Raw genomic sequence first — 115,343 nt, forward strand, 5'->3', positions numbered from 1 at the left:
AAAAGAAAACCCAGCTTTTAGCTGGGTTTATTATTTATTTCTTTTGACGTGCTGCTAGTTTTTCTAGCTGTTCATCACTGGCCGGTAGTTGGTGGTTTTCTTTCCACTCGGAATACGGCATTTTATACACGACTTCGCGTGCAGCATCATAATCGATGTCTTCACCCTGCTCTGCAGCGGCAGATGAATACCATTTCGCAAGACAGTTACGACAAAAATCAGCCAGAATCATCAGGTCGATATTTTGTGCATCTTTGTTGGCGTCTAAATGATCAACCAAACGGCGAAACACGGCGGCTTCTATTTCAGTTTGCGTTTGCTTTTCCATGTTGCTCCTTTCTTTAAAAACAAAAAAGGGAGCTAAGCTCCCTTTTCTAATTTTCTATATCTGTCTTAAATCTGCTTCTTGCTATGGTGCTTTGGCTAAAGCCTAAGCCACAGCAAGGTAGCAAATAAAAACCTTACTCTGCGTCGTCAGACTTAGGAGCTGGCTTTTCAAGTAACTCTTTAATGCTTAGACGTACACGGTTTTGACGGTCAATTTCCATCACTTTCACGTCAATCATCGCACCTTCAGTAAGGTAGTCAGTTACTTTGTTAACACGCTCGTGAGCGATTTGAGAAATATGTACTAGGCCTTCTTTGCCTGGTAATACTTCAACAAACGCACCGAAATCTACGATACGGGTAATCTTACCGTGGTAAGTTTTGCCCACTTCGATTTCAGCAGTCACTTGCTCAATCTTGCTGATAGCAATATCGGCTTTAGCACGCTCAGTTGCAAAGATTTTGATAGTACCATCGTCTTCAATTTCGATGTTGGTATCAGATTCTTCAGTAATTGAACGAATCATCGCGCCGCCTTTACCGATAACATCGCGGATCTTGTCCTGATCGATTTTAACTGTGTAAATGCGTGGCGCGAATTCGCTAAGCTCTTCGCGGTGACCGCCAATAGCTTCGTCCATTACGTTAAGAATATGCAAACGTGCTTCTTTTGCCTGTTTAAGGGCAATTTGCATGATTTCTTTAGTGATACCTTCAATTTTGATATCCATCTGCAATGCAGTGATACCGCCAGTAGTACCAGCAACTTTAAAGTCCATATCACCAAGGTGATCTTCATCACCAAGGATGTCTGAAAGTACAACGAAGTTTTCGTCGCTTTTCACTAGACCCATTGCAATACCAGCAACTGAAGCTTTAATTGGTACACCTGCATCCATAAGCGCAAGTGAAGTACCACATACAGAAGCCATTGAAGATGAACCGTTTGATTCTGTAATTTCAGAAACAATACGTACTACGTACGGGAATTCTTCTTCGCTTGGCATTACCGCTTGAATACCACGCTTCGCCAAACGACCGTGACCAATTTCACGACGCTTTGGAGAACCAATCATACCGGTTTCACCAACACAGTATGGAGGGAAGTTATAATGAAGCATGAAGCGGCTGTCACGACGGCCTTGAAGCTCGTCAATCATCTGCGCGTCACGTTCTGTACCTAAAGTAGCAGCAACGATTGCTTGAGTTTCACCACGAGTGAAAACAGCAGAACCGTGAGTACGTGGTAAAATGCCCGTTGCAACGTCTAGTGCACGAATCATCTTAGGATCACGACCGTCGATGCGAGGCTCGCCAGCAAGGATGCGTGAACGAACTACGTCAGACTCAAGATCATGAAGAAGGTTTGATACTTCTTTCTTGTCTTGGGTTTCGTCTTCAGCAAGGATGGCATCACGCGCTTTTTCAGTTGCAGCAGTTACTGCATCTTTACGAGCAAGCTTGTCAGAGATTTGGTAAGCAGCAACCATTTCAGCTTCAGCTAGTGCTTTCACTTTATCTTTAAGGGTTGTATTTTCTGCTTCTGGTTTCCAGTCCCACTTGTCGATACTAACGTTAGCAGCAAATTCTTTAACTGCGGTTACTACCGTCTGTAGTTGTTCGTGACCGAACATTACTGCGCCAAGCATAACGTCTTCAGAAAGCACATCGGCTTCTGATTCAACCATTAATACCGCGCCTTCAGTACCAGCAACAACAAGATCTAGATCGCTGTCAGCTTGTTCTTCAACACGAGTATTTAGAATGTATTCGCCGTCAGTGTAACCAACGCGTGCTGCACCAATTGGACCATTAAATGGAATACCAGAAATGGCTAGTGCTGCTGAAGTACCAATCATAGAGATGATATCAGTTGGGATATCTGGGTTAGCAGACATTACCGTGATAACAACTTGTACTTCGTTTTTAAACCCTTCAGGGAATAATGGACGGATTGGACGGTCAATCAAACGAGCTGTAAGGGTTTCGCCTTCAGAAGGACGACCTTCACGCTTGAAGAAACCACCAGGGATTTTACCCGCAGCATATGTTTTTTCTTGATAGTTTACTGTTAGTGGGAAGAAATCTTGATCTGCTTTCGCTTCTTTCTTACCTACAACGGTAACTAATACAGCGGTGTCATCCATACTTGCCATGACGGCTGCTGTGGCCTGACGAGCGATAACGCCCGTTTCTAGTGTTACAGTATGCTGTCCATACTGAAATGATTTAGTAATAGGAGTCACTATTTGTCCTTTAATTTCAATCTTATTTATCGCTTATAATCGCGGTGCATAGTATAGCGATGAACTAACGCTAATACCATTAACAAATTTTCTATTCGTAGAATTCGTTGCGGTTTGTGGCTATTTCGCACACATCACGTATTCACTGTGATTAACCCACTACACAATGTAGTTCACATTGACCAAATAAGCGCACAAATACTCACCGTTACGTAAATATCACCATAACCAGATGAAATTTGTATGAATACGCTCAAATTGTATGTATTTTCATCATAATGACACAAAACCTCGTATGCTATAACTAAACCTACTCGGTGCGCTAAGGGGAATGTAATGCTAGTACTTAGACTAAATAAAGCTGGCATGCCACAGGAATGGATCCATGTTGAGCAAGCGGCAAAACTCTATTGTCAGGAAAAGGTATTATTCGAATTAGGTAGCGATGCCATTACGCTTAAAGGTGGCTGGGATCACGATGGCCATCAAAGTCAGTTAACCTTGTCGAGTATCATTGCTTGCGATGGCAAGGTAACGGATTTAAGTGGCAAGATAGCATTAACCAATCGGTATCTGTTTAGGCGAGATAATTATTTGTGCCTTTACTGCGGCCACCGCTTCTCACCAAGCCTACTAACCCGTGATCATATTATTCCACGCTCACGGGGTGGCAAAGATAGCTGGACTAACGTGGCGACATCTTGTCAGCGCTGCAACCATGCAAAGGCGGCCAAAACCCCAGAAGAAGCCGGAATGCCCTTGCTCGCTGTACCCTTCAGGCCAAACGTTTATGAAAGATTCTATTTGGTTAACCGTCGGATATTAGCCGATCAAATGGAATTTTTAAAAGGCCACTTTACTGATAAACGAGATTGGCACTTAAACGGTTTCCCCTAGCGATTGAGAGCTAGAGGAGGTATTTGGCGGACAGGCACTTTTTTCCAATGCTTCAAACCACAGGCTTAACCAATCTGAACACATTTTGTGTTCAAGTTCGTGTGCCTCTGCTGTTGGGCAAAACAAACTAACTTTTACGACGACTTTAGCCAGCTCATTGGTTTTGATTTCAACTTCAGGGTCTATTTGAATAAAGTCTTGTTCTAAGTGACGCTCAATAAGACCTTTGTAGCGCTCTGCTACATCACGAAAGTATTCACAGTGGGCATGAGCACTAGCTCTAAATGCCGGTAATAAGCTATAGGCATTTACGGTTGGTTCATTAACAATATTAAACGAGTGCAATTTATAACGACGTAAGAAGTTTAGATTACGCACTGTCTGGGTAACTAATTGGCTATTCGGTACGTAAACGTGTTTACCAGTATAATTAAAGGTTTCAGGGTCAACCTCTAACAAGGCGGTTTTTGCCCAATCCATTTCCACTACTTCACCAATTACATTATTCATTTGGATCCAATCCCCTACCCTAAATGGCCGTGCGCCTAGATAGTAAATGAAGCCCATAAAACATTGAATGAATTCGCGGGTAGCTAACACAATGGCTACCATGAAAGCGGCAATTGAAATGGCAAGATTTTGAATTTCAGACGACCACACCATCATCAGCAATACAATAATGAATGCATTGCCTAACTGCTCCAAAATATTAATTTGGTTCCGCCGGTCTTCCCCTTTGCGAGAACTACGACGCTTAATTAACCTTAGAGTGCCCTTTTTAAAGAAGTGCAGTATCACTACTAAAAAAAGTGAAGCTAATAGTTTGTAATCCAATACAAATTCAACAAAGTTGTGCCACATTTGTATTGGGTCAATCACTATTTCCATGTAGGTGCTCCAGATAACCGTTTGATAGAAAATAAAAAAGCGCTGAAAATTCAGCGCCTTTATTATGAAGCATGCCAATGATGGGCACAATGCCGACCAGTGGGAATATTCCCATCCAATGACCGAAACTTAGTGAGCTTTGTATGAATTTACTTCATGTTAGTTCTCTAATTGCTTATTCGCGAATCTGGCCAACACCGTTTACAAGATACTTTTCAGACGTTAGCGATTCTAACCCCATTGGCCCATAGGCATGAAGCTTAGTAGTCGCGATACCAATTTCAGCACCTAATCCAAGTTGGCTACCATCAGAGAAACGTGAAGATGCATTTACCATTACAACACTAGCATCCACAGCACGCTGGAATTTCTTCGCGCTATCTTCGTTTTCTGTACAGATAACTTCAGTATGGTTACTACCAAAATCAGCAATATGAGATATAGCACCGGCAAAGTCATCGACTACACGAATAGCGATTTCTAGACCTAAGTACTCTTCACCGTAAGCGTCTTCGCTAATAACATCAGCGTTGTTAAAGTACTGAGCGCCTTTTTCATTTACATGTACTGTTACCTTGTGTTGCTCGAAAGCTTCCGCAACACGAGGTAGGAAGTCGCCCGCGATAGCTTGATGCACCACTAAGCCTTCAAGCGCATTACATACGCCGGTACGTTGGGTTTTACCATTTAGCAAGATAGCCAATGCTTTGTCTAAATCAGCGTCTTTATCTACGTATAAATGGCACACACCTTTAAAATGCTGAATAACAGGCACTTTAGAGTGTTCAGTCACGTAATTAATTAACCCTTCACCGCCGCGTGGAATAATAACGTCAATGTAGTCGCGTTGTTCCATAAGCTCTTGCATAAGGGCACGATCTGGGTTTGGCACTACCGTAACGAGTGCTCTTGGCAAACCGTGCTTTTCAAGCACGTCTTGCATCAGTCCTGCGATGGTTAGACTGGTGTCTAGCGCTTCTTTTCCCCCACGCAAAATAACACCGTTACCTGATTTGAAACATAGTGCGCCGGCGTCAGCTGTTACATTAGGGCGTGCTTCATAAATCATGCACACAACACCTAATGGAATTCGCATCTTTTTAATTTCGATACCGTTTGGACGGGTGCCAATTACGCGCTCACGACCAACAGGATCGTCAAGACTAATAATAACTTCAATGCCTTCAGCCATAGACTCTATGCGGGCATCGTCTAAAATTAAGCGGTCAATCATGGCGTCGTCTAGGTTATTGTCCCTAGCTCGCGCCACTTCTTTTTCGTTAACCGCTTTAATAGCGTCTTTATTCCCACGAATGGCCGCAGCCATATCTTTTAACACCGCATTTTTTTCCGCTTCATCTAAGATGGCAAGTGTTTGTGCTGCTTGTTTCGCTTGTTTCGCTAATTCTGTAATAATGCTCATTCTTTCTCCAAATTTGCTACATGCTGATCAGAAATAATAGGGCCAGTTTTATCTTCAAATTCACTGGCGAAGTCATCATTTTCCTGATTCGCGATAAAATTCAGTAAACAGCTACTGTAGTTTGATTTCGCTTTAACGAGCTTAGTTCCGTCAGCTTTTCTTACCAAAATGGTATCGCCCACTGAGAACTCGCCTTTCACATCAACTATTTCGCTGCTAGTAAGTTGTTCACTGTCGTTTTCCAGTGAAGAATCAAAATCTCCGTCAACTATCACTTCGCCCTGCGCGTTCGAGGTATGGCGCATCCAATGCACGTTTTCTAGCATTGGTTTATCGTAAGGGCTAAAGTGTGTGCCTGGGTTTTTACCCGCAAGCAACATATTAAATGACAGCTCGGTAAAGCCGTTAATAATATATGTATCTATACCATGCGAAACTGCTTTTTCAGCCGCTTCAATTTTGGTGCGCATACCACCGGTGCCAACACCCCCTTCTGCTGCGCCACCAGCCATGGCATAAATGCTGGCGTCTATGGTATCAACTTCTTTAAGCAGCTCTGCGTCGTCGTGGTCATGAGGGTTTTTATTATACAAACCGTCAATATCCGAACAAATAATAAGTGCATCTGCGTCAGCCGCTGCTGCCACCATAGCGGATAAGTTATCGTTATCGCCTACTTTTAGTTTGTCGGTGGTTACCGTATCGTTTTCGTTAACGATAGGCAGCACATTATGCTCTAACAGACTGAAAATAGTTTCTCGAATACTAACGTAGCGCTCTCTATCACGCAGGTCAGCATGGGTTAACAGCATTTGCGCTGATGGAAAGTCGAACAACCTATCCCAGGTAGCAATCATTTCTGTTTGCCCTGCTGCAGCCATTGCCTTTTTAACAGCAATGTTCGATTTTTCATGGTCAGGGAACAAATGTGCCCCAGCGGCGACTGAACCTGAAGACACTAACACTACCTGTGTTCCATTTGCCCGACAACGCACGATGAACTGGGCAATACTTAGCAAGTAGTGGCTGCTGCACCCTTGCTTGTTCGGCGAGATTAGTGCACTGCCTACTTTAATGACCACGCGTTTCCAATTGGGATGACTCATAATATTTCATTCACCTTAAGATTGTTGATCTGCTAATTGCTGGTTAGTTGCTCTAAATAAGCGCTGAACATTTTCAGACGGCGCAGCACCTGCGCGCGATACCAACCAAAGGGTTGCGGTACTTACCGCAAAACCAGGAATAATTTCATAAATAACACTGCTTAACGTTTTACCGTTAGCCAAAACGGGGGCATATATCCAAAACAGGACAGTAACTGCACCACTGACAATGCCGGCCAATGCCGCATTTTGCGTCAAATCCTTTTTGTACAAACTAAACAGTACCAATGGGCCAAATGCGGCACCAAAGCCAGCCCAAGCATTACTGACTAAAGAAAGAATGGAATTTGATGAATCCATTGCCAATAGCAATGCCACAACGGCTACGCCCGCTACGCCAACTCTTCCGATGGTCACTGTTTCTTTTTCGCTGATGTCTTTTTTCGCTACAACACGGTAAATATCTTCGGTTAACGAGCTAGCCGATACCAACAATTGAGACGAAATAGTACTCATGATGGCAGCTAAAATAGCAGCCATTAAAAAGCCACTAATGAGAGGATGAAATAGCAATTGAGAAAAAACGATGAAGATTGTCTCAGCGTCGTCCACTCTCAAATTGAATTGATTTACATACGCTATTCCCACAAAACCTGTTGCTAATGCTCCAAGTATAGTAACTAGCATCCAAGACATACCAATATTTCGTGCAGTACTTACCGATTTAACATCGCGAATTGCCATAAAGCGCACAATGATATGAGGCTGACCAAAATAGCCAAGTCCCCACCCAAGGCTTGAAAGCAAGCCCACAAGCGTGAGAGCGCCCCATGAATCAGTAAAGTTCGGTACAGATTCATACGCGGCTGCCGTCATTTGGTTTACACCATCAAACTCGGTAAAGGCCACAACCGGAACAAGTACAAGGGCAATAAACATAATACAACCTTGCACAAAATCGGTAAGACTAACGGCTAAGAACCCACCCAATAAGGTATACGAAACAACAACGCCCAATGTGATAAACAGACCAAGCTGATAATCAACTGAGAACGCGCTTTCAAAAAGCTTTCCTCCTGCTACTAACCCTGCAGAAGTATATAAAGTAAAGAATAAGACAATGATGACAGCTGAAACGATGCGTACGTTTGCTTTGGGGTTGTCGAAGCGCTTTGCGAAGAATTCCGGCACGGTTAACGAATCATCGGCAACTTCGGTGTAAACACGAAGTTTGGGAGCAACCAATATATAGTTTGCTAATGCCCCTGCGACAAGACCAATAGCAATATAAACTGCGTCGAAGCCGGTTAAGAACATTGCCCCTGGCAATCCCATCAACATCCAACCTGACATGTCAGACGCGCCCGCTGAAAGTGCGGTAACTTGGGGACTAACCTTTCTACCACCTAGAATGTAACCTGAAATGTCACTGGTGGATTGACGATATGCAAAAAGACCTATACCTAACATCGCTAGAAAATAGATTGCCAGCGATATGTAACTTTCAATTGGCATAATGTGAGATTGCTCTCCTATGTTAGTTAAAATTACATCGTTCAGATGCTAGAAGGACAATGTATTCCCTCGAAGGGCGATACAAGATTTAAAGCCTAAATAACACGCATAATTTGTTTCCGACTTTGGCCTTAGGCCAAACTCAGAACCAAACATTTAAATTGAACAATAATGATTAGAGCTCTAATTATATAGGTATCAACGTTGTGATTTCAAGTTTAAATAGTAGCCAATTTAATATGAAGTCTATTTGCTATGTGAATATAGACTTAAAGGTTTCACAAGCAATACCGCGTTACACAATGAATACAAATTACTGACTATTATGAAATTTAATGCGGAATAACCACTTCGTGAAACGCAGCAATTTATGCTGCAACTCGCTTAACTATTACACTATTAGTATCAATAGAAGCATTTATTATTAAAAGTTAATCTAGTTGTCACTCAGATGAAATAATCGACAACAAAAGCTTTTCAGTGCTTAAATCTCGCTCAATGGGATCGCAAAGTTGCTCATTGCCCTGCGCTAGGGTCTTCAACAAGTTTTCGAACGTACTTTTCTCGTTAAACACAGAATATAACTTCGGGTGAATGTAATACTGCCTGCAAACAGAAGGAGTATTTCCTAGCATTTTAGACACATGTGAACTCAACGAGTTTGGCCACTTACGGTTACGTCCTTCTCGCAAGTACCTGTCTACGTCTGGGAAGCTTTGCAGCGCAAAACGACTAGCTGCCCAAGTTCGAAAATCTTTGCAGCTAAAATTGTCGCCTAAATGCTCGTGAATGAATGCATTTACATCTTCACTATGGATATCACACCACGAGCCGTCGGCTAGCTGATACCGAAATAAGCTGTAACCCTGAAGCTGAGTGCATTCACACACTAACGAGGCTAATAAGGGATCGTCAATTGTAATGGTGCGTCGCTTACTGTGTTTACCAGAATATTCAAGAGACACTTTTTCTACCGTTGCTTCTTGAACATGTTTGCGGCGAAGTGTAGTTAAGCCGTAGGTTTTATTTTCTTTGCTGTACTGAGGGTTGCCTATCCTTACGCCAGTGTAATCTAATAACAGGCACACCAAGGCTGATGCCCGTTCTATTGTCCACTGCTCGCCATTGACGAGTGTTCTGCAATATTCTCGAAATTCAGGTACTTTCTGACCGAATACTGTCAAACGTTTGAATTTTTCCGCCTGTTGCTGTTTATGCCAATCTGGATGATAAAGGTATTGTTTTCGCCCTTTAGCATCGAGGCCAATGGCTTGAATACTTGCCTTAGGGTCACGACTAATGGTGACGCTTTTCCAGTTAGGAGGAATGGCAAGTGATTTGATTCTACGCAGCACACGCTGGCCTGCTACCTTTCGACCGCTGGTATATCGATAATAGGCACCTTTGCCGCAAGGAATGCGCTTAATTGTTAGGTGCGGATGAGGCGTACCCCCATCAACGATTTGCCCTATAGTCACGTGAACTCCTTTTATAATATTTTTTATCGCAAACTTACATCAAGGCTGCTTAATAGCGTGGCAACTTCTACTCGTCATTTTGAATGCTAAAGAAAGATGCAAGTTACGTGCATGTTAATGCACCCACTTAAAACCTGTTTCCCATTTCGATGAAGACAGTTCGATTAAGAAAATATTTTTATTGTTTTCATACGATTAGCGGCGCGCTTTCACTTTAGGGTTAACATCCGGCGGCATTATTTTAATAAGTAGTAGGGCTACCAATAAAAGATACATATACAGACTGAGACAAATTTTCATACTGTGAGTAAATATGAAACATAGTGGAAATGTTATCTATAGACCTAAGATAACCATCTGCTAAATGAACTTAAGTTAACATTCTAGAATTTCGCACATTACATATAAAAATCATAGCGTTACAGATAAAAGGAGCACTTGAATTGTATGTAGACTAAAGTTTAATCCGTCAGCGGAACGCATTTTGAATGGTTATGAATGAATATTTGTAAATTCGCTTAATAGTTATGAATTTACCCGCCTTTAACACATTTCGTTAAAGGGTACCGCTGAGGTATACATCGACCGGGTTTATCGGAGAAGTTATGCAAACTGCTAATCATGAAAATCTTCGCGCATCTCTAGCGCCAAATGACCAAATTCAAGTTGCTGCGATATTTGAAGACAAGTTGTCGGCAAAAAAAACCATACAACAACTGGCAAATTCCACTGATGTCAGTACTGATCAAGTGGCTTTCATCGACGCAAGCGATACTGCGATGAGTGAAAAGCTAGAACAAGAGAGTAAAAGTATCGGCAAAAACCTGTGGCACTCACACTTAATGCTCGGTGGAGTCGGCTTTCTTGTAGGGATGCTAGCGGCGTTTCTTTTAGTCTCGTTTGGCCCTGAATTAACGAAGCAAAATCCATTGTTTACCTACATCGCTTTAATAAGCCCAGGTATTTTTACTGGTTTATTTGTTGCGGGCTTAGTTGGTCTTCGCCCGGACCGTTCAGAAATAGTGCAGGCGGTAAGACATGCAATTAGAAGAAATAATGTGGCCGTGGTTATTAACTTGAAAAAGACTCAATCAGCGTCAGACATTGCATCGTTTTTGCATTCGCGAAGTAAGAATGTGGTTGAAGCGGTACGCTAGTACGGTTTAAACCAATATTAGCAGCCGACTCCCTTTAACCGCAGGTTAAGGGAGTTGCTAGATTCATACCTCTCCACATTAATCTTTCGCTTTTGACTTTTCGTTTTGATTGCTGCTTGTTGGTCTGGGCCTATCACGCTGAATTTTGGCCATCATCAGCGGTTAACTTTTTCGCGAGTAAAAAACACGCTGGAAATACTACACCCCATACAATAGCTAATATACCCACAGTAACGAGTGGTGAATATCCAAAGGTGACCGCACCAAACTTCTGACCACCAAAGTAACTTAACGGAGCGAACACAGCACCGGCTGCCATCGCAAGTAATGGCTTATCAGCAAACGCACTCAAACTATGTTGTATTGACCCACCTAGTGCGGCCCAAAGGCACACCAACCAAATAGGTATTATCCAATGAGAAGCACCACCGCTAAGCCAAGCGCCAGGCTCAAAACCAAATACCCCTGTTAGCATCAACAGTGAGTCGACCGAGGTGCCTAGCAATAAAACTGCTATCATTATTTTACTATCTGACTTTCGCAGTGGTGAGTAAATAAGCCACGCGAGCAGTAAACCTACAACTAAGAAAGTACTTTGATATAAAACCACTAACCACCAAATGGTTTGAAACCATAGAAAGTTTACCAATTTGATAGTGAAACTGTTCGACATTGAATTCGCCTGTTTATGAATGTACTTACTACAGTGAAAATTTAGAAGGCATTAATACGCCACTATTTATCACTCAGTTCAGTTATAAAGTTTTAATAAAACGTAATTTTTGGTGATTAATTTCATTCTAACTTCATAGTTGCCTATTAGTAATAAACAAAAATAGCGTAACCACTGTATAAATGAATTAAATCTTTGAACAAAGGAAATGTGAACAGTATGAAGATGGTTAAATATTATGTACTCGGCGCAATTTTAGCACTTATGCTAACTTGGTTTAGCCCAACATTGTGGCTCTCTGTCATTTTTGCTTGGATCAGCTTTTCGCTGATTGCAGTGAGTAGCGCCTACTTGCTTAACTACCCTGCATTGTTCAGAAAACGCGAAGATGGTTCAATTCCTATCTACATACGTTGGGTTTTTGTTCCATTTTTATTGGGAAGCTGGTTGTATAATGAGTATGCAAGGCGTACAGATAAGGTACCTCCGTTTCAAAGAATTGATGACCAGCTTTATTTAGGTTGTCGCATGTCTTCTCAGCATGTGGATATGCTTAAAAACAACAATATTAATGCTATTTTAGACGTTACTGCAGAATTTGATGGTTTAGATTGGACTGCCTATCAGTTAGATTTTGATTATTTGAACATTCCAGTTCTTGATCATACCAGCCCCACCCAAGAACAACTTACCCTTGCGATTAATTGGTTAGATCAACAACTCGTTGAAGGTAAAAATGTTGTTGTGCATTGCGCACTGGGTAGAGGTCGTTCTGTATTAGTGCTAGCCGCCTACCTGCTGGCTAGGGATCCTTCGTTATCCATTTTAGATGCGATGGATAAAATTCAAGCGGTTCGTTCAACAGCAAGACTCAACAAACATCAGTTAGCAGCACTTGAAAAAATAAAGAATGGCGGAAGCTTGTCATTGACTAAGCGCCTTACTCTTATTGCCAACCCTGTTGCTGGAGGAGGTAAATGGGAAGTTGAAAAGGCGGATATTCTTTCAAGACTAAACGAAAAGTTTAAAGTTACCGTTAAAGAAACAACAGCTGAAGTTAACGGTGAAGTATTGGCTAAAGAGGCCTTAGTCGACGGGGCGCAAATTATTGTCGCCTGTGGAGGCGACGGCACCATTACCGAAGTGGCCAATGCCCTTACCGATAAAAACGTCACACTTGGGGTTATTCCACTTGGTACTGCCAATGCGCTGTGTCAGGTGCTCCATGGTTATGCCAGTAAAATTGTTCCCATCAGTACAGCGTGTGACATCATCATTAACGGCAAAACTGCAGATATCGATACTGCCCAGTGTAATGGCCGAATGATGTTACTAGTTGCTGCGGTCGGGTTTGAAGAGCATATGATTTCCGCCGCGGATCGAGGCGAGAAAGACTCGGGTGGACAGTTTGCCTACCTTAAGGGGCTATGGGAAGCCATAGGGAAAAATGACAATCTTAGCTTTCAAGTAAAGTTTGATGAAGAAGAAGCCCAGTGCTTAGATACACCAAGCTTAGTGATAGCTAATGCCGCGCCAATTACCACCGCACTTGCTCAAGGTGGAAATCTACCTGATGTTACTGATGGTAAATTAGATATCACCTGGCTAACTCCACAAGATTCTTCTGACCGACAACTACTCTCATTGGCAGAGCTTGTTTTTGGGCCTGAAGAATATAAAACCAGTTCAGACAGTATCAGGCACAAACAAACCCCATCAATATCCCTTCATTTTGATGAAGAAGTATCTTATGCGGTTGATGGTGAGATTTTCAGTGCACGTGAAATCAGTATCACAACACACCCTGCAAGTCTTCGGGTATTGACTGGCATAGACCATGTGCAAAATAACAGTCAATCCGCTGCGGAATAGCCATAGGTAAAGATTACCGCAGACCCTATGTAAGAAATGCATTATTTAAGCGGTTACTTATGTATTGTAATAATAAGTAATCGCTAAAAGCTGCATTTACAATGACTTAGTGAACTTAATATAGTGGAACGCTTCTCGCATTAGCTAAACGTGTAAAGTGTAAAGTGCTTTTTACGCAACATTTTAGTTTAACTAGTTGAGGGATTACCGATGAAGATTTTCGAAGCGTTACGCCAAGACCATGAGAAACAAAGGCTGTTGCTTAAAATTCTCGCTGAGACCAGTGGAGACACAGCTGCACGCAGAGAGTATTACCAAGAGCTTAAAAACCAGCTTGAAAGTCATGCTGTTGCAGAGGAGCGCCATTTTTATTCTCCTCTACTCAAAAAAGATGACGCTGTAGATCTAACCCGTCACGGTATTGCAGAGCATCATGAAATTGATGAGCTCATTGAAAAACTGGATGAGACCAAAATGGACTCCCCAGGATGGTTACGTCACTTAAAAACTCTTCAGGAAAAAGTTGAGCACCACCTTGCTGATGAAGAGCAAGAGTTTTTCCAAGTCGCTGGTCGACTTCTCAACGAGTCTCAAAAGAATAAGCTTGCCGACTCTTATCAAGAAGAAATGGCAAAAGAACTCGCGCCTCACTAGGCGTGAGTTTTACATGAACCTTACAGATACAAAAAAGGCCAGTCATAGACTGGCCTTTCTTTTAATCTTTGATTTTACTAAAACTTAGTAAAATAAACTATCGTTTAGCAATAATGTACACGGCGTGGATAACACCGGGAAAATAGCCAAACAATGTTAAAAGGATGTTTATCCAAAACTGAGCGCCAATACCAACTTGTAAGAACACGCCTAGAGGAGGCAGTAAAATTGAAAGTATAATGCGAATAATGTCCATAATAATATCCTTGTTTTTGAAGTAATTTCACAGTTTACCCACTCTAACTGCAATTTCTTACGTTTTTGAGCAGGCTTTGATTTTATAATGCATATATACTGCCAACAATAAGGAATTTAATGGTTCACGTCTATTCACCTAAAGGTGAATTTTCTAGCCACTCTTCTAGCGCATCCTTCGCTAATGGTCGGCTAATGAAGAAACCTTGTGCAATATCACAGCCCCACTCTTTCAAAATATTTAGCGATATCTCGTCTTCTACCCCTTCAGCCACCACTTTCAAATCAAATGCAGAAGCTAATCCCAGCACGGTATGAACTATTTGCTTATCGTTGTCATCGGTTGCTAACGACAAAATAAAGCTTTTATCAATTTTGATGGTATCTACAGGCAGGTTTTTCAAATACGCAAGCGATGAATAGCCAGTGCCAAAGTCGTCGATTGCAAAGTGAAACCCCCTACTGGTCAATGAGTTCAAGTTTTCAATAGCCAGCGATGCATCGGCTACCAAATCACTTTCTGTTATTTCTAGCTCTAGCGCATCGGGTGAAAGTGCCGCATCAGTAAGCATAGAAACCAATTTATCCAGTAACGGCTTATTTTGAATATCTTGGGTTGATAAATTCATCGCTACCGTAAAGCCATAGCCTTTCTGCCTGAAGTACGATAAATCAGCAATGGTTTGCTGCATAACCCAAGTCGTGACTTGCTCAATTAGAGCTGCCTGTTCAGCAATAGTAATAAATTCATCTGGTGGTACGAAGCCAAGGGTTTCGTTATTCCACCTTATTAGCGCTTCCATACTGCATACTTTCATCGTGCTGAGATCAATTTTTGGTTGATACACCATAGAAAGCTCACTTTGATTGCTAGAAAGCGCGCGCTTAAGCTCGGTGGTAATGGTTAAACGCCTAACGTACTTAGCCTCAAGTTCGGGCCGATAGTGAACACACCATGCATTAGAATGAATAGCTTCGTCGGTAACAATATTAACTTTACGAAATAGCTCTTCTGAGTTGGTAGCATCCTGAGGACAAGACACCACGGCCATCGCTACCTTAACTGGGATCGAAATTAAGTTACTTTCGACGGGCTGCTCTAAAATGTGTTTCAGTGTTTCTATTTGGTTTTCGTCTAACGCCGTATCGGTAATATAGAGAATTTCTCCCCCCGCTAAACGTGCAGAGGTGCCAGGCCAGCGAAGCAAGCGCGTAGCGAGTGCCTTGAGCGTGTTGTCACCGTTGGAATACCCATAAAGGTCGTTAGTGGTTCTAAAGCCAATAATCGTAATAGCAACAACCTGCAAGGTTACGTTTTCAGACATTTTTCCATCAAAATACCCTTCCACGTAATTTCGATTAAACAAACCGGTTAGCACATCATGTTGCGCTTGATACCGAATGTGATTTTCTCGGTGCTGAATGCTCTCTTGCATGCTATCCACTGCCGAAGCCAGCTCACTAATTTCTCGAAGTTTAGCGGGTTCATTTAGTGTAGCGCCATATTCTCCTCCAGCTACGCGGTTAACGGCTTCCACAAGATTAGAAACAGAACTACTCACATTTCTAGCCAGTAGCATTGAGAACCCCAACGCCACCAGAACCGCAACTAGGGTTAACACGAGAATACTTAATTGGATGTCAGTAAACGCCTGAAAGGCATCTGATACATCAACGGCAATAGTAATGCGTACAGGAAGTTCCGACATCGACACTAGGCTAACTTCACGGCTAATGTAGGTGTTTTTTTGCTTGAATGTAACATCAACCCAAGAAGGCGTAGGATCACTTGTTAAAACTGATTCTACTTGCTCTGGCGAAAGTGTTGATGCAATGGGCATATTGTCAGTGACATTGGTGATAATAATTTCAGCATCAACAAGATTTTTTAATTCTTGTAGTAATGTTTCGTCAAACTCCACACCGATAATCATGTAATAGCGTAATGTGGGAATCTCTACTTTATAGAGGTTTAATTGAATTAATGAGTCGTTAATAAGGAAAAAGCCGCTTTCGTAGCCTTTCGCAACCAAAGCGGTGCTCGCCTCTAAGGTTTCCCCTGGTTTAAACAAGGCACTATGAGATGCAACAATGGTGTGATCTAAATTCACTAATGCAATGACATTGGAATTAATACGCGACGCATAACTTTCTAAAGCAGTTTGTATAGAAGGTAAATCTGCAGTTCCCACGGCTTGGCGAAAGTCGTAGGAGCGAAGTAGTACGTTAGATACATTTTTTATAATGGCTTGGCGATCTTCAATCAGCCTATGCAGTACCTTTTCAGTAACAGCGATATCTTGGCTAATATTTTGTTTTACTAAGTTGTTAGCTGACTTCCAAACCCCTGCAACAATGAGGAGTGAGGCTATAAAAATCCCGCCAAGGAGGGTTCTAAAAAGACTTTGTCGAAGTGATATTTGCAACCTACCGCTCCCAGCGCACCGTTCTATACATAATACGTACATTCACTTTTTCTAATTGAGTTAGTAGCATAGCCCAAATACCGCAATACTAATAGTCGCTAGGTTGGTGTAATTCCTCATTTTGTAAAAAATTTACAGACACAAAAAAACCGGCTAAAAGCCGGTTTTTAAAGTTGGTGCGGAAAGCGGGACTTGAACCCGCACGAGCTATGCTCACCACCCCCTCAAGATGGCGTGTCTACCAATTCCACCACTTCCGCAAAAATCTTAGTTAGGTACGTCTGAATCGTCAGCGTTAGCCTTAGGTACATCACCTTCGGTGACTTCAGCATTAGAAGCGTCACCCATTGGAATGTCATTCTCCGTTGCTGCATCTTCTGCAGGCGAATCCATAACAGGAACGTCCATATCAGCTGGCGCTTGTATTGGTGCTTCAACAGCCGCTGGTACTTCTAAATTATCCCACTCGTCTTCTGCACTTTCGCGGTTTGCTGTCATCGCGCCTAATGTAAGGCTGATAAAGAAGAACAAGCCTGCAAGAATGGCTGTAGTACGAGTCATGAAGTTACCAGAACCACCTGAACCGAAAACCGTATTTGAGCCGCCGCTACCAAAAGAAGCGCCCATATCTGCACCTTTACCCTGTTGAATAAGAACAAAACCAATCAACAGCAATGCAACAATTAAATATGCTACCAGTAGCACTTCGTAAACCATAATTACCTCGTCAGTTTGCCGCTTGGCAAATTGAAATAAAATCTTCTGTCTTTAAGCTGGCGCCACCAATGAGGCCACCATCTACGTCTTGTTGTGCAAACAGTGTTTTAGCGTTATCTGCTTTAACACTGCCGCCGTATAAAATTCGTAACCCTTGAGCAAGCTCTGCGTCTACTTTTGCAAAGTATCCACGAATAAATTCATGTACGTCTTGCGCTTGTTCAGGTGAAGCTGTCTTTCCAGTACCTATCGCCCAAACAGGCTCGTAAGCAAGTACCGATTTAGAAAGCTCTTCAACGGTTAAACCGTCGACTAATGCATCAAGTTGTTCGCCAATAAAAGACTCAACCTGACCACTTTCTCTAATATCAAGTGACTCACCCACGCAAATAATTGGGGTTAATCCACTTGCAATTGATTTCTTTGCTTTCTTGGCCACTAAGCTATTGCTTTCGCCGTGGTCGTCTCTTCTCTCTGAGTGCCCTACTATGGCGTACGTACAACCAAGTTCACTGAGCATGTCAGCGGAAAGGTCACCCGTGTGAGCGCCATTATCAAGATGACTAACATCTTGACCACCCAGCGCAAAAGCTTGAGTAGAAAAGGCTGAAAGATATAAAGCAGGAGGACAAATAACTACGTCAACATTAACAAGTGCATTATTTTCAAATGCATCGTTGAACGTAGTGACTAGAGAACGATTACCGTTCATTTTCCAATTGCCCGCTACCAGCGGCTTTCTTTTATTGTTATTCACAATGCAGACCTTAGCCCTGTCTTAAAGCGGGCGTGATATTAACGATTTCAGTAAAAATATACAAGTATAAAACGCGAAATTTCCAGTTCTGCCAACTAATTGGCGACTTTACGAACAGTTTCAGCAATATGCTCTGCCCACTTGGAAGAATGCCCTTCATTATCAGACTCTACCATAACGCGAATAAGAGGTTCGGTTCCGCTTTTACGTAATAAAACGCGGCCTTTCTTACCTAATGCAGCCTCTGCTTCTTGTTTAGCGCCTTGCACATCAGCGTGGGCTAGATAATCTTGACTAGCATCTTGATAACGCACGTTGACTAAACACTGAGGATACATATCAAAGCCATTGCTTAAATCGTGTAAATCTAAGTCTGAGCGTAACATTGCAGCGATAACTTGTAAGCCAGCAATAATGCCGTCGCCGGTAGAAGAGGTGGCCAAATTCAGAATGTGACCCGAGTTCTCACCACCAATTGCCCAGCCTTTTTGCTGAAGCATTTCCATGACATAGCGGTCCCCTACTTTGCTTCGTGCAAAAGGAACGCCTAGCTTGCTAAAGGCGATCTCTAAACCAAGGTTGCTCATTAATGTGCCTACAACACCGCCTTGCATACGACCATTTTTAAGTGCATCGCGAGCAATCATATATACAATTTGGTCGCCATCTATCACATTGCCTAAATGATCAACCATCATGATACGGTCGCCGTCACCATCTAAAGCAAATCCAAGATGTGCGTTGGTTTCTTTTACTTTCTCAACGATTGCGTCCATCGAAGTGGCGCCAACGCCTTCATTAATATTTAAACCATTTGGCGCGGTACCAATTTCAACTACCGTAGCACCAAGCTCGCGCAATACATTCGGCGCTATATGATAAGTAGCGCCGTGTGCGCAATCTACTACTATTTTTAAACCGGTAAGAGATAAGTCAGACGGGAAACTACCTTTACAAAATTCAATATAGCGGCCAGCAGCATCGTTAATTCTGGTCGCCTTTCCTAACTTGTCAGAAGCAACGCATGTCATTGGCTTATCAAGCATGTCTTCTATAGCCAGTTCAATATCATCGTCTAGCTTATAACCATCCGCTGAGAAAAACTTAATCCCATTATCGTAATAAGGATTATGAGAAGCACTAATGACAATACCAGCTTCTGAACGAAATGTTTTCGTTAGGTAAGCAATAGCCGGTGTAGGCATAGGACCAAGCAAGCCACTATCAATACCTGCAGCAGATAAGCCTGCCTCTAAAGAAGACTCTAGCATGTAGCCAGATATACGGGTGTCTTTGCCAATAAGTACTTTATTAGTGCCTCGTCCGGCAAGCACTTTCCCTGCTGCCCAACCAAGCTTAATGACAAATTCGGGATTAATATTACTTTCGCCCACTTTACCGCGTATGCCATCAGTGCCGAAATATTTACGCTGCCCCATGAAGGTTCCTTATTCTATTGTTGTTAGCATATTAACAATGTTAACTGCGTCCGCCGTTTCCTGTACATCGTGAACGCGGATAATATGCGCACCTTGCTGTGCTGCAATTGTAGCGAGGGTAATACTTCCCGCCAAGCGTTCATCCACATTTCTATTTAACAAATTGCCAATCATTGATTTACGAGACATACCCACTAGCACCGGATAGCCCAGCGCCATTATGCTTGGGAGGTGTTTAACCAGTGCATAGTTATGTTCAAGGGTTTTACCAAAACCGTAACCAGGGTCGAACAAAATTTGCTCTTTTTTAATACCAGCCTCTATGCACTTAGATGCTCTTGCTAATAAAAATTGTTTAACGTCAGCCACAACATCTTTGTAATGGGGCTGCTGTTGCATATCTTTAGGCTGCCCTTGCATGTGCATTAAACACACAGGCACATTCGCATTTGCCGCTGCCGTTAGCGCACCAGGTTCTTGCAAGGCTCTTACATCATTAATTAGCCCTGCCCCAGCTTGCACAGCCTGGTTCATTACCTCAGCTTTACTGGTATCTACTGAAATAATGCAATCGGTATTGGCACGCAAAGCTTCAATTACCGGAATAACGCGGTCTAGTTCTTCATCAAGTGAAACTGCTGCTGCGCCTGGTCGAGTTGACTCACCGCCTACATCAATTAACGTGGCACCTTGAGATAGCATCTGTTCAGCATGTTTTACCGCATTTTCAAGAAGCGTATGTTTACCGCCGTCAGAAAATGAGTCGGGTGTGACATTTAAGATGCCCATAACCTGCGGTCGGGATAAGTCTAATTTGTGGGAGGAGAACTGCATTTGCTTACTCTTTAAATCAATCAGCCAGCACGGCGTGGTATCGGTCATTTGAAATTATTACTGCACAAATAAAAAACGCCAGAAATACTGGCGTTTTATAAACTTTAAAAGCTACGTTTAGCTTGGTAAGTCACCTGGTTTACCAACAGACGGCTTATCAACACCATCGTTAGTAATTTCTCCTTCGCGAGTAGGCTTACCGCCACTTGGCTTGTCGCCATCAGAAGGACGACGATCATCCCAATCTGCAGGAGGACGAACTTCGCGACGTTCCATCAAATCATCAACTTGCTTCGCGTCGATAGTCTCGTACTTCATTAACGCATCTTTCATGGCTTCCAGGATATCCGCGTTATCTTTTAAGATCTTTTCAGCTCGAGCGTAGTTGCGATTGATGATGTCTTTAACTTCTTCATCGATTGCTAAAGCAGTTTGGTTTGACATTCTGATTGAGCTAGATGAAGAACGACCTAAGAACACCTCGCCTTCTTCCTCTGCGTATAGCAATGGTCCCATCTTGCTCGACAAGCCCCATTGCGTCACCATTTTTCGCGCAATATCGGATGCACGCTCAATATCGTTTGAAGCGCCAGTAGTTACGCCTGCTTCGCCTAAGGTCATTTCTTCAGCAATACGTCCACCATACAAACTAGAAATCATACTTTCTAAATGCTGTTTACTGTGGCTGTACTTGTCTTGTTCTGGAAGATACATAGTTACACCCAGGGCACGACCACGAGGAATAATAGAAACCTTGTAAACAGGATCATGTTCTGGAACCAAGCGACCAACTATTGCATGTCCTGCTTCGTGGTAAGCCGTGTTGGTCTTTTCTTCCTCAGTCATCACCATAGACTTACGCTCAGAGCCCATCATGATTTTGTCTTTCGCTTTCTCGAATTCTTCCATCGCTACTAAACGTTTATTACCACGTGCAGCGAATAAAGCAGCTTCGTTGACTAAGTTAGCTAAGTCGGCACCGGAGAAACCTGGTGTTCCACGGGCAATAACACTTGCTTCAACGTTATCGGCCACAGGCACTTTGCGCATATGCACTTTAAGAATCTGTTCACGACCACGGATGTCAGGTAAACCAACAACCACTTGACGGTCAAAACGACCTGGGCGTAACAATGCAGGGTCTAATACGTCTGGACGGTTAGTCGCGGCAATAACAATAATGCCTTCATGACCTTCAAATCCATCCATTTCAACAAGCATCTGGTTAAGTGTTTGTTCACGTTCATCGTGACCACCACCTAAACCTGCGCCACGTTGACGACCTACCGCATCAATTTCATCGATGAAAATGATACAGGGAGCGGCTTTTTTCGCTTGTTCGAACATATCACGAACACGCGAGGCACCAACACCAACAAACATTTCTACGAAGTCTGAACCTGAAATGGTAAAGAAAGGTACTTTTGCTTCACCAGCAATCGCTTTAGCAAGCAACGTTTTACCCGTTCCAGGAGGACCTACCATCAGTACGCCTTTAGGAATTTTACCGCCTAATTTTTGGAACTTAGATGGGTCACGTAAGAAGTCTACCAATTCAGACACATCTTCTTTTGCTTCGTCACAACCTGCAACATCAGCAAATGTGGTTTTGATTTGGTCTTCACCTAATAGGCGAGCTTTGCTTTTGCCGAAAGACATTGCGCCGCGACCACCGCCACCTTGCATTTGACGCATGAAGAAAATCCATACACCAATAAGCAGAAGCATTGGGAACCAAGAAATGAAAATAGATGTGAGAAATGATTGTTCTTCTGGCGGCTCACCGTAAACGCGCACATCGTTTTTAACTAAGTCAGAAACTAACTTGTCGTCAAAATACGGTACGTACGTTTGGAATGTTTCGCCTGAACGTCGGGTACCACGAATTTCGCCGCTATTATTAATGCGAACTTCACGGATGTTACCCTGCTCAGCTTCTCTTAAAAAAGTTGTGTAATCGGTCTGTGTTTTCGACGATTCACTAGGTGAAAAGCTCTGAAAAACAGACATCAACACAACGGCGATAACCAACCATAAGATTAAATTTTTTGCCATATCGCTCAATGCTACTAACCTCTAAAAATCCGAAAGAATATGCTTGTGAAAGATAAAACCACGAGAGCTTCACTTACACTTATAAACTTTCGCAACGAAAATCGCTTACTCAAAGCGTACTACACTTTATACCCAAGAGCCACCAAATACACCTCACGAGACCGTGATCGTGATGAATCGGGCTTACGTGTTTTTATGGTTGTGAACGAGTCACGTAATGCGCGCAGAAAGGTATCAAAGCCTTCCCCTTGGAAAACCTTAATCATAAAACCTCCACCTGGTTTCAATACTTGATGGCACATATCCAGTGCCAATTCACACAAGTACATCGACCCGGCTTGATCTACTGCTGCATTTCCAGACAGGTTCGGTGCCATGTCAGACAACACTATATCTACGGTGTTCCCACCAATTCTGTTCAATAATGCATTTAAAACAGCTTCATCTCTGAAGTCACCCTGCAAAAAATCAACGCCAACAATAGAATCCATCGGTAAAATATCGCATGCGATAACTTGCCCATTGTCTCCTACCAGTTCAGAAGCGAGTTGAGACCAGCCTCCTGGCGCAGCACCAAGGTCAACTACTGTGTTGCCTGTGCTGATAAGTTTGTCTTTTTGCTGAATTTCTTCCAATTTGAAGAAGGCGCGCGATCGCTTACCCTGCTTCTGTGCTTTTTGCACATAATGGTCGTTAAAATGTTCTGTTAACCAGCGTTTACTACTGGCAGAGTGCTTCTTTTTTGTCATTCCAATACATTGTCATTAGGATTGTAGAGAAGATGGCGTTAGAATACGTTAATTCAAGCTTAAATTTATAGATTAATTGTAAGAAAATTGACTACATGAAACTTTCAAATAAACAGAAACAATTTTTAAAAGGCCTAGCGCACCCGTTAAAGCCTATCGTACAGCTAGGTTCAAACGGCCTTACTGAAGGTGTTGTTGCGGAAATCGACAATGCATTAAATTTCCATGAACTGATTAAAGTTAAAGTTCCAACTGATGATCGTGAAGAAAAATCGCTCATTATGGATGCGATTGTTCGCGAAACTAAATCAGAAAAGCTACAAGTAATTGGACATACGCTAATTCTTTACCGTCCGAGTGAAGAGCGTAAAATTCAGTTGCCAAAATAAGTCATACCATGGTGCCGGTTTTTGCTGGCACCATAGTTTTCGTGCCGTATTACCGTTAATATTATGTTAATAACCATAATAATGTCGTTGTGGACATAAATTAACAAAAAATAATATGGAACCTACGCGGAAATCCTATGACAGAAACAAATACTAACCCCGACTCACTTCATACTACTTATTTAAAACAAAAGCCGCTTAAAAACCGCACCGCAATAGTTACTGGTGGATGCTCTGGTCTTGGTCATGCTACTGCCATTGCACTTCGTGCAGCTGGTGCCAATGTATGTTTACTCGATCTTAATGAAGAAATGGGTAAACAACGGGTTGAAGAACTCGATGCTGAACATACGCTGTTTGTTAAGGTTGATGTAAGAAGCGAAGATGACATTACCCATGCTATCGATAAATGCATTGCTCGCTTTTCCACGCTTTCTCTGTGCGTAAACTGCGCCGGCATTGCCCCAGCAAAACGTTTATTGGACCGAGATGGTAATCCAGCCCCCTTAGGTGACTTTCAAAACACAATTGATATTAACTTAGTGGGAAGTTTCAATGTGGCGCGCCTTGTAGCTGCAGCCATGGCGAAGCAAGTACCATTGAATGAGGAAGGCGAACGTGGTGTTATTATTAATACTGCCTCTGTGGCTGGATATGAAGGGCAGATTGGTCAAACCGCTTATGCAGCAAGCAAAGGCGGCATTGTTGCGCTTACTCTGCCCATGGCAAGAGACCTTGCACCGCTAGGCATTCGGGTTAACACTATTGCTCCTGGGGTTATGGGAACACCTATGCTGCTTTCTATGCCAGAAAAAGTACAAGACGCCCTTTCTGCTAACGTTCAGTTTCCAAAACGCTTAGGCTTACCGGAAGAGTTCGGCAAATTGGTGCTGCATATTGCCGAAAATAATTATTTAAATGGCGAGACCATTCGTTTAGATGGCGGCTTGAGAATGCCGCCAAAATAATTGGCTGTATTGGCTATAACACGAGAGAGCATCACAATGATGCTCTCTTTTACGAATAGCCCTTTTTACGAAAGCCCTTATTCGCCGTCGCCACCATTTACCATGAGTGCAATATTATATAAACGATTCACTGCATGATAGTTAATGGTGTTTTTCGGGTAACGACCTCGGCTACTTAATGTACCGGCGTCTTGCCCCATTAATACAGCTAAAGCGTCATCTACCGTTTCTACTGTATGAATGTGGAACAAGCCTTTTTTCACCGCATCTATTACCGTGGCATCTAACACGAGGTTAATCGCATTCGATTTAGGAATGACCACACCTTGCGTACCGGTTAGGCCGCGGTGCTGACACAAGTCGAAAAAGCCTTCTATTTTTTCATTCACGCCACCCACCGCTTGCACTTCACCGTATTGGTTAATGGAACCTGTAATAGCAAGCGTCTGCACACATGGAATTTCGGTTAGCGCAGAAATTAATGCGACTAATTCGCCTAATGACGCACTATCACCATCAATGTGCCCATAGGATTGCTCCAAGGCAATATTGGCAGATAAGGTTAGTGGAAAATGTTGGGCATATTTATAACCCAAATACCCTGTTAACAGCATCACGCCTTTGGAGTGAATGGGTTGCCCTAGCTCTACTTCACGTTCAATATCAACTACACCACTTGCACCTGCAAATACCGTTGAGGTAATGCGCGCAGGGGTACCAAAGGCGGTATCGCCAATATCTAGCACCGTAAGCCCATTCACTTTACCTATGGCTTTGCCGTCGGTAGCAATAAGAACATGCCCTTCTTTAATATCATTCAGTAGGGTTTGGCTTACTCGCCCTGTTCTGCGTTTTTTGGCGCTCAGCGCAGTGCGTAAATGATCAAGCTCTAGGGTTTCGCCGCCTGACTTTACACAAAAATAATGGGCTTCGTTTACCAGTTCAATCACTTCGGCAAAATGCGCCGAGAGCTTTTCTTGGTGTTCAGCCATGCGCAGTGAATATTCAACTAACCGGCACATGGCATTAGCGGTAATACCGGTTAAATTAAGCGCCAGTATATGTTTGCGCACCTTTCCCACAAAATCGAACAAAGCTTGTCGAGTTACCTGAATTTCTAAATCGAAATCGACCAGTACACGAAATAGCTCATCGAATTCATCATCGTAATCTTGCAAGGTGTAATACAAGTCTCGCGACCCTAACAGCACTATCTTTACGTTCAAATCGATAGGTTGAGGGTTTAACGTAATTGCGTTTACCATACCAACATCTTGCTGGGGTAAATCCATTTTCAAGCGACCTGATTTCGCCGCAAGTTTTAGGGTATCCCACACATAGGGCTGTTCTATTAACTGATCCACATCAAGCAGCAAATAACCGCCATTGGCACGATGTAAAGCACCAGGGCGAATCATTCGGTAATTTGTGTAAACACTGCCATGAATATTAGTGTATTCAATTTTCCCGAACAGGTTTTGATAAGTTGGGTTTGGCTCGTAAATTACCGGCGCCGAGTCATCTAAACGATTTGCGACCAGTACATTAGGCAAAAATTGCTCTTCTAAGAATAAACGTTTATCGAAATCATCATTTTTTTCGTCTTTTTGCTCTTCAGCCAAAATAAGTAAAATAGCATTCACGAGTGCGGTTTTAAGCTGCTTTAAATATTTTAAAATACCTAAATCTGACGCGTATTTGTGCTCAAGCACTTTTAATAGCGGCTTAATGCCCTGCTCGGCAGTTTGCTTATCTAGCTCACGCAAGCGCTCTGAATTTTCACGCTTCCAAGAGGGCAAACTTAATAAACTTTCACTTAGTCTATTTTCTAGCTCGTCTATCAAGTTATAAAAGAATTGGCGTTTTTCATCGCTAGCGGTCGCAAATTCAGCATCACTGATGGGTTTGCCATCAACAATAGGTGAAAACGTAATGGTGCCCCCATCTTCACTCATGGCAACATCATTAGCTTTTGCAAAACGTTCTACCGCATCAATAGCGCTATCGTATTTTTGATCGAACTCGCGAGAAATACTGGTTCTACGGCGCTGGTAACCAGGGTTATCAAATGCCACTGGAAAGGTATCAAGCACATCATCAATTAAATTAGTAATGTCTTTTTGAAATGCTTTGCCACCACCAGGGGGAAAACGAAGGGCTACGGGTTCGCGCTCTTCATCAAAATTATTGATATAACACCAATCATCAGGTGCAGGCAGTACGGCGACTTGGCGTTCAATGTAATCCTTTACCAATGTAAAGCGACCCGTAGCCGGTTCACCCATTACATAAAGATTATAACCTTTCGCGTTAATGCCAAGACCGAAAGTTAACGCTTCTCGCGCGCGCTCCTGACCTATAAAAGTGGCATTTAGAGCTTCATCGTCTTTTAAGGCAGCATTCACTGCTTTTCGATTAATGGTCGGAGTTAGGTCAATTGGATCTAGGGCCATAGTGGTGCTTTCGCCTGGCATAGTGTTCTGTTTATTGTGCTTTAGGGTAAGTGAAACCCTATTTAACTAGTGTGTCAAACCCTTATGCTGTAAAGCACTGTTTCAAGCCTCTAATCGATGAATTAACGAACAATCCTAGCAATTCATTTTTATGTGCTAAACCACTATGAAGCGAAACCTTTGCCAATACGCTTACTTTTTCAACAAGTAGTGGTAAAAAAGTCGTGCTAACCTAGCACTAGCTATTGAGGCTAAGTGTAGCGCTGGGTTATTCTATGCGGCTACATGCAAGTTAAACCTGCAATATTGTGATTCAGCCTAACGGCGACTCACTTCCCCATAATGAAATTTTCTAGGGGGCAGGTTTCATGAACGTTTTAACTCTAATAATGCGGAAGCCTAAGTTTCATGGCCGAAAATCAGTACAACCCGAAAGATATAGAACAACGTGTTCAGCAATACTGGGAAGAAAATAACTCATTTCAAGCAAATGACGATGTAGAAAAAGAGAAGTTCTACTGTCTCTCTATGTTCCCCTACCCAAGTGGTCGCTTGCATATGGGTCACGTGCGTAACTACACCATTGGTGATGTTATTAGCCGCTATCAGCGCATGCAGGGTAAAAACGTTCTACAACCTATGGGTTGGGATGCTTTCGGTCTTCCAGCAGAAAACGCCGCTATTAATAATAATACTGCGCCTGCGAATTGGACCTACTCCAATATTGATTACATGAAAACACAGCTTCGCTCTTTGGGTTTCGGTTACGACTGGGATCGCGAAGTCACTACCTGTAAACCAGATTACTACCGCTGGGAACAATGGTTCTTCACTCGTCTTTATGAAAAAGGCTTGGTATATAAGAAGAACTCAACGGTTAACTGGGATCCGGTAGACCAAACCGTATTGGCTAACGAACAAGTTATTGACGGTCGTGGTTGGCGTTCAGGTGCATTAGTGGAACAAAAAGAAATTCCACAGTGGTTCATCAAAATTACCGACTACGCCGAAGAGTTATTAACCGACTTAGAACAGCTTGAAGAATGGCCTGATCAAGTACGTGCCATGCAGGCAAACTGGATTGGTCGCTCTGAAGGGGTAGACATTACCTTTAACTTAGGTAAAAACGGCAGCGATATAAACGAATTAACCGTTTACACCACTCGCCCAGATACATTCTACGGCGTAACCTACGTGGCAGTGGCTGCGCAGCACCCATTAGCTGAATTTGCAGCAAAATCGAATGCTGAACTAGCCTCATTTATTGACGAGTGCAAAAACACCAAAGTAGCCGAAGCAGAGTTGGCGACTATGGAGAAAAAAGGCTGCGATACGGGCATTCAAGCAGTACATCCTTTAACGGGTGAACTACTTCCTGTTTGGGTAGCTAACTTCGTATTGATGGATTACGGCTCAGGCGCAGTAATGGCAGTACCTGGTCACGATCAACGCGATTGGGAATTTGCGACTAAATATGGCTTAACCATTAAGCAAGTTATCGCGCCTAATGCAGATGCAAAAGAAGAATGTGATTTGACTGCTTCTGCGTATACCGAAAAAGGCACGTTAATAAATTCTGAAAAATTCGATGGTCTAGCGTTTGACGATGCGTTTAATGACATCGCAACCGCACTTGAAGAAAAAGGCTTTGGTAAGCGCAAAGTAAACTACCGTTTACGAGATTGGGGCGTAAGCCGTCAGCGTTACTGGGGCTCACCTATTCCAATGCTTAACTTGGAAAATGGCGAGTCGGTTCCGGTACCAGAAAGTGAATTGCCGGTTGTACTTCCAGAAGACGTTGAAATGAACGGTGTTACGTCGCCGATTAAAGCAGATCCTGAGTGGGCAAAAACCACTTACAACGGTGAGTCTGCCCTTCGTGAAACCGATACCTTCGATACCTTTATGGAATCGTCGTGGTACTACGCGCGCTATGCAAGCGCCACAAATCACGATGCCATGCTAGACCCAACTTCATCAAACTACTGGCTACCGGTGGATCAGTACATTGGTGGAATCGAGCATGCCATCTTGCATTTATTGTACTCTCGCTTCTTCCACAAACTATTACGTGACGAAGGCTTGGTAAATTCTGATGAGCCGTTTAAGCGTTTACTATGCCAAGGCATGGTACTAGCAGATTCTTATTACCGTGAAGACAGTGCGGGTAAGAAAACGTGGTTCTCACCTACCGAAGTGTCTACCGAGAAAGACGAAAAAGGCCGTATTGTAAAAGCATGGCTAACTGCCGATGGTGAAGCCGTTATTCACGGCGGCATGACGAAGATGTCGAAGTCGAAAAACAACGGTATTGATCCACAAGAAGTTATCGACCTATATGGTGCCGATACGGTACGTTTATTTACCATGTTCGCTGCGCCTCCTGAGCAAACACTAGAGTGGGTAGATTCAGGTGTAGAAGGTGCTAACCGTTTCTTACGTCGTATTTGGAAGTTAGTTACCGAGCACGTTGAAAAAGGCGCTCCCGTTGCCCTTGATGCAAAAGCGCTAAATAAAAATCAGCAAGCGTTACGCCGTGAAGTACATAAGACCATTGAAAAAGTGTCTGATGACTTAGGTCGTCGCCAAACGTTCAATACTGCTATCGCTGCAATTATGGAATTATTGAACCATCTTCAAAAAGCACCACAAGAAGATGCGCAAGATATTGCCATTATGCGTGAAGCAGCAGAGTCATTAGTCTTGCTACTTAACCCTATTACCCCACACATTTCTCATGAATTGTGGAAAGTATTGGGTAAGACAAATGATATCGACCATGCGCCTTGGCCTGAAGCCGACAAAGCGGCATTGGTTGAAGACGAAAAGCTTATTATCGTGCAAGTTAACGGTAAGGTTCGCGCTAAAATGACCGTGGCTGCTGACGCCAGCAAAGAAGCCATAGAAGAAGCGGCAAAAGCTCAAGATAACGTGCAGCCGTTTATTGAAGGTAAAACAATACGTAAAGTTATTGTAGTACCAGGAAAACTTGTCAACATAGTGGCTAACTAATATGCGCCGTTTACTCCGTTACACAGTGGTATTGAGTGCACTTGTTGCACTTGGCGGTTGTGGATTTCATTTAAGAAGTGCGCCTAGCCTTCCAGAAAATGTAAAATCAGTGCTTATTAACAGTGCTCGCGCTCATGCACCGCTTGCAAGAGCGCTTCATGACCGCCTTACCGTGTACGGGTTAAATGGCGTTTACCAACAAGATACTGCGTCGTCAACCGACGGCGTATCTTTGTATTTACTGCCCGAAAAATTAGAGCGCAGACTGCTTTCGGTTTACGCTTCGGGTCAAGTTGCTGAATACGAACTAATTTATACCGTACGTTATCGGGTGCAATTCCCTGACGAAGAAGCCATTATGGCTACCTTCAATGTAATGCGTGATTATCAAGATGACCCCGATCAAGTATTGGCAAAATCAAGAGAGCTAGAATTAGTACTTGATGAAATGCGTGCCGAGGCAGCAGACATTATTATCCGTAGGCTTTCAAGCCAAGCCTCTGCCGCTAAGCTGATTGATTAAGTATGCAACTCTACCCAAACCAATTTCCCAGCGAGATAGGTAAAGGATTAGCATCCTGTTACTTGGTATTTGGTGATGAGCCTCAGCAAAAATTTGAGGTGATAGAGCAAATCCGTACCACGGCAAAAGCCAATGGTTTTGATGAGCGCACAGTGCTTGTGGCCGACACCGGTTTTTCATGGAATCAGCTACTTGAAGCAACACAAAGCATGTCGTTGTTTTCAAACCAACAGTTTATTGAATTAGAACTTCCCACAGGCAAGCCCGGCGCTGAAGGCAGCAAAATGCTGCAAGAAGTCGCCAAAGGGTTAACCCGAGACACCTTGCTGCTAATTCACGGCCCAAAAATTGGCAAAGATGTTCAGCGTGGCAAGTGGTTTAAAGTACTCGATGAAATGGGCGTTTCTGTTCTGTGCTATCCCTTAGAAGGTAGACAACTCACTGCATGGCTGAGCAATCAAGTAAAACAACATCAGCTGACTATTAATGCTGCTGGAATGAAAATGATTGCCGATTTTTGCGAAGGGAATCTGTTAGCAGCAAAACAAGAAATTGATAAACTTGCCCTACTTTACCCGCAGCAGCCTGTGTCTGAAGCGCAAATTGAGCGAGCGATGGTCGACCAATCTCGCTACAACGTGTTTCAGTTAGTGGATGTTATGCTAAGCGGCGACGCCAATCGCTGCGTGAAAATGCTTTACCGCCTAGAAAGTGAAGGACTAGAGCCAAACATTATTATTTGGGCGCTCATTCGTGAGTGGGAGGTATTATGGAAATTGAAAAGTGCTGCCGCTAATGGTGAAGCAATTCAATGGCAAAAGTTTGGCATTTGGCGTAACAGGCAAGGCTTCTATCAAAGTGCGTTGAATCGCCTTAGCATAGAGCAGCTACTACAAATTCAGGATGCCCTTACCCAGGCAGATTTAGCGTTTAAACAAAATGTTATTTCACGCCCCTTCGTAAAGCTTTGCCATTTATGCATGATGTTTATGGCAATGGGTATTTTTCACCTTCCTTTGATGGAAGCTTAAGTTCTTGGCTATTTGCGCTATTTTAGGGGGCACTTTTAACCCGCCCCATTTAGGCCACGTATCTCCTGCGCTTCATTTACTGTCAGAATTAAATATTGATGCATTAGGTTTAATGCCCTGTAAACTTGCGCCGCATAAAGCAGTGGCTGTTAGCGAAAAGCATCGCGTCAACATGGTGAAACTGTGTTGTGAGCAAGATAAACGCTTGTATCCAGAGCTTATCGAACTCTCGCTTGCCTCGCCGTCTTACACGGTAAAAACCCTTCGTGCATTAAAAGAAAGAGACAATAAGACAATCTGTTTTTTCATTGGCGCCGATTCCCTGTATAATCTTAAGTCTTGGTTTGAGTGGGAGCGTTTGCTTGATTTCTGTCACCTAGTGGTAATGCGTCGCGACAGCGATACGTTTACACCACCCGATGACTTAGTTGAGTGGTTAAAAGCCAACAAAACAGAGGACGTTCTGCAACTACATGCTCAGCCTAATGGCTTAGTATTTCTTGCGGATACCCCATTACACCCTGTTTCATCAACGCAATTGCGCAGCGCCGTTCAAACGAACGCATCATCGACATTGCAAGAAACACATTTGAACGAAACAGCATTGCATGACGCAAAGTTTCAAGCCACGAAATTAATAGCAAAGTGGCTGCCTAAGGCAGTCGCAGACTATATTCATACACATCGGTTATACCAAGAATTATCAAATAAGTGAGGAAACACTTGGAGAGTCAACAACTCAAGCAGTTCGTAAAAGATAAAGTAGACGACATGAAAGGCCGCGATATTATAGAACTGGATGTTCGTGGCAAATCAACCATTACCGACACCATGATTATTTGCTCTGGTAACTCAAAGCGCCATGTTGTTGCTATTGCTGAAAATGTAATAGTAGAAGCTAAAAGCGCAGACGAAGCACCAACAAGCGTTGAAGGCAAAGAAACTGGCGAATGGGTATTAGTAGATTTCGGCGACGTTATTTTGCATGTGATGCAAGATGAAACCCGCGATTTCTATCAGTTAGAGAAGCTGTGGTCATAACAAAGCCAACCGCAGACTTATAAGAAAGGCTGCGGTCAACTTTGTTGGTAGTTTGATGTACTAAAGGATTTACCCACTGTGCGTATACAAATTGTCGCCGTAGGTACAAAAATGCCCGCCTGGGTCACCACAGGGGTAGATGAATTCCTTCGCCGTTTCCCCGCCGATTTACCGGTAAGTTTCACCGAAATTCCCGCTGGTAAACGAGGCAAAAATGCCGATATTAAACGCATTTTAGAAAAAGAAGGCGAACAAATGCTCGCCGCTATTCCTAAAGGGAACCGTGTAGTGACGTTGGAAGTCACCGGTAAACCTTGGGACACCCCCACATTAGCCAAACAGTTAGATAATTGGAAAATGGATGGCCGAGACGTCAGTCTTTTGATTGGTGGACCTGAAGGTTTAGCGCCTGAATGTATTGCGGTGTCTGAACAAAAATGGTCACTGTCGGCACTTACCCTACCTCACCCACTTGTAAGAATTATTCTTTCTGAAAGTTTATACCGCGCTTGGTCTGTTACTCAGAACCACCCGTATCATCGCGAGTGAGAGAATAGCCTTTTATGCATCGCAAGCGCCAAGCAATTCGAGACCACTCGGCCGAAGCAAACTTATTTGCAAGACGTGCGTCTATCGCCTTTATTATTGTTGTAATGATGTTAGGCGTGGTGCTGAATAACCTTTATTCCCTGCAAGTTGAACAACACGACGTTTACCAAACCCGTTCAAACGGAAATCGCATCAAGGTGTTACCTGTTGCGCCAAACCGTGGGTTAATTTACGACAGAAACGGCATATTGCTTGCGGAAAACCGTCCCGTGTTTAGCTTAGAGATCACGCCTGAGCAAACCAATGATTTAGACGCCACCTTAGATGGCTTAACCCAATTGATGGGTATCACCCCAGAAGAACGTGAAAGCTTTAATAGCAGCTTAAAAGGCCAACGACGCTTTAAACCTATTGCCCTTCGTACCAAATTATCTGAAGTAGATGTTGCGCTCTTTTCTGCCAGCAAACATTTATACCCAGGGGTACAAATTGAAGCGCGACTAGCGCGTCATTACCCCTATAAAGAAGCCCTTACTCATGTATTGGGTTATGTGGCGCGCATCAATAAGAAAGACCTTCAAAAGCTAGTAGAAGCGGGGCAAGAAGATAACTATGCCGCCACCCACGATATTGGCAAACTAGGGGTAGAAAAATACCACGAAGAGCTATTACACGGTTCAGTCGGTTACCAACAAGTGGAGGTGAACAATCAAGGCCGAATAATTCGTGTGTTAAACGTCGACCCACCTGTGCCTGGAAAAGACATTGTATTAAATATCGACCTTTCGCTACAACTTGCTACCCAGCAAGCACTGGAAGGTCAGCGCGGCGCGGTCATTGTAAGTGATATAAAAACAGGGGGGATATTGGCGCTATTTTCAAACCCTAGTTACGACCCGAATTTGTTTGTGCATGGTATCAGCAGAAAGAACTACGCTGCCCTGCTTAACTCCCCTGATCGCCCACTAATAAACCGCGCCACTCAAGGTCAATATCCACCAGCATCCACTATTAAACCGCACCTTGGCTTAATTGGACTTGAAGAAGGGATTATTACCGAAGAATATACTATTCAAGATAATGGCCGCTATCAATTACCCAATGTATCGCACACTTGGCGAGACTGGCGGAAGTGGGGCCACGGCGAAGTAGATATCGCCAAAGCAATAGAAGTATCCTGCGATATCTATTACTACGACTTAGCTTATAAGCTGGGTATAGATAAAATCAGTGAGTCTATGTACGAATTTGGGTTTGGTGATTTTACCGGCATCGACTTATATGAAGAGTCTGACGCGAATATGCCTAGCCGGGGCTGGAAGCGTGCGAGATTTAACCAGCCTTGGTATATCGGTGACACCATTCCTGTAGGTATAGGGCAAGGATTTTGGTCTACTACTCCTATTCAGTTATCGCACTCAGTGAACACCTTGGTTAATCGGGGCGAGCGTATTATTCCGCAAATTATTCGCGGGTTCATGCATGAAGATAGCTCTGTAGAAATTATTCCACTTAAAACTCTTCGGCCTATCGAGATTAAAAATCAACATAATGTCGATATTATTCTGAATGCTATGCACGACGTAGTGCATGGTAAAGAAGGTGGCGCTCGCCATACCTTTGCTGATGCTCCCTATCAGTCTGCAGGAAAAACCGGTACTGCACAGTTATTTTCTGTGGGGCAAGATGAAAAATACGATGCTGAAAAAATTGATGAACGTTTGCGAGACAATGCCATGTATGTGGGCTTTGCTCCTTTTGAAAACCCAGAGATTTCAGTGACGGTCGTGCTTGAAAACGCCGGTGGTGGTAGTAAAAATGCCGCTCCCGTAGCCAAAAAAATCATGGACTTCTATTTTCGTGATCGGGTTTTCGACACCGAAATTAGCAAGGTTGACGAATAATGAAAAAGAACACGCTCAACCCAAATAAAACCAGTTTCTTACAGCGTATCCATATTGATGGCTGGCTGTTTTTGAGCCTGTTAGTGCTTATGTCAGTGGGGCTAGTAACCCTGTATTCCGCGTCAGGACAAGACACCGGACAAGTAGAACGCCAAATTACGCGCTTAGCACTGAGTGTGGCCGTTATGTTAGGTATTGCGCAAATTCCCCCTGGCGCATTTCGCCGGCTGTCGACTTACGCTTATATTGCCGGGCTGTTAATGCTTATCGCGGTATTGTTATTTGGTGATATGGGTAAAGGCGCCCAACGCTGGCTCGACTTAAAGTTTATACGTTTTCAACCTTCAGAGTTAATGAAGCTTGCCGTGCCTATGATGGTTGCCTGGTATATTAGCCAGTTTACGCTGCCCCCTCGTACCATGAATATTGTGGTGGGATTTTTAATGGTCGCTATTCCAACGGTGCTTATTGCCAAACAGCCGGACTTAGGGACATCCCTGCTTATTGCTAGCTCGGGGATCTTCGCTATTTTCCTTGCCGGTATGAGTTGGCGGCTTATCGGTTTTGTTGCTCTGTTGCTAGGTGGTTTCGCGCCCATTATGTGGTTCTTTTTAATGGCAGAATATCAAAAGCAACGGGTGTTGACTTTTTTAAACCCAGAGAGCGATCCACTCGGTTCGGGTTACCATATTATTCAGTCGAAAATTGCCATAGGTTCTGGTGGTGTAGATGGAAAAGGCTGGTTGCAGGGCACCCAATCACAATTAGAATTCTTACCCGAACGGCACACCGACTTTATTTTTTCTGTTTTCAGCGAAGAATTTGGGCTCACAGGAGTTATTGTTTTATTAATCATTTACCTTTGCGTTATTTTACGTGGGCTTATTATTGCCAGTCGCGCTCAAGACGCCTACTCTAAATTACTGGCAGGCAGTATTACCTTAACCTTCTTCGTTTATGTATTTGTGAACATGGGGATGGTATCTGGATTACTTCCTGTTGTAGGGGTGCCACTACCTTTAGTGAGTTATGGTGGCACTTCCATGGTGACATTAATGGCAGGCTTTGGCATGCTAATGTCTATTGCCACTCAAAAACGACTAATGTCTAGATAATATGCGCACACTACTGTTGATACTGTTTGCTTCATTCATACTCGCTGCGTGTAAATCAGCGCCTAGTGGCCGCTATACTCAACATCAAGATACTGCGCCGAACCATGTGGCAAAAGTGCCTGAAACCTTGGATGCGGTCCCTAAATATGAAGCATATAGAATGTTTAACAGCCGCCCTTATAAAGTGCTCGGCAAACATTATACGCCGCTTACGTCTGGCAAAGGGTTCGAAGAAGTAGGTTACGCCAGTTGGTATGGTCAAAAGTTTCACGGCCATTTAACCTCAAATGGTGAAACCTACAACATGTTCGCCATGTCGGCTGCCCACAAAACCTTACCGCTTCCCTCTTACGTACGCGTGACGAACTTAGATAACGACAAGCAAGCGATTGTGCGAGTGAATGATCGTGGCCCTTTTCACGATAATCGCATCATCGATTTGTCTTATGCTGCGGCGGTAAAATTGGGTTATCACAACAAAGGCACGGCAAAAGTTAAAATTGAAGTCATTCACTTCGACCCCGAAAATAACGTTACGGTTGGCGTAAACCCAACGGTAACTTACGATGAATACATTGGCATTGCTCCCCTTCCCTCAGCACCAATATCATCAGACGTGGCTGCGAATGCGTCTGTACAAAGCGATAACCTTCAACAAACGTCAATTTCACTAGACGGTTACTTTATTCAAGTGGCAGCGCTATCGAATCAGAAAAAAGCAGAGTCTATTTCGAACGTACTTTCGGCGCTTTATCAGGTGCCAACACACATGCCAGTGGTAGGCAATGTGTATAAACTTCAACTTGGCCCTATTGAAGATGAAGCCCTTGCCCACGAATTGCTAGAACAACTTAAACAAAACGGCTACCCACAAGCTTACAAGATAAAACAAACCTTGTAGCCGTCCGTCCCCAAAAGCCCCATTCAAAAAAGCGCCCGTTCAAAAAACCGTCACAACTGTGGCGACAATGTGGCGAAACGCGTTTCAAATCTGTTATTTATGGCGCTTTTTCGTTGTTTCGTAGCCTAATCTCTATTAACAGCTAAACTTTTTGGTTTAACCCTAGTCGAACTATGCGCCTTACGTTAGAATTCTAAACTAAGTAGTAGTAATAACTGTATAGCGTGCCTGCTGTGCAGTTTTAAACGGATAATAAACGGTCAAAGAAAATAAAATCATGCTCAGAATAATTCAACGCGCTAAACCGTCTTTTCTCTCCTTCGCTTTTATGCTTTTCAGTGCGCTAGCACTGTCAGCTAATGCAGCAGTGGTTACTCCACCCGCTCCATCTGTAGCGGCAGGAGGCTTTCTTTTAACCGACTTTGAAACCGGACACGTTATCGCGTCGAAAAACGCAGACATGCAATTGGCACCTGCCAGCTTAACTAAAATCATGACCATTTATGTTATTGGTAAAGAACTGCAAGCCGGTAATATTAGCCTTTCTGACGAAGTAACCATTTCTGAAAATGCATGGGCCAAAAAATTTCCAGATTCTTCAAAAATGTTCATCGAAGTGGGTACACAAGTTACGGTAAGCGATTTATTACGCGGAATTGTAGTGCAGTCAGGTAACGATGCTTGCGTAGCGATGGCTGAGCACGTTGCTGGTTCTCAAGCAGCATTTGCAAGCATGATGAACGCACATGCCCAAGCACTTGGTATGACAGGCTCCCATTTTGTGAATGCACACGGTCTTCACGATCCTGACCACTACACTACGCCTCGTGATATGTCGTTAGTGTCTCGTGCATTAATTGCTGAAACTCCTGAAATGTACAAAATTTACAGCGAAAAAGAATTTACATTTAATGGCATCAAGCAATATAACCGTAACAGCCTATTATGGGACAAAAGCTTAAACGTTGATGGCATTAAAACTGGCCATACGTCAGACGCGGGTTACAGCCTTATTACTTCTGCCTCACAAGGCGACATGCGCTTAATCTCTGTAGTTATGGGTACAGATAGTGAAAGAGCCCGTAAGGTTGAAAACAAGAAGCTACTTAAATATGGTTTCCGCTTTTATGAAACGCTAACGCCTTACCACGCTGGCGATAGTTTTGTAGCACACCGCATTTATATGGGCGATAGAGAAACCGTAGACCTTGGAATTAACCAATCTACCCCCATTACCATTCCACGCGGCCAAGCGGCTAACTTAGAAGCCAATTTTGAACTAGATAAAAAACTAGAAGCGCCACTGGCTAAAGGCCAAGTTGTCGGCACACTTTTCCTTCAACTCGAAGGCGAAGATGTAGCCAGCTACCCCCTTGTCACTTTGCAAGAAGTGAAAGAAGGCAGCATGTTTAACCGCATTAAAGATTACATTATGCTGCAACTGGGCTTCGACGAAGCGTAACATAACGCATCGCTACACTAGTTCAAGGGCGGCCTGATTGGTATAATCGGGCCGTTTTTGTATTTAATGATTGTATAAAAAGGATATCGCATGGATACCCGTTTCGATGAACTTCTAGATTTTCCAACAAATCAAACATTTAAAGTAATGGGCATTGCTCATGACGATTTACCGAATCACGTAATTGAGTGCTTACAGCAGCACGCGCCAGGTGATTATTCACCCGCAGTGAAGCCAAGTAGCAAAGGTAATTACCATTCTGTATCGGTAAGTGTACGAGTGACCAGCAAAGAGCATATGGAAACTATCTACACTGAACTTGCTAAGTTAGAACTTGTAAGAGTCGTACTATAAGTGAGCACCCTAACCGACTCTGTCATTATTCGGCAACTGGGCAGACAAAGCTACGAGCCCACATGGGCTGCCATGAAAACGTTCACGGATGAGCGTGACGATACGACTGAAGATGAAATTTGGCTGGTTGAGCACGACCCTGTATTCACACAAGGTCAAGCAGGCAAGGCTGAACACATCTTAATGCCCGGTGACATTCCCGTGGTTCAAGTCGACAGAGGCGGTCAAGTAACCTACCACGGCCCAGGCCAGCAGGTTATTTATCTTCTTATTAATATTCGAAGACGCAAGCTTGGTGTACGTCACTTAGTGACTGCGATGGAAGACGCTGTGGTAAGCTTGATGGCCAAGTACGGTGTTACCGCCTACCCCAAACCCGATGCGCCAGGGGTTTATGTAGATGAGAAAAAAGTCTGCTCATTAGGGTTAAGAATTCGTCACGGTTGCTCATTTCATGGTTTGGCATTAAATGTTAATATGGACTTGTCACCGTTTCAGCGCATTAACCCATGTGGTTATGCAGGTATGGAAATGATTGATACCGCCAGTCTGAATGGCCCTGATTCGATAAGTGTTGCCGGTGAGTTTCTTACCGACTTACTACTTGAAGCGCTTTCCATTACGGAAAAACGACATAAAGAAGGTTTTGATGAGTAACGCACGACCTGTAGCTGGAGTTAAACTCCGCGACGACGAAAAAGTAAAACACATTCCTGTCACCATTATTCCTACTGAAAAGGAAGAAATGCTGCGCAAGCCTTCGTGGATCAAAATTAAGCTGCCACGCAGCACAGATAAAATTGACCACATTAAGAAGACATTAAGAAAGAATAAACTGCATTCTGTGTGCGAAGAAGCCAGCTGCCCTAACTTAGCTGAGTGCTTCAACCATGGTACGGCAACCTTTATGATTCTGGGTGACATTTGCACCCGTCGTTGTCCGTTCTGTGATGTTGCCCACGGTAAGCCGCTACCGCCAAGCGCGGAAGAGCCAGAAAAGCTAGCGAAGACCATTGCTGAAATGAATCTTCGTTACGTGGTAATTACCTCGGTGGACCGCGATGACTTGCGTGACGGTGGTGCACAACATTTCGTTGATTGTATCAACGCTATTCGCGAGCACAGCCCTACTACCACTATTGAAGTGCTAGTACCGGATTTCCGTGGCCGTATGGATCGCGCATTAGAAATTTTCAAGAATGGTGTTCCTGATGTGTTTAATCACAACTTAGAAACCATTCCGCGTTTATACCGCGAGTGCCGCCCTGGTGCTAACTACCAGTGGTCACTAGACTTACTTAAGAAGTTCAAAGCCCAGCATCCTGATATTAAAACCAAATCTGGCTTGATGATGGGCATGGGCGAAGAAAACGTTGAAATTGAAGGCGTTCTTCGTGATCTACGTGCTCATGACGTGGACATGTTGACATTAGGCCAATATTTGCAGCCAAGTCGTCATCATTTCCCCGTTAAACGTTATGTTCACCCTGATGAATTTGATGCTCTAGGCGCTTACGCCAAAGACATTGGCTTTACCCATGCAGCCAGTGGCCCTATGGTACGCTCTAGTTACCATGCTGACCAACAGGCAGCAGGTAAAGAAGTTAAATAAGTATAAAAAAAGCGGCTTTCACAGCCGCTTTTTTATTTGTGTTTACTTAGCCAGTGACCAACTTACTCGCCTTGGCTTTTGGATTTTACGTCGTCTATCCACATCGACATTTTCTCACTCAAGATAGGCATTGGCATTGCCCCATCGGTCAGTATATTGCTGTGGAACGCTTTAATGTCGAAGTCCTCACCTAAGGCTTCAGTGGCTTGATTACGCAAATGTCTGATATGACGCTCACCCACTTTATACGCTAGCGCTTGACCGGGAATAGAAATATAACGCTCTACCTCTGCAACCGCATCAGACTCAGCCATCGACGAATTCTCAAGCATATACGCAATAGCCTTCTCACGGCTCCAGCCCTTGGCATGCAGCCCAGTATCAACCACTAAACGCATGGCACGAAGCTGTTCATCGTTCAAGCGCCCGTACCACATGTAAGGGTCGGTAAACATACCCAGCTCTTTTCCTAAGCTTTCCGCATACAAAGCCCAGCCTTCACTGAACACGGTATAGCCGTTGAATTTTCTAAACAAAGGTAAGCCTTCCACTTCTTGCTGAATAGCAATTTGGAAGTGGTGACCAGGCGCGGCCTCATGAATACTTAAGGTTTCCAAACTAAACTTAGGTTGGGCTTTAAGGTCACGGGTGTTGATATAGAAAATACCAGGTCTACTGCCATCTGGCGCTGGAGACATGTAACTGGCTGCAGCCGAAGACGCTTCTCTATAAGGTTCTACTGCTTTTACAATATAATCGGCTTTCGGGAATACGCTGAAAAGCGTTGGTAAGCGGGCGTCTATATCCGTTTTTACATCGGTGTACGCTTTAATTAGCGCTTCATCAGACTCAAAGTAGAATTTATCGTCGGTACGAAGATGATCGAAAAACGCTGCTAAATCTCCTTCAAAGCCTACGGTTTGTTTAACCGCTTTCATTTCACCTAATATGCGCGACACTTCAGATAACCCAAACTCATGCACTTCATCGGCACTTAGCGGCAAGGTAGTGTTATCTTTAATTTTATATTCGTACCAGGCTTTTCCATTTGGTAAGTCTGAGTACCCTACAGTAGCGCGGGTGTGAGGCAAATATTCTTCTACTACGAAGTCGTGCAGTTTTTGATACGAAGGCACAATCATTTCAGTAATCATTCCTTCGTAGGCAGCGGCTAAGCGCGCTTTTTCATCGTCGCTAATATCTTCGTTTTTCTCAAGCTGATTAACGGGTCCGTAGAACACACTCTCAGAAGCTTTCTTCACTATATGAGCACTTAATTGCGGTACCATTTTCTCGGTGATAGCAGTAGGTAAGACAACCCCTTCCTCAATCCCTTTTTTCATATACAGGATTACACTATCGATAAATTCGACGTAGCCTTTAGTACGTGAAATGAAGTTTTCATAGTCTTTTACCGTAGCGAACGGCTGCGCAGATTGGCCAGATCCCAGCATGGGGAAAAAAGTATGCACGCCATACATTTGATTAATTGGCATGTACTGGCTACCAAACTGATAACCCGCAATAGCATGTTCTCTGTCACTTTTGAAAATATGGTAGCTGATCCAGTCTTGCCCACTAAGTTTAGACGCATCAATAGCATTAATGGCTGCTAAATAGGTTTGCTCATGAGCCTTTGATTTAGCAATAACCGCCTCACTTAACGGCTCGTTAAATTTATCGTTGTAATCGCTTACGCCATAAAATGTTGCCATCACAGGGTTTTGTTCTAACGACTCGTTGAAAAATTTAAGCGTTAGGGCTGCTAATTTTTCCGCCTCTGTTTTATTTGCTTTAACGTCTGTGATGTCTTTGACTTCACTAACCGCAGTCTGCAATTGTGTAGAAACCGTCGTACCATCTTGCTGATGCGCTGCGGCTGGTAAAGCCATTAAGGCGCTCACGATGGCAGCATTGAGTAAACTTATCTTCATTGTCTTCATTATTAAAAATAACCTGTCGTGTATTTATTATTAATTTACCGCCTAATATTGCCTGTTACCGCCTATTGATTACAAGGTTTTTGCGCGAACAGGATGACTTTACTTTGCGGGCTGTTAGAATGCCGTCATTCTGCCTAAACCCACATAAGAAGTGAGGTTACGCAATGCGTAAACATATCTATATTGCCTATACAGGCGGCACCATCGGAATGAAGCCATCAGATCATGGTTATATTCCAGCAGCAGGCTTCCTTGGCGATACATTGAATGACATGCCGGAGTTTCATCGCAGTGAAATGCCATTATTCACACTGCATGAGTACGATAACCTGATAGATTCATCGGATATGGATCCTTCTGACTGGCAACGCATTGCCGACGACATTGCAGAAAACTACGATAAATACGACGGTTTCATCATCTTGCATGGCACAGATACCATGGCGTATACCGCTTCGGCACTGAGTTTCATGCTGGAAGATTTAACCAAGCCTGTGATTGTTACTGGGTCGCAAATTCCTCTTGCAGAGCTGCGTTCTGACGGCCAAGTTAATCTATTAAACGCGCTTTATGTTGCCGCTAATTTCCCTATTGCAGAAGTGGGTTTGTTTTTTAATAACCGCTTATTACGGGGAAATCGCAGTCGTAAGGTAGATGCTGATGGGTTTAGCGCCTTCGATTCACCCAACTTCCCCCCCCTTCTTGAAGCCGGTATTAACATACGCGTTAAAGCCGGTGAACTTGCTAAAGAGTCGGATAAACCCCTTAAGGTTTCCAGTGTAAAAGCCCAGCCTATTGGTATGGTGAGCTTGTACCCTGGCATATCCTCAGAAGTCCTTAAAAACACCCTACAACAACCTGTTAATGCACTTATTTTATTAAGCTACGGCGTAGGTAATGCACCACAAAGCCCCGCGCTTATTGCCCAATTAGAGTACGCACGAGACAGACAAATACCGGTTCTTAACTGCACCCAATGTATGCGCGGTCGCGTGAATATGGGCGGATATGCCACAGGGCATGGTTTGCAGGAAGTGGGCGTGTTGTCTGGCAGCGATATGACCCCGGAAGCCGCATTGGCAAAATTGCATTATTTATTAAGTAAGAATCTGCCGTTTGAAACCATTAAAGCCAAGCTGACCCAGAATCTCTGCGGCGAGCTTAGCGAATAGGAATACACCATGACCACATCTTTTAGCGGTGCGCTTAGAAAAATGCACACGCATGCTGACGACAACAATACGGTTAACTACCAGCTTCCTATTGGGGAACATAAGGTCGATATAAACCCCGTTATCGGACAGAAGGTTTCTCTTGATTTTACGGGCGACATTAACTGCGTACATTGTAATAGAAAGACCAAGAAGAGCTTTAGTCAAGGCTATTGCTACCCTTGCTTAATTTCATTAGCTCAGTGCGATAGCTGTATAATCAAACCTGAAAAATGTCATTACCATGAAGGAACATGCCGAGAACCCCAATGGGGCGAAGAGCACTGCTTTAGCGAGCATTTTGTATACCTAGCTAACACTGGTAATGTAAAAGTGGGTATAACTCGCCACGTTACTGATGGCGTATCTTCTCGTTGGATGGATCAGGGCGCTACCCAAGCCACCGTCATGCTACGGGTAACAGATCGGCTCACTAGTGGCTTAGTGGAAATGCTTTGCAAAGAACATATTGGCGATAAAACCAATTGGCGCACTATGTTGAAAAGTGCGCCAGATCAGGTTGATTTACTTGAGCTTAAAGCCACTATATTGTCGAAAATTGCTGATGGAATAGCAGAAATTCAGCAGACAAAAGGGATACAAGCGGTATCTGAAGCCGATGGTGAAGTGCATAACATTCATTACCCGGTTGATACTTACCCTGAAAAAATTAAATCGATTAACTTAGATAAGACGCCAGAATTTGAAGGCGTGCTTACTGGGATTAAAGGGCAATATTGGATGCTAGATGGCGACCGTGTTATCAATATCCGTAAATATGCCGGCTACAATGTTAATCTGCATGTAGGATAAAATCTGGCTTAAAATGTAATGCCGAGCTCTCACGCTCAATCCGCGCAGATAAAATTACCTTATCTGCGCGGTTAGCTTTCTGCCTAAGCTTGTAAAGAAAAGCTTGATGCATTAACCCTGTAAAAACCAATAACATGGGCGTGAAGCTGGAGCCCATCTCTCAAGTGCCCAGCTCGCAAATGACTAGCACGCCAATACTGAAAGTTAGCGCCAGTATTCGAAGTAGTCAGAAGTATCACGTTCTGGTTTTGGCGCAGGTTCAAACGCCGGCGTACCTAAATATAAAAAACCAACAATTTCGTCATCATCGCTTAAATCAAAACCACGCTTTACCGTATCACATTGGGCATAACTTCCCGTTCTCCACATACCATTGAACCCTTGGGCTACCGCAGCCATTTGCATTGCCATTACCCCGCAAGACGCTGATGCAATTTGCTCTACGCGGGGCACTTTTTCATGCTCAACATGTTTAGCTATGGCCACCACAACCATAGGCGCTCGATGTGGTAACTGCACTGCCCGTTCAATTTCTTTTTGAGATTTATCGTTTTCGATAGCAGATTGCTCGTATAAGCTGCCTAGTTTATCTAAACCTTTTCCTTCACAAACAATAAAACGCCACGGTGTTAAACACGCATGATCGGGGGCACGAAGTGCAGCTTGCATGATGTTTTCAAGCGCTTCACCTGACGGCGCAGGCGCATTGAGTCTAGGTTGAGAGCTTCTGTTGAGCAGTAACGTAAGTGCATCCATTTCTGTATCCTATTATCGAACAAAGCGTTATAGGAAGATCCTACGTTCTATAATGAGAAAAGACCAGCATAGCTGGTCTATTTTAGGGGGCGAATTACCTCAAGCCGTTATCGCGCAATTTAGGGCGAAAGAAATAATCAATACTTACATAGCGACCACCACCATAGAAAAATAACACCAGTAACATGACAAAATAGGTAGCACCGAATTCAATACCGTTGTTTAGCACGACCAAACTGCCACTGGAAGTAAGCCAATCGTAGTTTCCATGGGTTTGCAGTAAAGATTTTGCAGCACTTAGCTTCTCAGGAGCTGCCATCACACTGTCGTTCATCAAAATAGTGCCATCGGCTAACCAAGATGATGCATCAGCAATGGCCAACCACCCATTGTCGATGTGCACAGTAAATATGGCCACCAACATGGTTACCATTAACGGAATAGCGACTAAGCGTGTAAGCAAACCAAATAGTAAAAATATACCACCGACTAACTCAGCTGCCGTGGCCAAAAATGCAAGCACAAGCGGGAATGGCAAGCCCAGTCCGTAGTCTTCATTACCAAACCAATCAACGATGGACGAAAAGCTACTCGCTTTATTCCAACCAGCCTGAATCATTACAGGGGCTAAATAAAGCCTTAACAACAGCAATGGTACTCCATCCGCCACACTTAGTTTTTTAAATAGGTTCGCGTATAATTGCTTTATCATTATTAAGAGCCTCGTTATTGGGACTTCGTTTTTAACGTCTTGTTATAGGAACGTGATGAAGTGAATAAACTTTCACTTAACAATAGAAAACAACCTCAAGGAACGCAAAAATCATCACCGCTTAAGCGGTTATTCGTTCGTGGGCACAAAAAAGTAGGTTATAAAAAAACCACTGGCGACTTGATGATGCAGCTAAGCGCGAATGATCATAAGCACATCGCTGAAGTGATTGCACAATGGCTCACAGATGACGAGAATGCCCATAAGTGAGTGACTTTGCGGTACAATCACAAACAATTACAAATAAGTTAGCGATCTAGTTTCGATTCGGTAACATAATAGAGTTAAACAAACAGAAGGTAATGTAATTTATGGCTGCCAAAGGAAACTGGACTAAATCCTTATTTATTGGCCTGTGGACGGTTTTAAACTTCACCCGTAAGCTTTTTTTCAATGTCATTTTTCTGGTGATTTTTGTTGGCATAATCATTGCGATTACCTCTCAAGAAGACGACCAACTTACGGTAAAAGCGAATAGTGCGCTTTTACTCACCTTGAACGGACAACTCGTTATTGAAAAAGAAAGTGTCGATCCGTTTGAACAGTTTTTACAAGATGCCATGGGTTCAGAGCCTGATAATCCAGAAGTACTTGTGCGTGATGTGGTAAAAGTTATTGAAAACGCTAAGCAAGACCGACGAATTAAGGCATTGGTTTTAGACCTTCAAGGTTTATCTGGCGGCGGTTTGGACAAACTTCGCACGGTAGCGCGAGCCATCAACGATTTTAAAACCTCTGAAAAACCTGTGTACGCCATTGGTGATTATTACACTAAAGAGCAGTACTACCTTGCAGCTCATGCGAATCACGTTTATCTCAATCCTATGGGTTCATTACTGCTAGATGGCTATGGTCGTTATGGCATGTATTTCAAAGATTTCTTGGAAAAGCTTAAAGTGACTACGCATATTTTCCGTGTAGGTACTTATAAGTCTGCCGTAGAACCGCTTATTCGCAACGATATGTCTGAAGCAGCTAAAGAAGCTGAGCGTAAATGGTTAGACGGTTACTGGCAGCAATATAAAGAAGACGTTGCCGCTGCCCGTGGCATTCCGCTTTCCAACTTTGATGAAACACTAGAAGGCTTGTTGGCTAAGTTTGAGCAAGCTGGTGGTGATTTTGCCAATTACGCCTTACAAAATAATTGGGTAGATGCACTAAAAACCCGCGAAGACGTACGTGTAGAACTTACTGGCCTTGTGGGCGAAAACGAAGACAATCACGGTGTTAACGTAACTAACTTTAACACCTACTTAAAAGTCGTTAATCCTCCCCTACCGTCTATCAACAGTGACATCGACCAAGTTGCGATTGTAGTAGCGAAGGGCACTATTTTAAACGGCAATCAAAAAGCTGGCACCATTGGCGGCGACAGTACCGCACGTTTACTGCGCAAAGCACGTTTAGATGAAAACGTGAAAGCGGTAGTACTGCAAATAGATTCGCCAGGGGGCAGCACGTTAGGTTCAGAGATTATCCGCCAAGAAGTACTTGAGTTGAAAAATGCTGGTAAACCGGTTGTGGTTTCTATGAGCACATATGCAGCATCAGGCGGCTACTGGATTGCAGCAAACGCCGACCGTATCTTTGCTAGCCCAAGCACTATTACTGGATCTATCGGGGTATTCGGAATGTTTATGACGTACGAAAACTCGCTTGATTACTTAGGCATTCACAGTGATGGCGTTGGCTCGAATGAGCTAGCAGGCTTTTCTGCAGTACGCCCTCTCGCGCCAGAATTTGGCCAAATTTTGCAACGCAACGTTGAAACGAGTTACGGCAACTTCTTATCTTTAGTATCGAACGCTCGAGATATGACGGTAGATGAAGTAGATGAAGTTGCACAAGGTCGTGTATGGATTGGCACCGATGCCTTAGAGCTAGGATTAGTTGATGAACTGGGCACATTAGAAGACGCAGTTAATGCGGCGGCAGAATTCGCTGCACTAGATAACTACGACACTTTCTATGTTCAGCGTACACTTTCAGCACAAGAGCTGTTTTGGAAAGAGTTCTTTGGTCAAGCCTTTACGTTTGTTGGAAAGTGGCAGTTTGCTAATTCAGACTCTGCGCTAATTAATGAATTTAAACGAGTGCTTGGCGAGTTCGATATCTTTAACGAACTGAACGACCCTATGGGTACTTATATTCTTTGCTTGCAGTGCCAAGTAGAGTAATTAATAACTTTGGTAAGGTACTACCATAGCAAGCCATGATTTAACCTCTCTACAGCGTCAGCATATTGCTGATGCTGTAGAAGGCTGCTACCAACGCGCTGATAAATATTTTAAGCGCACATTCCCCCGCCCTGCGCTTACCTTTAGACGCTCTGGTAAAAATGCAGGCACCGCGTTTTTGCAACAAAATCGCATTAATTTGCACCCCGAACTATTCAAACAGAATGAACACGAATTCATAGTAGATGTTATTCCTCATGAAGTGAGTCATTTGCTTACTTGGCAATTGTTCAAGAAGGTAAAGCCCCACGGCGTGGAATGGCAAGCCATCATGATTGATGTATTTCACCGTCCGGCTAACGCAACCCACAGTTTTGATATTGAAGGTGTTATTGGCAAGCAGTTCAGCTATGCCTGCCTTTGCAGTTCACACCAGCTGACAATAAGACGACATAATAAAATTTTGAAAGGGGCGCAGTACAAGTGTCGAAAATGCAATGGCGTGCTGATAGAAGAGAAATCGGTAAGTTAGCGGTTTAGTTCGTTCGTTTCTTACTTATTTAGTTCGTTTAATAGTTACTTAGGTAATTAACCCGCTAGCTAGCAAACATGCCAGGCACAGCAAAACCTAACTGAGTTTTAACGGAACCAATGTTTAGTAAATACGTTATCTAAATCGTTAAAAGCGGTTTTGAGTAACGCCGCAAGCTCTTTATATTTCGGTTTCGATTTAACCGACGATACGTTGCAACCTTCCGATCGCATTTTACTGTGAATATCTTGATACCAGCTGTTTAATTGCGGCGGTAAGTATTGGTTTGAACGATGACCCAACCACAATAACCCTTGTAGCGGAATGCTTAAAAAGAAAGCACCTATGGTGATGGTTTGCGGAATATAGTCTGTGCCCATGTTCTGAAGTAACAATGCACACGAAAGTATTGCCGCAGGCGGCATAGTTTTGATAGCAAAACGCGTGGCCGCAACTACCCGGCATTCAGGAAAGTAGGCATACAGTTCTTTTTTGACAGGCCAGGTTTTCATGTAGTGCTGGCCATCTTTTAGCATTGTAATCACAGACTGTGACATAAACCACCTCGTTTCACTTCAGTAAATAGCGCACTCTGGAAGCCTTATCCTTGCTATTCAATAGCCAGTTAGCGCCGCTTTAACGCCGGATTGGCTCGTGATTATAACAAGTATAAACATCATGCTTATTTAAACGCTGTTTTTGCAAAAAAGCTCAGTGATAACACTAATGCTTAATTATAAGCCCAATACTTAGCGTTAACATACATAGCGTTAATATGGTGCCAAACACTGATTCCTAAAGCACAGATTTAACGTATTGCTACAACCTGAATTGTAATACGAATTACGCCTAATACAACGCAAGTTCGTCGCAATAATGCTGCTTTTCATTATAAATAATTTAAAAACAGCATTAATTACCTAATTAATGCTAGCCAATCACATCCGATGGGTGACTTTTCATCATCATGAAGGCATCATAATGCCCTTCTTTCAATGCTATTTTCCGAAGGTATCGTGTTTTTCGAAGGTATTGGCCGATTAGCAGTTGAAAAAGCAAGGTTCAGTCCTTACCTAGCTACCTATAGCGACAGTTGGCTACCGCGACAGACAGTTAGCGAGCTTCGTTTCAAAATTATAGCAGAATTCAGCCCGGATAAATGGGCATTAGTTGGAGATACAAATGGCAGATAACAGACATGTTCGCCTACTTATTTTAGGATCGGGCCCAGCAGGCTACTCAGCGGCAGTATATGCAGCTAGAGCAAATCTAGAACCTGTGCTTTTAACGGGGATCCAGCAAGGCGGACAGCTTACTACGACCACAGAAGTAGAAAACTGGCCAGGCGATCCTGAAGGACTTACGGGTCCTGACCTTATGGTTCGTATGCAAAAGCATGCAGAGAAGTTCGATACTGAAATTATCTTCGACCATATTAACAAGACAGACTTAACTAAGCGTCCTTTCACCCTTTATGGTGACAGTGGCACGTACACGTGTGACGCTTTAATTATTGCCACAGGTGCATCTGCTAAATATCTTGGTATGGAATCTGAGCAAGCGTTTATGGGTAAAGGGGTTTCGGCCTGTGCTACTTGTGACGGCTTTTTCTATCGTAACCAAAAAGTAGCGGTCATTGGCGGTGGTAATACAGCTGTTGAAGAAGCCTTGTATTTATCTAACATTGCATCTGAAGTTCACGTTGTGCATCGTCGTGATACTTTCCGTAGTGAAAAAATTCTTGAGCAGCGTCTTCGCGACAAAGCTGAAAATGGCAACGTGGTATTACATTTAGACCGTACCCTTGATGAAGTCATGGGGGACGAAATGGGTGTGACGAAAATTCGCATTAAAGAAACCGATGGCGAAGCAACCGAAGAGCTTGATGTAATGGGTCTTTTCGTGGCAATTGGTCACAAGCCAAATACTGACATTTTTGCTGAACAGCTTGAAATGAAAGACGGCTACATTGTGGTAAATAGCGGCCTACATGGCAATGCTACACAAACCAGTGTTGAAGGTGTATTTGCGGCCGGTGATGTGAGCGATCATATTTATCGTCAAGCAATAACGTCTGCTGGAACCGGCTGTATGGCCGCGTTAGATGCAGAAAAATACCTTGATGGCTTTATGCCTGAGCAAGGCTAAGCCTTGTTTGATTTCAAGCCCTGTAAATACCAGGGCTTGATGTCTTTTCTTTTATGATAGCGCTGCCTTATTTAGACATTGATACACCCTTCCCCCCTGTATCTGAAGCACTTGACGATCCAAACGGCCTACTAGCCTTTGGCGCAGATCTTAGTGCCCAGCGTCTTTTTTCGGCCTATTCTAGCGGTATATTCCCCTGGTTTAGCGATGATGAACCCTTGTTGTGGTGGTCACCTAATCCACGCTCTATTATCGAATTAGATGAGTTTGTTTGCTCAAAAAGTTTACGCAAACTAGCGCGGCAGAAGCGCTACAAGGTTACGTTGAATAACGCTTTCGATTCTGTGATTAATGCCTGTGCCAATATTCCACGAAAGAATCCAAATTCACAGGCGCCCAGTCAAGACACTTGGATAACTGAAGACATGCAAAAAGCTTACAGTTATTTACATCAGCTTGGGTTGGCTCATTCTGTTGAAGTGTGGGATGGTGAAGTGTTGGTAGGAGGTTTATACGGCGTAGGTGTAGGGAAAGTGTATTGCGGTGAGTCTATGTTTCACAAACAAAGCAATACCTCTAAGTTGGCTATGCTAGCGTTAGTTGAGCACATGAAACGTAACAAGATGGCATTCATTGATTGTCAGTTGCCAACGGATCATCTTAGCTCGCTAGGTGCAAAAACTATTTTCCGTAACGAATTTATTGAAAAACTGCAGACTAGCAACCACACTCTAACCGAAGAAGGCTCTCTAACTACCGACTACATGCATCAGTGGCATCCGCAGGTTATTACACCGTGAGATTTGGAATTACGCAATCTTTTGATTGTAGCTATTTGCCCAATCAACAAGAACAATTACTGGTTTATGCCGAATCAGATAACCAGCTTGCGTGGCGTTACGGCCAACTTATTCAAGTAGGGTTTAGACGCAGTGGCGAACAAATCTACCGCCCACACTGCCCAGACTGCCATGCCTGTGAATCGGTGAGAGTACCTGTGGCCACGTTTCGCCCTTCTAAAAGTCAAAAGCGCATTCTTAATCGCAATCAACATTTTGTGGTAACCAGTGCAAAAAGCGCCAATCATTTGTATTACCCGTTGTACGAGAAATACATTTGCGCCCGTCACACCGATGGCAGCATGTACCCGCCTTCTAGCGAACAGTTTGAAAACTTTATCTTGTGCGAATGGAAACGCCCACAATTTATTGAAGCCTACGATGGCGATACGTTAATTGCGGTTGCAGTAACAGACACCATCGACAATGGTGAAGAGCATCAAGCCTTATCGGCACTTTATACTTTTTACGATCCTGATTATCACTCATCGTCTCTTGGGACGTGGATGATCATGATGCAAATCGAGCAGGCAAAGCAACAAGAACGAGATTTTGTCTACTTGGGATATTACGTAGAAGAATGCCAAAAAATGTCTTATAAGCACAATTTTTTCCCTTATGAGCAATTTTCTGGCAACAAATGGCACCGTTTTGATAAAAAACCTGCTTAATCGCTTTACACGCAAGGCAAGATTGGTTAATGTCTGCGCGGCAAAAAATTTGAATTACTGAGGTAACTGCTTTACATGGCAAAAGAAGATTGTATTGAAATGGAAGGTACGGTTCAAGACACCCTACCTAATACTATGTTCCGTGTTGAACTAGAGAATGGTCACGTAGTGACAGCACACATTTCTGGTAAGATGCGTAAAAACTATATCCGAATTCTTACTGGCGATAAGGTCACTGTTGAGATGACTCCTTATGACCTAACAAAAGGTCGTATCATTTATCGCGCCAGATAATGAGCCATTAAGCGGTCAACGCATTCCCAAAAAAGCCCAATGTAATCCATTGGGCTTTTTTGTATGTGTTTAGTTTAAGGCCTGCGATGGTATTTAACGATGTCCTTGCGCCTGGGGTTAGCGCCTTGGGGTTAGCGCCTAAGGTTAGCGCTTGTGTTTGGCGCTTAGTGTTAAGCATTTGGTGCTTGGCGTTTGAAATTGAACACTGTGCATCAACATGTAATGAATCTACTTACTAAGCCCAAGTTTATCGAGTTTGGGGTTCTACGTTTAAAGGCTCGAAAGTTTTATTATAAAAGACACAAAAAAATGCCACACCTTTTCAGGTGCAGCATTTTTAATCGACATCAAACGTCTAGTACAATAAGTTCGCTAGGTGTTAGCTAGACTCTGTTTCTTCCTTAACTGCATCAACGCCTGAATATTCAAACTCCAACTTATCGTCGTTCAAATCTACTTTAACGTCGCCGCCTTTAGTTAATTCACCAAACAGCAATTCATTCGCTAGCTCTTTCTTAATCTCTTCTTTGATTAAGCGAGACATAGGACGTGCACCCATGGACTTGTCGTAGCCCTTCTCGGCTAAATAAGCTCTAGCTGCGGGGGTAACCTCTAAAGATACACCTTTAACGTCCAGCTGCGCCTGAAGCTCAATAATGAACTTATCGACAACCTGCAAGATAACCTCAGCATCAAGGTGATTAAACCAGATAATACCGTCTAAGCGGTTTCTGAATTCAGGGGTAAACACCTTATTGATTTCAGATAGCGCATCGTGGCTATGATCTTGCTGTTTAAAGCCAATAGACTTGCGCACCGTTTCCTGCACACCCGCATTGGTCGTCATTACCAATACTACATTTCTGAAGTCTACTTTACGGCCATTGTTGTCGGTAAGCGTACCGTGATCCATTACCTGCAACAGAATGTTGTAGATATCACTGTGCGCTTTCTCAATTTCATCTAGCAGTACCACAGAGTATGGGTTTTTAATCACAGCATCGGTTAACAATCCACCTTGCTCAAAACCAACATAACCTGGAGGTGCACCAATTAAACGACTAACCGCGTGGCGCTCCATGTACTCAGACATATCGAAACGAACCAACTCAACGCCCATAATTTTAGCGAGTTGCTGCGTAACTTCGGTTTTACCAACTCCCGTAGGCCCTGCAAACAAGAAACTACCAATAGGCTTTTCTTCAGCACCTAACCCAGAACGGGACAGCAATATAGCGTCGTTAAGCGTCTCTATGGCCTTGTCTTGACCAAACACCATCATTTTAAGGTTGCGGCCAAGGTTCTTAAGTACTTCTTTGTCAGACGCTGACACAGACTTTTCAGGGATTCGGGCCATTTTCGCAATAATCTGCTCAATATCCCCTACCCCAATCGTTTTCTTACGTTTCGATTGTGGCAACAAGCGCTGGCTTGCACCTGCTTCGTCCATCACGTCAATAGCTTTATCCGGCAGATGGCGTTCGTTAATGTACTTAGCCGATAGTTCAGCTGCCGCCTGAATAGCTTTTTGCGTGTAGCGTACGTTGTGATGATCTTCATATCGGCTTTTAAGGCCAAGTAGAATTTTGGTGGTATCACTAACGCTTGGCTCAGTCACATCCACTTTTTGGAAACGACGGGCCAAGGCTCTGTCTTTTTCAAAAATACCTTGGTATTCCTGATAAGTTGTCGAGCCAATACAACGAAGTTCACCGCTTGAAAGCTTAGGCTTCAGCAAGTTAGATGCATCCATAACACCTCCCGATGCTGCACCAGCACCAATGATGGTATGAATTTCATCAATAAACAAAATAGCGTCTTCGTCTTTCGACAATTCTTTCAATATCGCTTTTAAGCGTTTCTCGAAATCACCACGGTATTTAGTACCGGCTAGCAGGCCACCTAAATCTAGCGAGTAAACGGTACTGTTACTGATAACCTCGGGCACGTCTTCGTTTACAATGCGATAAGCCAACCCTTCAGCAATAGCGGTTTTACCTACGCCAGCTTCACCCACCAATAGCGGGTTATTCTTTCTACGACGACATAAAATCTGAATGGTGCGCTCTACTTCTTTATCGCGTCCAATTAATGGGTCTACTTTGCCTTCTTTGGCATGGCGATTTAAATCGGTAGCGTACTTACTTAATGCCGAACCACTTTCTTCCGCACCATCACCTTCTTCACCAGAGTCTGAATTAATGGGTGCGTCATCTTCGGCTTTACTTACACCGTGACTAATAAAGTTAACGATATCTAAGCGGGTTACATCAGACTTTTTAAGAATGAATACGGCTTGAGACTCTTGCTCACTGAAAATAGCGACTAGTACATTGGCACCAGTGACTTCTTCTTTACCAGATGATTGCACATGGAAGACTGCACGTTGGAGCACGCGCTGAAAACCTAAGGTAGGCTGGGTTTCTCGTTCGTTCATTTGCTCGTCAAGAATCAACGGGGTAGTGTCTTTAACGAAAGAGATCAGCTCACTTTTAATTGCTTCAATATCCGCACCACAGGCATGCAGTGCTTCACGGGCTGCCGAGTTATCAAGTAGCGCCAGCAATAAATGCTCGACCGTCATAAACTCATGGCGGTGTTCTCTGGCAAATACAAACGCATCATTCAACGTTTGTTCTAATTCTTTATTTAACATATCGCTCGCCCTCTACAAATTGACTTACGCCTGTTCCATAGTACACATAAGCGGATGACTGTGCTTACGTGCATACTGATTCACCTGCATCACCTTGGTTTCTGCTATCTCAGCAGTAAAAATGCCACAAACCGCCTTACCTTGGTAGTGTACTGTTAGCATTATTTGATGCGCTTTCTCAGCATCCATATTAAAAAATTGTATGAGCACTTCAATTACAAAATCCATTGGCGTGTAATCGTCGTTGTTCAACAACACTTTATACATTGGCGGCGGCTGCGTTTTTTGGCGCTGCGCGTCTTTGAGTTTTTCCCTTTCGATGCTAATGGCGTTGTCTCTACTCATAATTAATAATAGTGCTTTGTTGGCAGATGTCTCACTAACTTTAGGATAAAATTAATTCACATTTGCTCTTGACATAATATGGTTAAAAAATCTACATTTTAGAGGTGACGTTGTTGTTTTCAAAACACGTCACACTGCCTTCAATTATATTGTGGGGGCATAATCGTGTTAGTTCAAGGATTAAGAGGAAGTCGAAGTATGGCGATTGGCAAAGTTAAATGGTTTAACAACGCGAAAGGATTTGGTTTTATTGTACCTGAAGATGGTGGCGAAGATATTTTCGCACACTACTCAACCATCCAAATGGAAGGATATCGCTCACTTAAAGCTGGTCAAGAAGTCACGTATGACGTGCAACAGGGCCCTAAAGGCTTACACGCCGAAAACATAGGCTTTAAAGAAGAACCAGAGCGTTAAGTAACACAAAAAAATTCTACAGAAGCCTGTTGCTGCTACCTAAGGCAGCAGTGGGTTTTTTCTTAGGGAGTCGACAATCGTTCACTCTCATAGAGATGTATGGCCTACTCTTTTTATTAAATTTTATTTATTTCCTCGCAACACTTCTTTTAATTATTACTTATTTTTAAATAATCTGAGCTTAAATTAGATAATTTACTTTTCTGCTTTCCTATATTTTTAGATTAAATTGCGCTAACCAGTAAAAAACTAAAATTTATAAGCATAAAGCTAAGTAACTATTCTGGAAATTTTCACCAGTAGTTTTTTTAAATTTTAATTAATATAAAAAAAAGCGACCCTGACTATTTGGTCAGGGGCGCTTTTACAAATTAGGTTACTAAAATATCAGCAGCCTATTTAGTTTTATTAAGCGTTAAGAATCGCTTTCAACGTTTCACTAGGTGACATAGTCGCTTCTAGTTTCGCTGAATCAGGGTAATAGTAACCACCGATATCTTGAGGCTTACCTTGAGATTCATCAATCTCAGTAATGATAGTATCGATTTTAGCCGACAATTCGTCATATACCGCTTTAAACTGCGCCGCTAAATCAGCGTCTTCAGTTTGGTTTGCCACTTCTTCTGCCCAGTACAAACCAAGATAAACGTGGCTACCACGGTTATCTAATTGGCCCGCTTTACGCATTGGTGACTTACCATTGTTAAGCAATGTTTCAGTCGCTTTGTCTAACGCAGTAGCGATAATTTTTGCTTTCTTGTTGTCGTGCTTAATAGCAACGTCTTCAAGTGAAACCGCTAACGCTAAGAACTCACCCAGTGAATCCCAACGAAGGTGACCTTCTTCAACAAACTGTTGAACGTGCTTAGGTGCACTACCACCAGCGCCAGTTTCATACAAACCGCCGCCTGCCATTAGAGGCACAATTGAAAGCATTTTAGCACTGGTGCCAAGCTCAAGAATTGGGAACAAGTCAGTTAGGTAATCACGTAGAACGTTACCGGTTACTGAGATAGTGTCTAGGCCGCGAATTGCACGTTCCATGCTGAAACGGATAGCGCGAACAGGGGCCATGATTGAAATATCTAAACCTGACGTATCGTGGTCTTTCAAGTAAGTTTCTACTTTAGTGATTAGCTGTGCATCGTGAGCACGCTCATCATCTAACCAAAATACTGCAGGCATACCAGATTGGCGTGCACGAGTAACCGCTAGTTTAACCCAGTCTTGAATAGGTGCGTCTTTCACCTGACACATACGCCAGATATCGCCTTCTTCAACAGCATGTTCCATCAATACGTTACCGTCTTGATCAACAACTTGTACCGTACCGTCAGCTTCCATTTCAAACGTTTTATCGTGTGAACCGTATTCTTCCGCTTTCTGTGCCATTAAACCAACGTTAGGTACTGTACCCATTGTTGTTGGATCGAATGCACCATGGGTTTTACAGAAGTTGATTACTTCTTGGTAAATAGTCGCGTACGTGCTTTCAGGAATAACCGCTTTCGTATCGTGCGACTTTCCATCCGGTCCCCACATTTGACCAGAATTACGGATCATTGCAGGCATAGAAGCATCTACAATTACGTCACTTGGTACGTGTAGGTTAGAAATACCTTTGTCTGAGTTCACCATTGCGATAGGTGGACGGTCGGCATAACAAGCATTGATGTCTTTTTGAATTTCAGAACGCTGAGATTCAGGAAGGCTAGCAATTTTATCGTATACACTACCAAGACCGTTGTTAGCGTTAACGCCTAGTTCTTCAAAAAGGTCGCCCCATTTTTCAAACAAGTCTTTGTAGAATACTTTAACGCAGTGACCAAATACGATGGGGTGAGATACCTTCATCATTGTCGCTTTAACATGTAACGAGAACAAAACGCCTGTGTTTTTCGCATCTTCGATTTGTTCTTCAAAGAATTCACACAGTGCTTTTTTGCTCATGTACATTGCATCGATAACTTCACCAGCAAGTAAATTCACCTTAGGCTTAAGGGTTTTCTTGCTACCGTCACTACCGGTAAATTCAATGCTTACATAGCCTTCTTTTTCAACGGTTACTGATTTTTCACCTGAGTAGAAGTCGCCGCCGCGCATGTGCGCTACGTGAGTGCGAGATGCTTGTGACCACTCGCCCATTGAATGCGGGTGCTTACGGGCAAAGTTCTTAACCGCAGTAGGTGCACGGCGATCTGAGTTACCTTCACGTAATACAGGGTTTACTGCACTACCTAGTACCTTGCCATAACGCTCACGAATCTCTTGATCTTCGTCAGTTTTAGGCGAGTCTGGGAAAGCTGGTACGTTAAAACCTTTTTCGTTTAGCTCGGCGATAGTGGCGCGTAACTGAGGAATAGACGCACTAACGTTTGGTAATTTAATGATGTTAGCTTCAGGATCTTGCGTCATCGCACCAAGTTCAGATAACGTATCAGGTACACGTTGCTCTTCAGAAAGAAACTCGGGGAAAGTAGCCAAAACGCGGGCTGCAAGAGAGATATCACTTAGCTCTACTTCAACATCGGCAGCACTAGCAAACTTCTTAATAATAGGAAGCAACGAGTACGTCGCCAGCATTGGCGCTTCATCTGTTTTAGTATAGATGATCTTAGACTTGGTCATTATGTACCTCAATGTTATCGGTAGCGTACTACCGTTTTAGTCCATTAGTCGCACTAACTCAAAGCATGTGAAAAGCCTTCGGTCACTACGATACGTAATTGATGTTTTATGTTCTGTTGCACTTAACAGCAGAACCACTTGTTGTTTTCGTCCTCGTGCTGAGATTAGCGCAACCTTCATGCACTCAACACGAATGGGCAGTCTGTTATTTTTATAACTGCGAACATTAGTATAAGGTCGAAACTTTTAGTTACAAGTCATACCATTGTCTTAACCGACGACTTGCCTGAATTTCGCCGAATTTCCCGCACATTTTTATGCCCTTTATTGTTTTAGCTTTGTCTTACTCGGGCAGTTTTTCGCGCATTGTGGTAGGCTTTTGCGATAGAAGGCATCCTAAGAATAAGAGTAATTATTCACACCATGGCAAACGAAAGCAAAATCGTACTTTTCAACAAACCTTTTCAAGTACTGTCTCAATTTACTGATGCAGACGGTCGAGAAACCCTTAAAGATTATATTGATGTACCAGGGGTATATGCTGCCGGTCGACTAGACAGAGATTCCGAAGGGTTATTGGTGCTGACTAACGACGGAAAGCTACAACATAAATTGGCACACCCCGAGGCCAAAACCAGTAAAACCTACTGGGTACAAGTAGAAGGCATTCCTAATGAGGCTGCGCTAGACGCCTTGCGTAACGGGGTAGAGCTTAAAGACGGCATGACCAAACCAGCCAAAGTTGTAGCTATAGATCCTCCTGAATTATGGGACAGAAACCCGCCAGTTCGTTTTCGTCAAGCTATCCCGACTAGCTGGTTATCTATCACAATCAGTGAAGGCAGGAACCGCCAAGTTAGGCGTATGACCGCCCACATTGGTTTTCCTACATTGCGTTTGGTGCGCTATCGCGTGGGCAACTGGACCATTGATGGTATCGATAATGGCAAATACGTTTGTTTCTAAAAGTATGCATCAACACATTGCCGATTTCACCAAACGCTAACTAGAGTATGGCTCATTTTATAGACCGCTATAACGATGAAAGTAAACGACTATTGCGTTCATTATTAGTTATAGCTTTTTGGTTTATTGAATATAGAAATTTCACGCTTGAAATACACTTTTAAACGACCAATTTACTCATCCCGACAACAAAATTTGTCGAGAAAGCAAAACGATTGAACACAATCGCTTTATTATGTGAATTGGTGGGCTTTATCTGGTAAAATCCGCCACCCTGAAATCAACCTAAATGAGTGTTATCTACGTTGTGACTGATATTGAATCAAACGCGAGCCAAAAAGTAATCGTCGGAATGTCCGGCGGCGTCGACTCTTCCGTTTCTGCCTACTTGTTATTACAGCAAGGCTATCAGGTGGAAGGCTTGTTCATGAAGAACTGGGAAGAAGATGATAATGATGAATATTGCTTAGCCGCCGAAGATTTAAAAGATGCACAAGCCGTAGCTGACAAATTAGGTATTGAGCTTCACACCATCAATTTTGCCGCTGAATACTGGGATAACGTATTTGAGTATTTCCTAGAAGAATATAAGGCAGGCAGAACCCCCAACCCCGATATTATGTGCAACAAGGAAATTAAGTTTAAAGCGTTCCTTGAATTTGCTGCTGAAGACTTGGGGGCAGACTATATTGCTACCGGTCATTATGTTCGCCGCCGCCATCAAGATGGCAAGTGGCAGCTATTGCGCGGGTTGGATGAAAATAAAGATCAAAGTTACTTCCTGTACACACTAGGTGAAGAACACGTCGCGAAAACCTTGTTCCCCGTGGGAGACATTGAAAAGCCCTTAGTACGCAAAATTGCTGAAGAACAAGGACTAATCACCCACGACAAAAAGGATTCCACCGGCATCTGTTTTATTGGTGAGCGTAAATTCAAAGACTTTTTAGGCCGCTACTTACCCGCCCAACCTGGTATTATTGAAACCGCGGAAGGGGAAGAAATTGGTAAGCACGAAGGCTTGATGTATCACACTTTAGGCCAGCGTAAAGGGCTACACATTGGTGGCCACGCGAAGTACGGCGAAGAACCTTGGTATGTGGTAGATAAAGACGTAGCACGCAATGTATTAATTGTAGGCCAAGGGGCCGACCACCCTCGCCTATACTCAAAAGGCTTGGTGGCAAAACAACTGCATTGGGTAGACCGCACTGCTATTACAGAGCCTATGCGCGCTGTGGTTAAAACTCGCTATCGTCAAACTGATATTCCCTGCGCAATTGCACCAATTAATGATGATATGATTGAAGTCATTTTTGACGAACCGCAAAAAGCGGTTACACCTGGTCAATCTGCCGTTTTCTACCTAGATGAAGTGTGTTTAGGCGGCGGAATTATTGAGAGCTATATTCGTTAATGTTAGATACCGACGTAGAAAATAATTTAGCCTTGGCTGGTGTTTGCCAGTCGGCGGCACTTGTGCAAAGCCTTGCAAGAAAAGGCACGGCAAACGACGAAGCGGTAGAAGCGAGTCTTTCCAGTATATTGGTTACCGACCCTGAAAACCCACAGCAAGTGTTCGGCAAGTTAAGCAACCTTGAGGTTGGATATAAAACCTTATTCGCACAGTTATCAGATAAACAACAGAACAAAGACACCGAGCTGACCCGTTATATTGCCAGCATTCTTGGTCTTGAAAGAAAACTCGCACGTAAACCTGCCGCCATGAAAGAGCTGGCAGAGCGTATTTCTCACGTGCAGCGCCAGCTGGCGCACGTAGACTTTCAAAGTCCGCAAATAGTGTCGTCTTTGGCCAGTATATACAGCGATATTATTAGTCCATTAGCACCGCGCATTCAAATAGCGGGTAATCCGGATCATCTTGGCCAACCGGCTACGCAACACAAAGTTCGAGCTATATTACTTGCAGGCGTGCGCGCCGCGGTAATGTGGCGTCAAATGGGTGGTAAACGTCGGAACATTTTGTTTCGCAGAAAACAAATTTTAAATAGCGCTGTAAAGGCGCTCAGGCTGATAAACTAGTTAAGGAGCTGAAGGTGGAACTGAGTCAGTTAACTGCAATTTCCCCTGTCGATGGTCGATATGCTGGAAAAAGCGTAGAATTACGTAGTATTTTTTCAGAATACGGCTTACTGAAATACCGTGTTGAAGTGGAAGTACGTTGGCTGCAAATGCTATCGGCGAACACCAAAATTGAAGAAGTTCCTGCGTTTTCTGATACCTCAAACGCATTATTAGATTCTATTGTGGCTAACTTTAGCGTTGATGATGCCATGCGCATTAAAGACATTGAGCGCACCACCAATCACGATGTTAAAGCGGTTGAATACTTTCTAAAAGAGCAAGTGGCTAGCAACAGCGAATTATCTGCTGTAAATGAGTTTATTCACTTTGCATGTACGTCTGAAGATATTAACAACCTTTCTCACGGCCTTATGCTTACCGAAGCCCGTGACACTGTGCTGCTGCCTTACTGCGACAAGCTTATTGATGCCCTTATTGCTCTTGCCAAGGAATACCAACATATTCCAATGATGGCACGTACACACGGTCAACCCGCCTCTCCTTCTACCATGGGTAAGGAAATGGCAAACGTGGCAATGCGTTTGAAGCGTCAACGGGCGCAAATTGCTAACGTTGAAATTTTAGGCAAAATTAATGGTGCTGTAGGTAACTACAATGCCCATTTATCTGCTTACGCCGATGTAGATTGGCACAGTGAGTCTGAAAAGTTTGTTACATCACTAGGCTTATCGTGGAACCCATACACCACGCAAATTGAACCGCATGATTATATTGCTGAGTTGTTCGATGCAGTAGCCCGCTTTAATACCATTCTTATCGATTTCGATCGTGATGTGTGGGGTTACATTGCCCTAGGCCACTTTAAGCAAAAAACCATTGCCGGTGAAATTGGTTCTTCAACCATGCCGCATAAAGTTAACCCTATCGATTTTGAAAACTCGGAAGGTAACTTAGGCCTAGCCAACGCTATCTTTAATCACTTGGCCGCTAAGCTTCCTATTTCTCGCTGGCAGCGTGATTTAACCGACTCTACCGTACTTCGTAACTTAGGTGTGGGTGTGGGTTATGCGGTTATCGCTTATCAAGCTACCCTTAAAGGCATTAGCAAGTTGGAAGTTAACGAGCAAAGCTTGTTGAATGAACTTGATAACAACTGGGAACTACTTGCAGAGCCAATTCAAACGGTAATGCGTCGTTACGGTATTGAAAAGCCTTACGAGAAGTTGAAAGAGTTAACCCGTGGTAAAAAGGTTAACGCTGAAATCGTGGCTGAATTTATCGATAACTTAGACATGCCAGAAGCAGCAAAAGCTGACCTTAAAGCATTAACACCAGCTAGCTACATTGGTGATGCAATCAGGCTAGTAGATCAGTTATAAAGGCATCGCCTTTTCCATACACTTAAAAACGCGGCTAGTCCGCGTTTTTTTATGATTGGGATTTAGGCATGCTGACACACAAAACATTTCACTCAAAAGCGGCAGTACTTCACACAACTGCGCGCTTTTTTGCTCTGTGCTTATTGTTACAGTCACCGTTATTAATGGCCTATGCTCAAGATAGCGCGAATCACATAGCACTGTGGTGGAATCTGACCTTTCATATTCTTTGTGCGTTCACCGTTCTATACCTTTGTCACAAAGGCCAGCCCTCACATGCTCGCACACTGCTGATTACCAGTTATTACAGCTATATTGTGCTAGCAACTTTACTGTGGCGTGGCGACGTGTACATTCAGCACTTTTTATTAATTGGCTGCTTATGCTGCGTGGGGCTATTTAGCCAGCATGAACAACGCCCACGACTCTATTGGGGGTTGCTTTTCGCTTTAACATTCTGTGTTATTGACGGCCTATTTAGCTACTCGCTTCACGGTTGGCAGGGCGCTATTCGTCGCAGCAACAGTATTACCCTAACCCTAGCCAGCGTGGGACTTATACTGACCTTGCATGCCCATAGCCGGCGCCACCTTCATCACCTTGCAGTGAACTACCGTCATACACGGCAATTATTGATAAAAGCAACCCCTGCCGCCAAGCTTACAAGCGCTTTTACTCCCCCTTTGAGCCATGTTCCGAATACTCCTTTAAGTAGGTTTTCAAGTAGTGCATCAACAGGCTTTTCGACCGGGCTAATGCGGCAAAGCTTCTCCTCGGCCTGTGTGTTATTTGCAGATATAAAAGGTTATCAAACACTGGCCCCCTTGTTTGGAGAACAAAAAGTGATAGAGGCATTGGATGCCTTTTACAGCCAAATTGATGTGTTAGCCGCTGCCAATAAAATGTACCCAGTAAAAACGAATGGCGATGAATACATGGCGGTTAGCGAACTGTGTATGTTTCCTCCTTTAAGTGCTTCAAATGGCGAACAAAAAGGCGAACAAAAAAGTGCACATCATATAAATAACGGCGTGTTGTTTGCGCTTGCTGTTACCGCCACCTTTAAAATCTTTGCGTTAAAAGAAGGTTGGCCTTGCCAAATTCGTATCGGCGTTGCAGCAGGCCCTGTTACTGCTGGCATGCCTAGAAGACAGCACGGCATTTTCGATGTATGGGGTAATACGGTTAATTTGGCATCTATGCTAGAACAACATTGCAAAGGGAATGCTGTTACCGTTTGCGATAGTACATTTCCTCATTTAACCGCTGAAACCCAAGCTAAATTCTGCCCCATTTTAATTGATAGCAAAATTGGTGAATTGGCCGCCTTCGAGCACCGGCTTACTGACACACACTACGCTAGTAACCCTTTATAGAATAAACGATAATACCCCCATAGATGCGTGGAGATTACTTAATGAAAGAATTCGATATAGAACATTTTCTATTTCATTATTGGCAACAAAAGCCTGTTGTATTACGTGGCTTTTTTCAAGATTTTGAAGATCCTATCGATGAGCACGATTTGGCAGGCTTAGCCCAAGAAGAAGAAATAGATAGCCGACTACTAAGCTTTGAGAATACCAGTGGCAACCCAGCGGATGGCACAGGCGAATGGAAAGTTCATCAAGGGCCAATTCATGATTTTGAAGCCGTTTGCGAAGGTGCATGGACACTACTTGTACAAAGTGTAGACAGGTACGTACATGACGTAGCTGACATTCTTGAACCCTTCCGCTTTCTTCCAAATTGGCGTCTAGACGACCTAATGGTAAGTTTTGCCACTAAAAATGCAGGTGTTGGCGCGCATATCGACCAATACGATGTATTTTTGGTGCAGGGAAAGGGTCAGCGTCGTTGGCGCGTAGGTAAGCCTGGAGAATACAAAGAAGTATTCCCACACCCTAAACTTCGTCAAATTGAAGGCTTCGACCCTATTATTGATGAAGTACTAAACCCAGGTGACGTACTGTATATTCCGCCGGGTTGGCCTCATGATGGCAAAGCATTGGAAGACTGCTTAACCTACTCTGTAGGCTTTCGTGCCCCTGAAACCGCACAATTAGCTGATAGCCTGTCCTTGATGTTGGAAACAAGCGACATTAACCTGCGATTTACCGACGCAGGTAGAACATTATCGACGACTTCGGCAGTGGTTGAATCTAGTGATATTGCCGCGTTAAAGCAACAGCTCATCACAGCGATTAATTCCGATGACTTCACCCATGCATTGCTTGAATCGCTCAGTGAACAAGGCCTTCCAGAGTATCCACCTGAGTATTTATATACTGATAGCCAAATAGCCGCTGGATTTGAAGAAGGTGTAGAGTTTGCTCCAGCACCGGGAGTAAGAGCACTAATAGCGACGAATGTTGTTAATGCTGAAATTACATCCCCTTCTAGCGATTGTCGTTATTTCTATGTGAACGGCGAACGTTTCAGTTATAACAAAGAAGATGAGCAATGGGTGCAGCTTTTAGTGAACAACGACGTACTATTTGCCGATATCCTGCCTGATCTCCCCTCTTTTGCGTTTTTAGCAACATTAACTACACTTATAAACAAGGGTTACTGGGAATGGATAGAAGCGTAACGCAACCACATGGCTTATACGATAGAGAACGTCGATTGGGCAAAGGATAAGCATCGACTTAAAGCAATTAGGGAAGATGTATTCGTTTTGGAATGGCGAGTACCTCAAGACAGTGAGTTTGATGAGCGCGATGCCAGCGCTTTTCACGTGCTGCTTTTGGAAGAAGGTAAAGACGCCAACGTACCTATTGCAACGGGAAGATTAACCCAGTGTGGGGAAATTGGCAGAATTGCAGTGAAACGCGGTTACCGAAATATGGCTATCTATCGCGCTCTATTTGCCGCACTAATAGAAGTTGCTAACCACCATCACGTCACTATATTAAAAGTAAGCTGTAGCCTTGATAGTGTGTCATACCATCAAGGCTTAGGCTTCAAACCCGAAGGACAAGTATTCATGGATGGGGGCGTAGCACGTCAACGCATGCAATGCCCTGTAGAGCGTTTTCCATTTCCCGATGTTTCACAAATGCATTAGCTATTCATTAACAGCGGAAGCCACTAAATGTTAGCTTAAACGCCTTGCCACAGTTCATCTTGGTTTTGTATGGCGTGCAACCCCTCTGCTCTACTTTCTAATAATTCCGCATATTCCAACGATGTCGCATCTGCCCCCTCGGAAGCGCGTAAATTTGCCGCCTTTAACTGCCATGCCATTGCAAAATGCTTAATTACATCGCGAGCAGTAGCAGCCGTAGACTCAGCAATGTAGTCAGTAGGTAAATCACCACTCATTACCCAATACATCGCATTGTTGGTGTCTTTTATCTTCCATACCGCCAAGTAAGGTACTAGGTAGCGGCTTTCATTTGTCACGACTGATTCAAAAAGCACACCATTTTCAGCCAGGTGTTTATTGGCTTTTTGAAATTGCTCACGCACCCATTCACTGCGCTGCTGATCGGTCATTTCATTTTGAGGTGTATTGTCTGTCATATTATTCTCTAATCTATTTCGTTTTATTTTTAGTTTTTACGTAGTCGGTTGATGTTGGTCAATACTATGAAACACAAGCCAGCAGCCCCTGTAAAGGGTGCTTCGGCTTAAACTGCTCTATACGAGCGACCTGACTTCGACAAGAATAGCCAGTGGCAAGAATAGCATCTGCAGGGTAGCGTTTAACCGCTTGCTCCCAACTTAACCCATAAATGGCTAACGACTTTTCTTTTTGATCGGCTTCATGGCCGTAAGTTCCCGCCATGCCGCAACAGCCTACCGCCACAATATCAACTGGCTGATTCACTTTAGCAAACAAACCCTGCCATTGCTTTTCAGATGCGGGCAACGCCGTTTTTTCTGTACAGTGACTTAGCAGTGCTAGTGGCTGAGCTGAAGGCTGTTTTGAAGGCTGCGCTGAAGGCTCACTCGCACTTGCACTCTTGCTTTTCGCTTGCCACACGTCACTAGGTACCGTTTCAAGCCATTCATGCACTGCTAGCACATGAAAATCGCCGCGGGCTTTACCCAAGGTTTTGGTGTATTCATCACGATAAACCAATACCAAAGATGCATCTACACCCACCATAGGAATGTTTAACTGCGCCACTTCATTTAAAAAGCCTGCGGTATTTTTTGCGGTTTTCGCGAATTTGGCTAAAAAGCCTTTTACATGTTCAGGTTTGCCATTTGGTTTAAACGGTAACATTACCGGTGTAAAGCCAAGGGCATTCACTAAGGCAACAAAGTCTTCAACCACACTCGCATCATAGTAACTGGTGAAAGGGTCTTGCACTATCAACACTGTCTTTTGCTTTTCTGCAGCACTTAGTGTTGATAGCGCATCGTGGTTATAACTAGCCACTTTCCCTTTTACTCTGTTTGCCAACGTAGGTTCAGATAAAATAGGCGTGTCTACATAACCAATGGTTTTCTCAATACCGTCTTGCATCCATTTTCGTTTCAAAAACAGATTAACCATAGGCGAGAACTTCGCCATAATCGGCGCCATGCGTTCAATATTGCCCACTAAGTGGTCTTTCATTGGGCGCATGTAGCGCTGGTAATAAATAGACAAAAACTTCGACCTAAAATCAGGCACATCTACTTTCACCGGGCATTGGCTTGAGCACGACTTACAAGCTAAACAACCATTCATGGCGTCTAACACTTCGTGAGAAAAATCGTCTTGTTTGTTGCGGCTGTTGCTAAAGCGTTGCCACCAGGATGTGTCGAATTGATCGGCACTCAAGGTTTTCGTATCTACCCCATCTTTAGCAAGCAAGCGTATCCACTCACGAATAAGGCCAGCACGGCCTTTCGGGCTATGACGTCTATCGCGAGTTACCTTACTTGAAGGGCACATAGGCGACGTAGTGTCGTAATTAAAGCATAAGCCATTACCATTACATTCCATGGCAGGCGCAAAGGCTGCTTTAAACGTAACCGGAATAGTTCTATCGAATGTCGCGCGTTTGGTATCGCTTACCTTTACCAAGCTTTCAGTGCTATCTAACGGTGTACACACCTTTCCTGGGTTCATTTTATTAAGCGGGTCAAACGCGCTTTTTATTTTACGCAACTCGGTAAATAACATGTCACCAAAAAAGGCAGGGCCGTATTCGCTGCGGTAACCTTTACCGTGCTCGCCCCACATCAAGCCGCCATACTTAGCAACTAGCGCTACCACTTCATCTGATATTTGATGCATCAACTTTTCTTGTTCAACATCACACAAATCAAGGGCTGGCCGTACGTGTAACACACCTGCATCAACGTGACCAAACATACCGTACTTTAAACCGTGGCTGTCTAGCAGAGCTCTAAACTCCATTATGAAGTCGGCCAAGTTTTCAGGGGGCACTGCGGTGTCTTCAGCAAAGGCGATAGGCTTTTGCACCCCTTTGGTTTTACCCAACAGGCCCACCGACTTTTTACGCATAGCGTATATTTTACCAATGTCCGCTTTATCAAACGTAACCTGATAACCAATTACCCCGCCCTCGCCTGTTTCAGCAGCGGCGGTAAGCCTAGCTTCTAGCTCGGCTATACGAGTGCGAATTTCTTCTTCATCGTTACTGTTGTACTCCACCATATTTAAGCCCAACATTTCCTTGTGAGGAACGTCGGTAATTAAATCGGCGATGGAGTGCCAAATAATATCGGTTTTGGCCAAATTAAGAACTTTCGAGTCTACCGTTTCAACAGATGTGGCATTCGCTTTTACCATTTCAGGAGCATGACGAAGTGCCGATTCAAAGGTATCGTACTTAATATTAACGAGAGCTTTGTGCTTCGCGATAGGCGTTAGTGAAAGCTTAGCTTCGGCCACCATTGCAAGCGAGCCTTCAGCGCCGGTAATCAAACGGCTTACATCAATAAGCTGCTCTGTATCGTTATAAGCGTGTTCTAAATCGTAACCGGTTAAAAAGCGGTTTAAACGGGGGAATTTTTCAATAATGGCTTCGCGCTTGTCTACGCAAGTCGCTAACACTTGGCGCAGAATACCCGCATAGGCGCTGCTATCTGCGTTTGTGTCGGCTATTTTTTTTGCTTCTTGCACACTTATTGGCGTGGTGCTTAATACTTCACCGTTAGCCAGTACAGAAGTTAAGCCTAATACATGGTCGCTGGTTTTACCGTAAACCAACGAGCCCTGCCCAGAAGCATCGGTACTAATCATTCCACCTACGGTAGCGCGGTTGCTGGTAGAAAGATCGGGCGAGAAGAAAAAACCATGTGGGCGAAGTGCGTCATTCAGTGCATCTTTCACTACACCAGATTGAACTTTAACCCATTGTTCTTCAACGTTGATTTCCAGAATTTTATTCATGTAGCGCGACATATCAACCACAATGCCGTCGGTTAAGCTTTGACCATTAGTGCCTGTGCCGCCACCACGAGCCGAGAACTTCACTAGCGGGTGGTCGTTAACCAGCTTTCCCAATACTTGTAAATCGGCAACGCTTTTAGGAAATACCACAGCTTGAGGGAGTTTTTGATATACCGAATTATCGGTGGCCACAGCAAGACGGCTGGCATAGCTGTACTCAACATCGCCGGTAAAAGCGGTACTAGCAAGCTGTTCTAGGTATGTCTGATAATGTGTTAAAAGACTCTGCTGGGGCACCACACGTGGCAAACTCATTGTGCTCAATTGCTGTAAAACCTCTAGAAATGCGTTCTGCGGCTAGTATAACCACAGCGCTTGCGAGTCTCTAGCCAATTACACATATTTCATGTGGTTTTAATGACTAATTTTGCACTTTATATAACAGGAAGTGTTTTTATGGCGTGTATTTTTAACCAATTAGAATATCTTAGAAAATCACAAGTTAGCCATTCACTTATAAATATTGCACAATGCCCGCTCTTCTATTCTCGATAAAAGGAAAGCAGTTTATGTCTTTTACAGTAAACAGTTATTTTGATGACAAGGTTCGTTCAATTGCATTTGAGTCGGCAAGTGGCCCATGTACTTCAGGCGTAATGGCGCCAGGTGAATACACCTTCAACACCAGTCAGCACGAAGTAATGAAAGTAATGGAAGGCGAAATGACCGTTAAGCTTCCTGGCTCAAGCGACTGGCAGTCTTTCAAAACGGGCACAGAATTTACCATAGACGCTAACTTGTCTTTCGATGTAAAAATTGAAACGCCTACTGCTTACCTTTGCTTTTATAGCTAGTATTGATTTATAAGCTTACAGAAGTTTTTAGCTTAGGATTACCTGACGCTGCGCTTGTGTTTTTATACAGGCGGCAGCGTTGGGTAGATTCGATACAAGTACGTTGAGTGTTGCCTTACCCTCTTTATCCTCTGTCGCTTTGTTTATTTGCTCATAGCGATTTCATATCTATCACTGAACTCTGCCACCATTACGTCAAATATTTAATCATTAAAACCGCTATTGATTAAAGAATAGTAGTTCCGTTGGCGCGCCTCTCGCTCTATTAATGCTATGTCGCTTTTACTTTGCTTACACTTCACCTCCCCGCTTTGTTTTTAAGTTCATTTCGTGCCTTTAAGTTAGGTTAAAATCATTACTATAAAAACAAGCAAATGAGTGAAACGCACCTTTACTCCCTAACATACCGTTTTGATACTTTTAACTCATGAGCAGAAAGCACCATTCTGATTTATTGTTTTATTTTCGGGAGTTAGCGGGTAATCTGACAATATGGATAAAATTAAAAAAACCATAACAGTGTGTTTAGACAGACCGGATTGGGGTCTAGTTAACTGTTATGACAGAAAGGATTCCGCCAAATGGTTCGAAATTTAGTTTTAATCTTTCTTTTATTCTTTGCCAGTTATTCACTGGCTTTCGACAGTGAAGATATGGGGGAAGATAAATCTGCTAGTCTAGCAATGATTGGAGACAACATCGCAATGCAATACCAGCAGATGGGCTGGTTTTCCGGCGGCCTACTGATAACTAAAGATAATGAAGTAGTGTTTGCGTCATCTTATGGCTTTCAGAATACCGAAGAAAGAATAAAAAACAGCACTCAAAGTCGCTTTAATCTTGGCTCAATCATGAAAGACTTTACCAAGGTCTTGATCTTGCAGCAGGTTGAGGCAGGCAAATTAAAGTTAAGTGATAAACTAGTTGCTTTCGAGTTGGGGTTCAAACAACCTGATGCTGACAAAATCACAATTGAACACCTACTAAATCATAGTGCTGGTTTTGCTGATATCTTTGTGGCCGAATATCGTCAGAATCAACTTGCATTTGATACTCTAGACAAGAAAATAAAAATATTGATAGAAAGCCCCCTCTTATTCACACCTGGGACTGATCGTAAATATTCAAACTATGGGTATGTGGTATTAGGAGTGATTCTTGAGAAAGTAACTGGAAAGTCATTCGAGGCACTACTCAAAAACAATATCTTCAATCGTGTTGAGATGACTTCAACGACTTTCAGGCCGGTTAATTCTCATGAATATCAATCAATCCGATATACATACCAGCATAATGGCAAGCTGAGGAAGGTCGGTGTTACTGAACACCCTAGTCCCGATGGCGGCATTGAATCGACGGTTGTGGATGTGCAACGATTTTATCGAGCGTTATTCTATAGTAATAAGTTATTGAAAAACTCAGACGCAATTAATCGCCAATTATTTGCAATGGACGACTCCCATTGGGGTGCATATGGCGGTGGTCAGGGCGTCAGTGCAGCCGTGGAAGTCGATTTGGATACTGGCTATGAAATAGTCGTTCTGGCAAACACAGATCACTTAGTTGCTGAGCGCATTTCCGGTAGAATATACTCTTACATCAAAAATGGTGAGTATCAGCCAATCAGACAATTGGAAAAAAACTTTGCCTTTGAGTACTACCAATCAAAAGGAAAACAGCAATTCTATAAACACTTCAAACAGGTTTATAACGACAGTGGGTATAGTCGATTCATCGGCAGAATAATTAATGAAGCAGGAATGGAACTACTTAATACAAAATCATGGACAGAGGCATTTGATATGTTCGAATATCTCGTTTCACTGTTCCCCAATGCACCGCAGGCCTACGACAGTTTGGCATTTGCCTATTTATCGAAAGGAGATAGAGAGGCTGCGAAAAGTACTTTTAGTAAATCTCTAACTATTGATGCCAGTTTTAAAAGTGATTACGTGAGTGATAATTACGGTCATAACAATACGCTTAAGTAAGGACAGGCTAACGCCTGCCTCTTAGCTTTGCGTTATATTCTCGGAGAAATATTTGAATAAGTTTTGTAGTTTCAGTTTTACAGTGCTCCTGTGCTCTCAACTTTTGGGGTGTGCAAGTCAGAACTCGAAGGATGTTGCCGATGATGTATTGTCGGGTATAGACTCACTAGCTCTAAAGGCATCAAAATGCATAAATTCAAAATCACAAAAAGGCTTGGATTGCATTGAATTTGCTGACGCATATAAAAATGGCGGTTTCGATAACATAAAAGCATTTAAAGATAATTTACCCGAGATCTATAAAAAAGATTTAGATGCAGGTCTAAATGCAACAGAGAAGCTCAATATCATTATAAGTGCAGTGGTATTTTTAAGTCGAACATAACAAGCCAATAAACTCACTCACTTCGTTCGCTGGGACGCATACACGTGGGGTGGCTTCGCCATTATGCCCCACATGCCTGCGCCCCTTATTTAAAAGTTAGCCCCCATATGACATCACTGCTTTTTTTATTCACTTTACTTACATGGAATGTAGCTTTGGCAGAAACACAATACACATATGATATACAGCATGCGGGCTATGACTTCGATCAGTACGACTTAAAAGGAATCGCAACCTACGATTTATTTTTAAGTGAATTTAATAACTTTCCGTGGCAAGAAGAGGTAGGTCAAAGTAACGGTGGAAGCGAAGCAACGATTTCTGTTAAAAACAAATCAGCTAATGTTGATTTGTTTGTCTCGGTGGTGGGCAAGCCCAACGAATTCGCTTATCTAATCGGAATAGTGGAGCCCACAGTAAAAAAGACTCTTTTCGGATTTGGTAAAGAGAAACAGATTCGTTGGTTAAAAATCTATTTGACGGAAGATGCTTTAGAAGTAAAAGAAGCCTTTCAGTTGTTTTTTGAAAATAAATACTCCAGTCTAAAAGGTAAACTAAATAATTTGCCATTGTTCTTGGAACAAGAGGCTGTGAAGTAAAGTGCTAACAATCAAATGTTGGGGACACAAACACGTGGGCCGTGCTTCGCAGTACAGCCCACGTGTTTGCGCCGCCAAATTAGGGCGTTAGGGCAAAAGGACTGTTCCCACCAATGATTATTTTGAAAGAAGAACCGCCAAACGCGATTGATTTTGTTTCACTAAGAAAAGCCATTGGCTGGAAAAATCCTGAGTTGCTATTCGTTGAACGCAGCATAGATTCTTCTTTATTTTGGGTTTCATTGTACCTAGATAATGAACTCGTTGGTTGTGGCCGAGTGATTGGTGACAATTCTATGTTCTTTTATATCCAAGACATCATTGTTCACCCAAAACATCAAAAACTTGGCCTAGGGTCTAAAATAATGCAGTCTATTAATAACTACCTAACTTTAAACTGCCCACCGGGGTCAACTATTGGACTTTTTTCAGCATACGGAAAAGAAAAGTTCTATGAAAAATTTGGGTTTCAATCACGAACTGGTGAAACGCTTGGCTTTGGCATGTGTAGGTTTATCTAGCCAAAGCCCTAACAAAGCGCTGTTGCCACTCACTCCGTTCGCTGGGACAGTAACGCGGCGGCACTTCGCGATTATGCCGCTACCACGAAGGGAAGTACGGCGCTGAGTTCTTTTACCCTAAAAGTGCGGTCAATACAGATAAGTCGACCTGGAAAAAGTTTTCATTTTCGAAAGTTAAAAGTTTCAAAGACTGAATCTCCAGCCTACTAAAGCTATCGTAGGGACTGTGGTTGAACGCTCCATTTTGGGGTGGCTAAGCAACTTTACTCCAAAACTACACTTCACAGAATTTCCTGTTACAGCGGCGTTAGTTACCTACAGGAAATTTTTGCTTTTGGTGTAAAACTCGAAGAATGTGAATGATTTCATCTTTAATGAAATATGAAACTATCATTGAGACTTCAGGGGTTATTAATAACCTTCCCGGTATACCTTCTCTCTCAACTCCCATTAGAGGTTGTTGATGCAAGTTTTCGACTTTTTTTTCAATTGTTGCATCAGCTTTTTCTGCTGCTAATGGGTTAAATTCGTATAAAAATTCGAAAATAGCTTCACGATCGTTCAGTGAATTTTTTTCCCAAACGATCATTTTCTGGCTTTATTCCTAATTCTCATTTTTCGAGCTTCCATGTCCAAGTTAGCCTCTTCATGGCTGACAAACTCACTCTGCCCACTTTCTAACTTATTAAACGCAGCATTAACCTCTTCAGTAAGCCACTGATCATGAGTTATTATTTTGCGTTGCTGTGCAGCAAGTTCTTCAGTAAGCTCTCTACAAGCGTCACTTAGCGTACGCCCTTGGCTCTCAGCCATTGTCTGAGCCAAGCGTTTAGTTTCTTCATCAACTCTAAATTGTATGCGAGTATCCATGGTAAACTCCCTCAACGTGTACACACAAATGTTAGCACGCGTGTTAGGTTTACGGCAACTAACAAACCACTCATAAAACCCGTTTTGCGAGATGGGAATTTGTACTTACAAGGATGGTATATGAAATACATAGTGACTTTTGATGTGGACAAAGGCGCTTATTTAAAATTCCTTAACTTCACGGTCAAGCGAGCATGCCAAACCCAAAGTCAGTTTAAAGCTTTTGCCATTAATTTAGTTGCTTGGCTATTTATCACCGTATTTTTCATGTTCATTTTCCAATCCTTCACGTCAAAAGTATCTAGCATAGATTTGAGTTCGGCGCTTGTTGGTGCATTACCATTTTGTCTTATTATTGGCTATTCAATGTACGCGAATTTCAAAGCTAGGAAGTTCAGCATTCCCAATAAGCAGGGCATTATTCTGGGTGCAAAGTCTATTGAACTCACGCCTGAAGGGATTACAGAAACTAGCGCCGTTTCAAAGTGCCACTATTCTTGGAGCTGTGTAGAAGAAGTAACAGAAAATTCCGGTGACTATTATATATTTCTCGATAAGATGTTCGCTCTTATAATTCCAAGCAGTGCATTTGTCTCCCAGGGATCAATAGAGCAATTTAAAAGTTATATAAACAAGTATGTATAAACAAAAGCGTACTGGTCGATGAAAACAGTGAAGTGGATATAGCGACGCAAACAGTGAAAATAAAGTAAGAGCACGTTAAACGCTAAAACGGTACTCTGACTTTTTCCCAAATACTTATAAAGCTATTCTTTCACCGGTTTCAGTTAGCCGATAAAAGTTACCCTTTTCTATCAACAATCCCTCAGAATGTTTTGTTGGAAAGCTTCCACGATAATCATCAGGATGTTTCACATCAATAGCAAACACGCGGCCGTCAAACTGTTTATTTACCCTAAACTGTAAGGTATGCCCTACCGTTACTGATAGTGCGTCGAACTTATCTAATGTTTTATGTACAGAGGTATTACTTACATCACCTTTGAAATACCCTCGATACCACGCTAACCCGGTCTCAGTTGAAATTAACGCTTCCGTTACCTTATCGGCTACACCGGGAAAATACATTTGTCGGTAATAGGCTTTAGCCTTAGTGTTTATCTGTTGCAAACTTAAATCAAGGTTCGCCATATCTTCATGAATACCACCATGTACAAATAAATGGCCGTTTATTTTTTCAATAGTATTTTTACTGGCAAGCCAACGCCCTATGTACGAATTGTGGCTGAATAAATCGGCCTGGGTTTTGCCAAGCAAGCCCGCAATGGGAATATACTTATTAGCCGCAGATTTAAAATTGCCTTGAAGGTTTTTAAGCTCGTGATTACCAATAATGTAATGCACCACCCCGCCCGCTTTTTGGGCTTCTTGCTCTAGCTTATAAATGAACCAGAGCAATTGAGTAGTAGAAAACCCTCTGTCTACCATGTCGCCCACTAGCACTAAATGGCCTTCACCAAATTGCCATTCAAGGTTTGAATTAATAACGTTATGGGTAATAAGGAAATCACGGAAGGTTTTGTAATTCCCTTCTAAGTCGGATATTGCCAAAATAGGTGCATTGCTTTCATATACCGACGCTGTATTGGTGTTCAGTGCGTTTAATGGCTTTAAATTGAAGGTGAACGTGGCATCTTCTAAAGCAAAATAAACCTCAAGGGGCTCTGCTGTTTTATCTGTTAAAGGCACATGGCGCTTTTCTATAAAGAAGTTGTCTTCTCGGCTTCCCCGAATGTAATTTATTTCAACAGAAGTATCCCCATTGCCAGAGCCCTTAACATCTGCGCCTGTTACATCAGAGCTTGCTACATCAGAGCTTAACGTCGTTTTATTCGTGAAAAATACAAACGGCCCTTCCCCACCAACTTTATAGGCCAATGGCGCATCGCCCATATTGATAGAGCCATGCTGACTTATTAAGACACCCACGCCAATAACGGCCAATACAAGAGAAACAAGCAGAAAATGCCCTAGTGATTTAGCTAAACGTTTCGCTGCACGTTTAAGCATAATGATAGCCAACAGCAAACCGTTTAAGCAAAGCCAGAATGCGGTACGTAAGTAAGCTGATCGCGTAGGCACTTACCAACGCCACCGGCGTTATCCACAAGCCTGAGATAGTAGTGTCGCTATGCGCCAGTATAGGATTACTTAAAAAGCCAATAGCAACAGAGTTCCCCTCAGCTTCTACCCAAAAAGCAATGCCGTTAGGCAACAACAGGTTCGCAAATGCCAATACAACCAACGCTAAACCTGTACCATAGCCAAAGGCCAACATGCCCCAGTACAAGGTTTTCGACAGCCCTTTGGTGACCGATGCTAATGGGCGAAATCCTTTTGGTGGCGGCGTACCTTGTTGAATATGACTTACGTAGTTTTCGGCAAGTACTCTAGGCGCACCAAGGCCAGCTAAGATACCTTCAATATCGGCCTCTTTTCCGGCCATTTCCTGCTGATCGATAACGTCATAAATATGAGATTCAATTTCTTTAATCACTTCAGCCGCATCTTCAGAACTTAACGAGGCCAAATAACGGTTAAAGCTTTTTAGGTAGTTGCTTATTTGTTCCCTTCCACTCATTGTGCTTATCCTTTTCTTTTTCCAGTTTCTTTGCCGTTGTCTGTGCTGTTATTCGCGCCACTTTTTGAATCTGCTAACAACGATTCCATATCAACTACCGAACGCTTCCACCGCGCGCGCAGAACATGTAATCGTTCAAGACCACTGTCGGTGAGTGAATAATACTTTCGTGGGCGCACTTCACCCTCTTGGTGCCATTTTGCATTAAGCACCCCTTCTCGCTTAAGCCTGTCTAGCAGTGGGTAAAGCGTACCTTCACTAATCACCATGGTTTCAAAGCCATGTAGGTAATTGAGTATCGCCAGCCCGTACTTTTCTTCACCTGCGACAGCCGCAAGCACCGCCAGCTCTAAAGTGCCTTTACGTAGTTGAGCATCCCACTTCGCGCTTAGATTTGCAGTTTCTGTCATGACCTTCCAGCTAGGTTAAACTTATTACTATGTAATACATAGTATAATTTATAGCATAGTAAACAACCAAAATACAACTTACGCTTTTAACGGTTCGTTTTGGTTTTTTAATTTGTGAGCGAAGAGCAACAATTTAATTTGTTGTTTAATTTTGAGAAGTTGGAGGGTAATCTGAATTTATTGATTACAGTGTTGAACTCAGAATGATGTGTTTAGATAGGTCGGTTTAGAGGTCTAGTTAGCTGTAATGCACTTTAATAAGAACAATATAAGCATCGAGCACTGAACCCTATTTAAGGTTGCTGACAAGATGTAAAAAAGGATTTTTATCAAAATGAAAATGGTCAAATTTGCAGCGTTAACTTTAATTGCTATCATTATTGCATTAGCACTTTCTTATGAAAAAATTATCACCGGCATACTATTGCCTCAATATATTGACTGGGCGCATGAATTGGTAGCCAGGTAGGTTGTTGCGAAGTTAACACACAACTAGCTAATTATGTGCAAAGACTGAAGCTTTGTTCAGTCTCTATTCGCTGCAAAAAATTTTAGCCAAGCGTTATCATCCATAATTGAAAAGTTATGTACTTAAATACAATCTAAGGAAAAAATCAGTATGACTAAAAGGAATAAAATAGGGACTTGGTCAATGTTAGTTATTGCTTTCGTAGTTTTTATGGCAGCTGTGTTTGTGCTTGGTTCAACAATTGGCTCGATGTATGTATTAGGGTCATTTGAACTGTCGTTCCTTGAAGTCGGAATCATTTGTGGTGGAATAACATCTATATCTGTTTTTGTACGCTGCGTTAAACAACTGAAAAGTAACTCTGAATTAGCAAGTACATAAGCAAAAAAGTACCCAACGCTGCGTGCATAGGGACATTCTAAACAAGCAGGATGTTAGAGCTACAAGGAGTTATCAATGAGAAAATTAGTTTCATTATCAATCCTAAGTGTTTTTGTGATGTCTTGTGCATCGCTTAAGCCCAACGAAACTACCCAAGCTTTTGCTGAAGAACCTATTCGGTATATAGATTTAACTGCAGACAGTAAAATGGATTTAATCGAGAGGTATTGGGTCGTAATAAAAAGTGCAGACCCCAAGTACCCCGTTGATGCTGCTAGAAGAGGCTTGTCTGGCTGTGTTGATTTTATTGTAGCAATTGATAGTAACGGAACACTAAGTGGGTTTAAAATTAAAAAATCATACCCTGAAGGTGTATTTGACAAATCTGCGGCGGCAGCATTAAACAGGTGGAAGTGGTCAGCATCAAAAGACAATATTGAAAACACACCGGTACTAACCACAACCCAATTGAACTTTATGGTTAGCAATTCTAAAAATAAAGCTGAAACAGAAAAGCAATGCGACTTTTCTCATATATGAACAAGTAATTTAGATATTAAGAATCACTCACCCATCCGAACTAAGGAACATAGGATGTTTCCAAATTTACGTTCAAAATTTGCGTCAGTCATGTATGTGCAAATTTGGGAGCATCGATTAAAAGTCACTGATACTGCAACGCGCGAATCTTTTGATGATTACCCCGCTATAGTCATTAAAACTAACGATAAAGGTGAGAAGCTGATTTCAGGTGTTGGTAAAGAAGCGAGTGAGAAGCTTCAACACAATGAAATTGCCATTAATCCATTTTCCCACCCTAGAGTACTTTTCTCAGACTTCTATGTAGGCGAAAAACTACTGCAACACACATTCAAGCATTTAAGTAATAATAAAGTGTTACGGCCAAGGCCTAAGGTTATTATCCACCCGATGGAAAAAACTGAAGGTGGCCTCACTATGATTGAAAAGCGAGCATTCAAAGAGTCAGCGATTGGTGCAGGCGCAATAGCAGTAAAGATTCATTCGGGCTTCAAATTACGTTTAGAAACAATGAACTTTGACGAACTAGAAGATGACGATAAACCTACAATACAAAGTAGTTCACCACCATCAAAGTTGGCTAGCTATGGCGGATTTGTCTTTTACATTGTAATGTTAACTTTAGCTGTTTGGTATTTAGGCAAATGAACTAGATTAATTGGACCAAAGCGGGTTGGGATACTTTGAATTTTATAAATTAACACTTATCCCATTCACTAAAGGAAAATGACAACCGGATGGAATATCTCTATTTAGTAGCACTGCTTATATTTCTGTTTACTTTTTTTATGTGGAGGTCTCCACGCCTAAATAATCCAGAGCATGTATTGCAAGAGGTTGGTGATGACGTGCTCATTCTTCACACTCCTTTAGCACGACTTTGGCCATCTCAGGGTAAGCGAATAAAAAAACATAAGGCGGCGCGTATTCAAAAAGCGGGCAATATTGTTACGTTGTTTAGTCACAGCTCAAATGCTATCGATATCACCCTCTCACAAAAACACAGTGCTCTAGTGTTTGACCGTGCTTGTTTGTTGTTTCCAAGTGCTGAGAAAGGCATTGTTTAATGTGGATAACTACTAGCTGAAACTGGTAAGGACGCAGAGAGAAAAACTTCAACATTATCGATGTTGCAGTAAATCATTTCTCACCGCCCTCTTTTGCCAACCCTATCATTACGAGGAATTGTCATGAAAGTCTCTGTTGAAATAGTAAATGCATTTATTGACGGTGACACAGGTGGAAATTCAGCCGGTGTGGTTTTAAATGCGAACGCTTTAACCGCGCAGCAGAAGCTACACGTGGCGCAAAAAGTGGGGCTATCTGAAACTGCCTTTGTTTCTCGCTCAGACGTTGCCACTATAAAGCTGGAGTTTTTCACCCCAGTACAGCAAATTGCGCATTGCGGCCATGCCACCATAGCAACGTTTAGCAGAATGAGTGAGCTTGGTCTTGTTCAAAATGGGCGGATGTCGAAAGAGACAGTAGATGGCGTGAGAGAAATAATTATTGATGGTTCAATGGCATTTATGGAGCAGTCACCGCCGACCTACACCGATGTATTAGATACCGAAGAAGTTCGAGCTGCACTTAATCTTTCAAGCGATGTGCTGCTCGACTCAGTAACTATTGTAAATACGGGGAATGCTTTTTTACTTGTGCCCCTTCAAAATGCGTCTTCTGTCGCTGAGATACACCCTAATCAAGCCCTTATTAATGAAATAAGCGAACAATACGATTTGATAGGTTTTTATGTGTTTTCAAGAGATACCGAAGTTGACGGACGTCACGCTGGCGCTAGAATGTTTGCACCACGCTATGGGATAGACGAAGAATCTGCAACCGGCATGGCTGCTGGCCCTTTAGCTTGCTATCTTCATGACCGCCAAGGACTCGAAGATACGACATTACTGATTGAGCAAGGCCATTTAATGGACCCACCATCGCCCAGCGTAATAAATGTTAATTTACAGTTGGTTAATGGTAGCATCAGTCGTTTAATGGCTGGTGGCGTTGGCCGCTCCATTCGACAGGTTGAAATAGAAATTTAAGCATGCCGATTTATTGTCGTAAACAGGGATAGTGGCGTACGTTCTGTGCTTCGCACGATAGCTCGAAGGTTTTTACCCAATAGTGCTGAAAAATCTAATCCAAATGTTAGCTCTTATTGCTCGTCAGCGCCTTTTCTTTCAACGTGTCATCTATAAGATTTTTAGCCGCTATACAGCTCGCTAACGTACTTATGACGAATGTCATCTCTCTTGCATTCTCTATTCCGGCAACTAGGTACCAAACACAAAACATGATGGCACTTAAAACAAAGTGCGTTGCAACAAATTTTAAATATAGCTTTTTCATAGAATTATCAATTAAGGAATACGGGCACGGGTCTTGGGATTAGTGAGTTAGCGTCAAAATCATTTTAAGCGATGAGATTTACTTTTCCTACTGAACTGAGTATCGGTTTTAATGCACGAAACCAAATTTTTTGCATAAAAAAACTCGGCACTTAATGCCGAGTTCATATTATTCACGTAAACGTTTATTCAACGTTTTACACCACGCCAAACGCTTTTAGTACGTCACGTTTTTCACTTCAAAACTATCGCTATTTGATTGTATCTTAGGCGTATTTTTCATAGTGACATTTTCAATCAAAGTTATAGGCTCACCATTGGTTAAATAGAGCGAAATAGGCGCGCTATCAACCCACGTTGAATCGCTAACATGGAGGTTCTGTACACCATGAAAATACATAGAAGCGCCAGTTCTATGGGTTGAACCTTTACCTACATTGTTTAGCGTATTGTTAGTTATAGTTACCGCTGGGCCAAAAGTACTTTCGTCAAAGCCGCCGCGGTAAATGGTTACCACTTCTTCTTTGATGTCTTTAAACGTATTACCCGATAGGGTTAAGTTTTCTACACTGTAAACCCCTAAGTCGTCCGTCTCTTTGTTTAGCGACAGCACTGCACCCGTGATGTTTTCCATATGGGAGTTCTTAATATCGATGTAGTCGGCAAAAGTACCAGGGTGCGCTTTAAAGAAGTAGAAGTAGCCGTTGATATCTAAATCGGTCACCTTCACGTTTTCGACCGACAACGCATAGTTAATATTCATAGAAGAACGGCTGGTTCTAATAATGCTATTTCCTTTGTAATCTGGTGATGCTGCGCCATCAAACCATAAGTTTTCAACTTCAAGCGCGCCGCCGTTTTCAATTACAATAAAGCTTGGTTTTTCAGAACGAATAACGGGCTTATCGCCCTGCTCGGCCATAATAGTGATAGGGTGATTAACCGTGGCAAAGCGCGTTAGTAAATACTCTCCACCATTTTCAAGCACTAGAATATCGCCAGGCTTACTTGCAACAAGGGCGTTAGCAAGTGTATCCATACCCGGTTTAACCGCAATTTTACTGCCGCTTTTAAAGGGTATTTGGCTTTCGTTTTTCGCATAAAAACGGGCACCGGTGTCTTCCTTAGTGACAGGCAGTTTTACTTCACCAAAATCGATGTTGTCTAGCAATGCTTTTTCAGGTACCCACAAGCCATTACTGTTTTTGCTTACCTTATAAGGTACTTTTTCAAACCCTGAAGAAAGCGGGTTACTGGCATCTTCATTTAACACATTGCCTTTAAAGGTAATGCCAGAAACATCACTGAATACGGTAATTGGGTTAAGGTTTTGCTTACCCAATATAATGTTATTTTGCATTTCTGTAGTGGTAGGCGGTGCTGAACGCTCTTCATCTGCCCCTGCGCCAAGCTGAATATAGTCACTATCAATAACCACGTTATTGTTCATTGCAGATTCAATAACAGGGTCGTAGCGGTTTGGCGGCGAATTCGGTACGCCATTCATGATCACCAGCGCACCACGAAAACGACGCCCCGTTAAGCCATACATGTAGTTATTACTCACGGTTTGGTGTTCGTTAATAATGCGTATACCACCCGTATTTGGCTTTCTATTGCCTAAAAAGTAGTTGTTTTCTACCGTCGTGTAATGGCCATGGCGCATAGTCAGGGTGCCTTGGGCTTCAAAAAACACGTTTCCTTTGAAAGTATTGCCACTCGACTTATTCGAAATAATTTCGTGTTCGCCGTTGGTTCTATCAAAGTAGTTATACTGCACTAGTGTGTTAGCGTACTCTCTTGAAAAATGGCTAGTACCTATGCGTAAGGTTTCGCCGCCATTGGCACCAAGTACTTGTCGTGGGCCAAAGTAGTTGTATTCAATAGTATGATAATTTTTGCGACTGCCTTCAGAGTTCATACGTACCGCAACGGTTACGCCCCGGTTACGTTTGTTGATGAACGAGTTATGGTCGATACGATTATGTTTGCCATAAATGGCTAACCACAAATCAGAGAGTTGGCGCTCTGGGTGACTGAAGTTATCAATTACCACGTTCGTTAATCGGGAATGGTTTGCTAATTCATCTGGCGAAGTGCGAAATGCAATTACCTCGCCCGTAGGCGTATGACCATCGGTAAACACTAGCCCTTCTATTACAAGGTATTCACCTGAAACACTTAAGTTCGACAGGCCAGTTATTTTTACTTCACCAGGGGTTTGAGCTTTTAGTGTAATGGGGTTGTCTTCAGTGCCCTTCCCCTTTAATACCAGCTCTACGTCATGCCATTCTCCATTTGCCATCACTATGGTATCGCCTGCTTTCGCTTGGGTTACAGCACTGTTGAATTCATCGATGTTCTTCACCATTTGTGCAGATGCAAATGAGTGAACGCAGAATAAAACCACTAAGCCAAATAGCTTAGCCGCGCTACTTTTTCGAGCTAGTTGCGGTACAACTTTTTGTAAGGCACTAACCTGTAATGCGAATACGCCTTTCATCATAAAAACTCCATCTTGACGGCGCATTATTTGCTGCGCCATTAAATTTGTTTACTTCTATTTGCTATGCGTTGTGTTACCACTTACAGCCGTAAATTTGTTTATGAATTTAATGATGCAAGTCACTCACCTTCATGCCATAGCGTGTTAACGTTATGCCTATGTAGTTTGAACATATGCCGTGGCGTCTTTAATAATGTCATCCAATGTTGCTGACACATCTACCTTCAAGCCGTAAGTGGGCATTTCAAAGGTTTGCAATTGATTTTCTAGCAGACGGCCGTCGAAAAAGTGATTTTCCCGTGCAGAGAGTCTGGCGCTTAATAACCCGTAACTACCTGTAAGCACCACCCATTCAATAGGAAGTGTGTCATTCGCGCTCAATACGTTTCGGTAGCTTTCTTTTAGTGCTGAACACGCTAGCACAACCCCTTTTTGTTGTTCGTAGCGAGCAAGTTCCCCCGCTAAGGTTTGCAACCACGGCCATCTATCATCATCGGTTAGCGGGATCCCGCTTTGCATTTTTGCTTTATTAACTTCAGGGTGAAAATCGTCTGCATCAATAAACGGCAAGCTCAGTTGCTTACTTAATGCCTGCCCTACGGTCGACTTTCCGGTACCCGATACACCCGCCACTACAATAATCATTGCCACTACCCTTTAAAGTTGTTCAACAATGGCAATTACACCATTGGCAGAAATAACAATGGCAAACAGCAGTGCTAGCCCTAACATTATGTTAAGAAATTTGCCTGGCGCATGTTCTTTCATAAGCTCTCGTTTGTTTATTACCACTAGAATGCCAATGATGACTAAGGGCAACACGAACACGTTAAACACCTGAGAAAGAATTTGCCCTTTAATGGGATTGAACCCAAATACGGGAATGATCAGCGCCACTAAACAGGCTATACCGGTAATAGTTTTAAATTGAGTAGATTTGGTGTCTAGCTTTCCTGAGCGGTAATCAGCGATTAACAAGGGAGCAATAAGCAGACAAGGAAATACCGAAGATAAGCCCGCGGCCAACGTGCCAAAGAAAAATACCGTTAGCGCCGTTTTACCTGCTATAGGTTCAAGGGCGTTCACCATGTCGAGTACATGGGTAATCTTTTTACCTTCGTGGTATAACGCGCCATGAGCAACGGCCATTACCGATGCACTAATTACAAACACTAAAAACGCTGCCACAAAAGCGTCTTTCTTCTGCTGCTTTTGGTTCTCCATACCCCAGCCTTTACCCTGGATAAACAGTGGGCGAGATAAAAATGTAGCGGCTGCCATAGTGGTGCCTACGAAGGCGGCCACCATCATTTTTCCGCCTTCTACATCAGGTATTGAAGGAACAAAGCCCGCTGCCACTTCTGCGGGCATGGGATGTACTACCAATAACGAAAACACAAATGAAATACCCATGCAGGATACAAACATAACCAGAATTTTTTCAAACAACGAGTACTTACCAATCAGCATAATGGCGTACATAATACTAATGACACTTACTGCTATGGCTAACACCAACTCGTATTTGTAAGCGTTAAGGGATGGAGAATACAACGCCAGCATTTCAAAAATAATGTTAGATGATATGCCGAGAATGCCCATTAATGAGTTCCACTGGCCAAAGGTAACGCCCGCAATAATGAGTATGGCGATAGGTCGCCCAAATTTAAGATGCTTTTTAAAGCTATAAAGCGCAGTTTCACCGGTAACAATGGCGTAATTACCAAATGCATAGATAAGTGCCCCTGAAAATAGGCAACTTAGGAACAACACCCATAGCAAAGACATGCCATAGGTACTGCCCGCTACTATCATAGACGTAACGCTACCTGTACCTATGGTGTACCCTATTGCAAAGAAGGCTGGCCCAAAGGCCATTATTTTTTTTATTATCGACGACATCTCGTTACCTCTGTCATTCTGACAATGTTAGTTATAGCAAACCTGCGGTTATGGCTTATGCAAAAAGGCCTGACGATACCAACCTTTACAGTCGTATTTTTAAACCTAGCGTTTAGGCTTGCCTAGGCCTGTTTTTTACATGAGCCTGATACCTGAGCTCTATATCTGAGCTCTATATCTGAGCTCTATACCAGCCCTCTAGGCCATGTATACGCCGCCGTTAATATCTAACGTCGCACCAGTGATAAACCCGTTGTATTCAGAGGCAAAGAAGGCTACCGCTCGGGCCACATCCATTGGGTTGCCTGCCCGTTTTAATGGTATTTCACTGATGGTTTTATTCGCCGATTCATCGGTGGTGTGGGTAGCATGAAAACGTGTGCCTAAGATCAACCCCGGCGTTACCGTGTTGACGCGAATACCGTCGCCAGCTAATTCAGCGGCTAATGAACGGCTAAAAGTAAGCACCGCACCTTTCGATGTGGAATAGGCGAGAGACCCGCCGTGCCCGCCTTTTCGGCCTGCAAGTGAAGACAAATTCACAATAGATGCACCCTCATCAGCGCGTTTTAGCATAGGTAAGAGTGCACGGGTAACCATCATCATAGAGGTCACATTAACCGCCATCACTTGTTCCCAAAAGTCATTTTTAATATCACTTAAGGTGTGTCGCTCAACCAAGTCGCCGGTATTGTTTACCAATATATCAAGCGTAGACGTTAAATTAGCCACTTCGTTAGCGAAGGTATTAACCGTGTCTTCTTTGGTTAAGTCGGCTTGAAGCGGAATAATCTCCCCAACACCAGACTCCAGCACTTCTTGCTGAAGCTCTTCAACTGCGTGTTTCGAGCTATAGTAATGCACAAAAACGGTCGCACCTTGTGCCGCAAGTTCAGAAGAAATAGCGCCGCCAATACCACTGGCACCACCGGTTACCAATACTCGCTTTCCAGTTAACGTATTCACACCAAAACCCTCTATATAATTGAAAATCAGTTAACAAATTCACAGATAACGTTTTGTGCATTTTCGCTAAGGCAATGATGTCGCAAGTCGAAAACCAGCAATAGTTTCTGTGAAGTATGTTTTACACCCCGTTAAGTTCATTATTTAAAATAATCAAACAAAACCGGTTTAGTTTTGCCAACAAGCTAACATAGAAGTGAGTGATGTCAACGCAAAAATAACAACTTAACATACAATTCACACTCATTAAATTAACAAGCCGCCAATTAAAAACGACTTTAATACCTATATATTTCAGCGCTTTATCCTTTATAAAGTTTTACCCAAATGCTAGATGTAAAAAATACCGACTGTTATTCTGCTCTACAGCCTTACTCACACTCTCGCCCAGTAGCACCGATTTATTCAAGTCTTTACAATCTGGTTTCTGATTAAACGATATAGATTTACCTTAAAACTCGCCCGGCCCTTTATTTTAAAAAGACTGTAAGCGTTTTTTATCGGCCTGAGTGAATAAATTTAGTACTTTTGGATAATTTTTTGTTGACGAAAAGCGATGCAAATGTAACCTTATTGTTAATATTCCGGTCTCAGAAGTTCTTTTGAAATAAAAAACTAAACCGGTTTAGTGTTATAGGGAAAAGCAAGTAGAGCGAATAAACATTGCCTGATTAATAAGACAAGCCGTCACTTCACAAGAGAATTTAATAATAATTTATGTTTGTGAGGTACTTAGCTGAACAGCTTTTGGAGAAGCAAAATGAACAACAAATTATCAAAACTTACGGTTGCCATTTTATCCGCCACCACAGTGGGTTTTTCTGTGCCCAGTTTTGCGCAAGAAGAACAGGACACACAAACACCCGATTCATTAGAAGTTATTGAAGTTCGCGGTATTGCTAGCAGTATTGCGGAGTCGGCGCGTTTAAAACGTTACGATTCTCGTATTGTGGATGCCATAGTAGCAGAAGACATTGGTAAGCTGCCCGACAACAACATTGCTGAAGCGCTGCAACGTATTACGGGTGTGTCTATTAGCCGTGACTTTGGTGTGGGTGAATCAGTGACTATTCGCGGTATTTCTCAAAACCGTGTTGAATTAAATGGTCGTTCTACGTCAGGCAGTGGCCGTGGTGGTATTAGCCTAGATGACTTCCCTTCTAGTTTTCTAAAAACCGTTGAAGTGGTTAAGTCCCCTACCCCTGAAATGATTGAAGGCGCACTTGGCGGTACTATCAATATGACAACCGTGCGCCCATTAGAGCTTGAAGAGCCTTTGGTCGCCATTACGCTAGATGGTGAATACGCCGATAAAGCAGAAAACTGGGCGCCTATGTTTACTGGTGCCGCTGGCAGAAACTGGGACTTGGGCGACGCTGGTACCTTTGGGGCTTCTGTGGTGATGTCTTATCAAGATCGCACCTTAAGACGAGATGAGTTTTTTAATTTAGTGACTCCAACAGAACTCGATTTAGATGGCGACGGTAACAGCGACTCTGCCAACACGCCTAGCGGCAACTACCTTGTACGTAGCCAAAATACCGTAGAGCAAAAAACTGAACAGCGTGAACGTACCGCTTACGGTTTGTCACTTCAGTGGGCCCCAAAAGATACTGACGCTTTTATTTACCTAGATGTTAATGCCACCGATCTTGACGGTGGACAAGAAGCTTACTCGGTATTAAATGACAGCAAAGACTATTCTGACTTGGTGTTAGATGATGCCTACGATGACGCACAAGGCCAACTGCAAAGCTTTGGCTCGGGTAGCGCGTTTGTACAGCCAAAGACATGGGCCGACTTTACCACCAACGACTCTATGTCAAATGCCTTGGGTGGCGAGTGGTTTATAACTGACAAACTAAAAATTTCAGGCGAAGTCGCTTATACCAAATCTGAAAGCCTTCGCACCAATTCTGAGTTTAACTTACGCCCTATCTCGCGCTCACAGTATGAAGAAGACGGTACCATTACCGAAAACTTATTCACCATTACCATGACCCAAGATGGCGACCAAGTACCTGGCATTGCCTTTTCGGATGAAGACGCATTGTTAGACCCAAGCAATCTGGCTATCCGTCAATTTACCCATCAGCGTTATTATGAAGAAAACGAAGAAACTGCTATTCGGTTTGACGTGGAATACATCGAGCCTTTTTCAGGCTTAGACTTCCTTACCAAAATTAAGGCAGGTATTCGCACTACTGACAGAGACTATGAGCTAGACCGTTACGACTTACGCAATAATGGTAGTGAGCTTAAAAACTTACAAACCAGTGTGTCGTACGATGGCGTTGTCAGACCTACTTGGGTAGATGAATTTGACGCTGCATTTGGTGGGTTCAAAGAAATTAACCACAGTAACACCTTCGACCAATCAGGCATTTCGGGTAATAACGCCCTAACCCATTATTATGTTTATGATGGTGCTGAGCTTGCCTACAATATTAATGGTACATACGACCGCGTGAAACAAATGCTGGATGGTAGTAGCCATGAACTTACTGGTACACTTGATGACAATATGGTTCGCAATACGGGCTCATATGCGCAAATAAGCGAAGAAACCCAAGCGTTATATACCCAGTTTCATTTAGATTTCGGCGACCTTACCGCTGTGGTAGGTGCTCGCTATGTTCAAACCGATTTAACATCGAATACGTTTGATCAAACCGGTAGCTACGATTATTCAGACTTTCTTCCAAGTATAAACGCCACCTACTCTTTAACCGACGATACCATTTTACGTTTTGCTGCCGCGAAAGTAATGCGTCGCCCTGAGTTTGGAGAGCTTAGCCCTGCTATTAGTGTCGATAACTCACTCGTTACCGGTACCCAAGGTTCTTATCAACTAGACCCCTACCGTATTACCCAATACGACTTATCTGCTGAGCATTACTTTGGTGAAGGAGGCATGGTTTCTGCCGCTATTTTTTATAAAGATGTAGAGTCATTTACGGTAGCTAGTAGCTCTTGTATGGCTGATAGCAACACGGTAACAGGCCAAAACGTAACCGAGTACGTGAACGTGTGTTTGCTAGATACCGCAGGGGTAAGTCAAGCTGATGTGAACTACGTCAGTGGGGATCAAGACCTTGCGTATGTTGAAGCGCAACGCGACGCTGGCTTAACGGGTATTGTCATCGATACGGACGTTAACGGCGGCAGTGGCGAAGTAGCAGGTATTGAACTTGCCTACCAACAACAGTTTAGTTTCCTGCCAGGTATGTGGTCTGGGCTTGGTATTAGCACCAACTACACATATGCAGACAGTGAGCAGCCTGATGGTAACCCATTGTTAGACATTTCAAACCATACTTTCAATGGTCAGGTTTACTGGGAAAATGCCGGTTTTCAAGTACGTCTTGCCTACAACTGGCGCGATAAATACTTAGACACGCAAGATGAAAAGCGTGTACGTCCTGTTGGTGCACTCGCAACAGGTGTGTATAACCGCACAAACCCTGAAGAAGCTTTCTTCGACCCTACATTGGGTAATAACTACCGTGAAGCACGGGGCCAGTTCGACTTTTCGGCCAGCTACGATGTTAACGAGCATATAACGGTTGTGGCTAACGCGGTTAACTTAACCGGTGAGCCTATTGTACAAGTGACCGAACTAGACAGCATTTGGCAGTACAGTGAATCGGATAGACGCTTTACCTTAGGCGTAAGAGCGCGCTGGTAGGATTATAAAGTAGCCTACTTGCTAGGCTACTTTAATAAAGCGGTTCGTCTAAGCCTGTTTGTCTAAGCTTATATGACTAGGCCTACTTGAATAGGCCTATGTGAGTAACGCTATAAGAATAAAGCTAGTCGACCCAATTGCAATGCCCTACTTTCGCCGCAGTGCATGCTGCGGCACATTTTTTCATTATTCATTACTTTTTCTTTTGACGATGCCCGTTAGGAGCGCATTCATGACTGACGCTAAACCTATTTATTTGGCCGGCTTAGCCGTGCTTTCTTTAATTGCTGGGTGTAATGATACACAAAACGATAAGCAGAACGATACGCAAACATCATCAAACAGCAAAACAGCAACAGAGGCCAATATGGAGACAATGGACGAGCTCGCGAATGCTGCCGACGAGACAAAGTTGGCAATCAAAGTCCCTGGCGACGTGTTCGATCTTTCTCCTTGGAATATTCTCTTACCATTAGATAGAGACGGTGATGGGAAGGCCGACAGAATTGAAAATAAAGACTTACCGCGTTTCCACGTGGATGAATTCTTTTACTTAGACGACAATAACAACATGGTATTTGCCGCGGCTAATAAAGCATTTACCTCTCCCACGTCTACCAATACCCGCAGCGAACTTCGCCAAGTTTATGCCGATGAAAACGGTAATGTTCCTAGCTTAGAAAACCCTGCAAATTACTTTGCGCTGGCATCAAACCCTGAAGCAGATAAATTCGCGACCATTGGTGCACGAATGGTAGCCACACTTAAAGTAGATCATGTTTCTACTAACGCTAAATATCATGACAAGCCACCCGCCTATTCTGTTGTAGTAGGCCAAATTCATGCGGGTAAATTAGACGAACTTCGTAACAATGAATCAGGGTTTGGCTGGGGGAACGAGCCACTTAAAATTTATTATAAAAAGTATCCAAATCACGATACTGGTACCGTGTTTTGGAACTACGAACTGAATTTACCCGAAAATAACCCTAAACGTACCGACATTGCTTACCCTGTGTGGGGCGATGGCTGGCATGACAGTACAGACCCAGGTGAAAACGGTATCGCCCTTGGTGAATCTTTCAGTTATGAGATTAATGTTTACGGCGATACAATGTACTTAACTTTTAATGCAGATAATCACCCAACGGTTAGACATCAGATTAATTTAGCCAATAATCTTGATGCCAATGGATTTATAGATGACTATGATGACCCTGTGGCTTACAAGAACGATTGGCTGTTTTTTAAAGCTGGCGCGTATAACCAGTGCAGTACGAAGGATGCCCCAACATTTCGCTACCCTGCTTGCCCGGGTACTGGCGATTGGGAAACCGATAAAAAAGCAGGTAACTACACCCGTGTGTCCTTCTCTCATTTGCAGGTAGGCGAAGCTATTGAAGTGAAATAGCTATCGAGAATTTGGCGATTCAAATACTCCATTAACGCCTTTAGTAAGAGAATAATAATGAATAAGAGTAAAGTTAGACTGATTGATGTGGCTGAGAAAGCCGGCGTATCTAAAAGTACCGCGTCGCAATTTTTGAACGGCCGCTTTGATTTTATGTCGTTCGACACCCGTTTACGGTTACAAAAAGCGGTAGAGGAACTAAATTACGTTCCTAACAATATTGCTCGTAGCCTGAAAACCAATAAGACCAAAACCCTTGGTGTTATCGTTAGAGACATTGCTAGCTATTACACCAGCCAAACTATACGCGGTATGGACGATTACTGTAAAAGTCATGGCTACGACTTGTTCATTTATAATTCGGACTTTGAACCAAAAACTGAAAAAAACGCGCTGACTACGCTGTGTCAGTTAAACGTAGACGGCGCAATTATTGCCTCTTGCGGTAACAACGCAAAGCTAATAGAAGACATTTCAAACAACACCATGCCGATGGTGCAGTTTCAGTTAGAACATGACGACTGTGACACAGGCATTGTGGTCGCTGATTACAAACGTGCCTCTTTTGATGCCACTGAATACCTTATTAACTTGGGCCACAAACATATCTGTTTTGTAACCCAGAAATTCGAATCGGTTAAGTCTCGCCAAGAGAAATACCAGGGGTTTGTAGATGCACATACAAAACATAATATTCCCGTTGATGAAGCCCTGACTATTCATTGGAGTCGGCAAGAAGGTTTGCATCGCTCCCCTATTGAGATGCTAAAATCAGACAATCCACCCACCGCTTTCTTTACTCAGCAAATTGCAATAACCATTGATGTATTAAAAGAATTAGAAGCGGCTAGCATTCCTATTCCGCAAGATGTTTCTTTACTTGGGTTTGAGGAAATTCCTATGGCTGAATTTTTTAAGGTGCCTATTACCGTAATAAAACAGCAACCTTACGAATTAGGCGGCGAAGCAGCGCGCATGTTAATGAATAAAATCAACAACCCAAAATCGGTAAATACCCGCATGCTGGTGCCCTGCTCATTGGTCGAGCGTTCATCTTGCTCAGCGCCCAAGGCTTAGGCTTTTGAATCTTTCATTTTGAACAAGGCGGCGTAGTCCATCGCACTGAAAAGAGTGAATTTTTATTTTCACGCTGCCGACTCAATCTCGATTAAGTTTGGTACAGTATTGCCTATCTACTGAATTTAGTATTTTTATCGACTAACTCCCATGCTTTCATTTATTACCAGTACCCTAGTGCCTGTTTTAATCCTACTTTTAATGGGCTGGGTGTTTTTTCGCATCCGCTGGTTAAATGAGGCCTTTATCGAATCGGGTTCAAAGTTAGTCTTCAACGTTGCCCTACCCGCACTACTTTTTCTATCTATTAGCCAGTCAGACTTTTCAAACGCTGCTAACTTTACCCTTATCACTATTGGAATAAGTGGTTCGGTACTAATGTGCGCGGTATTAATGCTATTAGTGCATTTCACGGTGAACCCTCAAAATGCTCGCGGGGTGGTAGTGCAAGGTGGTTTTAGGGCTAACATGGGTATTATTGGCTTAGCATATTGCGCGAATACATACGGGCAAGAGGGCTTAGCGGCAGCATCGGTTTATATGGGCTGTATTACTATTTTGTACAATGTTATGTCAGTGTTTGTACTTAACTTCTATCAGGTAGGTTTTACGGCGCCTATGAATCAAATTAAAGGCATTGCACGCAACCCCCTTATTATTTCGATTGTTGCAGCATTACCATTTTCTTATTTTCAATGGTCATTACCCGAGGTGGCATTAAGAACAGGCGAATACTTTGCCCAGCTTACCCTGCCCTTAGCCCTTATTTGTACTGGCGCATCGCTGCAGTTTCGTTCTTTTTCTAGCGACTGGTATAACATTGCGCTAGCTACAATAAGTAAATGTATTGTCTACCCCGCCTTACTAGTGGGTATGGCGTATTTAGCCGGTTTCAGAGGCATGGAGTTAGGCATAGTGTTATTGCTATCTATTGCCCCGACAGCCGCAGCCAGTTACGTGATGGTAAGAAACTTAGGGGGCGATCATCGTTTGGCGGCCAGTATCATTGCCCTAAGCACGTTAATATCACTGCCTATTACTGCCATTGGTTTCGGCAGCTTGGCCATGCTGGGGCTTGTTTAAGAGTACTAAGTAGCGGCGCTAGGCAAACCTTTGCTCATACGAATTTAATCGCGTTATACACTTGTTTACACTTTTCTGGTTGGCAACGTTTAAGAATTGAACCACAATGCAGGTAGTTGTTTTCAATCAGCTGGAAAAGTAATCGTGAAAATTGTTCGATTAACCCTTGGTGGCATTCTTTTTATCGGCGGCATTATTTTAACCCTATTACCAGGCTCAATTCTTTTGGTAATAGGTGGTTTGGTTTTGCTAAGCTACGATTGGCCTCGTGCTCGTGGATGGCTCAAAATAAGTCAAAACATGATGACCTCAAGCGCGAGAAGAATAGACCGCGTATTATTAATGCGTAAATTTCGCTAAGCTGTTACTGCGTAATTTGCGCTTTTCCCCCCTGTCATCGCACATCGTAAACCATTAATCTGAAGTTTCAGTATAACCTTCATAGTCATGTTATTTTTATACGCTAAACTCGTTACGAGTATAGAATTTAACGACACGATTAATAACACCTTATAAAAATCAAAAAACCTTTCATTTATTCAAACAGGCAACGTAAGGCATTCGACTGACCATCGAACACTTACGACAATGGAGACAAGACCATGATTACGTTTACCGTTAACGGTGAAACACGTGAATTTGCGGGCGATCCTACCACTCCCGTACTTTGGTACTTACGTGACGAATTACATCTAACTGGCCCTAAATTTGGCTGCGGCATGGCACAATGTGGCGCTTGCACAGTACATATTAACGGCGTAGCTCAGCGCTCTTGCGTATTGCCTGTTTCTGCCGTTTCAGGCAGCAAAATAACCACCATTGAGGGCTTGAGCAAAGACGGTGAACATCCTGTTCAACAAGCATGGGTTGAACATAAAGTACCTCAATGTGGATACTGTCAGTGCGGCCAAATGATGCAAGCCGCCAGCTTATTAGCAAGTAACCCTACCCCTAGCGATGAAGAAATTGTGCAAGGTATGTCAGGCAACATCTGCCGTTGTGGTACTTACCCCCGTATTCATAAAGCCATAAAGTCAGCAGCAAAAACCATGGCTGGCGTGGAATATTATGTTCCTGATACCCTTGCCTCTGAGACAGCGGGAGAAGAAGCATGAGCAAGTATTTTGACTTAACTCGTCGCAGCTTCTTAAAGTCATCGGCTACCGCTGGCGCTCTTGTACTAGGTACATACTTTATGGGTACGGCACCACGCGCTATGGCTGGTGTTTTAGAGAAACCGTCTGAGTCAGCCAAAATGGCTAACTTATTCGTGTCACTTCGACCCGATGGTATTGTTGAAATTACGTGTCACCGCTCTGAAATGGGCCAACAAATTCGTACCGCATTAGCGCAAATTGTGGCCGATGAGATGGAAGCCTCATGGGATAAAGTGGTGGTTATCCAAGGTAAAGGCGATCCGAAATACGGCGATCAAAATACCGATGGTTCACGCAGTATTCGTTACAATATGCAGCGTCTTCGTGAAATGGGTGCAAGTGTTCGCCACCTTATGCAGCAAGCTGCTGCAACCCGTTGGGATGTCCCCTTCGATTCTTGTTCGGCAGTACAGCATGTGGTTACCCATACCTCGGGTAAAACCCTTACCTATGCTGAACTGGTAGACGATGCATTAAAAATTACTCCGCCAGAACTCGATCGCATTACCCTAAAAGAACGCAGTGAGTGGCGTTACATCAATACCGCCATGGCGCACATCGATTTAAAAGACATTGTTACCGGCAAAGCGACCTTTGCTGCTGATGTACTTGAGCCCAAAGCATTAATTGCCGTGGTAGTTCGTCCACCGGTTGTTGGCGGAAAAGTGAAAAGCTTCGATGCAAAAGCAGTTAAAGCGATTGATGGCGTGGTAGATGTTGTGGAAATTCCTGCGGCGAAAGGCGCACCACAGTTTCAACCTAAAGGCGGTATTGCCATTATTGCCAACAATACTTGGGCTGCCATCAAAGGCCGCCGCGCCCTTACCGTAAGCTGGGATGATGGTAAAAACGGTGATTATAACTCTGAAGCCTTTAAAGCAAGCTTGCTAGAGACGGTATCGACGCCACAAAAGTCGGTACGCGCGAAAGGTGATGCAGCCAATGTGCTCGCCAATGCAAGCGATAAACTGGTTGCCGATTATTATGTACCACATTTAGCACAAGCCCCAATGGAGCCACCCTGCGCCACGGCAATGTATTATAAAGACCGTGTTGATGTGTGGGCAGCTACGCAGAACCCGCAGGCCGATATGGAAACCGTAGGGGCAATGGTTGGGATGCCGAAAGAAAAGATCAATGTTCACGTCACCATGCTAGGTGGTGGTTTTGGTCGTAAATCGAAACCCGACTTTTCTGCGGAAGCGGCCTACCTTTCAATGAAGACTGGCAAGCCTATTCGCGTGCAATGGACACGTGAAGACGACATTCAACATGGTTTCTACCATGCTGTATCAGCCCAGCACATTGAAGCCTCTTTAGATGAAAACGGCGGTATTGATGCTTACTTGCACCGTACGGCGTTTTCACCTATTGCGTCTACGTTCCAACAAGATGCTACCGCGCCGTTCAGCTTCGAGCTTCGTTTAGGCTTTACTGATAACCCTATCAATACCCCTAATATGAAACTAGAAAGTGGTGAAGCACCTGCAAAAGCGCGTATAGGCTGGATGCGTTCGGTGTCTAATATCTTCCACGCATTCGCTATTCAGTCTTTCATTGCTGAAGCGGCGCACAAAGCCGGTCGCGATCAAAAAGACTACTTGCTTGAAACTATTGGCCCGGATCGCATTGTTGATGTCACTGAGCAAAATGCAGAGTACGACAATTACGGCGCCGATAAAGACGCTTATCCGCTCGATATTGGTCGCCTACGTAAGGCGATTGAAAAAGTGGCTGATATGAGTGGCTGGGGCCGAGAATTACCAAAAGGTAGAGGCCTTGGTATTGCAGCGCACAGAAGTTTCTTGACCTATGTGGCTACTGTGGTTGAAGTAGAAGTGTCTGATGCGGGCGATCTTAAGATTATCAAATCGTGGGCCAGCATTGATGCAGGTACTGTGGTAAACACCGACACGGTGAAAAACCAGGTACAAGGTGGTTCCATCTTCGGTATTACTGCTGCCATTAGTGACGGTATTACCTTTGATAAAGGCCGTGCTCAGCAAAGTAACTTCCATGACTACCGCGTACCGCGTATGAGTGATGCGCCAATAGAAATCGACGTTGAGATTATCCCAAGCGATGCACCACCAGCGGGTGTGGGTGAGCCAGCAACACCTGTTTATGCGCCTGCCTTGTGTAACGCCATTTTTGCTGCTTGCGGTAAGCGCATTAGACAATTACCTATTGGTAACCAGTTAAAAGCCTAAAACGGGCTTAGGCTGGTCCAAGGCTAATAGCTTCATGTGAGCGTATAAAGCACAAAAAAGACGCACTAAAAAAGCCGCTTAGATTGAAAAATCTAAGCGGCTTTTTAATGTTTAGGTTTTTAATAAATAACGTGTTGCTAAGTTAGCTTTTTAGCCGTGCTTTTCAGCAAGGTACAACCAGGTTTCAACTACCGTATCTGGGTTAAGCGATACTGAATCGATACCTTCTTCTACCAACCAGGCTGCAAAGTCTTCGTGATCTGATGGGCCTTGACCACAAATACCAACGTATTTGCCACGTTTCTTCGCCGCTTGAATAGCCATTGATAACAAGGCTTTCACCGCAGGATCTCGTTCGTCAAACAAGTGAGCAATAACGCCACTGTCGCGGTCTAACCCAAGGGTTAACTGAGTTAAGTCATTCGAACCAATTGAGAAGCCATCGAAAATATCTAAGAACTGGTCAGCTAGTAAGGCATTAGAAGGTAATTCACACATCATGATAACGCGCAAACCGTCTTCGCCTTTCTTGAGGCCCTGCTCTTCTAATAGCTCGATAACCTTACGGCCTTCTTCGAGGGTACGTACGAAGGGGATCATGATCTCAACGTTGGTTAAGCCCATGTTGTTACGAACCCGTTTAATTGCTTCACATTCTAAGGCGAAACAGTCGCGGAAATCTTCCGAGATATAACGGCTTGCACCACGGAAACCAAGCATTGGGTTTTCTTCATCTGGCTCGTACTGGTAGCCGCCAACTAAGTTGTAGTATTCGTTAGACTTAAAGTCAGACATACGAACAATGACTTTCTCAGGCGAGAACGCAGCACCAATGGTAGAAATACCTTCAACCAACTTTTCAATGTAGAACTCAGTAGGCGACTCGTAACCGGCCATCATGTCGCCAATTTCTTCTTTAAGCTCAGCAGGCTGGCTGTCGAAGTTAAGTAGCGCTTTAGGATGCACGCCGATCATGCGGTTAATAATAAACTCTAAACGCGCAAGACCAACACCCGCGTTCGGCAAACGGGCGAAATCGAATGCGCGGTCTGGGTTACCCACGTTCATCATCACTTTTAATGGTAAATCAGGCATAGAGTCGATACGTGACGTAACAACGTCAAACTCCAGTTCTGCACCGTAGATGTAACCTGTATCACCTTCCGCACAAGACACGGTAATTTTATCGCCGTTCTCGATGCTGTCGGTAGCGTTTCCGCACCCTACTACTGCTGGGATACCTAACTCACGAGCAATAATGGCTGCGTGACATGTACGGCCACCTCGGTTAGTGACAATGGCAGACGCCTTTTTCATGATAGGCTCCCAATCTGGGTCTGTCATGTCAGTCACTAGCACATCACCGGCTTGAATTTTGTCCATCTCTTCAATGGAACCTAATACCTTGGCAACACCTGCACCAATTTTATGACCAATGGCACGGCCTTCACATACAATATTGCTTTGGCCTTTAAGTTGGAAACGCTCAATGCTTTGTGAATCTTCACGGCTTCGAACCGTTTCAGGGCGCGCTTGAACAATATATAGCTTGCCGTCTACGCCATCTTTAGCCCATTCGATATCCATAGGACGATCGTAGTGCTTTTCAATAATTTGCGCTTGCTTCGCCAGCTCCATCACTTCTTCATCATTCAACGAGAAGGCTTTGCTTTCAGTGCTGTCAATATCAACGATAGACACTTGCTTGCCGTGTGCTTCATCGTCAGAGTAAATCATCTTAACTAGCTTGCTGCCTAAGTTACGGCGAACAATGGCGGGAAGCCCTTTATCAAGGGTTGGTTTGTGTACGTAAAATTCATCTGGGTTTACCGCACCCTGCACTACCATTTCACCCAAGCCGTATGAACTGGTAATAAATACCACGTCTTCAAAGCCCGACTCAGTGTCGATAGTGAACATAACGCCCGACGAAGAAATATCGCTTCGTACCATGCGCTGAATACCAGCCGACAATGCTACGCCTTTGTGGTCGTAACCTTGGTGTACACGATAAGAAATAGCACGGTCGTTAAATAGCGAGGCGAATACGTGTTTAATGGCAACTAATACAGACTCGTAACCTTTCACGTTTAGGAAAGTTTCTTGCTGACCTGCAAACGAAGCATCAGGCATGTCTTCTGCAGTAGCTGATGAACGAACCGCAAATGAAGCTTCATCACCTGCATCACCCTGTAATTTCACAAACGCTTCTTTAATTGCTTCTTCTAGTTCAGGTTGAAACGGGGTGTCGATGATCCATTGACGAATATCTTTGCCCGCTTCATTAAGCGCACTAATATCTTCAACATCAAGTGTATCTAGTACGTTATGAATTTTTGCTTCTAGACCGCTTTGCTCTAGAAATTCATTAAAAGCCTCTGCAGTTGTGGCGAAACCTCCCGGTACTTGTACACCGGCGTTAGCTAGGTTAGAAATCATCTCGCCTAAAGATGCATTTTTGCCGCCAACGCGACCTACATCATTCATGCCCAGTTCTTGATACCAAAGTACGAATTCTTTCACTGCCGAAGCCTCCAGCTTATTTTTGAGTAGGGTATAAGCAATGGCGGGCCACATGCCCAACATTGGTAAAATACGTGTCGACTGCGTAGATCCAAACGCGCTTAATGCTTATTAATATTAACGAGTACCAAGTAAAGCAGGCTTGCGTTACATCAAGTCATCATTAATAACCATATAGCTTTTCGACGAAATCATCTTAGAATGGGGGAAATCGGAAAGTAAACTCTTTATTACTTTTGTAATAAAATTACGACAATGTTAAGGATTTGTTGTGCGCACAGCTTTTTATATTTCAGATGGTACTGCCATTACTTCAGAGGTGTTTGGCCACGCCCTGCTGTCTTTGTTCCCTGTTGAATTCAATCACAATACCATTCCTTTTGTTGAAACTGAGGAAGAAGCCAACAAGGTTTTAGATAAAATATCTGAAAGTTTTCAAGACACAGGAGAAAGGCCGCTCGTTTTTTATACAATTGTGAATGTAGATGTTCGCAAGATAATTTCAAAATCGGTAGGTATTAACTACAATTTCCTCGATCAGTTCGTAGCGCCTCTCGAAAAAGTGCTTGGTGTGCCCTCAAAACCAGAAAAACATCGCACTCACAGCATTCATGAAACCACGTACGACATTCGTATTGAAGCGGTTAACTATGCCTTAGCCAACGATGACGGTTCTAACCTGAAAGATTACGACGAGGCCGACATTATTTTAGTGGGCGTATCTCGCTCGGGTAAAACTCCCACTAGCTTATACTTAGCCCTGCAATTTGGTATTAAAGCGGCAAACTACCCGTTCACCGAGGATGACATGGGCGACATGCTTAAATTGCCCACGGCCCTTCGCCGTTATAAAGACAAACTTTTTGGCTTAACGATTCAGCCAGAACGATTACATCAAATTCGTTCTGAACGAAAAGCGAATAGCCGCTATGCGTCATTACAGCAGTGTAGAATGGAACTACGAGAAGTAGAGAACTTGTACCGAAAGGAAAAAATTCCGTTCTTAAACAGTACCAAATATTCCATAGAAGAGATTTCGGCCAAAATTCTTGCGGAGACAGGGTTGAAGCGCAGAAAGTATTAAGGTGGGGCGTATTGTGGAGGGGGCGTACTAAGCTAGCACCCCACTTCCCTACCCTAATCCCGCTTGTTAATGCCAGCCTGCTACGAGGCTGGCCCAATAAAAAGTCAGTGTCATTGCCCCAATGGCAATTAACCCACCTAGGTAATACAACGCGTGGGTGTAATCGAACTTAACCGAGGTATTAGTTTGCTGGTTTAAAAACGCAATCAATTGTTCAAACTGCTCAGATGAAAGAATATTGGCGCTTACTGCGTCTTTAAGGTTTTGCTTAGTGACGTTCAATCTGCACTCCTTGCCAGCGTATTAACGCACAGTCATTTTTCTAAATAACATGACACATAGGAAGAGTAAGCAATAAACATGAAGTGAGCCGCCACTATAGCCTGCTCTGTGTTCAACATTTGCAATTTTTTCTTCTTTTACTCTGGTTTTAAATCGCGCAAGTTCGGCATCTAGGTTGGTAGACATATCATCAACCGCAATACCAAAACCTTCTAATGATTTTTCGGCCAGCGTATTGTCAATACCTACCGCGGTGGTGCGTTTCTCAAGTTTGCTTACACCAGGTGCTCTGAAAAGCATCTTTTTACTTTTAATATCGAATACAGCGGTATCGACAAAGGTCTGCACCGTATTTTCGTTACCAGGAATCACGTACATACCAACGATGGTCCAATACAGTAATGCCGCGTTATTTTCGAGTGACTGAGTTACTTGGTCGTAAGACACTAACGCCATTACATCAACGTCATATAAACGCCCTACTTGTTCCAACGTAGCAAACCCTTCTCCCCCGCTTAAATACTCACTAGGGATAATTTCAATGCGATCGATATATTCGTATTGAAGAAAAGACTGCTTCACGTTTTCAAGAAGCTCCACTTGGTCTTTCCCATGTAGGCCATCTCGTTGCCAATTACTTGAAGGAACAAATGCAAGCCCAACCTTTACCGGTAATTGTAAGGTGGGAATTTCAGGCTGGTGCTTAACGCGGCTTTCTTCATCAGGATAAAGAAAGTCCATCAAACTACTAGATTGAGCTTGTTTACCTGTATTGTTACTTACTATTGCACTGCATGCAGTAAGTAACATTGCCCCTAAGATAGCCCCTAACATTGTTAATAATATTTTTGCTTTCATCGACAACCCTTTATGTACTACTCAAACCGCGTTATAAGCTAATCGCCGCCTATCGTGTACTTCATCAACACTAGTGCTTCAAATTACCCAGTATTTCAAACAAATACAATACGGACGCGAACTCACCTAATGTAGATGTAGATGTAGTTGTAGTTGTAGTTGTAGTTGTAGTTGTAGTTGTAGTTGTAGTTGTAGTTGTAGTTGTAGTTGTAGTTGTAGTTGTAGTTGTAGTTGTAGGTAAAAATGTATGTGATGCCCCAACCTTATACATCAACGTTATATTTTAAATCTGACGCCTCATCACCAGTTATGCCACGAAAACCCCATTGGTACTTTTCTTGTTCTTTAATGGTTATTTCAATATCGATAGGGTTAATACCTAAAGCAGATTCTATTTCTTTGAAAAGCGCTTTAATCAGTGCTTTTTGGGTTTCAGGTTTGCGACCCTTCATCATGTTAATTTCGATAACGGTATAGCAATCTGTTCTACCGCCAGGGTAGAAAAAGTCTTCTTTGGCTAGGGGAATAAAACGGTGGGCCCGTTTATCCTCAGGCATGCCTAAAACAGATTGCATACAGCCATGTATCACTTCAGACAGTTGGCTTTTTATTGGGTTTAAGTGCTTATCAATCCCATAAATAACTATCACAACAATATCCTTTATAAATTCTTTTCGAGAAAGCAAAAAATGCTAAAGATTCTTGTCCTGAATCTTTTTGAGTAAGTTTGCATGGCGAGTTTTATAGGCACCGTTTTCTACATTTTCAACCACGCTTTTCTGTATGGCAAGCGACCTCATTTCTAATGCTTTTTGCAAATCACCACTCGCTTCAAATCCATCCGCTAAGCTGTCGTAGGCATCCGCTTTGTAATGATAGCTTTCAACATTGCTTTGAAATATCGCAATAGCCGTTGAATAGTCTTTTTCAGATAATGCTTTGTATCCCACACTGTTAATGGCGCGATAGCTGGGCTTAATGTCATAACCGTACATTTCAGACTGCGCTTTATAAAACTGCTTTATTGCAGGTATCCCGCCGCTTAAGACTTCATTTGATGGTTGCAACGATTTGTACAGATTCTGATAAGCCAACGAATGCCCAGCAAGCGCGGTGGTATTGTGGCCTTCTGAGGTATCTAAATCTGTGTTGTAATTAAACCCTTTTCGCTTATGAGTGTTTAGCAATTCGATATAGCGCTGGTAAGACGTTAGCATGTGGCCGCCTTCGCTGCCCATATTGATATACAAATAGTTGTTCAATTCAGAAGTATCTGAAAAGAAGGTTTCGGCGTCGTCAAAGATAACCTGTTCTTGCCACCATAAACTTGGGCTGAAGGCAAAGTGAGCTTGGAATAAATGGGGTCTAGACTGCAAGGCATACACCGACAATAACCCACCTAAAGAATGCCCTGAAATTATTTTGAAGTTGTTGGCGCGATAGTTTTCGTTAATGTAGGGCACAAGCTCTTTCTCAATAAAATCAAGAAAGTTATCGGCTCCCCCGGATCTTCCCCACTCGTTGTAGTTCGCATCATATGTTGGAGTGAAGTCTCTTGAGCGATGAGTATTTGCTATAGCAACAACAATCATTTCTTGCGCCATATTAGATTGATTGAGCAAGTCTAACGTGCCGACTGCATGAGCAAAATTTCTCTGACCATCAAGTAAATAAAGTACCGGATAATGTAATTGAGATTCTAATTGCTCACGCGTTGTTGATAGCGGCTTACTTGTTGAATGACTATTTGAGAGGTAATAACTATTGGGTAGATGTATGAACAATTCACGTTCTTCATCGAGTATTTCAGAATGAATACTTAAGTGCGTAGCCTCTCCCCGTACCTTTGAATACGAGTAAGAAGGAACCAAAATAAGTAAAAAGACAGCTATCGTAATGGCATGTTTTAGCACGGTATAATCCTTTATTTATTAGTTTTAGTTCGTGATTAACTTTTAATCTTACCCGTTCAATGCCAGCAACAAAAGAACCTATACATTAAGCAAAAATTCCATTCATTAAGTGCTTACCTTGTTCACTAAAAAGCCAAATAAACGCAGTTAAATTTACGGCCACTGTAGCCCAATAGGTTCGCTTAAATGAAACTTTCGCCGACTTATGCCTTAACTTTCTTTGCGCATAATAAGCGCCAGGCCAGCCTCCCAGTAGACTCAAAACGTGAAGGCGAATTTCTGGTATACGCCATTTACCATTGCGTGCAGCCGATTTATCAAAAGCGTACATAGCAAAAGTAATAACGCTGGTGGTGATATATAGATATACCACCTCTATTGGCAATAAATTCAGAAACGTTACTACTATTAACGTGGTACAAAATGTAAGCGTGATGAATATGCCGAATTTGCTTACAGCCATCTGCGAACCGTTTTCATATATTCGGTATAGCTGGCGCCAAACTTATCGGTTAGAAATGCCTCTTCAGGTGTTATCTGGTACTTATTCATGTACCACACAAATAGCACAATGAAGAGAATATTAAGCGGGTTGGATGTGTAAAGCCCAATACCAACCAAACACAGAAGCATACCTACATACATAGGGTTTCTGCTGTATTGATACACACCTGAAGTCACCAAACTAACCACACGATCTGTTTTTATAGGGTTCACGGAAGTTTTGTGTTTTTTAAACGAAGTAACCCCCAGTAAAGCGAACCCTACCCCCAGCAATACACAGAGTATTAGCGACTGTATCTTGAAGGGGTGATAAACACTCAAGAAACCTGCAACCTTGGTTGTCATCCACATTAAAATAACCGCTATGAAAAAGACAACAACTGGCGGGATTTTTTGCTCAAGCTTCATCGAACTTCCTTGTGGCTAATACGTAATTTAAAAGCAGCCGTGCGAGTATATTAGCTATACCCATGGCCTCGCTCGCACAAATATCTATCGTTACTTTTTGTCAAAGCGTACCGGCTCAACACCTTTATTTTTAGGTCGAATAACAACCGTGCTAGCCATTTTGTCATGCCATCCTTGTTTTTTGGTATCCCATAATACCCATAAAAAGCCTAAGCCTAGGGGTAAAATAGAAACGTAATACCCTATATAGCGAATTATAGACTGGCGTATCGTGGGCGCACTTCCCGTTTTAGCATCAACGACCTTTACTTTAAGCACCATTTTGCCTGGGGTGGCCGATTTATATACCCAAAATAATATTGTGGAGATTAAAGGTAGAACATAACTAATTAAGACATCAAATATACCTACAACAGTGTCTTCAGCGGTCCAATATCCCTTGCCATAAATTAGATGCAGTAGTGGAAAGGTTACCGCTAATAAAAGTAATGTATCAATAATTGATGCGCCAAATCTGATCCCAAAACCTGCATACACATGATCTTCTTCGTATTCTGTTTTATATTCAGCGCCAGTATCTGAGAGGCCCGTATTACTCATTTATATCTCCATTTTCAATCAGCTGCGCTTAGGTACAATATTGGATCTAAATAATGCGCTTTCTTGCTCCCTTGCGTCGACTCGTCGGCAAGCCAAAAATGGGGAAACAGCGCCACAATGCTGTAATGAAGATGGGGCGCTTTTCCTTGAGCATTGCCTGTTGAGCCCACTGTACCAATTTTCGAACCACTAAAAAGCAGTGAAATGCCATCAACATCTATTGAATCAAGATGCGCATAGTAATGCAGCCGCCACTTAGGCCCCAAGGCAAGTACTATATTGCCGCCTTTAGGCTTTTGACCTTGATAGAGGATAAGTTGATGTGTGGTTGCCAGCACCGAGGTGCCTTTCTGAGCAAAGATATCGATACCTTTATGGACCCCCGAACTGCCCCAGGGTTCATACCAAAAGGTGTCTTTGTTCCAATCAGCGGAACTGGCGTTGTCTACGGGAATAATTCGCGGCTCTGGTATAACAAAGCCAAGCAGTATCACTACGCATAGCCCCAACAAAATCCATCTCATTATTGAACCTTATGAACCCAGTAGCTGGTAAGTGTTGTTATGCGTTGAGGTCTGCAATCGAACTTCCACTTACTCATAGTCGCACACTAGGCTCTATTAATAGTTGAAAAACGATGAATTAGTTCTTACCGCAGCACTTCTTAAATTTAACTTCACTACCGCAGTGACAAGGATCGTTGCGACCAATCTTTGGTGCCGAACGAGTAATGGGGCTTTTGGGTGGGCAACAACTTGTGTTAGTACAACCCGTGCTAGATTCTTCAAAGGTACTAGCGCTATGCTTATTTGTATTGTCAGTCATCACTACTCTAATTTTTAATGTTGGAAAACACAGATTTTATCAAATTTGCGAGAAATATTCATGCAGACATAAACCAGTACAGCCCTGAAATGCTCGACCCACTTTTGTCATTAAAGATCGTTACTCGCTGCTGCGTATGAGAATACTAGCTTGCAGTTAATATGCTTTAGCATCTTGTTGACCGAAGTAGGAACATCAACGATGTTGGTGTCTTTACTGCTAAGCACCGATAAAAAAATATCGCAGTTGGAAAGTGCAATTTGTTGACGTTCGAAGAAAATCATCAATGGATCAAAGATATCTTCGGTAAGTGGAATTGTTCCCACATAACAATTTTTGTCTTCAACATAGCGAGCAGATGAATTCGCAACCTCTCTTTCTAACGTGTGGGCTTGCAATTTATTGAGCGATAGAAACCTAAAGCTAACCTCTACATTCATTTAAATTCCTGAAATTACCGTTGGCTTATAACACGTAGTCAACTGACAGCGGCGTTTTGCCTACTAAGGTGGAAAAACAAAGGTTACCTTCTGCCCTCTTAAATTAAAACAAAATTTCACATGGTAAATACGGCTTATCAGTCAATATCTAGAATTAGCTGTAGCAGGCTAAGCCTTTACACTAGCTAAATGGAAACATCGCTTTTTGTTGCAAATTTGTTTTACAAAGCGTATTAGTCACTCCAAAATATAACGCTAGAATATATGTACTCCCCAATACATAAAAACAACAACGACAAGAGCAAACTTATGTTTTCAACTAAACGCACTATCGTCGCAGCACTAGTTAGCATTACGCTAATAGGTTGCGGTGAAGCCACTAGCAAAACTGAAACAATACCTGCGGCACCTACCGCGCAAGATGCGCAAGAATTTCTTATTAATGCGCAAAACGATATTAGTAAAATGCAGGTACCAGCCGCTCATGCCGAGTGGAGTTACGCTACTAACATCAATTTTGATACCGCCGCAGTAAGTGCCTATTTCAATGAAGTACTGTCCACCAAAGTAGCGGTGTTAGCCAAAGAAGCGGCTAAATTTAACGATGTTGAAGTTGATGAAGATACCCGTCGTCAACTTAACCTGCTTAAAAACGGGCTGACCATGCCACCTCCTTCAGATCCGGCGAAAGCAGAACAACTTGCTAAAATTGGTTCTGAGCTAAGTGCAATGTATGGTTCCGGCCAGTACTGCATGGAAGATGGCACCTGTAAAAGCTTGGTAGAAATGAGCAGTGAAATGGCGACTATTCGCGATGCCGACACCTTACTAGAGTACTGGAAAGGTTGGCGCGAAGTGTCTGTGCCTATGAAGCCGCTGTATGAACAACAGGTAAATTTGGCTAACGAAGGTGCTGCTGAATTAGGCTTTCAAAATGTGAGCGAACTATGGCGCGGTAAATACGATATGCCAGCCGACGACTTCCCGAAAGAACTTGATAGGTTGTGGGGACAAGTTGCGCCTTTCTACGAATCGCTGCACTGCCACGTTCGTGCTAAGTTAGGTGAGCATTATGGTGAAGAATTGGTTCCTCAAGACCAACCAATTCCAGCGCACTTGTTAGGCAATATGTGGGCGCAAACCTGGGGCAACGTTTACGATATCGTGAAGCCTGAACAAGAAATGTCAGTACCCGATGTTACTTCATCGCTCGAGGCTCAGGGCTATGATGAAATAAAAATGGTAAAACAGGCTGAATCTTTCTTTTCGTCATTGGGCTTTGCGCCGCTGCCTGATACGTTTTGGGAGCGCTCTATGTTCCAAAAACCTGAAGGCCGCGACGCACAGTGTCACGCTTCAGCATGGGACTTAGATGACAAAGACGATTTACGTATTAAGATGTGTATTCAAAAAACGGGGGAAGAGTTTAACGTTATTCATCATGAACTGGGTCACAACTATTACCAACGTGCTTATAAAGACCAGCCTTTGCTGTATCGCGGTTCAGCTAACGATGGCTTCCATGAAGCGATTGGCGACACCATTGCCTTGTCGATTACCCCTAAGTACTTAAAAGAAATTGGTTTGATTGACGAGATCCCAGATGCGTCTAACGACATAGGCATGCTAATGCAGGTGGCGCTAGATAAAATTGCCTTTATTCCATTTGGTTTGATGGTGGATCAATGGCGCTGGAAAGTGATGGCCGGTGAAGTATCGCCTGAGCAATACAATACACTTTGGTGGGAATTAAGAGAAAAGTACCAAGGTGTAAAGGCTCCGATAGACAGGCCTGCAGATGCGTTTGACCCAGGCGCTAAATATCATGTTCCGGCTAACGTGCCCTACACTCGCTACTTCTTAGCGCATATTTTGCAATTCCAGTTCCATAAAGCCTTGTGTGACATTGCCGGTGACGAAGGCCCACTTAATCGCTGTTCTATTTATAACAGTGAGGAAGCGGGTACCGCGCTAAACGCCATGCTTGAAATGGGCGTAAGTGAACCATGGCAAAATGCGTTAGAAACTCTTACTGGCTCACCTGAAATGGATGCAAGTACCATTGCTGACTACTTTGCACCGCTAAAAACGTGGTTAGATGAGCAAAATGCGACGCGTCAGTGTGGATGGTAATTTTTTAGCCAACTAAATGATTTAATAGTAGAACCTCGTTAATCGAGGTTCTTTTTTTTCAGCACTTATATCTTGTTCGTGCAAAATTAATACTTATGTCCCATTTTTACTAGGCTGACCCTAGTATATCGTAGCGCTTGATCCTTATTCCTGAGCGTATTTATGAAGTTTGTAGTGGTAAGATTTCTGGTTACCGCCACTATGTTATTACCTATCGTTTTTTCTTTGGTAGCCACATCTCGTGCTGCTGACTTCCCCCTGCCCGTGTTTAAAAGCTTCTCAATCGAAGAAGGCTTATCGCAAGTATCGGTTTTAGATATTGCAGAAGATAAAGACGGTTATATCTGGCTGGCAACCCAGTCGGGGATCGACAGGTTTGATGGAAACGAATTTAAGCATTTTGGTAAATGGCAAGAGACTGAGTCTGATGGGCTCAACACCGTTACTACTTTTCAAATTGAACCTTCGTTAGACAAAGAATATCTATGGGTTGGCTCTATTGCAGGCGTTAGCAAGTTTCATATTGCAACGGAAACATTCGAACACTTCCCTATATCGGTTTCCAGCAAAATAAAAGCCGGCTTAATCAAACGCATAAAAATCGATAAGAGTGGTAACGTTTGGGTGATCAGTGGTCGCGCGCTTTATCGCTTTTCAACGCTACTGAACAAATTGGTTCAAGTTGCAGTCCTAGATAATGTGACCAGTACACTTACCGACATCGTAATTGATGGAAATAGTCATGTTTGGCTTAGCTCAACATCGGGATTATACAAGCTTAATTCCGCTTTCAATACCTTAGAGCTTCAGCAACTGGCGGGTACAAATTTAACCTTGATGGCACTGGCTGCTGACGAGAGTTTGTGGATTGGCTCTGGCTCTAACGGTCTGTGTCGTTACCCTTTGTTTGCTAGCAATGATTTTTCCGTGTCCACCTGTTTTGATGAAAGCAGAGGCCTTTCATCTAATGATGTGCTAAGCGTGTTGTTTCAGCGCAACGACAATATTTGGATTGCCACCAGCGGCGGAGTAAACATCATTCCTGCTAAAGAAGCATCTGAGATTGTGTCGTTATCGGTCTCTCAATCGAAACTCGCAAATAATTACATTACATCGCTGTATCAAACGGAAGCTGGCGCCATTGTGGCGGGGTCGCGCGATAATGGGTTTTCTATTCACAACCCGGTACTGTCGAACTTTTCAACCAGCGCAGCTATTGGTAACAATATCTCTGGTATTGCTACCCATTCCGATAACGCCTTATGGCTTGCTACAGAAGAGAACCTTTGGCATTACAATTATCATTCTGGCAAGGTCAGCGGACCCTATACCTCGATGATTGAGTCCGAAGGTAAGTTATCTTCAAACAAGCTTTTAACAGTACATTACGATAAGCAGTCAGACTCAGTTTGGCTATCTACTCGCGCGGGGCTTGCCAAATTAAATACTGCCAGTGAACAACTAGATTTGGTGGCATTGAAGGGCAAGGCTGGTTATACCCTCAACGTGGATGCCGATGGTGATGTTTGGTACGGCGGCTACAGCGATGGTGTTTTTGTGTATCGCCCTTCCGAGAACCGAGTCATTCGCCAATGGCCAATCTCACTTACCACTCGTATTGTGTTTGAAAATAACGAGAGCGCATGGCTGGCCAGCATATCGGGCCTATATTTTGCCAACAAATTTACGGGTGAAATACGCAATATAGGTGAAAGTAACACTAATTTCCCTAAAGACGCAGTAGTGACTTGGGTTTCTCGGTCTATACGTGGCGGCTATTGGATTGGCACCCAGGCAAACGGCATCTATTTTATGGCGGTTGAGGATAACGAGATTTCCTCGGTGTCTTTTTCCCAGATAGAAGCAGACAGTTACTTAAGTAACATCTCAGTTGGCGCTATCATTGAAGATCAAGAAAACGAGCTATGGGTCTCCACAACGGTAGGTATAGCCCATATCGATTCTACCCTGTCATCCGTTTCATATTTTGGGGCACAAAATGGTGTTAGTGAAGCGGGCTACTACATAGGCGCCGCCGTGAAAACCACGGGCGACACTATATTTATGGGTAGCCCAAAGGGTCTCACTCGCTTCAAGCCCACTGATATTAAACAACAGCCTTGGTCGCCTAAAGTTAATATATCGCATATTGAAATTATTAATGAGCAAAGCAGTGGGTCAGAAAACCTCTACCCGAATACCAATATTGAAGAATTGGTACTTAGTTCAAACAATGTTTCCTTTTCTGTAGAATTTGCGGCACTCGATTTTACACGTGCTAACGAAGTAAGTTATGCCTACTTATTATCTGGGTTTGATAATAAGTGGCGCTTTACGGATCATCGCCGCCGCGCGGTTACCTACACGAATTTAGACCCCGGGAATTACACGCTTATTATTCGAGCGATGAACAAAGAAAAAGTGTGGAGCCCAAATGAAGCCACGCTCCAAATCAGGATTGTTCCCCCATGGTGGGATAAACCTGTATGGCGAAGTGCCATTTTTTTATCGGCTTTTCTGCTTTTAACGCTACTTGTATGGTGGCGTATTCAAACCCTTAAAAACCGTTCGGTTGCGCTAGCAAAAATGGTAGAAGAAAAAACCAAAGATCTTGAAGACGTGGTAGAAAAATTAACACAATTATCGAGTCAAGATTCGTTAACCGGATTGAAAAATAGGCGCTACTTTACCTGCCGAGCTCACGAGGCTTGGGACAGTTACGAGCGTTACGCACAAGCCTTTTCATTACTTATCGTGGATATTGATTGGTTTAAACGAATTAACGACACCTACGGTCATCATGTTGGCGATCTTATATTGGTTAAAATAGCTGAACTGCTTCGTACGAACTTGAGAAATTCTGACGTTATTTGTCGTTGGGGTGGCGAAGAATTTCTGATCCTACTGCCCGAGCTTAACGTGCATGAATGCTATTGGGTAGGTGAAAAATTGAGAAAAGCTGTTGAGAAAACGTCATTTCATTGCGAAGGACATGATGTAAATGTGACGATTACCGCAGGAATTGCAGATATTCGTGAAAGCGATAGCGTAGAGCAATGCATACACGCTGCTGATAAAAGACTTTACAGAGGTAAAGTTGAGGGGCGTAATGCTGTTGTAAAATAGCGCGATATTAACCTGCTGCTTTAGCCCTTATTTTCACTCGTTTTGTTAACCACTCTGCTGCCTAGTAATCAATTTACGCCCTTACGCTGACCAGCGCAGTATGATGAAACTCATCGTACAGTGTGATCGAAATTCCCTCCCACGCTTATGAATAACCATATTCAATCATGGAGGTAACATTTATGGCTAAGGTTCTTGTCATTGGCGCATCAGGCCAAATTGGTAAACAGGCTACTGGGAAATTACTTGAAGCAGGTCACCACGTGGTGGCCCCTGTGCGAAGCCCTGAGAAGCTAGACGATTTTGAAAACGACAACCTCGTAGTGAAAGAGCAAGATCTTGAAAAAGACTTCTCTGAGCATTTCGAGGGTGCAGATTGTGTGGTATTCGTTGCGGGCAGCGGCGGTAATTCGGGCGATGATAAAACGCTTCTTATCGACCTATGGGCTGCGCGAAACGCGGCAAACTATGCCAAGGCAGCTAACACCCCTAAATTTGTGATGGTAAGTTCTATAGGTGCTGGCGATCCAGACGCAGTAAGCTCTAGCATTAAGCCTTATTTAGTTGCTAAGCATATGGCTGACGAGCATTTAATGAATAGTGGCGTGCCTTATATCATTTTGCGCCCAGGTACTTTGTTAAACGAGCCAGGTACGCATTTGGTGTCTACTGATATGCCAGACAACCAAGACGATGCTGTTATTCCTAGAGAAGATGTGGCTACGGCTATTGTGGAGGCAGTTAATCGCAGCGACACAAGTAATGTGACGACTTATCTGTTTAAAGGCGATACGCCAATCTCGAAAATCTTTGAGTAAGTAAATATAAGTAAGCTACAAAAGCTAACGGTAAAATTAAAAACGCCAGCAATTTTGCTGGCGTTTTTTATTATTTTGATTTAACTCTGTTTGTTCAATGTGCTGCTTAAGCTCAGTGTACTGCTTAAGCTCAGTGCGCTGCGCTAGCATTCAATGTACTGCGTTAGGGAACAATAGACTGGCTAATCCAGTTACCCATTTCGTCACGACGATGTAACTCGCGATACTGTGGATTACCACGCAAATTCAAATAGTCCACATTGAAAATGTCTAACAAAATTACGCAAAAATGTTCAGGGGCCACAGAATAGTCACCTGCAATCTGAAGCGGTAAGCCATTGTTTCGTGGCGTGCCTGGCTCGCCCCATAGAAACTGCTTCTTACCCGCATCAGACAATTTTGCCCAATGCGCCTCTATTATTGGCCTATCTTCGCTTTCGGTCACTATAGTCGCATTTACACTAAATCGATACTGCTCACGAGTTTTAGAAAAATACCAACAGCCCTGCGCTTTCGCCTGCTGCGACAATTGGTTGTATTTTTCGGTACGGGTATCTGAAATAACAATTAATTTGTTGTCGTCACTTAAGCCTCGGTACACCACGGTTCTGCAGTATGGCACACCGTCTTTGTCTGCGGTTGCCAACTGAAAATAACGGCTCTCAGGCATGCTTCTGCTAGCGTGTAAGCTTTTTGTTAACCCTGTACGCCACTGCGGCATTTTTAAACTCTCCGGTCGCTTAAGCGGCTTTACGTTGGGCAAGTGAAAACAAAGTGTAGAAATTTTCAGTGGTAATACGCGCTAATTCTTTCACCGATATACCTTTTAGTTCGGCAATAAATTCCGCGACTTCTACCACATAACCCGGCTGGTTTTGTTTACCTCTGTGGGGTACTGGGGCTAGCCAAGGGGAATCGGTTTCAATCAATAATCGCTCAAGAGGAACCGCTTTTACAACGTCTTGTAATTCACTGGCAGATTTAAACGTGACGATGCCAGAAATAGAGATGTAGAAATCCATTTCAATGGCGGCCTGCGCCATTTCAAGGGACTCGGTAAAGCAATGCAGCACGCCTTTTGTATGGCTAGCTTTATGCTCACGCAGCAAATTAATGGTGTCGCCACGGGCATCACGAGTATGAATAATTAGCGGCTTTTTCGTTTCATTGGCGACTTTAATATGATCAACAAACGAGGTTAGCTGAACCTCTTTGCTTTCAGGGCTATAAAAATAGTCTAAGCCTGTTTCACCAATCGCTACTACCGCATCGTCTTGCGCTTTTTCAAGTAACTCATGGTAAGTACATGCATCTTCTTGGTGAAGAGGGTGTACGCCACAAGAGACAGAGACATCAGCGAAGTCTTTTACGGTTTCTAACATGCTGTCGTAATCGCTCACCGATACGCACACACATAAAAAGTGCTCTACACCGCGAGTGCGCGCAAAGTTTAGAGTTTCTGCCAATTCTTCTGGCGATTGCTTTAATCTGTCTAAATGACAATGTGAATCTACGAACAAAATATACCTATCTTTTTTACGGCTAACCCACTAACAACGTGGCCTAGCGCTGAAATTGTTTTAAAATACTGACCAACACCATGGATTTATTCACCCCTGGGTGCTGTAAGGTTTTAACTGCCTCTACGCAGGCGCGATAACGCGCGTAATCTTGCACTTGTTGGCGTTCTACATACGCTTTATGGGCCATATGTTGGCACCACGTTGCTACCTGAACAGCATCACTTTGCCATTTATTAGCAAGAGCTAAAAGCTGCTGACTTCCTGAACTAGCAAGTAATGCGCCCATACCGTCAGTGAAGGTACGATAATTAAAATCGCTTTCGCTATTAAGTGCAGCTTCTAAACGAAGTGGCGCGTAACCATAGGCTTCTAATAACGCTTCACTGGCATCTTGTACGCCTTGTTGCTGTAAATAGGCCAAACTACTTTGCACATCAGGCAAACCCAGCGAATGTTTTTCACATCGGCTCAATATGGTAGGCATTATTCTGTTCAGGCTGTCAGTGATTAGCAGCAAGTATGTATTATTGGTGGGCTCTTCTAAGGTTTTCAAGAGTGCGTTAGCCGCGGCCTCTGTCATGCTATCGGCCA

General features: G+C 43.2%; 107 protein-coding genes and 1 tRNA gene (1 of these 108 running past the window's edge). 58 read left to right on the forward strand and 50 right to left on the reverse strand.

Annotated elements, in window-relative coordinates; genetic code table 11:
* Positions 1-34 precede the first annotated feature (34 nt).
* Both AV939_RS06445 and pnp read right to left on the reverse strand, forming a co-directional pair.
* Entirely contained in the window at positions 35-328 is a 294-nt protein-coding gene (locus AV939_RS06445; RefSeq protein ID WP_057792185.1) for a DUF1244 domain-containing protein, read from the reverse strand.
* Between the two features lie 133 nt (positions 329-461).
* Positions 462-2,573 carry a polyribonucleotide nucleotidyltransferase gene (gene pnp / locus AV939_RS06450; RefSeq protein ID WP_061997389.1) on the reverse strand — a complete coding sequence of 704 codons (2,112 nt, stop codon included), beginning with the start codon at positions 2,571-2,573 and terminating at the stop codon, positions 462-464.
* A 336-nt stretch (positions 2,574-2,909) separates the two neighbouring features.
* On the opposite strand from pnp, the gene AV939_RS06455 reads away from it, so the two are divergent.
* Entirely contained in the window at positions 2,910-3,470 is a 561-nt protein-coding gene (locus tag AV939_RS06455) for an HNH endonuclease (RefSeq protein WP_057792189.1), read from the forward strand.
* On the opposite strand, the gene AV939_RS06460 is transcribed toward AV939_RS06455, so the two are convergent.
* The 5 genes from AV939_RS06460 to AV939_RS06480 form a co-directional block, all read right to left on the reverse strand.
* On the reverse strand, positions 3,453-4,358 hold the full coding sequence (locus tag AV939_RS06460) for a mechanosensitive ion channel family protein (RefSeq protein WP_057792191.1): 906 nt from the start codon (positions 4,356-4,358) through the stop codon (positions 3,453-3,455). The two genes, AV939_RS06455 and AV939_RS06460, sit on opposite strands and share 18 nt — an antisense overlap.
* A 175-nt stretch (positions 4,359-4,533) precedes the next feature.
* Positions 4,534-5,781: a glutamate-5-semialdehyde dehydrogenase gene (locus AV939_RS06465; protein WP_061997390.1), complete on the reverse strand. Its 1,248-nt coding sequence runs from the start codon at positions 5,779-5,781 to the stop codon at positions 4,534-4,536.
* Positions 5,778-6,887 carry a glutamate 5-kinase gene (proB, locus tag AV939_RS06470; RefSeq protein WP_057792195.1) on the reverse strand — a complete coding sequence of 370 codons (1,110 nt, stop codon included), beginning with the start codon at positions 6,885-6,887 and terminating at the stop codon, positions 5,778-5,780. Before proB ends, AV939_RS06465 begins: the two co-directional genes overlap by 4 nt.
* A gap of 15 nt (positions 6,888-6,902) precedes the next feature.
* A complete protein-coding gene (putP, locus tag AV939_RS06475) occupies positions 6,903-8,402 on the reverse strand; it encodes a sodium/proline symporter PutP (RefSeq protein WP_057792197.1) in 1,500 nt (499 codons plus the stop codon).
* A gap of 443 nt (positions 8,403-8,845) precedes the next feature.
* Entirely contained in the window at positions 8,846-9,880 is a 1,035-nt protein-coding gene (locus AV939_RS06480) for a DNA topoisomerase IB (protein WP_057792199.1), read from the reverse strand.
* 605 nt (positions 9,881-10,485) lie between these two features.
* Here AV939_RS06480 and AV939_RS06485 point away from each other — a divergent pair.
* Positions 10,486-11,037, forward strand: coding sequence for a hypothetical protein (locus tag AV939_RS06485; RefSeq protein ID WP_057792201.1), 552 nt, complete (start codon positions 10,486-10,488; stop codon positions 11,035-11,037).
* A gap of 133 nt (positions 11,038-11,170) precedes the next feature.
* Here AV939_RS06485 and AV939_RS06490 read toward each other — a convergent pair whose 3' ends face one another.
* Positions 11,171-11,710, reverse strand: coding sequence for a DUF2878 domain-containing protein (locus AV939_RS06490; RefSeq protein ID WP_057792203.1), 540 nt, complete (start codon positions 11,708-11,710; stop codon positions 11,171-11,173).
* A 219-nt stretch (positions 11,711-11,929) separates the two neighbouring features.
* On the opposite strand from AV939_RS06490, the gene AV939_RS06495 reads away from it, so the two are divergent.
* Together AV939_RS06495 and AV939_RS06500 are read left to right on the forward strand one after the other, a co-directional pair.
* A complete protein-coding gene (locus AV939_RS06495; protein ID WP_061997391.1) occupies positions 11,930-13,582 on the forward strand; it encodes a diacylglycerol kinase family protein in 1,653 nt (550 codons plus the stop codon).
* 210 nt (positions 13,583-13,792) lie between these two features.
* Complete coding sequence (locus tag AV939_RS06500) at positions 13,793-14,236, forward strand: hemerythrin domain-containing protein (RefSeq protein ID WP_057792207.1); 444 nt, start codon at positions 13,793-13,795, stop codon at positions 14,234-14,236.
* 97 nt (positions 14,237-14,333) lie between these two features.
* Here AV939_RS06500 and AV939_RS19990 read toward each other — a convergent pair whose 3' ends face one another.
* The 9 genes from AV939_RS19990 to rlmE form a co-directional block, all read right to left on the reverse strand.
* Complete coding sequence (locus tag AV939_RS19990; RefSeq protein WP_013784353.1) at positions 14,334-14,492, reverse strand: YqaE/Pmp3 family membrane protein; 159 nt, start codon at positions 14,490-14,492, stop codon at positions 14,334-14,336.
* A 130-nt stretch (positions 14,493-14,622) separates the two neighbouring features.
* Positions 14,623-16,917 (reverse strand): bifunctional diguanylate cyclase/phosphodiesterase, encoded by a 2,295-nt coding sequence (locus AV939_RS06505; RefSeq protein WP_057792209.1) that lies wholly within the window; start codon positions 16,915-16,917, stop codon positions 14,623-14,625.
* A 174-nt stretch (positions 16,918-17,091) separates the two neighbouring features.
* Positions 17,092-17,177 (reverse strand) — tRNA-Leu (locus tag AV939_RS06510).
* 7 nt (positions 17,178-17,184) lie between these two features.
* On the reverse strand, positions 17,185-17,634 hold the full coding sequence (gene secG, locus AV939_RS06515; protein ID WP_057792211.1) for a preprotein translocase subunit SecG: 450 nt from the start codon (positions 17,632-17,634) through the stop codon (positions 17,185-17,187).
* Between the two features lie 10 nt (positions 17,635-17,644).
* Positions 17,645-18,391: a triose-phosphate isomerase gene (tpiA, locus tag AV939_RS06520; protein ID WP_082604928.1), complete on the reverse strand. Its 747-nt coding sequence runs from the start codon at positions 18,389-18,391 to the stop codon at positions 17,645-17,647.
* 95 nt (positions 18,392-18,486) lie between these two features.
* Positions 18,487-19,830, reverse strand: coding sequence for a phosphoglucosamine mutase (gene glmM, locus AV939_RS06525; protein WP_057792213.1), 1,344 nt, complete (start codon positions 19,828-19,830; stop codon positions 18,487-18,489).
* 9 nt (positions 19,831-19,839) lie between these two features.
* The gene (folP, locus tag AV939_RS06530) at positions 19,840-20,664 is read right to left on the reverse strand and encodes a dihydropteroate synthase (protein WP_057796179.1); all 825 of its coding nucleotides are present in this window, start codon (positions 20,662-20,664) and stop codon (positions 19,840-19,842) included.
* A 117-nt stretch (positions 20,665-20,781) separates the two neighbouring features.
* Positions 20,782-22,728, reverse strand: a complete 1,947-nt coding sequence (ftsH, locus tag AV939_RS06535; RefSeq protein ID WP_057792215.1) for an ATP-dependent zinc metalloprotease FtsH — start codon at positions 22,726-22,728, stop codon at positions 20,782-20,784.
* Between the two features lie 110 nt (positions 22,729-22,838).
* Positions 22,839-23,468 carry a 23S rRNA (uridine(2552)-2'-O)-methyltransferase RlmE gene (gene rlmE / locus AV939_RS06540; RefSeq protein WP_061997392.1) on the reverse strand — a complete coding sequence of 210 codons (630 nt, stop codon included), beginning with the start codon at positions 23,466-23,468 and terminating at the stop codon, positions 22,839-22,841.
* Between the two features lie 95 nt (positions 23,469-23,563).
* Here rlmE and yhbY point away from each other — a divergent pair, with 95 nt between their 5' ends.
* Positions 23,564-23,857: a ribosome assembly RNA-binding protein YhbY gene (yhbY, locus tag AV939_RS06545; protein ID WP_013784361.1), complete on the forward strand. Its 294-nt coding sequence runs from the start codon at positions 23,564-23,566 to the stop codon at positions 23,855-23,857.
* Positions 23,858-23,994: 137 nt separating this feature from the next.
* Complete coding sequence (locus AV939_RS06550; protein ID WP_231701290.1) at positions 23,995-24,825, forward strand: 3-hydroxyacyl-CoA dehydrogenase; 831 nt, start codon at positions 23,995-23,997, stop codon at positions 24,823-24,825.
* Positions 24,826-24,902: 77 nt separating this feature from the next.
* Here the strand turns inward: AV939_RS06550 and AV939_RS06555 are convergent, their stop codons facing one another.
* The gene (locus AV939_RS06555) at positions 24,903-27,278 is read right to left on the reverse strand and encodes a Lon protease family protein (RefSeq protein ID WP_231518625.1); all 2,376 of its coding nucleotides are present in this window, start codon (positions 27,276-27,278) and stop codon (positions 24,903-24,905) included.
* 408 nt (positions 27,279-27,686) lie between these two features.
* Between AV939_RS06555 and leuS the strand changes: the two genes are divergently transcribed.
* The 13 genes from leuS to lipA all read left to right on the forward strand — a co-directional run bounded on the left by leuS (position 27,687) and on the right by lipA (position 40,782).
* Complete coding sequence (gene leuS / locus AV939_RS06560) at positions 27,687-30,290, forward strand: leucine--tRNA ligase (protein ID WP_057792221.1); 2,604 nt, start codon at positions 27,687-27,689, stop codon at positions 30,288-30,290.
* 1 nt (position 30,291) lies between these two features.
* Complete coding sequence (locus AV939_RS06565) at positions 30,292-30,813, forward strand: LPS-assembly lipoprotein LptE (protein ID WP_057792223.1); 522 nt, start codon at positions 30,292-30,294, stop codon at positions 30,811-30,813.
* A 2-nt stretch (positions 30,814-30,815) separates the two neighbouring features.
* The gene (holA, locus tag AV939_RS06570; RefSeq protein WP_057792225.1) at positions 30,816-31,844 is read left to right on the forward strand and encodes a DNA polymerase III subunit delta; all 1,029 of its coding nucleotides are present in this window, start codon (positions 30,816-30,818) and stop codon (positions 31,842-31,844) included.
* Between the two features lie 4 nt (positions 31,845-31,848).
* Positions 31,849-32,559 carry a nicotinate (nicotinamide) nucleotide adenylyltransferase gene (gene nadD / locus AV939_RS06575; RefSeq protein ID WP_082604929.1) on the forward strand — a complete coding sequence of 237 codons (711 nt, stop codon included), beginning with the start codon at positions 31,849-31,851 and terminating at the stop codon, positions 32,557-32,559.
* A gap of 8 nt (positions 32,560-32,567) precedes the next feature.
* Entirely contained in the window at positions 32,568-32,885 is a 318-nt protein-coding gene (rsfS, locus tag AV939_RS06580; protein WP_013784368.1) for a ribosome silencing factor, read from the forward strand.
* A 78-nt stretch (positions 32,886-32,963) separates the two neighbouring features.
* Positions 32,964-33,434 (forward strand): 23S rRNA (pseudouridine(1915)-N(3))-methyltransferase RlmH, encoded by a 471-nt coding sequence (rlmH, locus tag AV939_RS06585; protein WP_013784369.1) that lies wholly within the window; start codon positions 32,964-32,966, stop codon positions 33,432-33,434.
* Positions 33,435-33,448: 14 nt separating this feature from the next.
* Positions 33,449-35,338, forward strand: a complete 1,890-nt coding sequence (gene mrdA, locus AV939_RS06590) for a penicillin-binding protein 2 (protein WP_057792227.1) — start codon at positions 33,449-33,451, stop codon at positions 35,336-35,338.
* Complete coding sequence (rodA, locus tag AV939_RS06595; protein WP_057792230.1) at positions 35,338-36,453, forward strand: rod shape-determining protein RodA; 1,116 nt, start codon at positions 35,338-35,340, stop codon at positions 36,451-36,453. Before mrdA ends, rodA begins: the two co-directional genes overlap by 1 nt.
* Before the next feature lies 1 nt (position 36,454).
* Positions 36,455-37,354, forward strand: a complete 900-nt coding sequence (locus AV939_RS06600) for a septal ring lytic transglycosylase RlpA family protein (protein WP_057792232.1) — start codon at positions 36,455-36,457, stop codon at positions 37,352-37,354.
* A gap of 277 nt (positions 37,355-37,631) precedes the next feature.
* On the forward strand, positions 37,632-38,816 hold the full coding sequence (locus AV939_RS06605) for a D-alanyl-D-alanine carboxypeptidase family protein (RefSeq protein WP_057792234.1): 1,185 nt from the start codon (positions 37,632-37,634) through the stop codon (positions 38,814-38,816).
* A gap of 90 nt (positions 38,817-38,906) precedes the next feature.
* Positions 38,907-39,170 (forward strand): DUF493 family protein YbeD, encoded by a 264-nt coding sequence (gene ybeD / locus AV939_RS06610; RefSeq protein ID WP_013784374.1) that lies wholly within the window; start codon positions 38,907-38,909, stop codon positions 39,168-39,170.
* Positions 39,171-39,827: a lipoyl(octanoyl) transferase LipB gene (gene lipB / locus AV939_RS06615; protein WP_057792238.1), complete on the forward strand. Its 657-nt coding sequence runs from the start codon at positions 39,171-39,173 to the stop codon at positions 39,825-39,827.
* Complete coding sequence (lipA, locus tag AV939_RS06620) at positions 39,820-40,782, forward strand: lipoyl synthase (RefSeq protein WP_057792240.1); 963 nt, start codon at positions 39,820-39,822, stop codon at positions 40,780-40,782. The genes lipB and lipA overlap by 8 nt, the downstream gene beginning before the upstream one ends.
* 62 nt (positions 40,783-40,844) lie before the next feature.
* Here lipA and AV939_RS06625 read toward each other — a convergent pair whose 3' ends face one another.
* Positions 40,845-42,725, reverse strand: coding sequence for a DUF885 domain-containing protein (locus AV939_RS06625; RefSeq protein ID WP_057792242.1), 1,881 nt, complete (start codon positions 42,723-42,725; stop codon positions 40,845-40,847).
* Between the two features lie 164 nt (positions 42,726-42,889).
* Here AV939_RS06625 and ansA point away from each other — a divergent pair, with 164 nt between their 5' ends.
* Both ansA and AV939_RS06635 read left to right on the forward strand, forming a co-directional pair.
* Complete coding sequence (ansA, locus tag AV939_RS06630) at positions 42,890-43,897, forward strand: asparaginase (RefSeq protein WP_057792244.1); 1,008 nt, start codon at positions 42,890-42,892, stop codon at positions 43,895-43,897.
* 9 nt (positions 43,898-43,906) lie between these two features.
* The gene (locus AV939_RS06635) at positions 43,907-44,749 is read left to right on the forward strand and encodes a DUF2797 domain-containing protein (RefSeq protein WP_057792246.1); all 843 of its coding nucleotides are present in this window, start codon (positions 43,907-43,909) and stop codon (positions 44,747-44,749) included.
* 204 nt (positions 44,750-44,953) lie between these two features.
* On the opposite strand, the gene AV939_RS06640 is transcribed toward AV939_RS06635, so the two are convergent.
* Both AV939_RS06640 and AV939_RS06645 read right to left on the reverse strand, forming a co-directional pair.
* The gene (locus AV939_RS06640) at positions 44,954-45,505 is read right to left on the reverse strand and encodes an NAD(P)H nitroreductase (protein WP_057792248.1); all 552 of its coding nucleotides are present in this window, start codon (positions 45,503-45,505) and stop codon (positions 44,954-44,956) included.
* Positions 45,506-45,599: 94 nt separating this feature from the next.
* On the reverse strand, positions 45,600-46,217 hold the full coding sequence (locus AV939_RS06645; RefSeq protein WP_057792250.1) for an HvfX family Cu-binding RiPP maturation protein: 618 nt from the start codon (positions 46,215-46,217) through the stop codon (positions 45,600-45,602).
* 60 nt (positions 46,218-46,277) lie between these two features.
* Here AV939_RS06645 and AV939_RS06650 point away from each other — a divergent pair, with 60 nt between their 5' ends.
* The 3 genes from AV939_RS06650 (at position 46,278) to AV939_RS06660 (ending at position 48,986) form a co-directional block, all read left to right on the forward strand.
* Entirely contained in the window at positions 46,278-46,487 is a 210-nt protein-coding gene (locus AV939_RS06650; RefSeq protein ID WP_057792252.1) for a hypothetical protein, read from the forward strand.
* 101 nt (positions 46,488-46,588) lie between these two features.
* Entirely contained in the window at positions 46,589-48,454 is a 1,866-nt protein-coding gene (sppA, locus tag AV939_RS06655) for a signal peptide peptidase SppA (protein ID WP_057792253.1), read from the forward strand.
* Between the two features lie 64 nt (positions 48,455-48,518).
* Positions 48,519-48,986, forward strand: a complete 468-nt coding sequence (locus AV939_RS06660; protein WP_057792255.1) for a SprT family zinc-dependent metalloprotease — start codon at positions 48,519-48,521, stop codon at positions 48,984-48,986.
* 107 nt (positions 48,987-49,093) lie between these two features.
* Here the strand turns inward: AV939_RS06660 and yfbV are convergent, their stop codons facing one another.
* Complete coding sequence (yfbV, locus tag AV939_RS06665) at positions 49,094-49,543, reverse strand: terminus macrodomain insulation protein YfbV (protein WP_057792258.1); 450 nt, start codon at positions 49,541-49,543, stop codon at positions 49,094-49,096.
* A gap of 625 nt (positions 49,544-50,168) precedes the next feature.
* Between yfbV and trxB the strand changes: the two genes are divergently transcribed.
* From trxB to infA, 4 genes are all read left to right on the forward strand, one after another.
* On the forward strand, positions 50,169-51,134 hold the full coding sequence (trxB, locus tag AV939_RS06675) for a thioredoxin-disulfide reductase (protein ID WP_057792262.1): 966 nt from the start codon (positions 50,169-50,171) through the stop codon (positions 51,132-51,134).
* 53 nt (positions 51,135-51,187) lie between these two features.
* Positions 51,188-51,934 (forward strand): leucyl/phenylalanyl-tRNA--protein transferase, encoded by a 747-nt coding sequence (aat, locus tag AV939_RS06680; protein WP_057792264.1) that lies wholly within the window; start codon positions 51,188-51,190, stop codon positions 51,932-51,934.
* Positions 51,931-52,644: an arginyltransferase gene (locus AV939_RS06685; RefSeq protein WP_057792266.1), complete on the forward strand. Its 714-nt coding sequence runs from the start codon at positions 51,931-51,933 to the stop codon at positions 52,642-52,644. Before aat ends, AV939_RS06685 begins: the two co-directional genes overlap by 4 nt.
* Positions 52,645-52,719: 75 nt before the next feature.
* Positions 52,720-52,938, forward strand: coding sequence for a translation initiation factor IF-1 (gene infA / locus AV939_RS06690; protein ID WP_013784390.1), 219 nt, complete (start codon positions 52,720-52,722; stop codon positions 52,936-52,938).
* A gap of 379 nt (positions 52,939-53,317) precedes the next feature.
* Here infA and clpA read toward each other — a convergent pair whose 3' ends face one another.
* Both clpA and clpS read right to left on the reverse strand, forming a co-directional pair.
* Positions 53,318-55,594, reverse strand: a complete 2,277-nt coding sequence (gene clpA / locus AV939_RS06695; protein ID WP_057792268.1) for an ATP-dependent Clp protease ATP-binding subunit ClpA — start codon at positions 55,592-55,594, stop codon at positions 53,318-53,320.
* Positions 55,595-55,618: 24 nt separating this feature from the next.
* Positions 55,619-55,939: an ATP-dependent Clp protease adapter ClpS gene (gene clpS, locus AV939_RS06700; RefSeq protein WP_057792270.1), complete on the reverse strand. Its 321-nt coding sequence runs from the start codon at positions 55,937-55,939 to the stop codon at positions 55,619-55,621.
* 198 nt (positions 55,940-56,137) lie between these two features.
* Here clpS and cspD point away from each other — a divergent pair, with 198 nt between their 5' ends.
* On the forward strand, positions 56,138-56,356 hold the full coding sequence (gene cspD, locus AV939_RS06705) for a cold shock domain-containing protein CspD (protein WP_013784394.1): 219 nt from the start codon (positions 56,138-56,140) through the stop codon (positions 56,354-56,356).
* 408 nt (positions 56,357-56,764) lie between these two features.
* On the opposite strand, the gene AV939_RS06710 is transcribed toward cspD, so the two are convergent.
* A complete protein-coding gene (locus tag AV939_RS06710) occupies positions 56,765-58,984 on the reverse strand; it encodes an NADP-dependent isocitrate dehydrogenase (RefSeq protein ID WP_057792272.1) in 2,220 nt (739 codons plus the stop codon).
* Positions 58,985-59,407: 423 nt separating this feature from the next.
* On the opposite strand from AV939_RS06710, the gene AV939_RS06715 reads away from it, so the two are divergent.
* The 7 genes from AV939_RS06715 (at position 59,408) to AV939_RS06745 (ending at position 66,445) form a co-directional block, all read left to right on the forward strand.
* Positions 59,408-59,950 (forward strand): rRNA large subunit pseudouridine synthase E, encoded by a 543-nt coding sequence (locus tag AV939_RS06715; RefSeq protein ID WP_057792274.1) that lies wholly within the window; start codon positions 59,408-59,410, stop codon positions 59,948-59,950.
* A 289-nt stretch (positions 59,951-60,239) separates the two neighbouring features.
* Positions 60,240-61,367, forward strand: a complete 1,128-nt coding sequence (gene mnmA, locus AV939_RS06720; protein ID WP_138118032.1) for a tRNA 2-thiouridine(34) synthase MnmA — start codon at positions 60,240-60,242, stop codon at positions 61,365-61,367.
* On the forward strand, positions 61,367-61,993 hold the full coding sequence (gene hflD / locus AV939_RS06725; RefSeq protein WP_057792276.1) for a high frequency lysogenization protein HflD: 627 nt from the start codon (positions 61,367-61,369) through the stop codon (positions 61,991-61,993). The genes mnmA and hflD overlap by 1 nt, the downstream gene beginning before the upstream one ends.
* 14 nt (positions 61,994-62,007) lie before the next feature.
* Complete coding sequence (purB, locus tag AV939_RS06730) at positions 62,008-63,375, forward strand: adenylosuccinate lyase (RefSeq protein ID WP_057792278.1); 1,368 nt, start codon at positions 62,008-62,010, stop codon at positions 63,373-63,375.
* A gap of 68 nt (positions 63,376-63,443) precedes the next feature.
* Positions 63,444-64,751, forward strand: coding sequence for an adenylate/guanylate cyclase domain-containing protein (locus AV939_RS06735; RefSeq protein ID WP_057792280.1), 1,308 nt, complete (start codon positions 63,444-63,446; stop codon positions 64,749-64,751).
* Between the two features lie 41 nt (positions 64,752-64,792).
* Complete coding sequence (locus AV939_RS06740) at positions 64,793-65,968, forward strand: JmjC domain-containing protein (RefSeq protein WP_082604930.1); 1,176 nt, start codon at positions 64,793-64,795, stop codon at positions 65,966-65,968.
* A gap of 9 nt (positions 65,969-65,977) precedes the next feature.
* Positions 65,978-66,445 carry a GNAT family N-acetyltransferase gene (locus tag AV939_RS06745; RefSeq protein WP_057792284.1) on the forward strand — a complete coding sequence of 156 codons (468 nt, stop codon included), beginning with the start codon at positions 65,978-65,980 and terminating at the stop codon, positions 66,443-66,445.
* Positions 66,446-66,480: 35 nt separating this feature from the next.
* On the opposite strand, the gene AV939_RS06750 is transcribed toward AV939_RS06745, so the two are convergent.
* Together AV939_RS06750 and ydiJ are read right to left on the reverse strand one after the other, a co-directional pair.
* A complete protein-coding gene (locus AV939_RS06750; RefSeq protein ID WP_057792286.1) occupies positions 66,481-66,903 on the reverse strand; it encodes a DUF4826 family protein in 423 nt (140 codons plus the stop codon).
* A gap of 64 nt (positions 66,904-66,967) precedes the next feature.
* The gene (ydiJ, locus tag AV939_RS06755) at positions 66,968-70,051 is read right to left on the reverse strand and encodes a D-2-hydroxyglutarate dehydrogenase YdiJ (protein ID WP_057792288.1); all 3,084 of its coding nucleotides are present in this window, start codon (positions 70,049-70,051) and stop codon (positions 66,968-66,970) included.
* A 254-nt stretch (positions 70,052-70,305) separates the two neighbouring features.
* On the opposite strand from ydiJ, the gene ppnP reads away from it, so the two are divergent.
* The 5 genes from ppnP (at position 70,306) to AV939_RS06780 (ending at position 74,086) form a co-directional block, all read left to right on the forward strand.
* Positions 70,306-70,590: a pyrimidine/purine nucleoside phosphorylase gene (ppnP, locus tag AV939_RS06760; RefSeq protein WP_057792290.1), complete on the forward strand. Its 285-nt coding sequence runs from the start codon at positions 70,306-70,308 to the stop codon at positions 70,588-70,590.
* A gap of 581 nt (positions 70,591-71,171) precedes the next feature.
* A complete protein-coding gene (locus AV939_RS06765; protein WP_057792292.1) occupies positions 71,172-72,581 on the forward strand; it encodes a serine hydrolase domain-containing protein in 1,410 nt (469 codons plus the stop codon).
* Between the two features lie 52 nt (positions 72,582-72,633).
* Positions 72,634-72,966, forward strand: coding sequence for a hypothetical protein (locus tag AV939_RS06770; protein WP_057792294.1), 333 nt, complete (start codon positions 72,634-72,636; stop codon positions 72,964-72,966).
* Positions 72,967-73,010: 44 nt separating this feature from the next.
* Entirely contained in the window at positions 73,011-73,565 is a 555-nt protein-coding gene (locus AV939_RS06775) for a hypothetical protein (RefSeq protein WP_197427695.1), read from the forward strand.
* A 113-nt stretch (positions 73,566-73,678) separates the two neighbouring features.
* Complete coding sequence (locus AV939_RS06780) at positions 73,679-74,086, forward strand: GNAT family N-acetyltransferase (protein ID WP_057792296.1); 408 nt, start codon at positions 73,679-73,681, stop codon at positions 74,084-74,086.
* A 307-nt stretch (positions 74,087-74,393) separates the two neighbouring features.
* On the opposite strand, the gene AV939_RS06785 is transcribed toward AV939_RS06780, so the two are convergent.
* Entirely contained in the window at positions 74,394-74,675 is a 282-nt protein-coding gene (locus tag AV939_RS06785; protein ID WP_057792298.1) for a type II toxin-antitoxin system RelE/ParE family toxin, read from the reverse strand.
* Positions 74,672-74,956 (reverse strand): type II toxin-antitoxin system RelB/DinJ family antitoxin, encoded by a 285-nt coding sequence (locus AV939_RS06790; protein ID WP_057792300.1) that lies wholly within the window; start codon positions 74,954-74,956, stop codon positions 74,672-74,674. The genes AV939_RS06785 and AV939_RS06790 overlap by 4 nt, the downstream gene beginning before the upstream one ends.
* Positions 74,957-75,076: 120 nt before the next feature.
* Between AV939_RS06790 and AV939_RS06795 the strand changes: the two genes are divergently transcribed.
* Positions 75,077-75,601, forward strand: coding sequence for a YcxB family protein (locus AV939_RS06795; protein WP_057792301.1), 525 nt, complete (start codon positions 75,077-75,079; stop codon positions 75,599-75,601).
* A gap of 114 nt (positions 75,602-75,715) precedes the next feature.
* On the opposite strand, the gene AV939_RS06800 is transcribed toward AV939_RS06795, so the two are convergent.
* Genes AV939_RS06800 through AV939_RS06810 form a run of 3 tightly spaced genes read right to left on the reverse strand, consistent with a single transcriptional unit; the run spans position 75,716 to position 77,968 of the window.
* Positions 75,716-76,987 carry a metallophosphoesterase gene (locus AV939_RS06800; protein WP_057792304.1) on the reverse strand — a complete coding sequence of 424 codons (1,272 nt, stop codon included), beginning with the start codon at positions 76,985-76,987 and terminating at the stop codon, positions 75,716-75,718.
* A complete protein-coding gene (locus AV939_RS06805) occupies positions 76,980-77,558 on the reverse strand; it encodes an HAAS signaling domain-containing protein (protein ID WP_057792306.1) in 579 nt (192 codons plus the stop codon). The genes AV939_RS06800 and AV939_RS06805 overlap by 8 nt, the downstream gene beginning before the upstream one ends.
* 5 nt (positions 77,559-77,563) lie before the next feature.
* A complete protein-coding gene (locus AV939_RS06810) occupies positions 77,564-77,968 on the reverse strand; it encodes a PadR family transcriptional regulator (RefSeq protein WP_057792308.1) in 405 nt (134 codons plus the stop codon).
* Between the two features lie 619 nt (positions 77,969-78,587).
* Here AV939_RS06810 and AV939_RS06815 point away from each other — a divergent pair.
* The 5 genes from AV939_RS06815 to AV939_RS06835 all read left to right on the forward strand — a co-directional run bounded on the left by AV939_RS06815 (position 78,588) and on the right by AV939_RS06835 (position 81,409).
* Positions 78,588-78,818, forward strand: coding sequence for a hypothetical protein (locus AV939_RS06815; RefSeq protein ID WP_138118034.1), 231 nt, complete (start codon positions 78,588-78,590; stop codon positions 78,816-78,818).
* Between the two features lie 75 nt (positions 78,819-78,893).
* The gene (locus AV939_RS06820) at positions 78,894-79,358 is read left to right on the forward strand and encodes an energy transducer TonB (protein WP_057792312.1); all 465 of its coding nucleotides are present in this window, start codon (positions 78,894-78,896) and stop codon (positions 79,356-79,358) included.
* A 54-nt stretch (positions 79,359-79,412) separates the two neighbouring features.
* The gene (locus AV939_RS06825; RefSeq protein WP_057792314.1) at positions 79,413-80,006 is read left to right on the forward strand and encodes a rod shape-determining protein; all 594 of its coding nucleotides are present in this window, start codon (positions 79,413-79,415) and stop codon (positions 80,004-80,006) included.
* A gap of 179 nt (positions 80,007-80,185) precedes the next feature.
* Entirely contained in the window at positions 80,186-80,425 is a 240-nt protein-coding gene (locus AV939_RS06830) for a hypothetical protein (RefSeq protein ID WP_138118036.1), read from the forward strand.
* A gap of 123 nt (positions 80,426-80,548) precedes the next feature.
* A complete protein-coding gene (locus AV939_RS06835) occupies positions 80,549-81,409 on the forward strand; it encodes a PhzF family phenazine biosynthesis protein (protein ID WP_057792318.1) in 861 nt (286 codons plus the stop codon).
* A 523-nt stretch (positions 81,410-81,932) separates the two neighbouring features.
* Here the strand turns inward: AV939_RS06835 and AV939_RS06845 are convergent.
* The 4 genes from AV939_RS06845 to AV939_RS06860 all read right to left on the reverse strand — a co-directional run bounded on the left by AV939_RS06845 (position 81,933) and on the right by AV939_RS06860 (position 87,089).
* On the reverse strand, positions 81,933-84,221 hold the full coding sequence (locus tag AV939_RS06845; protein WP_377894041.1) for a chondroitinase-B domain-containing protein: 2,289 nt from the start codon (positions 84,219-84,221) through the stop codon (positions 81,933-81,935).
* A 156-nt stretch (positions 84,222-84,377) separates the two neighbouring features.
* Positions 84,378-84,866: a gluconokinase gene (locus AV939_RS06850; protein ID WP_057792322.1), complete on the reverse strand. Its 489-nt coding sequence runs from the start codon at positions 84,864-84,866 to the stop codon at positions 84,378-84,380.
* Positions 84,867-84,878: 12 nt separating this feature from the next.
* Positions 84,879-86,123 (reverse strand): Nramp family divalent metal transporter, encoded by a 1,245-nt coding sequence (locus AV939_RS06855; RefSeq protein ID WP_057792323.1) that lies wholly within the window; start codon positions 86,121-86,123, stop codon positions 84,879-84,881.
* Between the two features lie 198 nt (positions 86,124-86,321).
* The gene (locus AV939_RS06860) at positions 86,322-87,089 is read right to left on the reverse strand and encodes an SDR family NAD(P)-dependent oxidoreductase (protein WP_057792325.1); all 768 of its coding nucleotides are present in this window, start codon (positions 87,087-87,089) and stop codon (positions 86,322-86,324) included.
* Between the two features lie 760 nt (positions 87,090-87,849).
* Between AV939_RS06860 and AV939_RS06865 the strand changes: the two genes are divergently transcribed.
* From AV939_RS06865 to AV939_RS06895, 7 genes are all read left to right on the forward strand, one after another.
* Positions 87,850-90,777 (forward strand): TonB-dependent receptor, encoded by a 2,928-nt coding sequence (locus AV939_RS06865; RefSeq protein ID WP_057792327.1) that lies wholly within the window; start codon positions 87,850-87,852, stop codon positions 90,775-90,777.
* A 232-nt stretch (positions 90,778-91,009) separates the two neighbouring features.
* The gene (locus AV939_RS06870; RefSeq protein ID WP_061997393.1) at positions 91,010-92,188 is read left to right on the forward strand and encodes a polysaccharide lyase family 7 protein; all 1,179 of its coding nucleotides are present in this window, start codon (positions 91,010-91,012) and stop codon (positions 92,186-92,188) included.
* A 57-nt stretch (positions 92,189-92,245) separates the two neighbouring features.
* On the forward strand, positions 92,246-93,265 hold the full coding sequence (locus AV939_RS06875) for a LacI family DNA-binding transcriptional regulator (protein ID WP_061997394.1): 1,020 nt from the start codon (positions 92,246-92,248) through the stop codon (positions 93,263-93,265).
* Positions 93,266-93,415: 150 nt separating this feature from the next.
* Positions 93,416-94,348, forward strand: a complete 933-nt coding sequence (locus tag AV939_RS06880) for an AEC family transporter (protein WP_057792332.1) — start codon at positions 93,416-93,418, stop codon at positions 94,346-94,348.
* 144 nt (positions 94,349-94,492) lie between these two features.
* Positions 94,493-94,708, forward strand: coding sequence for a tellurium resistance protein TerC (locus AV939_RS06885; protein WP_057792334.1), 216 nt, complete (start codon positions 94,493-94,495; stop codon positions 94,706-94,708).
* Positions 94,709-94,950: 242 nt separating this feature from the next.
* Positions 94,951-95,463, forward strand: a complete 513-nt coding sequence (locus tag AV939_RS06890) for a (2Fe-2S)-binding protein (protein WP_057792336.1) — start codon at positions 94,951-94,953, stop codon at positions 95,461-95,463.
* Positions 95,460-97,715 (forward strand): xanthine dehydrogenase family protein molybdopterin-binding subunit, encoded by a 2,256-nt coding sequence (locus tag AV939_RS06895; RefSeq protein ID WP_061997395.1) that lies wholly within the window; start codon positions 95,460-95,462, stop codon positions 97,713-97,715. The genes AV939_RS06890 and AV939_RS06895 overlap by 4 nt, the downstream gene beginning before the upstream one ends.
* Before the next feature lie 150 nt (positions 97,716-97,865).
* Here AV939_RS06895 and ppsA read toward each other — a convergent pair whose 3' ends face one another.
* Positions 97,866-100,238 (reverse strand): phosphoenolpyruvate synthase, encoded by a 2,373-nt coding sequence (gene ppsA, locus AV939_RS06900; RefSeq protein WP_057796191.1) that lies wholly within the window; start codon positions 100,236-100,238, stop codon positions 97,866-97,868.
* Positions 100,239-100,509: 271 nt separating this feature from the next.
* On the opposite strand from ppsA, the gene ppsR reads away from it, so the two are divergent.
* Positions 100,510-101,322, forward strand: a complete 813-nt coding sequence (gene ppsR / locus AV939_RS06905) for a posphoenolpyruvate synthetase regulatory kinase/phosphorylase PpsR (RefSeq protein ID WP_057792340.1) — start codon at positions 100,510-100,512, stop codon at positions 101,320-101,322.
* A 66-nt stretch (positions 101,323-101,388) separates the two neighbouring features.
* Here the strand turns inward: ppsR and AV939_RS06910 are convergent, their stop codons facing one another.
* From AV939_RS06910 to AV939_RS06950, 10 genes are all read right to left on the reverse strand, one after another.
* On the reverse strand, positions 101,389-101,604 hold the full coding sequence (locus AV939_RS06910) for a hypothetical protein (protein WP_057792341.1): 216 nt from the start codon (positions 101,602-101,604) through the stop codon (positions 101,389-101,391).
* Positions 101,605-101,625: 21 nt separating this feature from the next.
* Positions 101,626-102,462, reverse strand: coding sequence for a rhombotarget lipoprotein (gene rhlP, locus AV939_RS06915; RefSeq protein WP_061997396.1), 837 nt, complete (start codon positions 102,460-102,462; stop codon positions 101,626-101,628).
* Positions 102,463-102,725: 263 nt separating this feature from the next.
* On the reverse strand, positions 102,726-103,112 hold the full coding sequence (locus AV939_RS06920; protein ID WP_057792345.1) for a tautomerase family protein: 387 nt from the start codon (positions 103,110-103,112) through the stop codon (positions 102,726-102,728).
* 42 nt (positions 103,113-103,154) lie between these two features.
* Entirely contained in the window at positions 103,155-104,375 is a 1,221-nt protein-coding gene (locus AV939_RS06925) for an alpha/beta hydrolase (protein ID WP_061997397.1), read from the reverse strand.
* An 85-nt stretch (positions 104,376-104,460) separates the two neighbouring features.
* Positions 104,461-104,838: a DUF1294 domain-containing protein gene (locus AV939_RS06930; RefSeq protein ID WP_061997398.1), complete on the reverse strand. Its 378-nt coding sequence runs from the start codon at positions 104,836-104,838 to the stop codon at positions 104,461-104,463.
* Positions 104,829-105,287 carry a methyltransferase family protein gene (locus AV939_RS06935; RefSeq protein ID WP_061997399.1) on the reverse strand — a complete coding sequence of 153 codons (459 nt, stop codon included), beginning with the start codon at positions 105,285-105,287 and terminating at the stop codon, positions 104,829-104,831. Before AV939_RS06935 ends, AV939_RS06930 begins: the two co-directional genes overlap by 10 nt.
* 90 nt (positions 105,288-105,377) lie before the next feature.
* Complete coding sequence (locus AV939_RS06940; protein ID WP_197427696.1) at positions 105,378-105,887, reverse strand: RDD family protein; 510 nt, start codon at positions 105,885-105,887, stop codon at positions 105,378-105,380.
* 14 nt (positions 105,888-105,901) lie between these two features.
* The gene (locus AV939_RS06945) at positions 105,902-106,411 is read right to left on the reverse strand and encodes a M23 family metallopeptidase (RefSeq protein ID WP_057792353.1); all 510 of its coding nucleotides are present in this window, start codon (positions 106,409-106,411) and stop codon (positions 105,902-105,904) included.
* Between the two features lie 118 nt (positions 106,412-106,529).
* Positions 106,530-106,712 carry an SEC-C metal-binding domain-containing protein gene (locus AV939_RS20485; RefSeq protein WP_082746037.1) on the reverse strand — a complete coding sequence of 61 codons (183 nt, stop codon included), beginning with the start codon at positions 106,710-106,712 and terminating at the stop codon, positions 106,530-106,532.
* 110 nt (positions 106,713-106,822) lie between these two features.
* The gene (locus AV939_RS06950) at positions 106,823-107,152 is read right to left on the reverse strand and encodes a hypothetical protein (protein WP_057792355.1); all 330 of its coding nucleotides are present in this window, start codon (positions 107,150-107,152) and stop codon (positions 106,823-106,825) included.
* A gap of 309 nt (positions 107,153-107,461) precedes the next feature.
* On the opposite strand from AV939_RS06950, the gene AV939_RS06955 reads away from it, so the two are divergent.
* From AV939_RS06955 to AV939_RS06965, 3 genes are all read left to right on the forward strand, one after another.
* A complete protein-coding gene (locus AV939_RS06955; RefSeq protein WP_061997400.1) occupies positions 107,462-109,285 on the forward strand; it encodes a M2 family metallopeptidase in 1,824 nt (607 codons plus the stop codon).
* A gap of 162 nt (positions 109,286-109,447) precedes the next feature.
* Positions 109,448-112,411: a ligand-binding sensor domain-containing diguanylate cyclase gene (locus AV939_RS06960; RefSeq protein ID WP_061997401.1), complete on the forward strand. Its 2,964-nt coding sequence runs from the start codon at positions 109,448-109,450 to the stop codon at positions 112,409-112,411.
* 182 nt (positions 112,412-112,593) lie between these two features.
* Positions 112,594-113,229 (forward strand): SDR family oxidoreductase, encoded by a 636-nt coding sequence (locus AV939_RS06965; RefSeq protein ID WP_057792361.1) that lies wholly within the window; start codon positions 112,594-112,596, stop codon positions 113,227-113,229.
* A 163-nt stretch (positions 113,230-113,392) separates the two neighbouring features.
* On the opposite strand, the gene AV939_RS06970 is transcribed toward AV939_RS06965, so the two are convergent.
* The 3 genes in view from AV939_RS06970 to AV939_RS06980 are tightly spaced (at most 43 nt apart) and all read right to left on the reverse strand, a layout consistent with a single transcriptional unit that may run on beyond the window.
* Positions 113,393-113,950 (reverse strand): pyridoxamine 5'-phosphate oxidase family protein, encoded by a 558-nt coding sequence (locus AV939_RS06970; protein ID WP_057792364.1) that lies wholly within the window; start codon positions 113,948-113,950, stop codon positions 113,393-113,395.
* Between the two features lie 19 nt (positions 113,951-113,969).
* Complete coding sequence (locus tag AV939_RS06975; RefSeq protein WP_061997402.1) at positions 113,970-114,749, reverse strand: TatD family hydrolase; 780 nt, start codon at positions 114,747-114,749, stop codon at positions 113,970-113,972.
* Positions 114,750-114,792: 43 nt separating this feature from the next.
* On the reverse strand, positions 114,793-115,343 hold the 3' portion of the coding sequence (locus AV939_RS06980) for a DNA polymerase III subunit delta' (protein WP_057792368.1). Its footprint extends 346 nt past the window's final position; the window shows 551 of its 897 coding nt (coding positions 347-897); its start codon lies off the right edge, out of view — the gene reads right to left on this strand; its stop codon occupies positions 114,793-114,795.

Origin of the sequence: Alteromonas sp. Mac1, from assembly GCF_001562125.1 — a bacterium.
Taxonomy (GTDB): domain Bacteria; phylum Pseudomonadota; class Gammaproteobacteria; order Enterobacterales; family Alteromonadaceae; genus Alteromonas; species Alteromonas stellipolaris.

Excerpts from the sequence above, each read along its gene's own strand:
- AV939_RS06445 (WP_057792185.1), bottom strand. The coding sequence starts at position 328 with ATGGAAAAGCAAACGCAAACTGAAATAGAAGCCGCCGTGTTTCGCCGT.
- AV939_RS06455 (WP_057792189.1), top strand. The coding sequence starts at position 2,910 with ATGCTAGTACTTAGACTAAATAAAGCTGGCATGCCACAGGAATGGATC.
- AV939_RS06460 (WP_057792191.1), bottom strand. The coding sequence starts at position 4,358 with ATGGAAATAGTGATTGACCCAATACAAATGTGGCACAACTTTGTTGAA.
- AV939_RS06465 (WP_061997390.1), bottom strand. The coding sequence starts at position 5,781 with ATGAGCATTATTACAGAATTAGCGAAACAAGCGAAACAAGCAGCACAA.
- proB (WP_057792195.1), bottom strand. The coding sequence starts at position 6,887 with ATGAGTCATCCCAATTGGAAACGCGTGGTCATTAAAGTAGGCAGTGCA.
- putP (WP_057792197.1), bottom strand. The coding sequence starts at position 8,402 with ATGCCAATTGAAAGTTACATATCGCTGGCAATCTATTTTCTAGCGATG.
- AV939_RS06485 (WP_057792201.1), top strand. The coding sequence starts at position 10,486 with ATGCAAACTGCTAATCATGAAAATCTTCGCGCATCTCTAGCGCCAAAT.
- AV939_RS06490 (WP_057792203.1), bottom strand. The coding sequence starts at position 11,710 with ATGTCGAACAGTTTCACTATCAAATTGGTAAACTTTCTATGGTTTCAA.
- AV939_RS06495 (WP_061997391.1), top strand. The coding sequence starts at position 11,930 with ATGAAGATGGTTAAATATTATGTACTCGGCGCAATTTTAGCACTTATG.
- AV939_RS06500 (WP_057792207.1), top strand. The coding sequence starts at position 13,793 with ATGAAGATTTTCGAAGCGTTACGCCAAGACCATGAGAAACAAAGGCTG.
- AV939_RS19990 (WP_013784353.1), bottom strand. The coding sequence starts at position 14,492 with ATGGACATTATTCGCATTATACTTTCAATTTTACTGCCTCCTCTAGGC.
- secG (WP_057792211.1), bottom strand. The coding sequence starts at position 17,634 with ATGGTTTACGAAGTGCTACTGGTAGCATATTTAATTGTTGCATTGCTG.
- glmM (WP_057792213.1), bottom strand. The coding sequence starts at position 19,830 with ATGGGGCAGCGTAAATATTTCGGCACTGATGGCATACGCGGTAAAGTG.
- folP (WP_057796179.1), bottom strand. The coding sequence starts at position 20,664 with ATGCAGTTCTCCTCCCACAAATTAGACTTATCCCGACCGCAGGTTATG.
- rlmE (WP_061997392.1), bottom strand. The coding sequence starts at position 23,468 with ATGACAAAAAAGAAGCACTCTGCCAGTAGTAAACGCTGGTTAACAGAA.
- yhbY (WP_013784361.1), top strand. The coding sequence starts at position 23,564 with ATGAAACTTTCAAATAAACAGAAACAATTTTTAAAAGGCCTAGCGCAC.
- AV939_RS06550 (WP_231701290.1), top strand. The coding sequence starts at position 23,995 with ATGACAGAAACAAATACTAACCCCGACTCACTTCATACTACTTATTTA.
- AV939_RS06555 (WP_231518625.1), bottom strand. The coding sequence starts at position 27,278 with ATGGCCCTAGATCCAATTGACCTAACTCCGACCATTAATCGAAAAGCA.
- leuS (WP_057792221.1), top strand. The coding sequence starts at position 27,687 with ATGGCCGAAAATCAGTACAACCCGAAAGATATAGAACAACGTGTTCAG.
- AV939_RS06565 (WP_057792223.1), top strand. The coding sequence starts at position 30,292 with ATGCGCCGTTTACTCCGTTACACAGTGGTATTGAGTGCACTTGTTGCA.
- holA (WP_057792225.1), top strand. The coding sequence starts at position 30,816 with ATGCAACTCTACCCAAACCAATTTCCCAGCGAGATAGGTAAAGGATTA.
- mrdA (WP_057792227.1), top strand. The coding sequence starts at position 33,449 with ATGCATCGCAAGCGCCAAGCAATTCGAGACCACTCGGCCGAAGCAAAC.
- rodA (WP_057792230.1), top strand. The coding sequence starts at position 35,338 with ATGAAAAAGAACACGCTCAACCCAAATAAAACCAGTTTCTTACAGCGT.
- AV939_RS06600 (WP_057792232.1), top strand. The coding sequence starts at position 36,455 with ATGCGCACACTACTGTTGATACTGTTTGCTTCATTCATACTCGCTGCG.
- AV939_RS06605 (WP_057792234.1), top strand. The coding sequence starts at position 37,632 with ATGCTCAGAATAATTCAACGCGCTAAACCGTCTTTTCTCTCCTTCGCT.
- ybeD (WP_013784374.1), top strand. The coding sequence starts at position 38,907 with ATGGATACCCGTTTCGATGAACTTCTAGATTTTCCAACAAATCAAACA.
- lipA (WP_057792240.1), top strand. The coding sequence starts at position 39,820 with ATGAGTAACGCACGACCTGTAGCTGGAGTTAAACTCCGCGACGACGAA.
- AV939_RS06625 (WP_057792242.1), bottom strand. The coding sequence starts at position 42,725 with ATGAAGACAATGAAGATAAGTTTACTCAATGCTGCCATCGTGAGCGCC.
- ansA (WP_057792244.1), top strand. The coding sequence starts at position 42,890 with ATGCGTAAACATATCTATATTGCCTATACAGGCGGCACCATCGGAATG.
- AV939_RS06635 (WP_057792246.1), top strand. The coding sequence starts at position 43,907 with ATGACCACATCTTTTAGCGGTGCGCTTAGAAAAATGCACACGCATGCT.
- AV939_RS06640 (WP_057792248.1), bottom strand. The coding sequence starts at position 45,505 with ATGGATGCACTTACGTTACTGCTCAACAGAAGCTCTCAACCTAGACTC.
- AV939_RS06645 (WP_057792250.1), bottom strand. The coding sequence starts at position 46,217 with ATGATAAAGCAATTATACGCGAACCTATTTAAAAAACTAAGTGTGGCG.
- sppA (WP_057792253.1), top strand. The coding sequence starts at position 46,589 with ATGGCTGCCAAAGGAAACTGGACTAAATCCTTATTTATTGGCCTGTGG.
- yfbV (WP_057792258.1), bottom strand. The coding sequence starts at position 49,543 with ATGTCACAGTCTGTGATTACAATGCTAAAAGATGGCCAGCACTACATG.
- trxB (WP_057792262.1), top strand. The coding sequence starts at position 50,169 with ATGGCAGATAACAGACATGTTCGCCTACTTATTTTAGGATCGGGCCCA.
- aat (WP_057792264.1), top strand. The coding sequence starts at position 51,188 with ATGATAGCGCTGCCTTATTTAGACATTGATACACCCTTCCCCCCTGTA.
- infA (WP_013784390.1), top strand. The coding sequence starts at position 52,720 with ATGGCAAAAGAAGATTGTATTGAAATGGAAGGTACGGTTCAAGACACC.
- clpA (WP_057792268.1), bottom strand. The coding sequence starts at position 55,594 with ATGTTAAATAAAGAATTAGAACAAACGTTGAATGATGCGTTTGTATTT.
- clpS (WP_057792270.1), bottom strand. The coding sequence starts at position 55,939 with ATGAGTAGAGACAACGCCATTAGCATCGAAAGGGAAAAACTCAAAGAC.
- cspD (WP_013784394.1), top strand. The coding sequence starts at position 56,138 with ATGGCGATTGGCAAAGTTAAATGGTTTAACAACGCGAAAGGATTTGGT.
- AV939_RS06710 (WP_057792272.1), bottom strand. The coding sequence starts at position 58,984 with ATGACCAAGTCTAAGATCATCTATACTAAAACAGATGAAGCGCCAATG.
- AV939_RS06715 (WP_057792274.1), top strand. The coding sequence starts at position 59,408 with ATGGCAAACGAAAGCAAAATCGTACTTTTCAACAAACCTTTTCAAGTA.
- mnmA (WP_138118032.1), top strand. The coding sequence starts at position 60,240 with ATGAGTGTTATCTACGTTGTGACTGATATTGAATCAAACGCGAGCCAA.
- hflD (WP_057792276.1), top strand. The coding sequence starts at position 61,367 with ATGTTAGATACCGACGTAGAAAATAATTTAGCCTTGGCTGGTGTTTGC.
- AV939_RS06735 (WP_057792280.1), top strand. The coding sequence starts at position 63,444 with ATGCTGACACACAAAACATTTCACTCAAAAGCGGCAGTACTTCACACA.
- AV939_RS06740 (WP_082604930.1), top strand. The coding sequence starts at position 64,793 with ATGAAAGAATTCGATATAGAACATTTTCTATTTCATTATTGGCAACAA.
- AV939_RS06745 (WP_057792284.1), top strand. The coding sequence starts at position 65,978 with ATGGCTTATACGATAGAGAACGTCGATTGGGCAAAGGATAAGCATCGA.
- AV939_RS06750 (WP_057792286.1), bottom strand. The coding sequence starts at position 66,903 with ATGACAGACAATACACCTCAAAATGAAATGACCGATCAGCAGCGCAGT.
- ydiJ (WP_057792288.1), bottom strand. The coding sequence starts at position 70,051 with ATGAGTTTGCCACGTGTGGTGCCCCAGCAGAGTCTTTTAACACATTAT.
- ppnP (WP_057792290.1), top strand. The coding sequence starts at position 70,306 with ATGTCTTTTACAGTAAACAGTTATTTTGATGACAAGGTTCGTTCAATT.
- AV939_RS06765 (WP_057792292.1), top strand. The coding sequence starts at position 71,172 with ATGGTTCGAAATTTAGTTTTAATCTTTCTTTTATTCTTTGCCAGTTAT.
- AV939_RS06780 (WP_057792296.1), top strand. The coding sequence starts at position 73,679 with ATGATTATTTTGAAAGAAGAACCGCCAAACGCGATTGATTTTGTTTCA.
- AV939_RS06785 (WP_057792298.1), bottom strand. The coding sequence starts at position 74,675 with ATGATCGTTTGGGAAAAAAATTCACTGAACGATCGTGAAGCTATTTTC.
- AV939_RS06790 (WP_057792300.1), bottom strand. The coding sequence starts at position 74,956 with ATGGATACTCGCATACAATTTAGAGTTGATGAAGAAACTAAACGCTTG.
- AV939_RS06795 (WP_057792301.1), top strand. The coding sequence starts at position 75,077 with ATGAAATACATAGTGACTTTTGATGTGGACAAAGGCGCTTATTTAAAA.
- AV939_RS06800 (WP_057792304.1), bottom strand. The coding sequence starts at position 76,987 with ATGCTTAAACGTGCAGCGAAACGTTTAGCTAAATCACTAGGGCATTTT.
- AV939_RS06805 (WP_057792306.1), bottom strand. The coding sequence starts at position 77,558 with ATGAGTGGAAGGGAACAAATAAGCAACTACCTAAAAAGCTTTAACCGT.
- AV939_RS06810 (WP_057792308.1), bottom strand. The coding sequence starts at position 77,968 with ATGACAGAAACTGCAAATCTAAGCGCGAAGTGGGATGCTCAACTACGT.
- AV939_RS06815 (WP_138118034.1), top strand. The coding sequence starts at position 78,588 with ATGACTAAAAGGAATAAAATAGGGACTTGGTCAATGTTAGTTATTGCT.
- AV939_RS06820 (WP_057792312.1), top strand. The coding sequence starts at position 78,894 with ATGAGAAAATTAGTTTCATTATCAATCCTAAGTGTTTTTGTGATGTCT.
- AV939_RS06825 (WP_057792314.1), top strand. The coding sequence starts at position 79,413 with ATGTTTCCAAATTTACGTTCAAAATTTGCGTCAGTCATGTATGTGCAA.
- AV939_RS06835 (WP_057792318.1), top strand. The coding sequence starts at position 80,549 with ATGAAAGTCTCTGTTGAAATAGTAAATGCATTTATTGACGGTGACACA.
- AV939_RS06845 (WP_377894041.1), bottom strand. The coding sequence starts at position 84,221 with ATGATGAAAGGCGTATTCGCATTACAGGTTAGTGCCTTACAAAAAGTT.
- AV939_RS06850 (WP_057792322.1), bottom strand. The coding sequence starts at position 84,866 with ATGATTATTGTAGTGGCGGGTGTATCGGGTACCGGAAAGTCGACCGTA.
- AV939_RS06855 (WP_057792323.1), bottom strand. The coding sequence starts at position 86,123 with ATGTCGTCGATAATAAAAAAAATAATGGCCTTTGGGCCAGCCTTCTTT.
- AV939_RS06865 (WP_057792327.1), top strand. The coding sequence starts at position 87,850 with ATGAACAACAAATTATCAAAACTTACGGTTGCCATTTTATCCGCCACC.
- AV939_RS06870 (WP_061997393.1), top strand. The coding sequence starts at position 91,010 with ATGACTGACGCTAAACCTATTTATTTGGCCGGCTTAGCCGTGCTTTCT.
- AV939_RS06875 (WP_061997394.1), top strand. The coding sequence starts at position 92,246 with ATGAATAAGAGTAAAGTTAGACTGATTGATGTGGCTGAGAAAGCCGGC.
- AV939_RS06880 (WP_057792332.1), top strand. The coding sequence starts at position 93,416 with ATGCTTTCATTTATTACCAGTACCCTAGTGCCTGTTTTAATCCTACTT.
- AV939_RS06890 (WP_057792336.1), top strand. The coding sequence starts at position 94,951 with ATGATTACGTTTACCGTTAACGGTGAAACACGTGAATTTGCGGGCGAT.
- AV939_RS06895 (WP_061997395.1), top strand. The coding sequence starts at position 95,460 with ATGAGCAAGTATTTTGACTTAACTCGTCGCAGCTTCTTAAAGTCATCG.
- rhlP (WP_061997396.1), bottom strand. The coding sequence starts at position 102,462 with ATGAAAGCAAAAATATTATTAACAATGTTAGGGGCTATCTTAGGGGCA.
- AV939_RS06930 (WP_061997398.1), bottom strand. The coding sequence starts at position 104,838 with ATGGCTGTAAGCAAATTCGGCATATTCATCACGCTTACATTTTGTACC.
- AV939_RS06935 (WP_061997399.1), bottom strand. The coding sequence starts at position 105,287 with ATGAAGCTTGAGCAAAAAATCCCGCCAGTTGTTGTCTTTTTCATAGCG.
- AV939_RS06940 (WP_197427696.1), bottom strand. The coding sequence starts at position 105,887 with ATGAGTAATACGGGCCTCTCAGATACTGGCGCTGAATATAAAACAGAA.
- AV939_RS06945 (WP_057792353.1), bottom strand. The coding sequence starts at position 106,411 with ATGAGATGGATTTTGTTGGGGCTATGCGTAGTGATACTGCTTGGCTTT.
- AV939_RS20485 (WP_082746037.1), bottom strand. The coding sequence starts at position 106,712 with ATGACTGACAATACAAATAAGCATAGCGCTAGTACCTTTGAAGAATCT.
- AV939_RS06950 (WP_057792355.1), bottom strand. The coding sequence starts at position 107,152 with ATGAATGTAGAGGTTAGCTTTAGGTTTCTATCGCTCAATAAATTGCAA.
- AV939_RS06955 (WP_061997400.1), top strand. The coding sequence starts at position 107,462 with ATGTTTTCAACTAAACGCACTATCGTCGCAGCACTAGTTAGCATTACG.
- AV939_RS06960 (WP_061997401.1), top strand. The coding sequence starts at position 109,448 with ATGAAGTTTGTAGTGGTAAGATTTCTGGTTACCGCCACTATGTTATTA.
- AV939_RS06965 (WP_057792361.1), top strand. The coding sequence starts at position 112,594 with ATGGCTAAGGTTCTTGTCATTGGCGCATCAGGCCAAATTGGTAAACAG.
- AV939_RS06970 (WP_057792364.1), bottom strand. The coding sequence starts at position 113,950 with ATGCCGCAGTGGCGTACAGGGTTAACAAAAAGCTTACACGCTAGCAGA.